97 protein-coding genes and 1 pseudogene (2 of these 98 only partly in view) are annotated in these 102,612 nt (G+C 63.9%); 45 read left to right on the top strand and 53 right to left on the bottom strand.

Going from position 1 to position 102,612, the window contains the following annotated elements; genetic code table 11:
- The 3 genes from AC3G7M_RS11020 to AC3G7M_RS11010 form a co-directional block, all read right to left on the bottom strand.
- Nucleotides 1–685 carry the 5' portion of an NAD-dependent epimerase/dehydratase family protein gene (locus tag AC3G7M_RS11020; protein WP_489211948.1) on the bottom strand. The gene continues 284 nt to the left of window position 1, outside the view, so 685 of the gene's 969 nt are visible here — the first part of the coding sequence; it begins with the start codon at nt 683–685; the stop codon falls past the left edge of the window.
- Nucleotides 686–777: 92 nt separating this feature from the next.
- Nucleotides 778–1,563 (bottom strand): 3-hydroxybutyrate dehydrogenase, encoded by a 786-nt coding sequence (locus tag AC3G7M_RS11015; protein ID WP_489211946.1) that lies wholly within the window; start codon nt 1,561–1,563, stop codon nt 778–780.
- Between the two features lie 17 nt (nt 1,564–1,580).
- Nucleotides 1,581–2,330, bottom strand: coding sequence for an acetoacetate decarboxylase (locus AC3G7M_RS11010; protein ID WP_489211944.1), 750 nt, complete (start codon nt 2,328–2,330; stop codon nt 1,581–1,583).
- Between the two features lie 118 nt (nt 2,331–2,448).
- Here AC3G7M_RS11010 and AC3G7M_RS11005 point away from each other — a divergent pair, with 118 nt between their 5' ends.
- Together AC3G7M_RS11005 and parE are read left to right on the top strand one after the other, a co-directional pair.
- The gene (locus AC3G7M_RS11005; protein ID WP_489211942.1) at nt 2,449–3,579 is read left to right on the top strand and encodes a patatin-like phospholipase family protein; all 1,131 of its coding nucleotides are present in this window, start codon (nt 2,449–2,451) and stop codon (nt 3,577–3,579) included.
- Nucleotides 3,580–3,656: 77 nt separating this feature from the next.
- Nucleotides 3,657–5,630 (top strand): DNA topoisomerase IV subunit B, encoded by a 1,974-nt coding sequence (gene parE, locus AC3G7M_RS11000; protein ID WP_489211940.1) that lies wholly within the window; start codon nt 3,657–3,659, stop codon nt 5,628–5,630.
- 176 nt (nt 5,631–5,806) lie between these two features.
- Here parE and dmeF read toward each other — a convergent pair whose 3' ends face one another.
- Both dmeF and AC3G7M_RS10990 read right to left on the bottom strand, forming a co-directional pair.
- On the bottom strand, nt 5,807–6,760 hold the full coding sequence (dmeF, locus tag AC3G7M_RS10995; protein ID WP_489211939.1) for a CDF family Co(II)/Ni(II) efflux transporter DmeF: 954 nt from the start codon (nt 6,758–6,760) through the stop codon (nt 5,807–5,809).
- A gap of 11 nt (nt 6,761–6,771) precedes the next feature.
- A complete protein-coding gene (locus AC3G7M_RS10990) occupies nt 6,772–7,065 on the bottom strand; it encodes a metal/formaldehyde-sensitive transcriptional repressor (RefSeq protein WP_489211938.1) in 294 nt (97 codons plus the stop codon).
- 183 nt (nt 7,066–7,248) lie between these two features.
- Here AC3G7M_RS10990 and AC3G7M_RS10985 point away from each other — a divergent pair, with 183 nt between their 5' ends.
- A complete protein-coding gene (locus AC3G7M_RS10985) occupies nt 7,249–8,121 on the top strand; it encodes a glyoxalase (protein WP_489211937.1) in 873 nt (290 codons plus the stop codon).
- 60 nt (nt 8,122–8,181) lie between these two features.
- Here the strand turns inward: AC3G7M_RS10985 and AC3G7M_RS10980 are convergent, their stop codons facing one another.
- From AC3G7M_RS10980 to AC3G7M_RS10970, 3 genes are read right to left on the bottom strand one after another with little or no spacing between them, the layout of a single operon-like run.
- A complete protein-coding gene (locus tag AC3G7M_RS10980; protein WP_489211935.1) occupies nt 8,182–8,568 on the bottom strand; it encodes a hypothetical protein in 387 nt (128 codons plus the stop codon).
- Nucleotides 8,568–9,134 (bottom strand): HutD/Ves family protein, encoded by a 567-nt coding sequence (locus AC3G7M_RS10975; RefSeq protein WP_489211933.1) that lies wholly within the window; start codon nt 9,132–9,134, stop codon nt 8,568–8,570. Before AC3G7M_RS10975 ends, AC3G7M_RS10980 begins: the two co-directional genes overlap by 1 nt.
- The gene (locus tag AC3G7M_RS10970; RefSeq protein ID WP_489211932.1) at nt 9,131–10,504 is read right to left on the bottom strand and encodes a formimidoylglutamate deiminase; all 1,374 of its coding nucleotides are present in this window, start codon (nt 10,502–10,504) and stop codon (nt 9,131–9,133) included. Before AC3G7M_RS10970 ends, AC3G7M_RS10975 begins: the two co-directional genes overlap by 4 nt.
- Nucleotides 10,505–10,707: 203 nt before the next feature.
- Here AC3G7M_RS10970 and AC3G7M_RS10965 point away from each other — a divergent pair, with 203 nt between their 5' ends.
- Entirely contained in the window at nt 10,708–10,971 is a 264-nt protein-coding gene (locus AC3G7M_RS10965; RefSeq protein WP_489211930.1) for a DksA/TraR family C4-type zinc finger protein, read from the top strand.
- Here the strand turns inward: AC3G7M_RS10965 and AC3G7M_RS10960 are convergent.
- Nucleotides 10,964–11,512 carry a TetR/AcrR family transcriptional regulator gene (locus tag AC3G7M_RS10960; RefSeq protein WP_489211928.1) on the bottom strand — a complete coding sequence of 183 codons (549 nt, stop codon included), beginning with the start codon at nt 11,510–11,512 and terminating at the stop codon, nt 10,964–10,966. The genes AC3G7M_RS10965 and AC3G7M_RS10960 overlap by 8 nt on opposite strands.
- A gap of 64 nt (nt 11,513–11,576) precedes the next feature.
- Between AC3G7M_RS10960 and AC3G7M_RS10955 the strand changes: the two genes are divergently transcribed.
- The 4 genes from AC3G7M_RS10955 (at nt 11,577) to AC3G7M_RS10940 (ending at nt 15,005) form a co-directional block, all read left to right on the top strand.
- Entirely contained in the window at nt 11,577–12,056 is a 480-nt protein-coding gene (locus AC3G7M_RS10955; protein ID WP_489211927.1) for a monooxygenase family protein, read from the top strand.
- 159 nt (nt 12,057–12,215) lie between these two features.
- Entirely contained in the window at nt 12,216–12,989 is a 774-nt protein-coding gene (locus AC3G7M_RS10950) for an ATP-binding cassette domain-containing protein (RefSeq protein ID WP_489211925.1), read from the top strand.
- The gene (locus AC3G7M_RS10945; protein WP_489211924.1) at nt 12,989–14,005 is read left to right on the top strand and encodes an ABC transporter permease; all 1,017 of its coding nucleotides are present in this window, start codon (nt 12,989–12,991) and stop codon (nt 14,003–14,005) included. The genes AC3G7M_RS10950 and AC3G7M_RS10945 overlap by 1 nt, the downstream gene beginning before the upstream one ends.
- Before the next feature lie 37 nt (nt 14,006–14,042).
- Nucleotides 14,043–15,005: a sugar-binding protein gene (locus tag AC3G7M_RS10940; RefSeq protein ID WP_489211922.1), complete on the top strand. Its 963-nt coding sequence runs from the start codon at nt 14,043–14,045 to the stop codon at nt 15,003–15,005.
- A 12-nt stretch (nt 15,006–15,017) separates the two neighbouring features.
- Here AC3G7M_RS10940 and AC3G7M_RS10935 read toward each other — a convergent pair whose 3' ends face one another.
- Together AC3G7M_RS10935 and AC3G7M_RS10930 are read right to left on the bottom strand one after the other, a co-directional pair.
- Nucleotides 15,018–15,350, bottom strand: coding sequence for a hypothetical protein (locus tag AC3G7M_RS10935; protein ID WP_489211920.1), 333 nt, complete (start codon nt 15,348–15,350; stop codon nt 15,018–15,020).
- Between the two features lie 70 nt (nt 15,351–15,420).
- Nucleotides 15,421–15,768 carry a cupin domain-containing protein gene (locus AC3G7M_RS10930; RefSeq protein WP_489211918.1) on the bottom strand — a complete coding sequence of 116 codons (348 nt, stop codon included), beginning with the start codon at nt 15,766–15,768 and terminating at the stop codon, nt 15,421–15,423.
- Here AC3G7M_RS10930 and AC3G7M_RS10925 point away from each other — a divergent pair.
- Entirely contained in the window at nt 15,767–16,231 is a 465-nt protein-coding gene (locus tag AC3G7M_RS10925) for a type II toxin-antitoxin system RelB/DinJ family antitoxin (RefSeq protein ID WP_489211916.1), read from the top strand. The two genes, AC3G7M_RS10930 and AC3G7M_RS10925, sit on opposite strands and share 2 nt — an antisense overlap.
- Nucleotides 16,218–16,499: a type II toxin-antitoxin system YafQ family toxin gene (locus AC3G7M_RS10920; protein ID WP_489211914.1), complete on the top strand. Its 282-nt coding sequence runs from the start codon at nt 16,218–16,220 to the stop codon at nt 16,497–16,499. Before AC3G7M_RS10925 ends, AC3G7M_RS10920 begins: the two co-directional genes overlap by 14 nt.
- 136 nt (nt 16,500–16,635) lie before the next feature.
- Here the strand turns inward: AC3G7M_RS10920 and AC3G7M_RS10915 are convergent, their stop codons facing one another.
- The 7 genes from AC3G7M_RS10915 to AC3G7M_RS10885 form a co-directional block, all read right to left on the bottom strand.
- Nucleotides 16,636–16,935: a helix-turn-helix domain-containing protein gene (locus AC3G7M_RS10915; RefSeq protein ID WP_489211912.1), complete on the bottom strand. Its 300-nt coding sequence runs from the start codon at nt 16,933–16,935 to the stop codon at nt 16,636–16,638.
- A 3-nt stretch (nt 16,936–16,938) separates the two neighbouring features.
- Entirely contained in the window at nt 16,939–17,310 is a 372-nt protein-coding gene (locus tag AC3G7M_RS10910; protein ID WP_489211910.1) for a type II toxin-antitoxin system RelE/ParE family toxin, read from the bottom strand.
- A 193-nt stretch (nt 17,311–17,503) separates the two neighbouring features.
- Nucleotides 17,504–19,171, bottom strand: a complete 1,668-nt coding sequence (gene hutU, locus AC3G7M_RS10905; RefSeq protein WP_489211908.1) for a urocanate hydratase — start codon at nt 19,169–19,171, stop codon at nt 17,504–17,506.
- Nucleotides 19,168–20,709 carry a histidine ammonia-lyase gene (gene hutH, locus AC3G7M_RS10900; RefSeq protein WP_489211906.1) on the bottom strand — a complete coding sequence of 514 codons (1,542 nt, stop codon included), beginning with the start codon at nt 20,707–20,709 and terminating at the stop codon, nt 19,168–19,170. The genes hutU and hutH overlap by 4 nt, the downstream gene beginning before the upstream one ends.
- 64 nt (nt 20,710–20,773) lie before the next feature.
- Nucleotides 20,774–21,460: a histidine utilization transcriptional repressor HutC gene (gene hutC / locus AC3G7M_RS10895; RefSeq protein ID WP_489211904.1), complete on the bottom strand. Its 687-nt coding sequence runs from the start codon at nt 21,458–21,460 to the stop codon at nt 20,774–20,776.
- Complete coding sequence (gene fabG / locus AC3G7M_RS10890) at nt 21,457–22,230, bottom strand: 3-oxoacyl-ACP reductase FabG (RefSeq protein WP_489211903.1); 774 nt, start codon at nt 22,228–22,230, stop codon at nt 21,457–21,459. Before fabG ends, hutC begins: the two co-directional genes overlap by 4 nt.
- A 260-nt stretch (nt 22,231–22,490) precedes the next feature.
- On the bottom strand, nt 22,491–22,886 hold the full coding sequence (locus AC3G7M_RS10885) for a baeRF12 domain-containing protein (protein ID WP_489211901.1): 396 nt from the start codon (nt 22,884–22,886) through the stop codon (nt 22,491–22,493).
- Between the two features lie 152 nt (nt 22,887–23,038).
- Between AC3G7M_RS10885 and ku the strand changes: the two genes are divergently transcribed.
- Together ku and ligD are read left to right on the top strand one after the other, a co-directional pair.
- Nucleotides 23,039–23,971: a non-homologous end joining protein Ku gene (gene ku, locus AC3G7M_RS10880; RefSeq protein WP_489211899.1), complete on the top strand. Its 933-nt coding sequence runs from the start codon at nt 23,039–23,041 to the stop codon at nt 23,969–23,971.
- Nucleotides 23,971–26,499, top strand: coding sequence for a DNA ligase D (gene ligD / locus AC3G7M_RS10875; protein WP_489211897.1), 2,529 nt, complete (start codon nt 23,971–23,973; stop codon nt 26,497–26,499). Before ku ends, ligD begins: the two co-directional genes overlap by 1 nt.
- Before the next feature lie 10 nt (nt 26,500–26,509).
- On the opposite strand, the gene AC3G7M_RS10870 is transcribed toward ligD, so the two are convergent.
- Nucleotides 26,510–27,121, bottom strand: a complete 612-nt coding sequence (locus tag AC3G7M_RS10870) for a histidine kinase dimerization/phosphoacceptor domain -containing protein (protein WP_489211895.1) — start codon at nt 27,119–27,121, stop codon at nt 26,510–26,512.
- Nucleotides 27,122–27,413: 292 nt separating this feature from the next.
- Here AC3G7M_RS10870 and AC3G7M_RS10865 point away from each other — a divergent pair, with 292 nt between their 5' ends.
- Nucleotides 27,414–28,244, top strand: a complete 831-nt coding sequence (locus AC3G7M_RS10865) for a response regulator (protein WP_489211893.1) — start codon at nt 27,414–27,416, stop codon at nt 28,242–28,244.
- A gap of 88 nt (nt 28,245–28,332) precedes the next feature.
- On the opposite strand, the gene eno is transcribed toward AC3G7M_RS10865, so the two are convergent.
- The 3 genes from eno to AC3G7M_RS10850 all read right to left on the bottom strand — a co-directional run bounded on the left by eno (nt 28,333) and on the right by AC3G7M_RS10850 (nt 33,834).
- Complete coding sequence (gene eno / locus AC3G7M_RS10860; RefSeq protein ID WP_489211892.1) at nt 28,333–29,610, bottom strand: phosphopyruvate hydratase; 1,278 nt, start codon at nt 29,608–29,610, stop codon at nt 28,333–28,335.
- A gap of 111 nt (nt 29,611–29,721) precedes the next feature.
- Complete coding sequence (gene upp / locus AC3G7M_RS10855) at nt 29,722–30,360, bottom strand: uracil phosphoribosyltransferase (RefSeq protein WP_489211890.1); 639 nt, start codon at nt 30,358–30,360, stop codon at nt 29,722–29,724.
- A 96-nt stretch (nt 30,361–30,456) separates the two neighbouring features.
- Entirely contained in the window at nt 30,457–33,834 is a 3,378-nt protein-coding gene (locus AC3G7M_RS10850; protein ID WP_489211888.1) for a hypothetical protein, read from the bottom strand.
- Between the two features lie 17 nt (nt 33,835–33,851).
- On the opposite strand from AC3G7M_RS10850, the gene AC3G7M_RS10845 reads away from it, so the two are divergent.
- The 3 genes from AC3G7M_RS10845 to rbsK are packed head-to-tail and all read left to right on the top strand — an operon-like array spanning nt 33,852 to nt 38,198.
- The gene (locus AC3G7M_RS10845; protein ID WP_489211886.1) at nt 33,852–36,785 is read left to right on the top strand and encodes a bifunctional [glutamine synthetase] adenylyltransferase/[glutamine synthetase]-adenylyl-L-tyrosine phosphorylase; all 2,934 of its coding nucleotides are present in this window, start codon (nt 33,852–33,854) and stop codon (nt 36,783–36,785) included.
- Nucleotides 36,786–36,798: 13 nt separating this feature from the next.
- Nucleotides 36,799–37,266 (top strand): thioredoxin-dependent thiol peroxidase, encoded by a 468-nt coding sequence (bcp, locus tag AC3G7M_RS10840; RefSeq protein WP_489211884.1) that lies wholly within the window; start codon nt 36,799–36,801, stop codon nt 37,264–37,266.
- 14 nt (nt 37,267–37,280) lie between these two features.
- On the top strand, nt 37,281–38,198 hold the full coding sequence (gene rbsK, locus AC3G7M_RS10835; RefSeq protein ID WP_489211882.1) for a ribokinase: 918 nt from the start codon (nt 37,281–37,283) through the stop codon (nt 38,196–38,198).
- An 80-nt stretch (nt 38,199–38,278) separates the two neighbouring features.
- Here the strand turns inward: rbsK and AC3G7M_RS10830 are convergent, their stop codons facing one another.
- The 7 genes and pseudogenes from AC3G7M_RS10830 to AC3G7M_RS10800 form a co-directional block, all read right to left on the bottom strand.
- Nucleotides 38,279–39,895 carry an inorganic phosphate transporter gene (locus AC3G7M_RS10830; RefSeq protein ID WP_489211880.1) on the bottom strand — a complete coding sequence of 539 codons (1,617 nt, stop codon included), beginning with the start codon at nt 39,893–39,895 and terminating at the stop codon, nt 38,279–38,281.
- 407 nt (nt 39,896–40,302) lie between these two features.
- Nucleotides 40,303–40,597: pseudogene (locus AC3G7M_RS10825) on the bottom strand (MerR family transcriptional regulator); the annotation flags it as partial.
- On the bottom strand, nt 40,594–40,908 hold the full coding sequence (locus AC3G7M_RS10820) for an integration host factor subunit alpha (RefSeq protein ID WP_489211879.1): 315 nt from the start codon (nt 40,906–40,908) through the stop codon (nt 40,594–40,596). The gene AC3G7M_RS10820 and the pseudogene AC3G7M_RS10825, both read right to left, overlap by 4 nt.
- A 116-nt stretch (nt 40,909–41,024) precedes the next feature.
- Nucleotides 41,025–42,011, bottom strand: a complete 987-nt coding sequence (locus AC3G7M_RS10815; protein WP_489211877.1) for a beta-ketoacyl-ACP synthase III — start codon at nt 42,009–42,011, stop codon at nt 41,025–41,027.
- 6 nt (nt 42,012–42,017) lie between these two features.
- On the bottom strand, nt 42,018–43,109 hold the full coding sequence (plsX, locus tag AC3G7M_RS10810; protein WP_489216032.1) for a phosphate acyltransferase PlsX: 1,092 nt from the start codon (nt 43,107–43,109) through the stop codon (nt 42,018–42,020).
- 96 nt (nt 43,110–43,205) lie between these two features.
- Nucleotides 43,206–43,409, bottom strand: coding sequence for a 50S ribosomal protein L32 (gene rpmF, locus AC3G7M_RS10805; RefSeq protein ID WP_489211876.1), 204 nt, complete (start codon nt 43,407–43,409; stop codon nt 43,206–43,208).
- 233 nt (nt 43,410–43,642) lie between these two features.
- On the bottom strand, nt 43,643–44,155 hold the full coding sequence (locus AC3G7M_RS10800; RefSeq protein WP_489211874.1) for a YceD family protein: 513 nt from the start codon (nt 44,153–44,155) through the stop codon (nt 43,643–43,645).
- A 222-nt stretch (nt 44,156–44,377) separates the two neighbouring features.
- On the opposite strand from AC3G7M_RS10800, the gene AC3G7M_RS10795 reads away from it, so the two are divergent.
- A complete protein-coding gene (locus AC3G7M_RS10795) occupies nt 44,378–44,911 on the top strand; it encodes an outer membrane protein assembly factor BamE (RefSeq protein ID WP_489211872.1) in 534 nt (177 codons plus the stop codon).
- Between the two features lie 2 nt (nt 44,912–44,913).
- Here AC3G7M_RS10795 and thiL read toward each other — a convergent pair whose 3' ends face one another.
- From thiL to glyA, 7 genes are read right to left on the bottom strand one after another with little or no spacing between them, the layout of a single operon-like run.
- Complete coding sequence (thiL, locus tag AC3G7M_RS10790; RefSeq protein WP_489216030.1) at nt 44,914–45,885, bottom strand: thiamine-phosphate kinase; 972 nt, start codon at nt 45,883–45,885, stop codon at nt 44,914–44,916.
- Nucleotides 45,886–45,890: 5 nt separating this feature from the next.
- On the bottom strand, nt 45,891–46,424 hold the full coding sequence (nusB, locus tag AC3G7M_RS10785; protein WP_489211870.1) for a transcription antitermination factor NusB: 534 nt from the start codon (nt 46,422–46,424) through the stop codon (nt 45,891–45,893).
- Nucleotides 46,424–46,900 (bottom strand): 6,7-dimethyl-8-ribityllumazine synthase, encoded by a 477-nt coding sequence (gene ribH / locus AC3G7M_RS10780; RefSeq protein WP_489211869.1) that lies wholly within the window; start codon nt 46,898–46,900, stop codon nt 46,424–46,426. Before ribH ends, nusB begins: the two co-directional genes overlap by 1 nt.
- On the bottom strand, nt 46,897–48,066 hold the full coding sequence (ribB, locus tag AC3G7M_RS10775; protein ID WP_489211868.1) for a 3,4-dihydroxy-2-butanone-4-phosphate synthase: 1,170 nt from the start codon (nt 48,064–48,066) through the stop codon (nt 46,897–46,899). Before ribB ends, ribH begins: the two co-directional genes overlap by 4 nt.
- On the bottom strand, nt 48,063–48,680 hold the full coding sequence (locus AC3G7M_RS10770; RefSeq protein ID WP_489211867.1) for a riboflavin synthase: 618 nt from the start codon (nt 48,678–48,680) through the stop codon (nt 48,063–48,065). Before AC3G7M_RS10770 ends, ribB begins: the two co-directional genes overlap by 4 nt.
- 21 nt (nt 48,681–48,701) lie before the next feature.
- On the bottom strand, nt 48,702–49,184 hold the full coding sequence (nrdR, locus tag AC3G7M_RS10765) for a transcriptional regulator NrdR (RefSeq protein WP_489211865.1): 483 nt from the start codon (nt 49,182–49,184) through the stop codon (nt 48,702–48,704).
- A gap of 13 nt (nt 49,185–49,197) precedes the next feature.
- On the bottom strand, nt 49,198–50,502 hold the full coding sequence (gene glyA / locus AC3G7M_RS10760) for a serine hydroxymethyltransferase (protein WP_489211864.1): 1,305 nt from the start codon (nt 50,500–50,502) through the stop codon (nt 49,198–49,200).
- Between the two features lie 178 nt (nt 50,503–50,680).
- Here glyA and hemB point away from each other — a divergent pair, with 178 nt between their 5' ends.
- The 11 genes from hemB (at nt 50,681) to AC3G7M_RS10705 (ending at nt 63,130) form a co-directional block, all read left to right on the top strand.
- Nucleotides 50,681–51,673, top strand: coding sequence for a porphobilinogen synthase (hemB, locus tag AC3G7M_RS10755; RefSeq protein WP_489211863.1), 993 nt, complete (start codon nt 50,681–50,683; stop codon nt 51,671–51,673).
- Between the two features lie 77 nt (nt 51,674–51,750).
- Nucleotides 51,751–52,515: a RadC family protein gene (gene radC, locus AC3G7M_RS10750; RefSeq protein ID WP_489211862.1), complete on the top strand. Its 765-nt coding sequence runs from the start codon at nt 51,751–51,753 to the stop codon at nt 52,513–52,515.
- Nucleotides 52,516–52,713: 198 nt separating this feature from the next.
- Nucleotides 52,714–54,744, top strand: a complete 2,031-nt coding sequence (locus AC3G7M_RS10745; protein ID WP_489211860.1) for a putative bifunctional diguanylate cyclase/phosphodiesterase — start codon at nt 52,714–52,716, stop codon at nt 54,742–54,744.
- Between the two features lie 93 nt (nt 54,745–54,837).
- Nucleotides 54,838–55,908, top strand: a complete 1,071-nt coding sequence (locus AC3G7M_RS10740) for a BMP family ABC transporter substrate-binding protein (protein WP_489211858.1) — start codon at nt 54,838–54,840, stop codon at nt 55,906–55,908.
- A 5-nt stretch (nt 55,909–55,913) separates the two neighbouring features.
- The gene (locus AC3G7M_RS10735) at nt 55,914–57,512 is read left to right on the top strand and encodes an ATP-binding cassette domain-containing protein (protein ID WP_489211857.1); all 1,599 of its coding nucleotides are present in this window, start codon (nt 55,914–55,916) and stop codon (nt 57,510–57,512) included.
- Entirely contained in the window at nt 57,512–58,546 is a 1,035-nt protein-coding gene (locus AC3G7M_RS10730) for an ABC transporter permease (RefSeq protein WP_489211855.1), read from the top strand. Before AC3G7M_RS10735 ends, AC3G7M_RS10730 begins: the two co-directional genes overlap by 1 nt.
- Nucleotides 58,543–59,430 (top strand): ABC transporter permease, encoded by an 888-nt coding sequence (locus AC3G7M_RS10725; protein WP_489211853.1) that lies wholly within the window; start codon nt 58,543–58,545, stop codon nt 59,428–59,430. The genes AC3G7M_RS10730 and AC3G7M_RS10725 overlap by 4 nt, the downstream gene beginning before the upstream one ends.
- 25 nt (nt 59,431–59,455) lie before the next feature.
- On the top strand, nt 59,456–60,400 hold the full coding sequence (locus AC3G7M_RS10720) for a nucleoside hydrolase (protein ID WP_489211852.1): 945 nt from the start codon (nt 59,456–59,458) through the stop codon (nt 60,398–60,400).
- Between the two features lie 34 nt (nt 60,401–60,434).
- The gene (locus tag AC3G7M_RS10715; RefSeq protein WP_489211851.1) at nt 60,435–61,340 is read left to right on the top strand and encodes an MBL fold metallo-hydrolase; all 906 of its coding nucleotides are present in this window, start codon (nt 60,435–60,437) and stop codon (nt 61,338–61,340) included.
- Between the two features lie 100 nt (nt 61,341–61,440).
- Entirely contained in the window at nt 61,441–61,824 is a 384-nt protein-coding gene (locus AC3G7M_RS10710) for a hypothetical protein (protein WP_489211850.1), read from the top strand.
- A 49-nt stretch (nt 61,825–61,873) separates the two neighbouring features.
- Nucleotides 61,874–63,130, top strand: coding sequence for a patatin-like phospholipase family protein (locus AC3G7M_RS10705; RefSeq protein ID WP_489211848.1), 1,257 nt, complete (start codon nt 61,874–61,876; stop codon nt 63,128–63,130).
- 26 nt (nt 63,131–63,156) lie between these two features.
- Here AC3G7M_RS10705 and AC3G7M_RS10700 read toward each other — a convergent pair whose 3' ends face one another.
- Nucleotides 63,157–63,894 (bottom strand): metallophosphoesterase family protein, encoded by a 738-nt coding sequence (locus AC3G7M_RS10700; RefSeq protein WP_489211847.1) that lies wholly within the window; start codon nt 63,892–63,894, stop codon nt 63,157–63,159.
- Nucleotides 63,895–64,025: 131 nt separating this feature from the next.
- Here AC3G7M_RS10700 and AC3G7M_RS10695 point away from each other — a divergent pair, with 131 nt between their 5' ends.
- The 4 genes from AC3G7M_RS10695 (at nt 64,026) to AC3G7M_RS10680 (ending at nt 67,028) form a co-directional block, all read left to right on the top strand.
- Nucleotides 64,026–64,778, top strand: coding sequence for an ABC transporter ATP-binding protein (locus tag AC3G7M_RS10695; protein ID WP_489211845.1), 753 nt, complete (start codon nt 64,026–64,028; stop codon nt 64,776–64,778).
- Nucleotides 64,778–65,590, top strand: a complete 813-nt coding sequence (locus tag AC3G7M_RS10690; protein ID WP_489211843.1) for an ABC transporter permease — start codon at nt 64,778–64,780, stop codon at nt 65,588–65,590. The genes AC3G7M_RS10695 and AC3G7M_RS10690 overlap by 1 nt, the downstream gene beginning before the upstream one ends.
- Before the next feature lie 16 nt (nt 65,591–65,606).
- Nucleotides 65,607–66,245, top strand: coding sequence for a histidine phosphatase family protein (locus tag AC3G7M_RS10685; RefSeq protein WP_489211841.1), 639 nt, complete (start codon nt 65,607–65,609; stop codon nt 66,243–66,245).
- Between the two features lie 90 nt (nt 66,246–66,335).
- Nucleotides 66,336–67,028: a lipid-binding SYLF domain-containing protein gene (locus AC3G7M_RS10680; protein WP_489211839.1), complete on the top strand. Its 693-nt coding sequence runs from the start codon at nt 66,336–66,338 to the stop codon at nt 67,026–67,028.
- A gap of 18 nt (nt 67,029–67,046) precedes the next feature.
- Here AC3G7M_RS10680 and AC3G7M_RS10675 read toward each other — a convergent pair whose 3' ends face one another.
- The 4 genes from AC3G7M_RS10675 to AC3G7M_RS10660 form a co-directional block, all read right to left on the bottom strand.
- A complete protein-coding gene (locus AC3G7M_RS10675) occupies nt 67,047–68,522 on the bottom strand; it encodes a sodium:solute symporter family protein (RefSeq protein ID WP_489211837.1) in 1,476 nt (491 codons plus the stop codon).
- Nucleotides 68,519–68,728 carry a DUF3311 domain-containing protein gene (locus tag AC3G7M_RS10670; protein WP_489211836.1) on the bottom strand — a complete coding sequence of 70 codons (210 nt, stop codon included), beginning with the start codon at nt 68,726–68,728 and terminating at the stop codon, nt 68,519–68,521. Before AC3G7M_RS10670 ends, AC3G7M_RS10675 begins: the two co-directional genes overlap by 4 nt.
- A gap of 95 nt (nt 68,729–68,823) precedes the next feature.
- The gene (locus tag AC3G7M_RS10665) at nt 68,824–70,113 is read right to left on the bottom strand and encodes an NAD(P)/FAD-dependent oxidoreductase (protein ID WP_489211835.1); all 1,290 of its coding nucleotides are present in this window, start codon (nt 70,111–70,113) and stop codon (nt 68,824–68,826) included.
- A complete protein-coding gene (locus AC3G7M_RS10660; RefSeq protein WP_489211834.1) occupies nt 70,110–71,450 on the bottom strand; it encodes a glutamine synthetase family protein in 1,341 nt (446 codons plus the stop codon). The genes AC3G7M_RS10665 and AC3G7M_RS10660 overlap by 4 nt, the downstream gene beginning before the upstream one ends.
- Before the next feature lie 315 nt (nt 71,451–71,765).
- Between AC3G7M_RS10660 and AC3G7M_RS10655 the strand changes: the two genes are divergently transcribed.
- From AC3G7M_RS10655 to AC3G7M_RS10640, 4 genes are all read left to right on the top strand, one after another.
- Nucleotides 71,766–72,662: an aldose 1-epimerase family protein gene (locus tag AC3G7M_RS10655; protein ID WP_489211833.1), complete on the top strand. Its 897-nt coding sequence runs from the start codon at nt 71,766–71,768 to the stop codon at nt 72,660–72,662.
- Nucleotides 72,663–72,782: 120 nt separating this feature from the next.
- Nucleotides 72,783–74,384 carry an FGGY-family carbohydrate kinase gene (locus AC3G7M_RS10650; RefSeq protein ID WP_489211832.1) on the top strand — a complete coding sequence of 534 codons (1,602 nt, stop codon included), beginning with the start codon at nt 72,783–72,785 and terminating at the stop codon, nt 74,382–74,384.
- Nucleotides 74,371–75,609 carry an ROK family transcriptional regulator gene (locus AC3G7M_RS10645; RefSeq protein ID WP_489211830.1) on the top strand — a complete coding sequence of 413 codons (1,239 nt, stop codon included), beginning with the start codon at nt 74,371–74,373 and terminating at the stop codon, nt 75,607–75,609. Before AC3G7M_RS10650 ends, AC3G7M_RS10645 begins: the two co-directional genes overlap by 14 nt.
- A gap of 73 nt (nt 75,610–75,682) precedes the next feature.
- Nucleotides 75,683–76,621 carry an ABC transporter substrate-binding protein gene (locus AC3G7M_RS10640; RefSeq protein ID WP_489211828.1) on the top strand — a complete coding sequence of 313 codons (939 nt, stop codon included), beginning with the start codon at nt 75,683–75,685 and terminating at the stop codon, nt 76,619–76,621.
- 39 nt (nt 76,622–76,660) lie between these two features.
- On the opposite strand, the gene AC3G7M_RS10635 is transcribed toward AC3G7M_RS10640, so the two are convergent.
- Nucleotides 76,661–77,413, bottom strand: a complete 753-nt coding sequence (locus AC3G7M_RS10635) for an SDR family NAD(P)-dependent oxidoreductase (RefSeq protein ID WP_489211826.1) — start codon at nt 77,411–77,413, stop codon at nt 76,661–76,663.
- Between the two features lie 297 nt (nt 77,414–77,710).
- On the opposite strand from AC3G7M_RS10635, the gene AC3G7M_RS10630 reads away from it, so the two are divergent.
- A complete protein-coding gene (locus AC3G7M_RS10630; RefSeq protein ID WP_489211825.1) occupies nt 77,711–78,658 on the top strand; it encodes a hypothetical protein in 948 nt (315 codons plus the stop codon).
- 42 nt (nt 78,659–78,700) lie between these two features.
- Nucleotides 78,701–80,665 carry a hypothetical protein gene (locus AC3G7M_RS10625; RefSeq protein WP_489211823.1) on the top strand — a complete coding sequence of 655 codons (1,965 nt, stop codon included), beginning with the start codon at nt 78,701–78,703 and terminating at the stop codon, nt 80,663–80,665.
- Between the two features lie 78 nt (nt 80,666–80,743).
- Here the strand turns inward: AC3G7M_RS10625 and AC3G7M_RS10620 are convergent, their stop codons facing one another.
- Both AC3G7M_RS10620 and AC3G7M_RS10615 read right to left on the bottom strand, forming a co-directional pair.
- Nucleotides 80,744–81,646, bottom strand: coding sequence for an EcsC family protein (locus tag AC3G7M_RS10620; protein ID WP_489211821.1), 903 nt, complete (start codon nt 81,644–81,646; stop codon nt 80,744–80,746).
- 74 nt (nt 81,647–81,720) lie between these two features.
- Nucleotides 81,721–83,007: a Zn-dependent hydrolase gene (locus AC3G7M_RS10615; protein ID WP_489211820.1), complete on the bottom strand. Its 1,287-nt coding sequence runs from the start codon at nt 83,005–83,007 to the stop codon at nt 81,721–81,723.
- A gap of 82 nt (nt 83,008–83,089) precedes the next feature.
- On the opposite strand from AC3G7M_RS10615, the gene AC3G7M_RS10610 reads away from it, so the two are divergent.
- From AC3G7M_RS10610 to AC3G7M_RS10600, 3 genes are all read left to right on the top strand, one after another.
- Nucleotides 83,090–84,487, top strand: coding sequence for an aspartate aminotransferase family protein (locus AC3G7M_RS10610; RefSeq protein WP_489211819.1), 1,398 nt, complete (start codon nt 83,090–83,092; stop codon nt 84,485–84,487).
- Between the two features lie 154 nt (nt 84,488–84,641).
- Nucleotides 84,642–85,628 carry an aldo/keto reductase gene (locus AC3G7M_RS10605; RefSeq protein WP_489216029.1) on the top strand — a complete coding sequence of 329 codons (987 nt, stop codon included), beginning with the start codon at nt 84,642–84,644 and terminating at the stop codon, nt 85,626–85,628.
- Nucleotides 85,629–85,836: 208 nt separating this feature from the next.
- Nucleotides 85,837–86,118 carry a helix-turn-helix domain-containing protein gene (locus tag AC3G7M_RS10600; protein WP_489211818.1) on the top strand — a complete coding sequence of 94 codons (282 nt, stop codon included), beginning with the start codon at nt 85,837–85,839 and terminating at the stop codon, nt 86,116–86,118.
- A 298-nt stretch (nt 86,119–86,416) separates the two neighbouring features.
- Here the strand turns inward: AC3G7M_RS10600 and AC3G7M_RS10595 are convergent, their stop codons facing one another.
- From AC3G7M_RS10595 to AC3G7M_RS10570, 6 genes are all read right to left on the bottom strand, one after another.
- Entirely contained in the window at nt 86,417–89,005 is a 2,589-nt protein-coding gene (locus AC3G7M_RS10595; protein ID WP_489211816.1) for a P-loop NTPase, read from the bottom strand.
- A 226-nt stretch (nt 89,006–89,231) separates the two neighbouring features.
- A complete protein-coding gene (locus tag AC3G7M_RS10590; protein ID WP_489211814.1) occupies nt 89,232–89,735 on the bottom strand; it encodes a hypothetical protein in 504 nt (167 codons plus the stop codon).
- Between the two features lie 68 nt (nt 89,736–89,803).
- Complete coding sequence (locus AC3G7M_RS10585) at nt 89,804–92,152, bottom strand: hypothetical protein (protein WP_489211813.1); 2,349 nt, start codon at nt 92,150–92,152, stop codon at nt 89,804–89,806.
- Nucleotides 92,153–92,443: 291 nt separating this feature from the next.
- Nucleotides 92,444–93,775, bottom strand: a complete 1,332-nt coding sequence (locus AC3G7M_RS10580) for an LLM class flavin-dependent oxidoreductase (protein ID WP_489211811.1) — start codon at nt 93,773–93,775, stop codon at nt 92,444–92,446.
- Between the two features lie 77 nt (nt 93,776–93,852).
- A complete protein-coding gene (locus AC3G7M_RS10575) occupies nt 93,853–96,153 on the bottom strand; it encodes an NADP-dependent malic enzyme (protein WP_489211809.1) in 2,301 nt (766 codons plus the stop codon).
- A 145-nt stretch (nt 96,154–96,298) separates the two neighbouring features.
- Nucleotides 96,299–96,535, bottom strand: coding sequence for a hypothetical protein (locus AC3G7M_RS10570; protein WP_489211808.1), 237 nt, complete (start codon nt 96,533–96,535; stop codon nt 96,299–96,301).
- A 316-nt stretch (nt 96,536–96,851) separates the two neighbouring features.
- On the opposite strand from AC3G7M_RS10570, the gene AC3G7M_RS10565 reads away from it, so the two are divergent.
- Nucleotides 96,852–97,139 (top strand): hypothetical protein, encoded by a 288-nt coding sequence (locus AC3G7M_RS10565; protein WP_489211807.1) that lies wholly within the window; start codon nt 96,852–96,854, stop codon nt 97,137–97,139.
- Nucleotides 97,136–98,827: a putative bifunctional diguanylate cyclase/phosphodiesterase gene (locus tag AC3G7M_RS10560; protein WP_489211805.1), complete on the top strand. Its 1,692-nt coding sequence runs from the start codon at nt 97,136–97,138 to the stop codon at nt 98,825–98,827. The genes AC3G7M_RS10565 and AC3G7M_RS10560 overlap by 4 nt, the downstream gene beginning before the upstream one ends.
- A 36-nt stretch (nt 98,828–98,863) precedes the next feature.
- Here the strand turns inward: AC3G7M_RS10560 and AC3G7M_RS10555 are convergent, their stop codons facing one another.
- On the bottom strand, nt 98,864–99,337 hold the full coding sequence (locus AC3G7M_RS10555) for a nuclear transport factor 2 family protein (RefSeq protein WP_489211804.1): 474 nt from the start codon (nt 99,335–99,337) through the stop codon (nt 98,864–98,866).
- 146 nt (nt 99,338–99,483) lie between these two features.
- Here AC3G7M_RS10555 and AC3G7M_RS10550 point away from each other — a divergent pair, with 146 nt between their 5' ends.
- Complete coding sequence (locus AC3G7M_RS10550) at nt 99,484–100,287, top strand: DUF72 domain-containing protein (RefSeq protein WP_489211803.1); 804 nt, start codon at nt 99,484–99,486, stop codon at nt 100,285–100,287.
- A gap of 37 nt (nt 100,288–100,324) precedes the next feature.
- Here AC3G7M_RS10550 and AC3G7M_RS10545 read toward each other — a convergent pair whose 3' ends face one another.
- Nucleotides 100,325–100,744: a DUF3291 domain-containing protein gene (locus AC3G7M_RS10545; RefSeq protein ID WP_489211802.1), complete on the bottom strand. Its 420-nt coding sequence runs from the start codon at nt 100,742–100,744 to the stop codon at nt 100,325–100,327.
- 23 nt (nt 100,745–100,767) lie between these two features.
- Nucleotides 100,768–101,886 carry a zinc-binding alcohol dehydrogenase family protein gene (locus AC3G7M_RS10540; protein ID WP_489211801.1) on the bottom strand — a complete coding sequence of 373 codons (1,119 nt, stop codon included), beginning with the start codon at nt 101,884–101,886 and terminating at the stop codon, nt 100,768–100,770.
- 116 nt (nt 101,887–102,002) lie between these two features.
- Here AC3G7M_RS10540 and AC3G7M_RS10535 point away from each other — a divergent pair, with 116 nt between their 5' ends.
- Nucleotides 102,003–102,612 carry the 5' portion of an AraC family transcriptional regulator gene (locus AC3G7M_RS10535; RefSeq protein WP_489211800.1) on the top strand. Its footprint extends 299 nt past the window's final position, so the window shows 610 of its 909 coding nt (coding positions 1–610); it begins with the start codon at nt 102,003–102,005; its stop codon lies off the right edge, out of view.

Below are 102,612 nucleotides of genomic sequence, written 5' to 3'. Positions count from 1 at the left end.
CCGCCACGATATCGTCGATATAGGTGAAGTCGCGCCGCAGCGTGCCATTGTCATAGAGCGTGATCGGCCGCCCCTGCTCGATCGCCTGGGCGAAGGAGAAATAAGCCATATCGGGCCGTCCCCAAGGTCCGTAGACGGTGAAGAAGCGCAAGCCGCTTTGCGGCAGGCCATAGAGATGGCTGTAGGAATGGCTCATCAGCTCGTCCGCGCGCTTGGTGGCACCATAGAGCGAGACCGGCAGATCGACCCGGTCCTCCTCCGAAAAGGGCATCTTGGTATTGCCGCCATAGACCGAGGAGGAGCTGGCATAGACGAAATGCGTCAGCCCCTGCCGATGGCGCGCGGCTTCCAGCATCACGACATGACCCAGGAGATTGGCCGTGACATAGGCGTAAGGGTCGATCATCGAAAACCGCACCCCGGCCTGGGCCGCCAGATGGACGATGCGGTCAATCTCCGGCGCGCCTGCCATCAGCGCCTCCACCGCCCCCCGATCGGCGATGCTGAGCTTCTCGAAGCGAAAGCCAGGGCGGCCCTCCAGCCGGGCGAGCCGGGCCTGTTTCAACGCCGGGTCGTAATAGGCGTTGATCTCATCGACGCCGATCACCGTCTCGCCCCGCGCCAGCAGCGCCTCGCAGACGTGATAGCCGATGAAGCCGGCGGCGCCGGTGACAAGAACGGTCATGAAATCTCCAGCGTCCAAAACAGAAAGGGCTCCGCCATGGCGGAGCCCTTCATCTAGTCACGCCTTGCGGCGCTTTTGTGAAGCCTCTCGGCCTATTGCGCGACCCAGCCGCCGTCGATGGAGAGCGGCGCGCCGGTGATGGTGGCCGCCCCGTCAGAACACAGGAAAACCGCGAGCGCGCCGATCTGCGCCGGTGTCGAGAACTGCTTCATCGGCTGCTTCTCGCTCACCAGGGCCTCCTTCTCCTGCTCATAGCTGGTGCCGTTCTTGGCCGCCCGGTCATGCAGCTGCTTTTCTACCAAGGGCGTCAGAACCCAGCCCGGACAAATCGCATTGCAGGTGATGCCGGTATTGGCGAGTTCGATGCCAGCGACCTTGGTGAGGCCGACGATCCCGTGCTTGGCCGCGACATAGGCCGCCTTCTGGGCACTCGCCACCAGCCCATGGGCCGAGGCGATATTGATGATGCGCCCCCAGCCCCGCGCTTTCATGCCGGGTGCCGCCGCCTTGATGCCGTGAAAGGCGGAGGAGAGGTTGATGGCGATGATCGCGTCCCACCGGTCTTCCGGGAAATCGACGATATCGGCGACGAACTGGATGCCGGCATTATTGACCAGCACGTCCACCCGGCCGAAGGCGGCTTCCGCATCCGTCACCAGCTGCCGCACACCGGCGCCGGTGCTGAGATCGGCCCCGGAATAGGCCACGTGCACGCCGAAATCGGTCGCGATGCCGGCCCGCTCGCGCTCGATATCCTCCGGGCTGCCGAAGCCGTTAAGCACGATATCGGCGCCCTCGGCCGCGAGCGCCCGCGCGATGCCGAGGCCGATGCCGCTCGTCGAACCGGTGACCAGCGCCACCTTCCCTGCCAGAACCATCGTCGTCTCTCCTTCTCTCACGCCAGATAGTCGTGCAGGACGCGACCGTAAGGCAGCGTCATGTCCGCCTTGATATGCTGGCCGTAGAGGATACGCCGCACCGGCAAATCCGCGACCCGCGCATTGACATGCGGCACCAGATCCAGCCGCGCCTCTCCCCGGAAGGCGAATTTGAGGTCGATATCGCTCATATTATAGCCGACCAGCTGGGCGATCTTGGGCGAGCCGTCCACGTCCGGGATGAATTTGAGATTGACGCCGAGCTTGCCGAGCTGGGCTGTCATCCGCACCCGGTCCGCATCGGTCTGGAGCAGATTGTGCTCTTTATAGGTCAGTGTCCCGAGGGCGACGCGCACATCGTCATAGCGCAGCGTGCCGGTCAGGGTGTCATGGATCGGGCGCAGGTCGGGCAGGCCGTATTTCTTGGGAAAACCCCAGATCTCGCGCCCGCCCGTGGTCGGCGGCTCGTCGTCGAGATACATCTGGAGGGTGAAATTGCAGGGCTCACCGCGGAAGGTGGCGGCAATGCCGCAGCCGCTTTCCTGATAGCTGCCGAAGCCCGTGGAATCCGGCATCTTCATCCATTCATAGAAGACGTGATTGCCGTCGGGCTCCAGCGGCTCGGGCAGCAGCCGCCGGATCACCTCCATATCCGTCTCATAATGGATGAGGAGATATTCGCGGTCATAGAAGCGGAACGGACCCTTCGGATAGCTCGGGCTCGCGAAGGGCATCGAGGTCATGCCGAGAACGTCATCACGGTTCATGCAATTGTCCCTGTGTCCTGGCCCGGCCGACGGGCATGGACAGAAAGCTTGAACAGGCGGCCCCACCTGTCCAGTGATCATTGCGCGTAAAGCCTGCAAGGCCAGAGGGAATTTGCCTATGGATGCGACGCCACTGCCCGACCGTTCGTCCCTGCCCCATCACACCGCCCTTATCCTGCAGGGGGGCGGCGCGCTCGGCGCCTACCAGGGCGGGGTCTTCCAGGCGATGGACGAAGCCGGCATCGCGCCCAACTGGGTCTGCGGCGTCTCGATCGGCGCGATCAATTCCGCGATCATCGCCGGCAATGCGCCGAAAGACAGGCTGCCGCGGCTGCGCGCCTTCTGGGAGATGATCACGCCCGAGCGACCGGCGTTACCCTTCATCGACGGCGACCTGCCGCGCCGCTTCGAGAATGAGGCCGCGGCCCTCGGTGCCCTGCTGCTCGGCCAGCCGGGCTTCTTCACACCCCATCAGCCTGGACCTTTCTTCAGCCTGGCCGGCTCGAAACAGGCGACCGCCTTCTACGACACCAGCCCTTTGCGGCAGACCCTGCTCAACATCGTCGATTTCGACCGGCTGAATAGTGGCGAGACGCGCTGCGCGGTCGGCGCCGTCAATGTCGCGACCGGCAATTTCGCCTATTTCGACAATGCGACCATGGTGCTGGCGCCAGAGCATATCATGGCGAGCGGCGCCCTGCCGCCAGGCTTCCCCATGGTCGAGATCGGCATGGACTATTATTGGGACGGGGCGCTGATCTCGAACACGCCGCTGATGCATCTCCTGCTCAATATCGACAGCTGCAGCGCGCTCGTCTTTCAGGTCGATCTCTTCAGCGCCCGTGGCCCCATTCCGCGCACGCTGCGCGAGGTCGGGCTTAGGCTGAAGGAAATCGGCTATTCCAGCCGCACCCGCCTGGTGACGGACCTGTTCATCCGCGAATTCGGGCTGAAAAACCGGATACGCAGCCTGCTTGACCGCATCCCGGAGGATCAGCTCTCGCCGGAGGACCGCGCCGAGCGCCAGCGCCTGCACAGCCTGCCACGGCTGTCTGTGCTGGAACTGATCTATGAGCATGCCGTCTATGAGGGCGAGTCGCGGGATTACGAATTCAGCCGCCGGTCAATGCTGGACCATTGGAACCGCGGCTATCGCTCAACGCAGCTGACGCTCGCCCAGAAGGACTGGCTGCGGATTCCCGAAGAGGCTGGGATCGTCAGCCACGACATCAACCGGGATCTGGCTTGACGCGCCGCACCCCCCGCGACGACTTGCCCTGATCTGGCGGGGGCGCCTATCTTGCCCAGCATGAGCGGGAACAAGACATGAACGATCTCTTCGGCGCCGGCTCTGCCGAGGCGGCCTATTCAGCAAAAGATATCGAGGTTCTGGAAGGGCTGGAGCCTGTCCGGCGCCGCCCGGGCATGTATATCGGCGGCACTGACGACAACGCCCTCCACCATCTGGCGGCTGAAATTCTCGACAACTCGATGGACGAGGCCGTGGCCGGCCATGCGAGCTTCATCGAGATGACGCTCAGCCCCGGCAATATCCTGACGGTGCGCGATAATGGCCGCGGCATCCCGGTCGACCCGCATCCCAAGTTCAAGGACAAAAGCGCGCTTGAGGTCATCCTCACGACGCTGCATTCGGGCGGCAAATTCGCGGGCAAAGCCTATGCGACCTCGGGCGGCCTGCACGGCGTCGGCAGTTCGGTCGTCAATGCGCTGTCCGATCTCTTCGAGGTTGAGGTCGCGCGCGAAAAACGCCTGTGGAAGCAGTCCTATGTGCAGGGCAAGCCGACCACAAAGCTGATCGATGCCGGGACCGTGCATAACCGCCGCGGCACCACGGTGCGCTTCCGCCCCGATCCGGCGATTTTCGGGTCCAGCCTGCAGTTCAGCCCGGCGCGGCTTTACCGGCTGTGCCGCTCCAAAGCCTATCTCTTCCGCGGCGTCGAAATCCGCTGGAGCTGCGATCCTGGCCTTCTCTCGGGCCAGACCGATATACCGGCCGAGGCGGTGCTGCATTTCCCGGGCGGTCTGCGCGACAGTCTGGAGGAGGATATCGGCGAAACCGGCCGCGTGCTGCCCACCCCTTGGGCCGGTGAGGCCGATTTTCCCAATAGCGCAGGACGGGTGGAATGGGCCGCGGCGTGGCTGGAAGGCAGCGGCGGCGGCTTCCTCAACAGCTATTGCAATACGGTTCCGACCCCGCTTGGTGGCACCCATGAGGCGGGCCTGCGCTCGGCTCTGCTCAAAGGTCTGCGCGCCTGGGGCGATCATCGCGGCAATAAGCGTGCGGCCCAGCTGACGGCGGAAGACGTGCTGACGCCGATGGCGGCGAAGCTCTCGGTCTTCATCCGCGAGCCGCAATTCCAGGGCCAGACCAAGGAAAAGCTGACCAACGGCGACGCCACGCGCCTGGTGGAAACGGCGCTGCGCGACCGGTTTGACCATTTCCTGGCTGGCGACCCGACCTCGGCCGACAATCTCCTCTCTTTCGCCATCGAACGTGCGGAGGAGCGTATCCGCCGGCGTGAGGAGAAGGACACGCCACGCAAATCCGCCACCCGCCGGCTGCGCCTGCCCGGCAAGCTGACGGATTGCACGCGGGAAAACGCCGCCGAGACGGAGATTTTCCTGGTTGAAGGTGACAGCGCCGGCGGCTCCGCCAAACAGGCCCGCAACCGCGAAACGCAGGCCGTGCTGCCGCTGCGCGGCAAGATCCTCAACGTTGCCTCCGCTTCGGCCGACAAGCTGCGCCAGAATCAGGAGCTGAAGGATCTTATCGAGGCCATCGGCACTGGGGTCGGGGACAAATTCGACATCAAGCGCCTGCGCTACGGCCGCATCATCATCATGACGGACGCGGATGTCGACGGCGCGCATATCGCCAGCCTGCTGATGACCTTCTTCTACCGCGAACTGCCGGAGCTGGTGCGGCAGGGACATATCTACCTCGCCCAGCCGCCGCTCTACCGCATGACGCAGGGCGCCAAGTCGGTCTATGCCATGAACGACACCGAGATGGACAAGTTCAAGAAATCCGCTTTCAAACAGGGCTCCAAGATCGAGGTCAGCCGCTTCAAAGGCTTGGGCGAAATGCCGCCCGCGACGCTGAAGGAGACGACGATGGACCCCAAGAAACGGACCCTGCTCAAGGTCGTGGCCGCGCCCGAAACGCGGGCCGAGACCAATACGATGGTCGAAAATCTGATGGGACGGCGGCCGGAATTGCGCTTTCAGTTCATTCAGGAACGCGCCCGCAGCGTATCGGAAGCCGATCTCGACGTGTGATGGTGCGTCCGCTTGAGTAGTCATCCGCGCACTCGTTGCGCGGATCTATACGCTATTGCGCCCACACTGCCGGAGGGCGCCCGGACGGGTAGACCCGCGTGACGAGCGCGCGGATGGCGATGTTTGGGGGCGAGTCAGATCGCACTGCCAATATCCACAACTGCGCGTGAGAACAGTCAGTGACGTCCATTCACCTCGATGGTGACATGCGACAGGTTCGGCACTGCCGTCAGGCGCGCGCGATAGAAGCTCGCATCCCGTCCCTGCCCCGTGCTGATGCTCAGAATGGCGCCCAGATGGCCAGGCCCCAGACGCCAGAGATGCAGATCGGTGAGCTGATCGCCGCCGGCTTCAATATCCTGCCGCAGCCGTTTCGCAACCGCACGATCCGGCACCATGTCGAGCAGGATGGCGCCGGTATCGCGGATCAGACCGTAAGACCAGCTGGCGATGACGCAGGCGCCGACGATGCCGGCCAGCGGGTCCATCCAGAGCCAGCCGAAGGCGCGCGCCAGCAGCAGGCCGATGATGACCAGCACCGAGACGGCGGCATCGGCCATCACATGCACGATGGCGGCGCGCAGATTATTATCGCGATGCGCTGCGGCATGATGGTCGTGATGCTCATGCTCATGCTCATCATGCCCGTGCCCGTGCTGTCCATGATGATGGTGATGGCCGCCACTCAGCAGCCAGGCGCTTGCGACATTTACGGCCAGGCCCAGGCAGGCGATGGGAATCGCCTCGGAAAAATGGATCGGCACGGGTGCGAAAACGCGGCGCACGGCCTCATACCCGATCAGCAGCGCGATCATCGCCAGGATAATGGCGCTGGTGAAGCCCGCCAGATCGCCCAGCTTGCCGGTGCCGAAGGTGAAGCGCGCATCGTCCGCATGCCGCCTGGCATAGGAATAGGCGAGTGCGGCCAGCAGCAGGGCACCGGCATGGGTGCTCATATGCAGCCCATCGGCCACGAGAGCGATCGAGCCGAAGACCAGACCACCCACGATCTCGATCGCCATCATGATCCCGCACAGCACGATGACAGCCCAAGTCCGTCTCTCGCTCTCGGCATGGCCGTCGCCCAGGAAACTATGGCTATGCGAAAGCCCAGCCGGGACACTGCTCATGGTCGGATCGCTCACTTCAGATAGGTTCTGACGACGTCAAGCAACTGCTCGGCCGCGTCGCGGTTCAGCGCATCGGGGTGGGTGTCGGCATCGACGAGGTGATGATGGATGTGATCCTCCACCACCTCGGCCATCAGCCCCGCCAAGGCGCCCCGGGTCGCCGCGATCAGATGCATCACCTGTTCGCACCCGGCCTCGCTCTCCAGCGCCCGTTCGATCGCCTCGACCTGGCCGCGCAGACGGCGCACGCGGGCCAGCAGCTTCTTCTTTTCCTGCACGGTATGGGTCATGGCTGCCGATAGCATACCCCCCTACCCTATTCAAGCAAAGTTATGCCGCTGCTGCCGCCAAGGCCGCGCCTGCAATCGGCGATCGATGCAAGCTCAATCGTGAGCCCGCACGACCCGATCATTGCGTCGCCGTTTTGTCGCTTGTGGCCTAGTGGGTTCTGCCGTCATCTCACCCACAGCAAGAGAAGGATGGATTGCATGCGACGGAGACTTGTGGCGGCCGGCCTGCTTGGCCTCTGCTTGATGGCATCGATGGCTGCTGCCCAGACCGTGGCCGTCGGACCGCAATACGATACCAGCCATATCTATGTGGCACCCGCAGACGTCAATCGTTTCGTCCAGAGTTTTCTCGCGACTTTCGGTGGCAAGTCAACGCCGCAGGCGATTGTGACCGTCACGCCAACGCCAAGTGAGACGTCATCCCAGCTTCTGGTGACGCCCTATGGTCTGGCCTCGGTCTTTGGCTTCCGCACGCCGATCCCTTATCCCTTCGGGGCAGAGCGCACCGGCTATCTGGTGCGTGATTTGGACGCCGCGGTGGCGGCCGCCCGCGCAGCGGGCGCTGATGTCATCGTGGCCCCCTTCCGTGACCCCATCGGGCGCGATGCGATCATCGCCTGGCCGGGTGGTGTGACGATGCAGCTCTATTGGCATTTCAAGGCACCATCCTATCCGCCGCTGGCGGAGGCACCCGAGAACCGGATTTATCTGTCGCCCGATGCCGCCGACGCCTTCACGAAGGATTTCCTGCGCTTCGCCGGTGGGCGCGTGATCGCGGATGAGCGGGCGGCCGCGGGTGCCACCATCGGGCGCCCTGGCACCAGCTTCCGCCGCATCCGGCTCGCGACCGGCTTCGGGCCACTGCTGCTTCTGGTCACCGATGGACAGCTGCCCTTCCCTTACGGGCGGGAGACGACCGGCTACGGCGTGCCGGATCTAGGCCAGACGCTTGCCCGTGCCAGCGCCGCCGGTGCCCAGATCCTGGTGGCGCCGCATCAGGATGGCACGCACCAATCCGCGATTATCGCCTTTCCCGGCGGCTATGTCGCTGAAATCCACAGCGCCAGGTGACAGGTCATCCGGCATGGCCTGCGGGGCGCCGGGATGCGTCCTTTCCAGGAGCCCGAAGCCTTACTGGCAGGGCGGCGGCGTGCCCCCGGCACAGACGGATTCCATGCCGCCCGGCAGGACGAAACGGCCATCGCTGGTCTTGCCCGGCTGGCGCGGCGGCGGCGCGGGCTTATGATAGGTCTTGTGCCCAAACGGATAGTGCTTCCAGGTCTTGGGCGCATGCGGCGCATGATAGCCCTTGCCGTGCCCCGTACCCGGCGGATGCGTCACCGTCTTGCCGTGATAGGACTCGGTTTTATGCCAGGTCTTCTTGCTGCTCGGCGCCGTGCTGTGATGCGCCGTTGTATGATGCGTCGTGTAATGCTTGGTCGTCGTGTGGCTGCACGCGCCGCCCATCAGACCGAAGCTGATGGCCCCGGCCGCTGCCATGATCCGGTAGAAAACCATCAGACGGATCGCCTCTCGATGCGCGCCCAGACCGCACGCCCGTCGATGATATCCGCGGCCGCCGCGGGGCGGCCGATGGCGGCATCGCCCGCATCCAGCCGCAGCGTCTGAGTTCCGATCGCCAAACCTACCTCCTCAACAGCATAGAGGAGGATCAGCCCCGCCTCAGCCTGCAGCCTGCGGCCATCCCGGCCTGGCACAATCCGCGCCACCCGCCTGTCGACCATCAGGTTGAGGTCGCGCGTCGGGCCGCCCAAAAGCTCGCAACCGATCGCCGCCTCACCCGGAAACTCGATATCCTCTCCGGCATGAAGCCGTCGAGGGGGCGCGCCATCAATAGTGAGGGCAATACCCTGACCGGCAATCACGGTCAGGAGACGGTCGATGCCCGGAAAGGCCGAGAAAGGACCATCGCTCGCAATCTCGGCCAGGCTGAAGCGCCAATGCCATTCCGCCTGGGGCGCGTCGGGAAAGGTGCCGCGCGCCACTTCCCAGGTTGTGCCGCCGCCATTCCGCCAGGGCATCGCCTTGAACTGCGCAGCGGGGATGATCTGCCAGCCGGTCACGCCGCGATGCGCCGCAGCGCCGCAGCAAAGGCCGCGCGGGCCGCATCTTCCTGCGGGTGATGGCCGTCCCGCACCCGCCAGATGCCGGAGACCATGACATCGCGCACCGGCAGGCGGGCTCCGGTGAAGATCGCGGTATCCAGAATATCGTCCCCGGCCGCGTCCGGCTGCGCGAGCCGCCCACGATCCAGCACGCTCAGATCGGCCCGGAAGCCTTCGGCGATGACGCCCACGGGCTGACCCAAAGCGGCCGCACCACCGACCAGGGCGGCCCGATACAGCGCACCGCCCACGGACCCCGTGCCATCCTCGGGCAAGGACATGCAGCGCCGTCCATGCGTCAGGCGCTGGCCATATTCCAGCATGCGGAACTCTTCCCAGGGGTTGAGCGTGACATTGCTGTCGGACCCGATGCCGAAGCGGCCGCCGGCGGTGAGGAATTCCGGTAGCGGAAAGACGCCATCCCCCAGATTGCCTTCGGTGATCGGGCAGAGGCCGGCGACCGCACCGCTTGCCGCGATATCGGCCAGCTCGTCATGCAGGACATGAGTCGCGTGGATCAGGCACCATGACGGGCCGACCGGTGCTTCCGCCATCAATAGCTCCACCGGCCGTGCGCCGGTGGCAGCGATACAGTCCTCCACTTCCCGGATCTGCTCGGCGACATGGATATGGATCGTCGTCTCCTCCGGCAAAGCGGAGGCGAGATGGCGCAGCACGTCGATGGAAACGGCGCGCAGGGAATGCGGCGCGATGCCAACGCGTAGACTGGTCGAATCCCGCCCATGCCAACGCAGCGATTCGATGATGGCCAGTAGCCGCGCCTCATCGGTCGCGAAACGCTGCTGGGCCACCTCCAGCGGCGCATCATCGAACCCTGCCCGCATATAGAGCACGGGCAGGATGGTGAGGCCGATGCCGGTGGCGGCTGCCGATTGCACCAGCCGGGCCGACATCTCTGCCGGGTCGGCGTAAGGTGCGCCATTGGTATCGTGATGCAGGTAATGGAATTCGCCGACGGTGGTGTAGCCGGCCTTGAGCATTTCGATGAACAGGTAATCCGCGATCGCGGAGAGATCCTCCGGCCGCACGGCATGGGCGGCGCGATACATCGTCTCCCGCCAGGTCCAGAAACTGTCGGCGGGGTCGCGCCGCTTTTCGGCCAGACCCGCCATGGCGCGCTGAAAGGCATGGGAATGGACATTCGGCATGCCCGGCACCACCGGCCCGGCCAGAGGCTCGATGCGGTCGCCCAGCGGCTCCGCCTCCGGCGTGACGCGGCCGATCGTGCCGTCGGGCAGGATATCGATCCGCACATTTTCGGCCCAGCCGGATGGCAGCAAGGCGGCAGGGGCGAATAGGCTGGGCATGGTCGGAACTCTCCTCGGGCGGGCAACCGTTTCTACCTAGAAGATTCGCAGACCCCACGCACGCCGTCTTGACAGCAAAAACACCGTGATGAGGCCGGGTGAACGGAAGTTAATACCCTGCCCTGCAGCCTGACACCGCGCTTGGAGCGCGGTCACGGCAACCCTATATATGAAAAAAAAAGACACAGCGGCAGGAGAGCCAGATGGCAACCGGCTGGGCTCCCGATGGAGCCGTGCAAGACCAGATTGACGATACGATCACAGACGCGGTGGCGCGGGCGCGCGCGAATATGCCGCAGGGCGACAGTGAGCTTTATTGCGTGGAGTGCGGCGAGGACATTCCCGAGGCCCGTCGCAGGGCCTTGCCCGGCGTACGCTTCTGCATCGCCTGCCAAAGCGAACGCGACAAGAAGCCGGTCTTCACCGGCATAAACCGGCGCGGCAGCAAGGACAGCCAGCTCAGATAGGGCGGACAGGCCCGCCCAGGCCGCGGACGAAGAGCGTCATCGCCGCGCGAGCCTGTGCCTCGTCAGGCGGCAGTCGATCGTCCAGCTGCAAGACCGCCAGTCCATGCACGATCGCCCAGGCGGCTGTGGTCGCCACCTCCGCCTGAGAGGGCGTGAGGCGTGCGATGCGACGGGCCAGCACGCCATAGGCGGTCTCGTCCTCGGCCTTGGCGATAGAGGGCTTGGCCAGGGGGCCGGCGAACATCAGCCGGAACAGAGCCGGATGGTCTGCGGCGAAGCGCAGATAGGCCAAACCCTGGCCGATCAGCGCCTCGGCATCATTGTCGGCCTCGTCGGCGTCCCGCAAGACCAGGCGCAGTTGCTGAAACCCCTCGCGCTTCACCGCTTCGAGCAGCGCCGCCTTGTCCGGGAAGTGCCGGTAGGGGGCCATGGCAGAGACGCCGGCGGCCCGCGCAACGGCCCGCAGCGTGAGCGCGGCGGGATCGTCCGCCAGCAGGCGCATGGCATCCGCCACCAGGCGCGCGCGCAAATCACTCACCATCCTGAATCTCGTTTACACCGTAAGCGTTCGCTCCTATGTTTACGTTGTAAACAGGAGACTGGCCATGGCGCAAGCGGCCCGCGAAACCGTCGATCTGTCGTCCTATCCTGACCTCGTGATGGTGCTGCTGGGCTTTCGGGCCAACCGGCTGCGCGCCATCCCCACCCTGTTCAGCCTCGGCCGCGGCTTTGCCGCCATCCGCCGCAACCCGCCCGACGGGCTGCTGGGGGAGGAAGGCTGCCTCTTCGGCTGGAACCATATCGGTTTCCGCCAGTATTGGCGGGATATGGAGGCGCTGGAGCATTTCACCCGCACCGCGCCCCATTCCGGCTGGTGGCAGCGCTTCGCAAAAGACCAAGAAGGCGCCGCTTTCTGGCATGAGGTTTACAGTGCGCGTGGCGGCATGGAGGCCATCTACCTCAGCCTTCCCACGCGAATTGGCTTTGCCCGCTTCGCCCCCGTTGTTCCCCCGACCGGCCCCTTGATGGGTCTGCGCGGCCGGGTGGCGGCAGACCGGGCGGCACGGGGGATATCCTCCCCCTAAGCCAATCGCACCCGCTCCGATATCACGGAAACGTGATCATTGCCTTATCGACCTATATTGATCGCGTCACGGGGCTCGGGTACAGCGGGGGAATAATCAGAACAATGGGAGGTGCCTTATGGCGATGCCAAGCCCAGCAAAAGTTCCAGAAATGGAAAAATGTCCCGGCCATACCGTCACCCGGTCCATACCGTGAGCCTGCTCGATCTCACCGATATCGGTAAGTCCTACGGCGCCGTGCAGGCGCTGAGCCATGTCAACTTCACGGTCGCACCCGGCGAGATCGTCGGTCTGATGGGCGACAATGGCGCTGGCAAGTCAACCCTCGTTAAAATCATTGCCGGCGTTTTCCCGCCGAGCGAAGGAACGATCCGCTTCGATAATGAGGTTGTGCATTTCCATGCGCCTATCGACGCCCGCAATGTCGGTATTGAAGTCGTCCATCAGGATCTGGCGCTTGCCGATAATCTGACAGCCGCCGCCAACATCTTTCTCGGCCGCGAACTGCATCGCCGCATCGGTCCGTTCAAGTTTCTCGACCACGGCGGGATGGAGCGTCGCTCAGCCGAACTCTTTCGCGAGCTGAAAAGCGAGACGCGACCGGCCGAATTGGTGCGCCGCATGTCCGGCGGACAGCGCCAGGCTGTTGCCATTGCGCGCACACGTCTGGCCGAGCCCAAGCTTATCCTGATGGACGAGCCGACGGCCGCCATCAGCGTGCGCCAGATTGCCGAAGTGCTGGCCCTGATCGGACGGCTGCGGGATTCCGGCATTGCCGTCATCCTCATCAGCCATCGCATGCCCGACGTCTTCGAGATTTGCGACCGTGTCGTGGTCATGCGGCGCGGCCGCGTCGTTGCCAATAAATCCATTGCCTTGACGTCGCCGCAGGAAGTGACCGGATTGATTACCGGCGCGCTGGAGACCGCCTAATGAGCGACTTTGCCAATATCACCCGCATGCCCTGGCATTCGCGCGGGTTTCTGGCGACGCAGACAGCCTATGTCAGCCTGGCACTGCTGATTTTGGTCGTCATCATTTCCGTGGTCGCGCCGACCTTCCTCACCTTGGGCAATCTGTCCAATGTGCTGACGAATTTCTCCTATATCGCCATCGTCTCGCTTGGCGCGACGCTCGTCATCATCACCGGCGGCATCGATCTCTCCGTCGGGTCCACCATGGCCTTATCCGCCATCGTCGGCGCGCTGCTGTTCCAGGCGCTGGGGACGACCGCACTCGCGCATATTCCGGGCGCGGTGATGGCGCTCTCCGTCATCGGCTGTCTGGTGGTCGGCGGTTTCATCGGTCTCATCAATGGACTGCTGATTGCGCGCCTGAACCTCACGCCCTTCGTCACCACGCTTGGCATGCTCAGCATCGTGCGCGGCCTGTGCTACGCCATTACCGGCGGCCAGGGCGTGTCTATTTCCGGCGCCGATAGCGATCTCTTCTTCCGGCTGACCGATGGCAGCGTGCTGGGCCTACCGGTGCCGCTGATCTATCTCGTGCTGCTCGCGCTGTTCATGTCGGTGATGCTGCGTCATACGGCGCGCGGCCGTTATGTCTTCGCGATCGGCGGCAACGAACATGCCGCCGCCATGACCGGCGTGCCGGTCACCACCATCAAGGCCGGCGTCTACGTCGTATCCGGTCTGACGGCCGCCTTCGCCGGCATTCTGATCGCCGGCTGGCTCGGTTCGGTTCCGGCCAATCTTGCCGACGGCTATGAGCTGCGCATCATCGCAGCCTCCGTCATCGGCGGGGCCAATCTGCTTGGCGGCGTCGGCGGCCCGTTGGGCGCCATCGTCGGCTCCGCCCTGATCGAGGTTATCCGCAACGGCCTCGTGCTCGCCCATGTCAACACCTATTGGCAGGGCACTTTCGTCGGCGCCATCATCATTGCCGCGGTCTTTGTGGACCGGCTGCGCGGACGGCGTCTCGGCCACTAGCTCTCCCAGAACAAACAATAATCAACGGAGAATATCCATGAAACGCTTGGCCTATTCCACGTCGCTCTGTGCATTGATGGCGCTTGCCGGGGTCACCAACCTCCCCGCCGCGCATGCGGCTGACAAGACCTACGAATTCGCGATCGTGCCGAAGTCTCTCAACAATCCGTATTTTGATCTGTCACGCGACGGCTGCCTGGCTGAGGCTGCCAAGCTCGGCAATGTCAAATGCACCTATACCGGCCCCGTGAACCAGGACCCGGCGGCGGAAGTGCAGACCATTCAGGATCTCATCACCCGTGGCGTGGACGGTATCGCGATTTCCGTGGCGGACGAGGCCTCGGTGCAGCGTGTTATCGCCCATGGCCGTGCGGCCGGCATTCCGATCATCACCTTCGATGCCGATGCGCCCAAATCCGCGCGCCAGGCCTATGTCGGCACCAATAACCTGCTGCTCGGCCAGTATCTCGGCCAGCAGCTGATCAAATTTCACCCGGCCCCCGGCACCTATGCCATGGTCTCGGGCGGTCCGGCCGCCGCCAATCTCAATGACCGCGTCAAAGGCGTGCGGGACGTGCTGGACAAGGCGGGCTGGAAGGAAATCAGCGGGTCTCCGACCTTCTGCAATGACGACAGCGCGCTGGGCATTCAGCAGATGACCGATCTCATCACCGGCAATCCCAATCTCGGCGCGATCGTCGCGGTCGGCGGCTGGCCGATGTTCACGGAAAACGCCTATGACAGCTTCTACAACAAGAACAAGGCGAATATCGACAGCGGCAAGCTGACCATCGTCACCGCCGATACCCTGCCGGCCGAGCTGAACGAGCTGAAGCGCGGCGAACTGTCAGCCCTCGTCGGCCAGCAGCCTTACGCCATGGGCGCCAAGGCGATGGACATCCTGCTTGCGCTGAAAGAGGGCAAGACCGTCGAGCCGATCCAGTATGTCGGCCTCGATATCGTGACCAAGGACAATGTCGATCAGTTCCTGAAGAAGTAACCTGATCCTGGCCTAACCGCGCCGCCCGTAGATCCAATGCGGGCGGCGCTTTTCGATCCAATCCAGGCCCTGCTCGCGCCAGCGGCGGAAGAGCGCCACATCCTCGGCCAGCAGAATGAAGCCGAGCGGCAGCATCCAAACGCCCAGCAGCGGCAAAAAGCTGAAAACCCCACCCAGCATGAGCAGAATGCCCGCGGGTATCCGCGCCCAGCGGGACGAGGGCGCCAGCAGCCAATGGGTCGCGTCGCGGATACGGCCCGGCAGCCGGTTCAGCAGATGATGCAGCCGGTCAGGCTTGTGGACAGGCACCAGAGCGCGGCCGGGTTCAGGTTCAAGGACGGTCATAGTCCCTTTCCTCGCATGGTCATGACCCTGAGATAGGGTCACTCTGGCGATCTGCCAGCGCGACTGTCCGTTAGACCTCGCGGATGACCCAGATCTTGCGCATGGTCTCCGTCACTTCCCAGATGCCGGTAAAGCCGGATTCGATCGTGAAGCTCTCGCCCGGTCCAGCCTCCACGCGGGTGCCGTCATCCCCATGCACGATGCAATGGCCGGAGAGCACGCGGATATATTCCCATTCGGTATAGGCAATGCGCCAGGCGCCGACGGTTGCTTCCCATTCCCCGGCGGATAGACCCTCGGCCGGGTTCTCATACAAGACCAGCGTGCGGGTCTCGGGGTCGCCCGAGACGACCTTCTCCCGCGCCACGGGCTGCCATTCGGCCTCTATCGTCCCGGGCAGTTTGGTGATCAGGGGCATGACAGTCTCGATCTCGGATGTGGATGGGCGGATAGTGTTGGCCGCCCGCCTGTTTGGCAAGCGGTCGCTTTTTGCAGACGGCGATGGTCGGCGGATGCGACGGACAACGGCTAGAATTCGCCAGATGAGCCCAGGAACGACGGATGCGCTCGCTGTCTGTCCAGGATTGGGCTACAGTGTAGCTCAACAGGAGGCGAACATGGTTGAGAATTCCGTCGTCCGTGCCAGGATAGATGAAACGACGAAAAGCGAGGCAGCGGCCGTATTGGCGACCATGGGGCTTTCGCTGTCGGATGCTTTCCGGCTGCTTTTGAAGCGCGTGGCGGCCGAGAAGGCTCTGCCTTTCGAGCCTTTGATTCCGAATGACGAAACCATCGCAGCAATGAAGGCCGCGCGTCGCGGTGATGTCGTGACGGCCGGCCAGCTTGCGCAGCTCCTCGCGAGCTTGAATGCGGACGATTAAATACACCACCCGCTTCAAGCGCGACTATCGACGCGAAAAATCAGGAAGGCACGGTAAAACGCTGGATGGTCTGCTGATGACAGTCGTCGATCTACTGGCCGCCGATACGCCCTTGCCCCGCCGCAATGTCGACCATCAGCTGACCGGAGAATGGAACGATCACCGCGACTGCCATATTCGGCCCGATCTTTTCCTGATCTACAGAAAGCCTGATGACCGTAATCTTGAGCTGGTGCGTCTCGGCTCACACAGCGAACTTGGACTGTGACTGCTGCTTTTGACCGCATGGCACCACACGCCCGTCCGACCCTGCCGCTGGTGCTGCTGAACGTCATACGCCGCAAGGGGCTTGATGCTATTTTGTAGGGACGAAAGCATAAACACCGGCACGGTCACCGATTGAGTCACCCCCGCTCAAACGCCACCTTCAACCGGCAGCCCAGCGCGTCCGCGGCCTTGGCCAGCGTATCAAGCTGAACCTTGGCATTCGATGGATCGAGCAGCCGGTCAACTTGCGAGCGGCTGGTGTGCAGCTTTGAAGCAAGTGTGCTTTTCGTCATTCCCTTTTGCTTCATCAAGGCCTCGAGTTCCCAGGCGATGACGCGCTTCGTCGCGACGCCGATCACGTCGTCGCGGATACCTTCCTCGTCGAGAAAGTCGTCGAAATACGACCCCACGCTTGCCGTCGCTCCTTTTGCCGGCATCGTCTATCTTGCCTTCCTTGTCGCATCGTTGAGACTGCGCATGCGCTTGAGAGCGAGTTCCAGTTCCGCCTTCGGGGTCGTTCGTGTCTTCTTGACAAAGGAATGCAGAAGGATCGCCTCCTGCCCTTCCACATAAAACAGGATACGATACTCCCGGTCGCCCGAAATCCGGCTTCTCACCTCATGTAATCCGCCACCCATGGCCCGGCAGGTCGGCATTCCGATCGGCCAACCCATTTCCATCGTCATCACATCCTGGCCGATGATCGTCTTGTCTCTCTTGGACAACGTTTTGAGACTGTCGCGTACCGGCTCGGTACCAAGTTCCGAACGCCAAAACCGCGCCTGGACACGCTTTGCCAGCGGTTCATGCATGGTGGACGCACCTTATACGGTACACCGCAAAAGTCAACATGAATAGGCATCCCCACCCCTGTTTGGGCGGATCATACCAATTCATTGCGATATATCATCAATTTTGACGCAATTAGGCGTCGCATACTAAAAAGAACGCGCTTCCTTCCCTCGAAGAAAGCGCGCCCTGAAGGCTCAAACTGTCACGACGAGATCACCCAAGAATACCCGGCAGGTCGAGACCCTTGTCGCGCGCGCAGTCCTGCGCGATCTCATAGCCCGCATCGGCATGGCGCATGACGCCGGTGGCCGGATCATTCCACAGCACGCGGCCGAGGCGCCGCGCCGCATCTTCCGTGCCGTCGGCCACAATCACCATGCCGGAATGCTGCGAGAAGCCCATGCCGACGCCGCCACCGTGATGCAGCGACACCCAGGTGGCGCCGGAGGCGGTATTGAGCAGCGCATTGAGCAAGGGCCAGTCGGAAACGGCATCCGATCCATCCTTCATGCTTTCCGTCTCGCGATTGGGGCTGGCGACCGAGCCCGAATCGAGATGGTCACGGCCGATTACGATCGGCGCCTTCAATTCGCCGCTGGCGACCATTTCGTTGAAGGCCAAACCAAGCCTGTGGCGATCACCCAGGCCCACCCAGCAGATGCGCGCCGGCAGACCCTGGAAGGCAATCCGCTCCCGCGCCATGTCGAGCCAGTTATGAAGATGCGCATTGTCGTGCAGCAGCTCCTTCACCTTCTGGTCGGTCTTGTAGATATCTTCCGGGTCGCCTGAGAGTGCCGCCCAGCGGAAGGGGCCGATGCCACGGCAGAACAGCGGGCGGATATAGGCCGGCACGAAGCCCGGAAAGTCGAACGCGTTGTCCACACCTTCTTCCTTGGCCACCTGGCGGATATTGTTGCCGTAGTCGAGCACCGGAATACCCATCTTCCAGAAGTCCAGCATCGCGCGCACGTGGGTCGCCATACTGGCGCGGGACGCCGCAATCACCGCCTGCGGATCGCGCTCGCGGCGGTCTTCCCATTCGGCGACCGTCCAGCCGATCGGGAGATAGCCGTTGAGCGGATCATGGGCCGAGGTCTGGTCCGTCACTGCATCCGGCTTGATGCCGCGCTGCACGAGTTCCGCGAAAATTTCTGCGGCATTGCCAAGCAGACCGACCGAGACCGGCTTGCCATCGGTCTTTGCGCGATCAATGATGGCCAGCGCCTCGTCCAGGGTCTTCGCCTGCACGTCCAGATAGCGCGTGCGCAGCCGCATATCGATGCGGCTGGCCTGGCATTCGACCGCGAGACAGGAGAACCCGGCCATGACAGCCGCCAGCGGCTGCGCGCCGCCCATGCCGCCCAATCCCCCGGTCAGAATCCAGCGGCCCGCGGCGTCACCCTGGTAATGCTGGCGGGCGACTTCGACGAAGGTTTCGTACGTGCCCTGCACGATGCCTTGGGTTCCGATATAGATCCAGGACCCGGCCGTCATCTGGCCGTACATCATCAGGCCGCGGCGATCCAGCTCATGAAAATGCTGCCAGTTCGCCCAATGCGGCACCAGGTTTGAGTTGGCAATCAGCACGCGCGGCGCGTCCTTATGCGTCTGGAACACGCCCACCGGCTTGCCGCTCTGCACCAGCAATGTCTGATCTTCTTCCAGCTTGCGCAAAGCGGCGACGATGCGGTCGAAACTCTCCCAGTCCCGCGCGGCGCGGCCGATGCCACCGTAAACCACGAGTTCTTCCGGCCGCTCGGCGACTTCCGCGTCCAGATTGTTCATCAGCATGCGGAGCGGCGCTTCCGTCAGCCAGGATTTGGCGGAGAGGTCCGTGCCATGAGGGGCTTTGATCTTGCGGCTGTTGTCAAGGCGGGTCATGCGGCGATCTCCAGCGAGGGAAGCGGAAAGCCTGCGGCGGTAACGACGGCGCCCGAGCGGACGAGCGCGGTCGCTGCCTCCATATCGGGCGAGAAATGGCGGTCTTCGTCCAGCATCGGCACCTGCGCGCGCAGCAGACCGCGCACGGCCTCCAGCGGCGCGCTGGTGGCCATCGGCGCATGGAAGTCACAGCCCTGCGCCGCGGCCAGAAGCTCAATGCCAATGACGTGGCCGAGATTGGCGGCCATGCCCATCAGGCGGCGGGCGCCGTGCGCGGCCATGGAGACATGGTCTTCCTGATTGGCCGAAGTCGGAATGCTGTCCACACTTGCGGGATGGGCCATCTGCTTGTTTTCAGAGACGAGTGCCGCCGCCGTCACCTGCGGGATCATGAACCCCGAGTTGAGGCCGGGCCTGGGCGTCAGGAAGGCCGGCAGGCCGGACAGCGCCGGGTCGATCAGCATGGCCAGACGGCGTTCGGCGATGGAGCCGATTTCGCACAGCGTCAGCGCGATCATATCGGCCGCGAAGGCCACGGGCTCGGCGTGGAAATTGCCGCCCGAAAGCACCTCGCCCTCCCCCGCAAAGACCAGCGGATTGTCCGAGACACCGTTGGCTTCGGTGCCGAGCGTGGTGGCGGCCTGGCGCAGCACATCCAGCACCGCGCCCATCACCTGGGGCTGACAGCGGAGGCAATAAGGGTCCTGCACGCGCTCATCACCCGTCACATGGGAGGCGCGGATGGCGCTGCCCTGCATGAGGCCGCGCAGGGCGGCGGCCACATCGATCTGCCCCTGATGGCGGCGGAGCGCATGGATGCGCGGATCGAAGGGCGTGTCGGACCCCTTCGCCGCATCGGTCGACAGCGCGCCGGTAACGAGGGCGGACTGGAACAGACGCTCCGCCTCGAACAGTCCGGCCAGCGCAAAGGCGGTCGAGAATTGGGTGCCGTTGAGGAGTGCGAGACCTTCCTTGGGGCCCAGCGTCAGCGGCGCGAGCCCTGCCTTGGCAAGGGCTGCCTCCGCCGGCATCCGCGCGCCTTGATAGAAAATCTCTCCGACGCCGATCATCGTCGCCGTCATATGGGCGAGCGGGGCGAGATCGCTGGACGCGCCGACCGAGCCCTGGCCCGGCACCACGGGCACGAGGTCCTGCGCCAGCATCGCTTCCAGCAAAGCGGCCGTCGCCGGCCGGATGCCGGAGGCGCCTTGGGCGAGGCTCGCGAGTTTCAGCGCCATCATCAGGCGCGCCACGGGCACAGGCATGGCGTCACCCACGCCGGCAGCGTGCGACAGCACGATATTGCGCTGAAGCTTCTCGAGGTCGGCCGTTTCGATGCGGATGCTGGCCAGGCGGCCGAAGCCGGTATTGATGCCATAGATCGGCTCGCCCTTCGCGAGGATCTTCTGCACCGCTTCCGCGCTGGCCGCGATGGCACCGGCGGCATCCGGCGCCAAAGCGAGCCCCGCCGATCCGGTCCGATAGATCCGGCGCCAATCGGAAAGCGGCACCGCGCCCGGCTGCACTATCAGCGTCATTCGCTCGTCCTGCCTCTATATGTCTAGACATATAGGCGAGAGCCGATCCGCCTGTCGAGGGTTTTCAGGCCTCGGCCGCAGCCTGCTCCCTCCGTCCGAAACGGCTGGTAAAACTATGGCGATCGGCGGGATAGGTCAGCCGCACCTCGGTAATCAGCTCGCCGCTCTGCCAGGTGCGCCGGTCCAGGGTCAGACAGGGTGCGCCGCGCGCGATGCCAAGCCGGCGGGCGAGTGCGGCGTCTGCCGCGCGGGCGCCGATGACGTGCTCGGCCTCGCTCCAGGCGACATGGCGCAACAGCCAGGTGCCGGGCGGCACATCCACAAAGCTCTCCGCCGCCGCCTCGGCCACAGCGCTCAAGGAAATGCGCCGCTCTTCCAAGGCTAGGGGCTCATCCCCGCGCTCATGCAGGGTCGTCACCACCAGCATCGGTCCAGCCTCGGTATCATCCACCGCGCGGAACAGGATGGTGTGCCGATAGGAGAGGCCAAGCCGGGCGGATTCCTCGGCAAGGTCGGCAATCTCCATCACCGCCCGCTCGGCGGTGGGCGATGCCACCACCGTCCCCGCCCGCCTGCGGCGGGTGACAAGCCCGGCTGCAGCCATGGCGGCGATGGCCTTGTTCACCGTCATGCGCGCGCAGCCATATTCGGCCATCAGCGCATGTTCGGCTGGGATGGGATGGCCAGGCTTCCACTCCCCCGACAGGATGCGCGTCTCGATATCGGCACGGATACGGTCAGAAAGGTTCAATCCAGCGCGCCTAAGGACTCGGGCAGCACCTGCCCGCCATCGATGACCAAAGTCTGGCCAGTGATATAGCCTGCTTCCTCGGTCGCGAAGAAGAGCGCCGCATTGGCGATGTCCTCGACGCTGCCCAGCCGCTTGAGCGGGATCGAGGCGGCCATCGCATTGGTGTAATCCTCGCCCATGGCGAGCAGCCCTTCGGTCGCGATATTGCCCGGCAGCACGGCGTTGATGGTGATGCCCTGTGCCGCCAGTTCGATGGCGGCGGTGCGGACAAAGCCCAGCTGCCCGGCCTTGCTGGCGCCGTAATGGGACCAGCCGGGAAAGCCGGTGATCACCCCGGTGATGGAGGATGTCACCACGATGCGCCCGTGACCGCTTGCGGCCAGCGCCGGCAGGCAGGCTTTCACGGACAGGAAGGTGCCGCGCAGATTGACGCCCATAACCTCATCGAAATCTTCCACCGTCATCTCGGCGATGCGGGCCGAGGGGAAGATGCCGGCATTGGCACAGAGGATATCAATGCCCCCGAAATGATGGATGGCGGCGGCCGCAATCGCCTGCGCCCCGGCCTCTGTCGCGACATCGGCGGAAATGGCGATGGCCCGGCCTCCCGCCACGTCGATATCCTCGGCCACCAGCTTGGCGGCATGGATATCGCGCGCGACGACGACGACGCGGCAGCCGACCTCAGCAAAGCGTTTGGCAAGACCGCGCCCGATGCCCTTACTGGCGCCGGTAACGACGGCCACCCGGCCGGCGAGTGATGTGAACATGCCTGCGTCCTATCATAATGGAAGAACCCAGCCCGCCTCCACGGCGGTCTCGGACGCCTTCCATCCTCGACGCCGCGCGGCCACCGGTCAAGGCGAGGCCGGAACTGACGCGGGAGGTCAAGGCAGCCACGATCGGTTTGGCTCTGTCGCCTCGACGATCGCTGCGACGGAGGCAGAAGACGGCAAAGCGCTGATCAAGACACTCAATACAAATGATCTGACAACCGTCTGCCCGCATAGGGACTATCGGCGGGAGCCGCTTACAGCAGCGGCTCGCGATGTACCTGGCGCACCCATCCCTGCAGATGCGGCCACAGATCATGATCCGGCACATGGGCCAGATCCTTGTCCAGACTGCCGATCAGCTTCGCCGCCGCATTATGCGACAGATGCCCCTTGATGGCGGCCAGCCGTGGCGAGGGCGCGACCACAACCAGCCCGTCGAAGCTCGCCGCATCCTCGTTCAGCTGGGTCGCGACCCAGACGGGCAATGTGTCCTTGTCCGTCTCATGGGCGTGATGCGCGCCCCCATGATGCCCTTCCCCGGAGATCACCCGGCTATAGGAATGGAGCGTGTGGTCGGCCTCCGCCGGACGCACGAAGCGCACATGTTCAGCATCGGCAATAACGAAGAGCAGCCTGGTATGGACGGTCATGGGAAACGGCCTTCATGGCTTTTGAAGCATTCTGCCTATCTGAGCCGCCGCGCGTCCGCGCCGCATTGATCCGGGTCAACGGAAATCCCGCAATCCCGGCTTGAGGCGAGGGAAAGACGTCCCATCTCCATGGCTCAGCCCCGGGGATAGCCATGGCCAAGGTTGCCGCACGCCGCCAAAAAGCCCACCGTGAGACGCCCGCCGCCGCCGGGCGGCCGGTCTGGTCAGGCTCGCTGCGCCTGGCCCTCGTCACCGTCCAGGTGCAGCTGTTTTCGGCCATCAAGACCGGCGCCCGCCTGTCCTTCCATCAGATCGACCGGACATCCGGCCAGCGCATCCATTATGAGAAGGTCGCACCCGGCGTCGGCGCGGTAGATGCCAAGCGGATCGCCAAGGGGTTTGAGGTCTCCAAAGGCAATTATATCCTTCTCACCGACGAGGAACTCGATTCCGTGAAGATCGAGGCCCGGCGCACCATCGACCTCGTGCAATTCGTCGATCATTGCGAAATTGACCCGATCTATTTCGACCGGCCCTATTACATTCTGCCCGACGGCGATCTGGCCGAGGAAGGCTATACCGTGCTGCGCGATGCGCTGCGCCGGTCCGGCAAGATGGGGCTCGGCCAATTCGTCATGCGTGGGCGCGAATATGTCGCTGCCCTCAAGCCCTGCGGTGACGGGCTGATGCTGGAAACGCTGCGCTTCGCGGATGAGGTGCGGGCCGCCGCACCGCTTTTCGCGGATATCGGGGATGAGAAGACTGACCCGGAACTGCTCGACCTCGCCCAGGAACTCATCAAGCGGAAATCCAGCGCCTTCAGCATCGAAGCCTTCCATGACCGCTACACGGACTCCCTGCGCGATCTGATCGAAAGCAAGGCCCGCACCGGCAAGCCGATTGCAATTGACGATCACGAGCCAGATCAGAAGGGCAGCAATGTCATCGACCTTGTCGGCGCCCTGAAGCGCAGCCTGGCGGAAAAGACCGCCGCTGCCGCGCCGCCGGCCCAAGATCCGGCACCGAAGCCCAAGGCGACGGCAGCCGCGACCCGCAAAACGCCTGCGCGCCGCAAGGCCGGGTGATGGGCCGCGCAGCTGCTTCGGCGAAGTCTAAGACCAAAGCCTCGCTGGAACAGTATCACGCCAAGCGCCGTTTTGAGGACACGCCCGAACCGCGGGGCCAGGTCACCCGCCCGGCACGCGCCAAGGCGAAAGAGCCCGGCATCGGCATCTTCGTCGTGCAGAAGCATGCGGCGACCCGGCTGCATTACGATTTCCGGCTGGAGCTGGACGGCGTGCTGCTGAGCTGGGCCGTCACCCGCGGCCCCAGCCTCAACCCCGCCGACAAGCGCCTCGCCGTCCGCACCGAAGACCATCCGCTGGACTATGGCGATTTCGAGGGCATCATCCCGAAAGGCAATTACGGCGCCGGCACGGTCATGCTCTGGGATACCGGGCGCTGGGAGCCGATCGGCGATCCGCATGCGGAACTGGCCAAGGGCAAGATCGCCTTCAACCTCTATGGGCAGAAGATGCGCGGGCGCTGGGCGCTGGTGCTCATGCGCCGCGCCAGCGAAAAGCGCGAGAATTGGCTCCTCATCAAAGAACGCGATGAGGAAGCCTCCGAGGACCGTGACCTGACCGGGGAGGAGCCTGACAGCGTCGCCAGCGGCCGGGACCTGGACGCGATCGCGGCCGCAGGCGGCATCTGGCGCAGCGGCAAGGAAGGCGGGCAGACACCGGCGCGCGCCCAGGCCCCCCGCGGCCATAAGCGTCCCGGCTTCGAGGCGCCGCAGCTTGCGACCCTGGTGGACAGCCCGCCCGCGGACGAGGGCTGGGTGTTCGAGGTGAAGTTTGACGGCTACCGCACGGAAATCGCCGCCAGCGGCGCGGATGTGCGTGCCTATACGCGCTCTGGCCTGGACTGGACGGATCGCTTTCCGCCCATCATCGCGGCCGCCAAATCGCTCGATCTCGATGGCGTGCTGATGGATGGCGAAGTCGTCGTCATGGATGCGGAGGGACGCAGCAGTTTCGCCGCGCTGCAAAAAACGCTGCAAGCGGGACGCGGGCCGCTCGTCTACATGGCCTTCGACCTGCTGCGGGAAGGCAAGACCGATTGGCGGTCGCAACCGCTCACGGCCCGCAAGCAGCGCCTGGCAGAACTGCTCGCGCCCGCTGCCCGCGATGGCGTCCTGATCTACAGCGATCACGTCTCCGGTCATGGGGCGGAGATGCTGGCCATGGCGCGGGACAAGACACTGGAAGGTATCATCGCCAAGCGCGGAGACCGCCCCTATCGCAGCGGCCGCAGCGAGTCCTGGCTGAAGATCAAAATCGGTCATGCGCAGGAATTCGTCATTCTCGGCTACCGCACATCGCAAACGGCGCGGGCGTTTTCCTCGCTCATCCTGGGTGTGCAAGACGGCGAGACCTTGCGCTATGCCGGGCGCGTCGGCTCGGGTTTTTCGGACGAAACGCTCGCCACTCTATCCGCGCGCTTTGCGAAAATACGCCTCAGCAAACCGCCCGCGATGGACGTGCCGCGCGAGATCCTGAAAGATACGCAATGGGTCAAGCCTGATCTGGTCGTCGACATCGCCTTCAATGGCTGGACGCGCGACAATCTCATCCGCCAGGGGCATTATGTCGGCCTGCGGGAGGACAAGCCCGCGGCAGAGGTCGTGCGCGAAGACGCCAAATCTGTGAAGGCCGGCAAACCCATGACGGACACGCTCCTGGGCGTCCACCTGACCCATCCCGACAAAGTGCTGTTCCCGGATTGCGGTGTCACCAAGGCGGATCTGGCCGATTATCTGGCGCGCATGGCCGACCATATGCTGCCCTTTGCCGCGGGCCGGCTTGTCAGCCTGGTGCGGCACCCGGACGGGATCGACAAGGAAGGCTTCTTTCAGCGCCATCCCAGCCGAGGGATGGATGCGGCCTGGCAGCACAAAACCGTCAAAACCACGCATGGTACCGAGGAGTATCTTTATTTCACCGAACCGCGGGCCCTGGTCGCGGCGGCACAGATGGGCGGCATCGAATTCCACATCTGGGGCAGCAGGCTCGCGGATATCGAAAAGCCCGATCGCATCGTCTTCGATCTCGACCCTGATGAGACCCTTCCCTTCGCCCGTGTGAAGGATGCGGCCATCTTCATGCGCGATGTGCTGGCGGCCCTCGGCCTCGACAGCCTGGCCATGCTCAGCGGGGGAAAAGGCATTCACGTCATTGCGCCGATCACGCCGGAGCATGATTGGCCCGTCATCAAAGCCTTTGCCGGCAATCTGTCGAAACGCGTCGCCGTCGATAAGCCAGATAGCTATGTCGCCACCATGGCCAAAGCCAAGCGCGGCGGCAAAATCTTCATCGACCATTTTCGCAATGAACGCGGATCGACCGCCATCGCCCCCTTCTCGCCCCGCGCCCGACCGGGCGCCCCGGTCGCTTGGCCCATCGACTGGGACAATCTCGGCCGGGTCACGGCCGCCAACACGGTGTCGCTGCGCACGGCTGTTGACCGGGTCGATGAGACGAAGGGGTGGTGCGCCGCGGCGCTTGTCACCCAGCGCGTCACGCAGGCCATGATCGATGCTGTAGCCGAGTAGGCGTCCGCGATCAGCTCGTCGGCAAGTCGATATGCAGTTCCTTGGGTGATCCGCCGAGCAGCCGCTCGGCGCCCAATTGCTTCAGATGCCCTTCCAGCAAACGCCCGCGCAGCGTGTCGAAGAGCGGCTCTATGGCGACCGGCGCGAGAATCGCGAGGCAGACATGGCCGGGCTTGGGATGGGTCTCCAGCGCGACCACGCCATCGGTCGCAGCAGCCGCATCAAAGATCGGTGGCAAAACGACCGCCAGATAAAGGCCGAGCGTAATGGCCTGATCGAGATTGATCATCATATGGGCTTCGCAGCGCGCCGTTTCGATTTTATGGCCGCGGTTGCCCGCAACTTCCACAAGTCCCGCCACCACTTCCCGGATCAGCTCGTCGATGGAAACCTTGATCAGCTCGCCCGAGGCATAGACCACGCGATAGGCCGCAGCCATGGACTGCACATGCTCTTCCAGAAACCGGATTTCACTGCGCCGATCGGGCGGCAGCATGCGCTTCTGGACATTCATCAGGCTCACGATAATTTGCAGATTATTCTTCACGCGATGGTGAAGTTCGCGAACCAGCCCTTCGCGGTCATCAGCGGTATTTTGGCCCTGATGTGGCGTTTCGACCATCTGCTTATCTATCTCACCCGCCACCGCTAGCCTGACCCATAAATTTTATGACGGCATCCCTGACAGCCGACTGTACCCAACGTGAACCCATCTGCATATTGGGACTGAACCGGGATATGCCAGGGCGCGGTAGATCACCCGACCTTTACTTTCCTCGCAATGGTCGCTTCATGTCATGATGGTGCTTGCCGCTTGATGACAAAGCCGCGGCAGGATAGTGGCTCTGGTCGGCCTCGTTGCTGCGATCAGCCTGAGCCTGCCCGGATTGCCGCCTCTTCTACGGATGAAGCCAATGCATAAGACGACCCAGATTGCCGCCCACCTTCCCTATCTGCGCCGGTTCGCGCGCGCATTGACCGGCAGCCAGGCGGCCGGTGACGCCTATGCGGCGATGGCCCTGGAAGCGGTCTCGGTCGAGCCGGAAGCGCTTGCCCCGGGCCTCGACCTCAATGCGGCGCTGTACAAAGTTCTGCTCACCATCTGGGGATCGGTGCCTGCCAATCGCCGTCACCACGCGCCGGTGCTGACGGACGCTACCCCGGACGAAAGCCGCAGCGTCGAGCAGCTGACCCCGCTGCCTCGCGTCTGCTTCCTGCTGCATACGATGGAAGGCTTCTCGTCCGACATCATCGCCAAGCTGGTGGATCGTCAGGTGGCGGAGGTGCGCCGCCTGATCGACGAGGCCGAGAAGGAAATCGCCGCCCAGCTGCACGCCGATGTCCTGATCATCGAGGACGAGACCATCATTTCGATGGATCTCGAAGCGCTGGTCCAGGATCTGGGGCATCATGTCATCGGCGTCGCGCGCACCCGGACCGAGGCCATGGCCATCGCCCGCAAGAGCAAGCCCGGGCTAATCATGGCCGATATCCAGCTCGCCGACGGCAGCTCCGGCCTTGACGCGGTCAGCGACATCCTGGCCGGCACGGAAGTGCCCGTCGTCTTCATCACCGCCTACCCCCAGCGCCTGCTGACGGGCGACCGGCCGGAACCCTCCTTCCTCATCACCAAGCCCTTCCAGCATGAGGTGGTGAAGGCCGTGATCAGCCAGGCGCTGTTCTTCGACCAGCGCGCGCGGCTGGGCCACAAGTCCGGCCCGGTCCTGGGCTCCGTCCCGGCCTGAGAGACAAAAAAAACCCGGACGCTGATGCGACCGGGTTTTTTCAGACCGACACAAACCGGCGCTCCGCAGCGCCGGTTTTTTTGTCTGATCAGCCCTTCAGGATGGTGCGGCCGGCATAGCGGGCGGAGGAGCCCAGCGCGGCTTCGATGCGGATGAGCTGGTTGTATTTCGCCACGCGATCGGTGCGCGCCAGACTACCGGTCTTGATCTGGCCGGAATTGGTCGCGACCGCCAGATCGGCGATGGTCGCGTCCTCGGTCTCACCTGAACGATGGCTGATGATGCTGGTGAAGCCCGCGCGATGGGCAATCTCGACCGCGTCCAGCGTCTCGGTCAGCGTGCCGATCTGGTTCACCTTCACCAGGATGGAATTACCGGTCTTTTCGGCAATGCCGCGGCGCAGGCGGGCCGGGTTGGTCACGAAGAGATCGTCGCCGACCAGCTGCACCTTCGCGCCGAGCTTTTCGGTCAGCAGCTTCCAGCCGGCCCAGTCATCCTCGGCGCAGCCGTCTTCGATCGAGAAGATGGGATATTTGGCGACGAGGGCGGCGAGGTAATCCACCATGCCAGCGGAATCGAAGGACTTGCCCTCGCCTTCCATAATGTAGACGCCGTCCTTGAAGAATTCGGTGGACGCGCAGTCCAGCGCGAAGACGACGTCCTCACCCGGACGATAGCCGGCCTTCTCGCAGGCCATGGTGACGAAATCGAGTGCGGCGTCAGCCGAGCCGATATTCGGCGCGAAACCGCCTTCGTCACCCACATTGGTATTGTGCCCGGCGTCGTGCAGCGCCTTTTTCAGCGTGTGGAAAATCTCCGAGCCGATCCGCACGGCATCGGCGATGCTGGACGCCCCCACCGGCATGACCATGAATTCCTGAATGTCGATCGGATTGTCGGCATGCTGGCCGCCATTGATGATGTTCATCATCGGCACCGGCAGGGTGCGGGCATCGACGCCGCCCAGGTAGCGATACAGCGGCAGGTCGTAGTCGATGGCGGCGGCCTTGGCGACGGCGAGCGAGACCGCCAGCATGGCATTGGCACCCAGGCGGCTCTTGTTCGGCGTGCCGTCCAGGTCGATCAGCAGCTCGTCGATCTTGACCTGCTCGCTGGCTTCCAGTCCGCCCAGGGCCTCGAAGATCTCGCCTTCGACATTGGCGACCGCCTGGGTCACGCCCTTGCCGCCGAAGCGCGACTTGTCGCCGTCGCGCAGTTCCACCGCCTCATGCGCGCCGGTGGAGGCGCCGGAGGGCACAGCCGCGCGCCCCATGGCGCCGGTTTCCAGATACACATCGACTTCGACCGTCGGATTTCCGCGGCTGTCGAGAATTTGGCGGGCGACGATGTCGGCAATGGCGGACATGGCTTTTCCTTCCGGGAGGTGGCGTTTGCCCCGGCGTAGAACTGCCGCCGCGGGAAGGCAAGGGCTGCACACCCGCACAAAGCCCTTAACACTTAACTTTAGTGCAAAAGCTTATTTCGTCCCGAACAACCGGTCGCCGGCGTCACCCAGACCCGGCCGGATATAGGCATGCTCGTCCAGTTCGCGGTCGAGGGCTGCCGTGAAAACCGGCACGTCAGGGTGGCGGTCCAGCATCACCTGCACGCCTTCCGGCGCGCTGAGCAGCGAGACGAAGCGGATCTGCGCAGCCCCTGCCCGCTTGATGACATCGACCGCCACCGCCGCCGAATGGCCGGTCGCCAGCATCGGGTCCACGGCGATGACCAGCCGGTCCTCGATATCCTCAGGCAGTTTGGTGAAATATTCGACCGGCCGCTTGCTGATCGGATCGCGATACAGGCCGATATGGCCGACGCGGGCGGAAGGCACCAGGTCCAGCAGCCCGTCCAGAAGACCGTCTCCGGCGCGCAACACGGAGACAAAGCACAGCTTTTTGCCAGCCAGCAGCGGCGCCATCATCGGCTCCAGCGGTGTTTCGATCGGCACCATCTGCAGCGGCAGATCGCGCATCACCTCATAGCCCAGCAGCAGGCTGGTCTCCTTCAGCAGCAGACGGAAGGCATTGGTCGATTTCTCCCGCCTGCGCATCAGCGTCAGCTTGTGCTGCACCAAGGGGTGGTCGACGATCGTCAGGTTGGGAAAGGCGGGCATCGCGCCGGAACTCACTTGTCTGTCAGGTCTCAAGGATGGCGCCATGATGACGTGTGGCGCTGCCCGGGGCAACGCATCCCCGTCGCGATCGCGGGGTCAGGGTTTCGGCGCCGTCTGCCCTGGCGGCGCGGTCGCGCTTTGCGCCGGTGGCGCGTGACTGAACAGATCCCGCAAAAAGCCCGGTGCGATCACCGACAGCGCGTTCACATGCACCGCGGGATCATTGATCGGCCCTGTCAGCTGATATTTGGCCGAAAACACGCCACCACCCTTTTCCGGGCTGAACAGCTTGCCGATGAGCGGAATATGGCCCAGCAGCGCATTGAAGAAATAGGCCGGCACGATCGTACCCTGAATGTCGAATTCATTGCGCGGCAGATCGACCGAACCATTGGCCGTCAGGCCCAGCGAGGCGCTATAGGCCCGCGCCTCCTGCAGATCGAGCCGCCGGTCAGCCAATGAAAAGGGCGCCACCATCTTGCTGAAAAACAGTCCCGGCCCGTGCATCAGGTCGACAACGCCATAGAGCGTCATCGCCTGCAGCATTTTCGCGATCGTGGGCGCCGCCCCCAGCGAAAACTTGTCCATCTCGGCCGTGCCGGTCAGCGGGTGATTGGGCCGGCTGTCGTCATAGCGGCCGGAGATGTCCAGCAGGCCGCCGGTGATGGCGTCATAGGCATTGGTCGCCTTCAGCAGGCCGCCGAAATCCCCACTCGTCAGCCGCACCTGCCGCGTCTGATCCGGCTGCGGCGCAACGGTGAGATGAGAGGCCGCGCGCGACGGGATCACGGTCAGGGACACGTCCGCGCTTTGCACCACCACGCCGTTATTCACCACCGTGCCGCGCACGCCGTCCAGCTCGCGCGATTGCCCGCCGGCCATGGTGCCGAAAATGATGCGGTCCAGATTGACCGTCGCCCGCCAGGGCGGATGCGGCGCGAATTCCTGGCGGGACGATATCGTCGACAGCGCCTGATTGGCCGGCTTCACGCTTGGCTCCGCCTTGCGGTCATGACCGAAGACGCCCGACAGGTCCAAGGCGCGCCCCGCGATATCGACGACGTAAGGATCGCTCGTGGTGGCTGGCAGGGTAAAACTGCCATGCAGGTCGGTGCGGCCCAGCTGCAGCTGATCGACCGTTACGGTCGAAAGCCTGCTGCCCGCGAAGCCGCTGCGCACTTTCAACGCCAGACCCGGCCCGGTCAGATCGAGATTGTCGAGAGCGACGATGCGGTCGCCCTGCAAGGCCACATGCGCCGTCGCGGTGGCGGTGCCGGCGCCCCCCGCCCAGGCGATCTGGCTGACGCTCAGCCGTGATTCCGGCACGGTAATGGTCGCGCTGATATCCGTCCGTCCGCCGCGCTGCGCGGAGAGCGTTAGCGCCAGCGCGGCCGAGCCTTTCAGCACGCCGCCGGTCGGCAGACTGGCCGCCGCCAGCTGGGTCTCGTTCGCGCTCGCCGAGACCTTCAGATTGGCGATCACCTGGGTCGGCGGTCCCGAACCGAAATTGGTATCGAGCGTCATCTGGGCCGGAATGCCAGCCAGCGCCGCGCTCCCCTTCAGTTGCAGCCCGGCCATGGTGGCGTCGATCGTCAGATTGCCGTTCGACAGGCTGCGGCCGAGCAGGAGATTGCTCAAAGCCAGGTTCTGGATCACGTCATGCGTCTGCATGGTGACCTGATCGATGGTGACCTTGCTGTCCAAAGGCAGGCTAAGGGTCACGCTGCCCTGGAAGGTGCCCCCGGTCACGTTCAATGGCACGGGCACCGATTTCAGCAGGTTCAATCGCGGCTGGCTCAGAAGCGAGACGACGGACGCCACCGGTCCGCTGAGACCGAGGTTGATGGTGCCGATCTGATCGGCCGCCGAAAGGCCGGTGATGACCATGCTGCTTTTGGAAACGGATTGGTCGCCTTGTGCGGCATCCGTCACGTCGATGCGGACAGCGTCCATGCCCTGCAGAGTGATGGCGCCGTTCACCTTCGTCATCGGCGGCAACGGCGGCAGCCAGGTCACGGTCAGTCCCGACGCTGGCAGCGAGCCGGAGACGGTGCTGAGCCCGATATCCGAGAAATCGGATTTGCCTGTCAGCCCGAACTGGAAATGCCCGTCATGGACCGAGCCGTCACGGACCTGCGCCTTGATCCAGTTGCGCGCGCCATCCGCGAAGCCCGGCGGCCAATAGGACGGCAGATCGTCCGCCGCCATGTGATCCAGCGCCAGACCCAGCGTCATTGCCAGATCCTGATCGGTGCGGGTGCCCTGCCCGCTGAGCGTCACGGTCGGAGGCGGCTGGGCACTGACGGGCGCAAAGGCGATATGGGATGTGGGATCGATGGCAAGATGCCGCTCGTCACCCGTGGCCAGGATCGCGATGCCCGCCACCGGCACCGTGCCGCCATTGATCAGCAGCGCGCCGCCCCCTGCCGAGACATTCGTACGAAAGGCCGTGACGACAGCGTCGGCCGAGGCATTGACGTCAGCCGTCACCTGCACCGGGAAGGATGGCACCGGCAGGCCGGCGGGCAGCTGGAGTGCCACCATCATGCCGGCGGGGTCATTCAGCTGGGCTGCCGTCTGCACCTCAATCTCGCCCTGCGGCGTTTCGGTGAAGGTCAGCTGCAGACTGGGCCTGGCCCCTGCCGTCTGCGGCGGCAGGGGTCCGGCGCGCGACGCCAGCACGGCACCCACCTGACCGGTCAGGCCGCCGAGATCGCCGCGCACGACAGTCGCCGCAATCTCGCCGATCTGGAGCGCGCGGCCTTCAAGACCCGCTTTGCCCTCGGCGCCAGCTGCCGGACGCAAGACCATGCTGCCATGGGTCAGCGTGACACGCCGCAATTCCGACAGCTGAGCGACTTTGACGGGCAGCAGATGGGTGTCGCTTTGCGGCGGCTGGCGCAGCACGGCAATGATATCACGCAACGTTTGCCGCAGATTGCTATGCCTCACGTGCTGCACGGCGTCCGCCGCCACCACGGGCGCGGGCGGTGCGCGTTGCACCGTCACCTGTAGCCCGTCCAGGGTCACCACCCGCGGGGCGAAAACGCCATGCGTGGCCCAGGCCATCGACAGGTCGATACTGAGATGATTGAGGCTCAGGCTGCGGTCCTGCGCCGTATCGACGACGCTGATGCCGGCACCGGTCACCTGCAGCGGCTGATCCGGGCCTTGTTTGAACCCGTTCCAGGCGAGGTCGAGATGGGCGACATGCGCGTCGATCCGGGGGGCCGCGATGGCCACGATCCGGGTCAGACGCGGTAAGGCCCAGGACAGATCAACCGGCCCCTGCGCCAGCCGCCAGGCGAGAATCGCACTGAGGACGGCAAGCGCCAGAAATCCCCATTCGACGGTGATGATCAGGGCATCCAGCGGCCACTTCCACCACCAGCGCCGATGCCGGAACCAGCCGCGGCGCGGCATATCGGCGACAGGCTCGCCCGGCGCCGGCACTTGACCGTCCGCCGCGGTCATGCCCAGCCTCCGCCGCCATGACCCCGGACAATCCCTTTTCCTGGCCCATGCCCTGGCCGCTGCCGGCCGACATGGACTCCGCCGACCGTTTCGTGGAGCGCATCCAGGCGCTGGGCCTGGATGCGCTCCCGCTCGGCATGCTGCGCGCCATCGGCGGCAATAGCGATTATCTCGCGGATCTGAGCCTGCGGGAGCATGAAACTCTGGTCATGGCCTGGCGGGACGGGCCCGAAAGCGCCATCGCGCGCGCCTTTGGCCGGCTGGCCCATATCCGCCCCGATGCGAAGACCGCGACCGTCAGTGCCGCCATGCGGCATGCCAAGCGGCAGGTCGCGCTGGCCGTCGCACTGGGTGATATCGGTGGGGTGTTGCCCTTGTCGCGCGTCACGGGCGCACTGTCGCGACTCGCCGAAGAGACTCTGCAGCTGGCCGTGCGTCATCTGCTGCTGCGCAACCATGCGCAGGGACGCATCCACCTGCCCGAACCCGACAGCGATCCCGTCACCGGCTCGGGCCTGACCATTCTGGCTCTCGGCAAGCTCGGCGGCCGCGAGTTGAATTATTCGAGCGATATCGACCTCATCGTCTTCTACGATCCGGCAGCCATTGCCTCTCCGCAAGAGACTATAGGCGAGACGTACACACGCCTAGCCAGGGATCTGGTGAAGCTCATGGAATTGCGCGAGGTCGGCGGTTACGTTTTTCGCGTCGATCTGCGTCTGCGTCCCGATCCTTCGGCCATGCCGCTCGCCATTTCGGTGCCGACGGCCCTCGCCTATTACGAAACAATGGGCCGCAACTGGGAACGCGCCGCTTTCATCAAAGCGCGGCCGGTGGCCGGCGACATCGCCCTCGGTCAATCGTTTCTCGAAGCGCTGCGGCCTTTCGTCTGGCGCCGCCATCTCGATTTTGCGGCCATCGCCGATATTCACGCCATGAAGCGCCTGATGGACGCCCATCGCGGTGGCCCGATTCCGGTGGGGCCGGACCCGGTAAACCGTCTGCTCTCTCACAATTTGAAGATCGGTCGCGGCGGCATCCGTGAGATTGAATTCCTGGCCCAATCCCAGCAGCTGGTCTGGGGCGGGCGGGAGCCGATGCTGCGCGTCGGCGCCACGCTGCCGGCCCTGCGGCTGCTGACGCGTCTGCGCCATGTCTCCAGCGACACCGCCGCCGTGCTGACGCGCGCCTATCGCTTCCTGCGCCAGGTCGAGCATCGCCTGCAGATGATCGCCGACCGCCAGACCCACAGCCTGCCTGGCACGGCGGAAGGCATGATGGCGCTGGCGCGCTTCATGGGCTTTCCGTCAGCGCAGGCCCTGGCAGAGCGGCTGCTCACCCATCTTCTCGCCGTGCAGGCGCTTTATGATTCCTTCTTCGAGATGGAAGGGGACTCCGAAAGCCTCACTGTCGGCCATGCCGGCGCCGCCGCGCCCGAACAAACCATCGCCCGGCTGTCCGAACTCGGTTTCACCGACACGCCGCGCATCGTGGAGACCATCCGCCACTGGCTGTCCGGCCGGCCCCGCGCGCTGCGCTCGGAACGCGGCCGCAGCCTGCTGGAAGGTCTGCTGCCGCCTATCCTGCGGGCCATCGCGGCACAGCCGCAGCCCGACCAGACCTTCGCCCGCTTCGATCATTTCGTGACGGGCCTGCCCGCGGGCGTTCAGCTTTTTTCGCTGTTCAGCCGCAACCCGGCGCTGATCGACCGGATCGCCGTGCTGCTCGGCGCGGCCCCCGGCCTCGCCGATCATCTGGCCAACCATCCCGGCTCGCTCGAGGGCCTGCTGGGCTCGGAAGAAGCCCGGTCTGACCCCTCGCGGGCGCTCCGCGCCCAGATGGTGGATGCCTTCTCGCTGGAAGACACGATCGCGCTGACGCGTCATTTCGTCAGCGAGGAACAGTTCCGCATCGGGGTCGCGACGCTCGAGGGGCGCATGGATGTCGATGCCGCCGGGATCGCGCGCACGGCACTCGCGGACGCGGCGCTGGCGACCATTCTCGATGCCGTCGTCGCCCAGCAGGCCGCACGCTACGGCTGGCTGCATGGCGCCGCCTGGGCCGTGCTTTTGCTGGGAAAAGGCGGCAGCCGGGAAATGATGCCCGGTTCCGATCTCGATCTCATGTTCATCTATGACCGCAACGACGCGGCGGAGGCGAGCGACGGTCCCAAGCCGCTGGCACCCAGCCAATGGTTCGGCCGGCTGGTCACCGCCTTCACCAATGCGCTGACGGCGCAGGGTGTCGAAGGACCGCTGTATAAGGTCGATATGCGGTTGCGCCCCTCAGGCAATCAGGGGCCGGTGGCGGTCAGCCTGGCCGCCTTCCGCCAATACCATGCGGAACAGGCCTGGAGCTGGGAACAGATGGCGCTGACGCGCGCACGCCCCGTCACCGGCTCACCGGCTTTCCTGCCCATGGTCGAGGACGCGCTGCGGGAGGCGCTGCTGCCCCGGCGCGATGCCGACCGGCTGCGCCGCGATGCACGCAACATGCGGCGCCGCATGCTGCGCGACCTGCCGCCCGCAGGCCCCTGGGACGTCAAGCTGATCCCCGGTGGCGCCATGGAGGTGGAGTTCATTGCCCAGGTGCTTCAGCTCGTTCATGGTGCCGCCCATCCAGAGCTGCGCAATCCCACCACGCGCATCGCCCTTGGCAATCTCGTCTCGGCCGGACTGCTGCCCCAGGCCGAGGGTCGCGCCCTCATTGCCGCGGACCATCTCTGGCGAACCATTCAAAGCATGCTGCGTCTGACCGTCGGCCTCACGGCCGCGGCCGATCTGCCGGAGGCCTCGGCCCGCATTCTGGTCGCCGCTACCCACGACGCCACCATGGCGGACTTGCGCCGCCGCATGGGCGCGACCGCCGCTCTGGTCCGCGCGTCGTTCATCCGGCATATCGGCGATCCGGCGCAGCCGGCCGAGGCGCCCGAAGACGCGCAGAAACCCTGACGGAGAAAAGCCCATGAGCTTGAGCGAAGGCGATATCGCCCCTGATTTCACCATGCCGGCAACCGCCGGCCGCACGGTCACGCGGGCGGATTACGCCGGCAAGCCCGTCCTGCTCTACTTCTATCCGAAGGCGGATACCTCCGGCTGCACGAAAGAGGCCTGCGCCTTCCAGGAAGCGCTGCCGCAGCTGGGCCATCTCGGCCTCGACGTCATCGGCGTCTCGCGCGATCCGCTGAAGGCGCTGGAAAAATTCGCCGCAAAATACAGCCTTACCTTCCCGCTTGCCTCCGACGCCGAGGGCGCGGTGACGGAGGCCTATGGCACCTGGGTCGAGAAAAGCATGTATGGCCGCAAATACATGGGCATCGAACGCGCCACCTTCCTGATCGGAAAGGATGGCAAGATCGCAAAAATCTGGCGCAAGGTTTCGGTCCCCGGCCATGCCGCTGACGTATTGAAAGCGGCCCAGGCGCTCGGCTGAGAGAGAACACATCCATGATCGTCGTGATGGGCATTTTTGCCGCGGATCTTATTTTTCATACGCCGAAGCTGCCCGCCTGGACGGAAACCGTCATCGGCAGCGGCTTTGCCATCGGGCCAGGCGGCAAGGGCTCGAACCAGGCCATCGCGACTGCCCGGCTGGGTGCGCCGGTCGAATTTCTTGCCAAGACGGGCCGCGATAATTTCGGCGACATGGCGCGCGGCATCTATGCCCGTGAAGGCGTGGGCACGCGCTTCCTGCAGGAAAGTGCGGATCTGCCGACCGGGGCCGCGGCCATCATCATCGACGACAAGGCGGCCGAGAACGCCATTATCGTGGTGCCGGGTGCCGCCGCCGCGCTGACGACGGCGGAGATCGACGAGGCGGCCGAGGTCATTGGCAGCGCCGCCGTCTTTCTGACCCAGCTCGAAACGCCACTGCCTTTGGTCGTGCATGCGCTGCGCCTGGCGCGCGCCAAGGGGGTGACCACCATCCTTAACCCCGCGCCGGCAACTGCCCTCTCCGCAGAGATCCTCGCCCTCGTCGATATCCTGACGCCGAATGAGACCGAGGCCGCCATGCTGTCCGGCCTGCCGGTGACCAATACGGCAGAGGCCGAAGCCGCCGCCGATGCGCTGATCGCGCGCGGTGCCGGCTCGGTTGTCATTACGCTGGGTGAAAAGGGCGCCCTGCTGCGCCGGAACGGAGAGACGGTGCTGGCGCCTGCGGTGAAGGCGGGCAAGCTGGTCGATACGACGGGCGCCGGCGACAGTTTCAATGCTGGTGTCGCCGTCGCCCTGTCAGAGGGGCGCAGCATGGCGGAAGCCTTGCGCTTCGCCTGTGCCGTGGCCGGGTTGAAGGTGACACGCGCGGGCGCCGGGGCCGGCATGCCGCACCGCGCTGAGGTCGATGCCCTGCTCGCGGCCGGCTAGACGCGGCCAACTGGGCGCCGAATAGAAAAGGCCGCCGGGGCTGACGCCACGGCGGCCTTTTGAGCGGGCAGACGCCCTCTTTAGAACAGATGGCGGAAGACGAAGAACAGCAGGCCGGACAGCACAATCGCGACCGGCAGGGTCATGATCCAGGCGGAGGCGAGCTTGAATAGCGTGCTGCGCTGGAGGCCGGACCCGTTCGCCACCATGGTGCCCGCGACGCCACTCGACAGGATATGCGTGGTCGACACCGGCAGGCCCCAGACCTCGGCCATGGAAATGGTCGCGGCAGCGACAATCTCCGATGCCGCGCCCTGAGCGTAGCTCAGATGCGTCTTGCCGATCCGCTCGCCCACCGTCTGCACGATGCGCTTCCAGCCGACCATGGTGCCCAGCCCCAGGGCGACGGCGACGGAGACCTTGACCCAGGTCGGGATATAGCGCGTGCCGCGCTCCAGCTCCGTCTTGTAGTCCTTCAGCACTTTCTGATCGGCGGCCGACAGGCTGCCGGGATTCTTGGCCAAAGCCGACAGAGCGGCATCGGTCAGATACATGTCGTTGCGGATATTCTGCGCCGCCGCCGCTGGCACGCGAGACAGCGAGCCATAGGTGCTGACCTGGCTGGAAATCGAATGCGTCAGCGCTGACATCGCCGCAAAGGCCGCCGGACTGCCGACCTGCTTCTGGTTGATGGCGTCATCCAGCCGCTGGCGCGCTTCCGCCGCCTCCATGCTGGCGGCTTCACGCGCCGCATGGCCGTCGAAGATCGAAGCGGCTTTGACGCTGCTGGCAATGAAGGTCGGCGTATGGCTTTCCGGCACGGTGCGGTTCAGGGCAAAGGCCGTCGGCGCCACGCCGATCAGGATCAGCATGATAAGCCCCATGCCCTTCTGGCCGTCATTGCCGCCATGGGCGAAGGACACGCTGGTGCAGGTCAGCACCAGCAGGCAGCGGATCAGGAAGGGCGGCGGATTGCGGCCTTCCGGCGCGGTATAGAGCTTCTTGCTGCGGATCACGAGTTTCATGAGCAGCAGCAGCAGGGCGGCCAGAACAAAACCCGCCACGGGGCTGAAGAGCAGGCCCTTCAAGACGCCGATGGCCGCCCCCCATTGTACGCCGGCAGTCGGGTGGCCGGCGGGCGCCATGAGCTGATTGGCGATGCCGACGCCGATGACGGACCCAATCAGCGCATGGGAGGAGGAATTCGGGATGCCGAACCACCAGGTCAGCAAATTCCAGGCAATGGCTGAGAGCAGCAGCGCGAAGATCATCGCGAACCCGGCCGAACTGCCGACATTCAGCACCAGATCGTTCGGCAGCAGGGCGACGATGGCATAAGCCACCGCCCCGGATGAGGTCAGCACGCCGAGGAAGTTGAAGGCGCCGGACCAGATCACGGCAAAGGTCGGCGGCAGGCTATGGGTATAGATGACCGTCGCCACGGCATTCGCCGTGTCGTGAAATCCGTTCACGAACTCGAATCCCAGCGCGATGATCAGGGCGATGCCCAGAAGTAGGAAGGCGCCGATCGCAAGCGGCGAGCCGCCAGCCTGTTCCATATCGCCGACCAGGCCGTAAACGCCGTAGCCCAGGCCGCAGACGAGAAGAAGAGCAAAAACCGGAACGGTCGCCCAGTGGCGCTGGCCTTTCGGCTCTATGACGCTCGACCGGGACTCCGCAGCGATGACGTCAGACATGGAACCCCCGTTGCTATTATGCGACCGACAATAGTTTCGGAACGCATGTGGGGAACGAAGCTTTAATGACAAAGAAACGCTTGGTTCAGGCTTCGCGCCAGACGCCGCCGCTCAGCGCGTCAGCAGAGCCCGCAGCTCTTCAAGCTGGCCCAGCATATCGGCCATGGCCTGGCGCAGGCGAACAACCTCGGCCTCGGCCGCCGAGGGCCCGGCCGTCAGGGCGGCGCCGGGCAGCGCGCCATGGCTGGAGCGCGGAATGAAGCGCAACGGCGGACCGGCGGAGACCGCAATCTCACGCGTGCGCTCCTCCGCAGGGGCATCGGCCAGCAGCAGTGCCTCGCTGTCGCTCTCCCCCTCAACATCCTGATCGTCCTGCAGCGGGGGCGGGATATCGTCGGCTAGCCGTCCGCCACCTTCCCGCAACAGGCGCTGCACGCCTTTGATGGTGTAGCCCTGGGTATAGAGAAGATGGGCGATGCGCCGCAGCAGAGTGACGTCGTCGGGCCGGTAGTAGCGCCGGCCACCGCCGCGCTTCAGCGGCTTGACCTGGCTGAATTTGGTTTCCCAGAACCGCAGAACATGCTGCGGAATATGAAGATCGTCGGCTACTTCGCTGATTGTGCGGAAGGCCGTCGGCGCCTTTTTCGGCTTGGCGCGGGCGGCATGGTCATCGTCCTCACGAGGCAGGGGAATGGCGCTCATGAATCGGCACCATCATCCTCAACAACCTCGCCATTGACGGTGCCCTTCAGCACCTGGCTGGGCCGGAACACCAGAACCCGCCGCGGCAGGATAGGGACTTCGACCCCGGTCTTGGGGTTGCGGCCGATGCGACGCCCCTTCTGCCTTACAGAAAAGGTCCCGAAACCACTGATTTTAACCGATTCACCGGCTTCCAGGGCGTTGGAAATCCGTTCCAGTACCGCTTCCAGCAGGTCAGCCGATTCGTTACGCGACAGGCCTACCTGTGCGTAGATCGTCTCGGCCAGCTGGGCGCGGGTTACTGTACTCATGCTGTAACGGTAGCATTGCCAGCCGCGGAGTCAACGAATCCTTCACCATCAAGGCTTTGGCACCCAGATGTTTTATCCGTGGCGAAGAGAAGGCGCGAAGAAGCTGCACCTAAAGCTTAGATACGGACCAGTGCGGAACCCCAGACCAGCCCGCCACCCAGCGCTTCCATCAGCACCAACTGGCCACGCTTGATGCGGCCGTCACCCATGGCTTCCGCCAAAGCCAGCGGAATGGATGCGGCCGAGGTATTGGCATGCCGGTCGACAGTGATGACGACGCGCTCCGGGGCCAGGCCAAGCTTGCGGCCCATGCCCTCGATGATGCGGATATTGGCCTGATGCGGCACAAGCCAGTCCACCGCGCCCGGTTCAAGATTGTTGGCGGTCAAGGCCTCTTCGACGCTTTCCGACAGGCGCTGCACGGCATGGCGGAACACCTCGCGCCCGTTCATGCGCAGCTTGGCGGGCAGCGGCTGGCCGGCGCTGTCAGCCACGCCCACGGCGCCGTCAACATACAGGATGTCACCCAGGGTGCCCTGCGCATGCAGGTGGGTGGAGAGAATGCCCTGATCGCCCTCGCCCGCCTCGGCGCGCAAAAAGACCGCCCCGGCGCCATCGCCGAACAGCACGCAGGTGCCGCGATCGGTATAATCCAGAATGCGGGAGAAGACTTCCGAGCCGATGACCAGGGCGCCACGCGCGCGCCCGGCGCGGATCATCTCATCGGCAATCGACAGCGCATAGACGAAGCCGGCGCAAGCGGCCGAGACGTCGAAGCCGAAGCCGCTTTTGATCCCCAGCGCCGCCTGCACGCGCACGGCGACGGAGGGGAACGCCTGGTCCGGCGTGCTGGTGCCAACGATGATGAGGTCCACGTCATCGGCGCTGGCCCCGGCCGCATCCAGGGCTGTGCGGGCGGCGGCGACCGCCATGGACGTCGTCGTCTCCGCGCCTTCGGCGCGATAGCGCTGATGGATGCCGGTGCGTTCGCGTATCCAGGCATCCGAGGTATCGATAATGGTGGCCATCTCGTCATTGGAGACGACACGGCCCGGCAAAAACCCGCCGGCACCGGCCAATACGGAACGAAAACGCGCTGTCACGATGTCCTACTTCGCCTCGGCCAGAGGCGGCTCTGCGGCGGAGGCCAGGATATCGGCCGAAAGCTCCGCCGCCGCGTCCGGCTCAGCCTCTGTCTCGGAGAGGGCGGCAAGCTTCGTCTGCTCGCCGAGCTTGCGCAGACCATCGGCAATGCCGGCGGTGAAGCCGTGGTCGACCATGTTCATCGCAACATCGACCGCATGGGCGAAGCCGATCGCATCCGTGCCGCCATGGGATTTCACGACGACGCCGTTCAGGCCGACCATGACAGCGCCGTTATAGCGCCGCGGGTCCAGCCATTCGCGCAGCCGGTCCAGACTGGTGCGGGCGAGCAGATAGGCGATTTTGGCGGCCAGGCTGCTGGTGAACACCTGACGCAGCAGACCGCCCATCAGCTTGAGGGCGCCCTCACCCGTCTTCAGCGCGACATTGCCGGTGAACCCGTCGGTCACGATCACATCCGTCGTACCGGCCGCAATGTCATGGCCTTCGACGAAGCCATGAAAGCGGCTGCCGATATGGCTGCTGCGCAGAATTTCGGCGGCGCGGCGCAAGCGCTCATCACCCTTCAGCTCTTCCGAGCCGACATTGAGCAGGCCAATACGGGGTTCGGGAATGCCGAGCACGGTGCGGGCGAACATCTCTCCCATCACCGCGAATTCGACGAGATTGCGCGTGTCGCAGACGACATTGGCGCCGAGGTCGAGCATCACCACATCGCCGCGCGCAGAGGGCACGGTGGCGGCCATGGCCGGCCGGTCGATGCCCGGCAGAGTCTTCACCACGATCTTGGCCAGGGCGAGCAGCGCGCCGGTATTGCCGGCCGAGACGACGCCGCTTGCTTCCCCACGCGCCACCGCGTCGACCGCGATGCGCATGGAGCTGTCACGCATGCGCAAAGCCACCGTGGGCTTCATATCCCCGGTGACGACCTCCGTCGCATGACGGACCGTGCTGGCTGCGCGGGCGCGCTTGTACTTGGCCAGCAGCGGCGCCAGCCTGACTTCGTCGCCGACGAGCAGAAAACGTCCGCCGGGATGGCGTTCGGCCGCCAGGTCAAGCCCGGCCACCACCATCTCCGGCGCGTCATCCCCGCCCATCGCATCAATCGCCAAGGCGAACTGCGCGGGCTCTGGGCTGGCCCCGGCCGCTTCCGTTATACCTTGGAGGGAAGACACGGTGCGGCGCGGGTCCGGTTAGGCCCGAACGGTGCCCTTGAGCGCCTTGCCAGCGCCCACAACCTCACGGCCGTCATAATGACCGCAGTGGCTGCAAACGTGATGGGGGCGCTTCAGCTCACCGCAATTGCCGCATTCGGCAAAGCTCGGGGCGGTGAGAGCCTGGTGGCTGCGGCGCATCCCACGGCGGGACGGCGACGTCTTTCTTTTGGGAACGGCCATCGCCGGAACCCCTTTCTCGTTGATGGACCGTCACCCTTGCGGGACACGGTCAAACTGACTCAGATTGGCGTGAGGCGGGCCAATTAGCAGAGTGCCCCCCCTGCGGCAAGCGCAGGCCGTACACAACCGGCACAACCCTTTCATGTGCCAAGCCTGACCCGGCCTTGGCCTGGTCAGGCGACTCGGGTCCAGGGCCGGTCTGGCGGCCCCGGGTTCAGCCTCTCAGGCCGCCCCTAATTCTTCTGGGCGAGCTTCTTCAGAATGGCAAAAGCATTGCCGTCGTCTTCGATGGTCTCTGCGAAGACGATACCCGGCTTGCGCGGATAAGGTGACAGCGACAGGGCATATTCCTGCACCACCGCCTCTCCCAGATCGAGCGTGTCATTCTCGTACAGGACCTCATCCGGGCCATCGTCATAGGCGACGGGCGTCTCGTCCTCATCGTCCTGCAGGGGGGTTTCCTCGGTCACGAATCGAATCGTGAAGGGCAGATTCGTCTCCTCGGTGAAGTCTTCCAGGGAGACGACGCAGGTCCGCACCGCGCGGGCACGAATTTCGCCGCGCGCCAGGAATTCCTCCCGCGGCTTGCGGTTGAGGCGGATGGTGGCGCTGAAGGCGATGAGTTCGGGCAGGCCCAGCCGCACACTCAGGGCAGCACATTCCTCCGGCGTCGCGCTGATGGTGCGGAGGGTCTCATTCTGGCCGATCTGTGCGGCCAGCACAGGGCGGGAAAATTCGGGGGTCATGATCTAAAGGTCTTTGTCCATGGGCTGGACCCGCGACGAGGGGTGCGGGCTGTGGTTAACATCATGATAGTCCCTTGCGGGACGAGTTGACAGCGGATCAGGGGCATGACACCCACCCCGCTTGCGATATGGGGTTTGTAGTGTTCCCCCTAGCGCTGCTGCCGCTGATGTCGGCCGTCAGGCCCGGACGTCGAGCGGAGAAGAGACGAAGGAATGAGCCGAGTGTCCGAAACTGCTTCGCCGCGTCGCCCGATGAGCTTTCGCCGCACGGCCGCCATTGCCTGTCTGGTCATGGGGCTGCCGCTGGGCGGCTGCAGCTTCTTCCAGGCCCAGTCGACGACGCGCGGCGACCCAATCGACAGCGACGCCCTGAAGCAGCTGACCCCCGGCACCACCACGACCGCCGACGCGACCGCCCTGCTCGGCTCCCCCACGACGCATGAAACCTTCAACGACAATGCCTGGGTCTATATCAGCCAGATCACCCGCCCCCGCGTCGGCCGCCTGCCGGGCGTGCTGGAACAGCGCGTGGTGGTGCTGAACTTCGACCAGGGCGGCGTTCTGCGGAAGGTGAATGTCTACGGCAAGGGCGACGCCAAGAACGTGCCCATGGCGCCGGGCACCACGCCGACGCCGGGCACCCAGGTCTCGATCCTGCAGCAGCTTTTCGGCAATATCGGCCGCTTCAATGGCGGCGGCAGCACGGGCGGCGGGGATACCGGCGGCGGTCTGCACGGCACCGGCCCGAGCTTCTAGCCTTAAAAATGGCTCCAGCCGTGGCGGGTGACCGTCACGGTCGCCTGCGCGGCATCGACCACCCTGACGCCATCCGTCTCCGCCGAAAAGCAGCCGATGCGGGTCAGCGGCACGCCCAGCGCCACGCAGGCCGCCGCCAGTGCCGCCCCCCTGCCGGGTGGCACCGCCAGCAGCAATTCGTAATCATCCCCGCCACCCAGACAATCGGCGAGCCATGCCGGCCCCGCCGCGCGCGCCGCGGGCGATAGCGGCACTGCCTCGGCCGCGATCTCGGCTCCGCATCCGGCCAGACGGCAGAGATGACCCAGATCCTGCAGCAGTCCGTCGGAGACGTCGATCGCGGCGGATACGGCGCCCGCCAGCGGCAGGCCCAGACGCGGGCTCGGCACGCAATAACGCTGCCGAAGATATCCGCTGGGATCATCGAGCTTGCCGAGAGAGACCGCGAGGCCAAGCGCGCCATCGCCGATCGTGCCCGTCACCCAGACCTCGTCGCCTGGCCTGGCCCCCCGGCGGCGGACGGCGTGCCCAGGGGCTACATGTCCGATGATGGTCAGCGACAGCGTCACCGGCCCGGGCGTGCTCGTCGTATCGCCGCCCAGAAGAGAGAGGCCGAATTCCACCTGATCGGCCGCGAGGCCGGAGGCGAAATCGGCGAACCAAGCATCCGGCGTGTCGGACGGGGCAGAGACGGTCAGGAGATAGCCCAGCGGCACGGCGCCCATGGCGGCGAGGTCAGACAGGTTCACGCGCAGCAGTTTCTGTGCGACGCCCCTGGCGGGATCGTCCGGCAGATAATGCACACCGGCGACCATGGTGTCGGCCGCCATCACCAGCTCGCGCCCCAAAGGCGGCGCCAGCACGGCGGCATCATCCTCCAGATTGAGCGCGGCCGGCCCAGCGAGCGGACGGAAATGCCGCCCGATGAGATCGAATTCGGGCGGCAAGCGTTCCGCCGGCGGGGACAAGGTCAGGGTCCTTAGGGTGTCGGCAGATCCGCAGGCACGACCGCCGCGAATTCGCCCGGCCGGGCCTCGCGCGCCAGCGTGTCCAGCAGGCCGTTGACGAGCTTGGGCTCCTCGCCATGGAAGAATCCGTGCGCCACGTCGAGATATTCATTGATGACGACGCGCGGCGGCGGCCCATCTGTCATGGCGAGTTCCGCCGCCGCCGCGCGCAGCAAGGCGCGCAGCACGGGGTCCAGCCGCTCAAAAGGCCATTCCGCCGGCAGATGCCCCGAAATCCGAGCGTCGATCTGCTCCTGGCCCTGTACCGCCGCCCGCACGATGGCCGTAAACAGCGGCAGATGCGCGTCCGGCACGCGGCCATCCTCGAATCCGCCGCTGCCTGTCTCCGTGCCCAGCCGGTGGCGGGTGAACTGGTCGATCACGGTCTCCGCATTTTCCTCGGCCTGCTCGCTCTGGAACAGCGCCTGCACCGCCGCGACCCGCGCACCGGTGCGCGGCCGCCCCTGCGGCTTGCCGCCCTTAGCTCCGCCCTGGCGCCCCGACATCAGAGGCGTCCCAGATGATGGACGAGGGCAACCTGCTTCAGCATCGCAATAGCCGCTTCCGCGCCCTTGTTATGCTCGGCACCCGAGCGGGCTTCCGCCTGCGCGATGGTATCGACCGTCAGCAGCGCGGTGCCCAGACACAGCTTGTGGTCCAGCGCCACCGCCAGAATGCCGTCCATGGCGGCGCGGCAGATGAAGTCGTAATGATCCGTCTCACCCTTCACGACGCAGCCGATGACGATGAAGCCGTCAAACCGCTCGGTCGCCGCGGCCAGACGCAGGGCCTGCGGCAGTTCGTAGGCGCCGGCGATCTCGACGGTCTCATGCTCCGACCCGATGTGGTCCAGCACAGCGCGCGCGCCGGCGGCCATGCCGTCCACCACCGCCTTGTAATAGGGCGCGGTGATAATGAGGACGGAGGGCAGCGCGCCCTGAAGCTCCGGGATATCGCCGATCACGGCGTCTGCGGTGCTCATGGGGTTTGCCCGGGATCAGCCGTGAATACAGCGGGGGAAGCGGCGCCCTGTCCGGCTTCGTCGAAGGGCTGCTGGTCGACGATATTGAGGCCGAAGCCCTCCAGCGCAATCAGGCTGCGCGGATGATTAGTCAGCAAAATCATATCCTTAACACCAAGATCAATCAGGATCTGCGCACCGATGCCGTATTGGCGAAGCACATGATCCTCGGCCCGGTCAGCGACGCTCAGACCGAGTTTGCGGGCGACGGCGCCCGGCTGGGTATCGCGCAGCAGAACGATGACGCCCCGTCCCGCTTCGGCAATGGTGCGGCTGGATGCCGCCAGCGCCTTATGGCCCGGCCCGAGCAGATCCGTCACCGGATCGACGCTATGGACGCGCACCAAAACAGCGCCGGGTGCGGTCAGGTCGCCCTTGACCAGGGCGACATGCTCGGTCGCGGTCAGCCGGTCCTCAAACACCTTCACGGCCCAGTCGCCGCCTTCCAGGTCGCCGGTCCAGGTCTCGTACGACCGCGAGACGAGCTTTTCGGTGCGGCGGCGGTACTGGATCAGATCGGCGATGGTGCCGAGCTTGATATTGTGGCGCTGCGCGAAGGCAATGAGTTCGGGCAGCCGCGCCATGGTGCCGTCCTCGTTCATCACCTCGCAGATGACGCCTGAGGGATTGAGGCCGGCCAGGCGCGAAATATCGACCGCCGCTTCCGTATGACCCGCCCGCACCAGAGATCCGCCATCGCGCGAGGCGAGCGGGAAGATATGGCCGGGGGTCGCGATGTCATCGCGCGGATTCTCGGAATTGATGGCGACCGCCACCGTGCGCGCGCGGTCAGCGGCCGAAATTCCGGTCGATATGCCATGCCGCGCCTCGATCGAGACCGTGAAGGCGGAGGCGTGACGCGACCGGTTATGGGCGCTCATGAGCTGCAGGCCGAGCTGATGCACCCGGCTTTGGGTCATCGCGAGGCAAATCAGCCCGCGCGCATGGCGCGCCATGAAATTGATCGCTTCAGTGGTCGCGAACTGCGCCGGAATGCAGAGGTCGCCCTCATTCTCGCGGTCTTCGTCATCGACCAGAATGTAGATTCGCCCGGCGCGGGCTTCCTCGATGATCTCGGCGGTGGGCGAGATATAGTCGTGCAGGGATTGGGTTTTGATCACTGTCACAGGCCGCGCTCCGTCAGGCGCGCGACATACCGCGCCAGCATGTCGATCTCTAGGTTCACTGCATCACCCACGGCCAGGGTGCCGAACGTCGTCTCTTCGGCGGTGTGGGGAATGATGTTCACGCCGAACACATCGCCCTCAACCTCGTTCACCGTCAAGGAGACGCCGTTCACGGCAATGCTGCCCTTACTCGCGATGAAGCGCGACAGGCCGGGTGGCACCCGGAAAGCCCAGCGCGTCGAGCCGTTCTCCTGCGTGGCGGAGACGACCTCGCCCAGGCCGTCGACATGGCCGGAGACGATATGCCCGCCGAGTTCATCGCCAAGCTTCATGGCGCGCTCAAGGTTCACCCGATGGCCGGACTGCCAGGTGCCCAGCGTGGTCTTGGACAGGCTCTCGGCCGAAACCTCGACCGCGAAGGAGCCGCCGTCCATGTCCACCACGGTCAGGCAACAGCCCGAACAGGCGATCGACGCCCCCAGAACGACGCCCGGCAGACCAGCCCAGTCGGGCTTGTCCTGCGGCACCGCAATGCGCAGCCGCATATCCGCGCCCTGGCCGATCGGCTGCACCTCGGCCACCGTGCCGACACCGGAAATGATACCTGTGAACATATCTGCCTCTCAGACGCAGCCCTATTGGGCCTCGGGCTCGGGCTCCGGCTCCAGCTTCTCGCCCAGCTGCCCCAGGAACTGCTCGAAATCGCGGGCCTCGCGGAAATCCCGATAGACGCTCGCGAAGCGGACATAGGCGACATCGTCCACTTCCTTCAACGTCTCCATCACCAGCTCGCCGATCTGCTTGCTGGGCACATCGCTGTCGCCGCTCGATTCGAGCTTGCGCACGATGCTGTTGACGATGCGCTCTATCCGCTCCTCCTGCACCGGCCGCTTGCGCAGCGCGATGCGGATGGAGCGGGAAAGCTTGTCGCGGTCGAAGGGCACCCGGCGCTGGTCGGATTTGACCACCACCAGCTCGCGCAACTGCACCCGTTCGATGGTCGTGAAGCGCTGGCTGCAGGCGCCGCAGAAGCGACGCCGGCGGATCGCCGTCCCATCTTCGCTGGGACGGCTGTCCTTCACCTGCGCATCGTCATGACCACAAAAGGGGCAGCGCATCGGGGCGCTTCCCTCAGTTCGGGTAGATCGGGAAGCGGGCGCACAGCGCCTGAACGCGGCGGCCGACTTCCTGCTCCACCAGCGTGTTGCCGCCGTCCTCGTTCGAGCCGGACAGGCCGGTCAGAACCTCGTCGATCATCTCACCGATCTGGCGGAATTCCGCCGGGCCGAAACCGCGCGTGGTTGCGGCCGGCGTGCCGAGGCGAATGCCGGAGGTGATGGCGGGCTTCTCGGGATCGAAGGGAATGGCGTTCTTGTTCGCCGTCATGTGGGCGCGCTCCAGGCTCGCTTCGGCCACTTTGCCGGTGACGCGCTTCGGCCGCAGATCGACGAGCAGAAGATGCGTGTCGGTGCCACCGGTGACGATGTCGAAGCCGCGCTCCACAAGGGTTGCGGCCAGGACCTTGGCATTCTCGGCCACCGCCTTGGCATAGGTGCGGAACTCAGGCCGCAGCGCCTCGCCGAAGGCGACCGCCTTGGCGGCGATGACATGCATCAGCGGGCCGCCCTGAAGACCGGGGAAGATCGCCGAATTGATCTTCTTCGCAAGATCGGCGTCGTTCGTCAGGATCATGCCGCCGCGCGGGCCCCGCAGCGTCTTATGCGTCGTCGTGGTCGCGATATGCGCATGCGGGAAGGGACTCGGATGCACGCCCGCGGCGACGAGACCCGCGAAATGCGCCATGTCGACCATGAAGACCGCACCCACGTCGTCGGCCACTTTACGGATACGGGCGAAGTCGATGACGCGGGGATAGGCCGAGCCGCCGGCGATGATCAGCTTCGGCTTATGGGCGCGCGCCTTCTCTTCCAGCTCCTCGTAATCGAGCAGGCCGTCTTCGCGGCGGACACCGTATTGTACGGCATTGAACCACTTGCCGGAGAGGTTCGGCGCGGCGCCGTGGCTGAGATGGCCGCCAGCCGCCAGGCTCATGCCCAGGAAGGTATCGCCGGGCTGCAGCAGGGCCAGCATAACGGCGCCATTCGCCTGCGCGCCCGAATGCGGCTGGACATTGGCGAAGTCACTGCCGAATAGCTGCTTTGCCCGGGAAATCGCGAGTTCTTCTGCGATATCAACCGCATAGCAGCCGCCATAGTAGCGGCGGCCCGGATAGCCTTCGGCATATTTATTGGTCAGAACGCTGCCCTGCGCGTCCAGCACGGCGCGCGAGACGATGTTCTCGCTGGCGATCAACTCGATACCGTCCTGCTGCCGACCGAGTTCCTGTTTAATGGCGGCGGCAAGCTCTGGATCGGTCTCCTCCACGGAGGCCGAAAAGAAGCGGGCAAGGCTGGCGGCGGGCGACTGCTCGTTCATATGCAACGTTCCTGTTGGACGGGCCCGGCCGGGGTAGGACAAATGCGGATCGACCGGGCAAGCCTTGTAACATGACGCGCCTTGCCGGGTGAACCGCCGCCTTCCCAAAGCTGGGTTGCCTGTCATGATGACTGCGGGAGTTCTATGGTGGGGCCCGCTTACAGAGAGGTTATTGCTCATGACCGACAGCCGTTTCCCTCAAACCCGTCTGCGCCGGAATCGCTATGATGCCTGGACGCGCCGGCTGGTTGCGGAAAACACGGTCTCCGTCGACGACCTGATCTGGCCGATCTTCCTGCGTGACGGTGCGGGTGAACCGACCGCGGTGAGTTCCATGCCCGGCGTGCAGCGCGTGACGCTGGAGGGCCTGGCCGCCCATGTGGAGCCGGCCGCACGCTTGGGCATTCCCGCCATCGCCCTGTTTCCGGTAACGCCGCCGGACCGCAAGGACGCGGAAGGCACCGAGGCCAGCAATCCGAACAACCTCATCTGCTCGGCCGCTCGCCTTCTGAAACGAGAATTTCCCGCCATCGGCCTGATCGGCGATGTCGCCCTCGACCCCTATACCGACCACGGCCATGACGGCGTCATCCGCGACGGCTATGTCGCGAATGACGAGTCGGTCGCCATCCTCTGCCGTCAGGCGCAGATCCAGGCCGAAGCCGGGATCGACATCATCGCGCCCTCTGACATGATGGACGGGCGCATCGCCGCGATCCGGGAGACGCTGGATGGGGCGGGGCTCATCCATACCCGCATCATGAGCTATGCCGCCAAATATGCGAGCGCCTTTTACGGTCCCTTTCGCGATGCGCTCGGCTCTTCCGGCACGCTGAAGGGCGACAAGAAGACCTATCAGATGGACCCCGCCAATTCCGACGAGGCGCTGCGGGAAGTGGCGATGGACATCGCCGAGGGCGCGGACATGATCATGGTCAAGCCCGGCATGCCCTATCTCGACATCATCCGCCGCGTGCGCGACCGTTTCGAGGTACCAACCTTCGCCTATCAGGTCTCGGGCGAATACGCGATGATCATGGCGGCCGCCCGCAACGGCTGGCTGGATGAGGAGCGCGCCATGATGGAAAGCCTGATGGCGTTCAAGCGCGCCGGCTGCCGCGGCGTGCTGACCTATTTCGCGCCAGCCGCCGCCCGCCTGCTGCGCGGCTAAAGCTGGGCGCCATCGACTTTTAGATCCGATGACGTAACATATTCCCCTGCGGCCGGCGTCATGCGAGATTGGCCGCGATGGCCAAGCACCCTCACCATGTCGCCGAAGCGCCCGGGCTGTTCGGCGCCCTGCCGGATGCCGCCGACGAGCGGACCTCCCCGGCAAGCGTTGCCATTGGCGCGGAAGGCCATCGCGCCCGCATGCGCGACCGGCTGCTGCGGGCCGGTGCCGACGCCCTCGCCGACCACGAACTGCTGGAAATGCTGCTGTTCCTCGCGCTGCCCCGGCGCGATACCAAGCCGATCGCGCGCGCCTTGCTCACCCGCTTTCGCAGCTTCGCCGGTGCGATTTGCGCGAGCCCGGCAGAATTGCGGGAGATCGACGGGCTGGGCGAGGCCGGGATCGCGGCGCTCAAAACAGCCCAGGCGGCAGCCCTCCGGCTGATCCGGGCCGAGGTCGTCGATCAGCCGATCCTGTCCAGCTGGACCCGCCTCATCGACTATCTGACCGCGGCGCTGGCCCGCGAAAAGGTCGAGCATTTTCGCGTACTCTATCTCGATACGCGCAATCGCCTGATCACGGATGAGGCGCAGAGCCGCGGCACGGTCAATGTCACATCGATCTATCCGCGCGAGATCGTCCGCCGCGCTTTGGAGCTGAGCGCCAGTTCCCTGATCCTGGTCCACAATCACCCCAGCGGAGACCCCAACCCGTCGCGCCAGGATATCGACCTCACCCAGGCCGTTCAGGCGGCGGCGGCGCCCCTGTCCATTGGGGTGCATGACCACATCATCATTGGCAACGGCCAATGGGTCAGCCTGCGCAAGGAAGGCCTGGTGTGAGACTTTAGCCGGATCACAAAACCGTGTTGCCGCCCTCCCGGCAAATTCGCGGGATATGCCGCCGATAGCCTCAGATAGGGCACGACAGCGCGGCGGGCATTACGCGATAGCAATAACCGTGACTCGATGGATCATGAATGAGCTAGACAGGTGCGCCTGCCTGCCGCAGCGATGTCTGCATGCGCGGAGTGCCGCTTGATGCCACATGTCTTAGGTTTGGGCTCCACCCTGATACCCAAAAAGCTGCCGCGCAGCGTGGCGCCGGTCAAACGGCGTCCCACTGGCGCTCGGCGGCCGCTGTCCGTGGCCCTGCACCGGGCCACGCTGGTTCTGGCCGGCCTCTGCATTCTGGCGATGCTCCTGCATGGCGATAGAGCGACCTGGGGTCTGCGGACCGCGCTGACCGCGCTTCAGCAGGACGGCGGTTTTTATGCCCCTGCGCTATTGGCGCTGCTGCTCCTCGCCGCGTCCCCTCTGCCGTCCCAATCTCTGATCTGGCGCTGCCTGGCCCTCTGTGCCGCAGGGCTCGCCGTCATGGTGACCCTTGCCCATGACGCGGATGGCCTGTTTGCCGCATTCCATCTCGTCTTGGGCCAGGGCCGGCCCGCACCGGCCGATCTGATGCTGTCGCAGCTTGCAGTCTCCGTCACTGTCATGCTGCTCGCGATCGGTCAGGGGATGCTGCTGTGCCGGCAGCGCTCCGGGCGCCTGGCCTTGGCCATTGCCGCCTTATGGAGCTGTGGCCCGATCATCGGTTTCGCGACCGGCCTGGCGGCTTTCCAGTCCCCCTCAGCCCTTCTGCTCGGGGCCAGTGGCATTCTGATCGCGGCCGCTGGCCTGCTCGGCGGCGTCGAAGGTCATCGCCCGGCCGCGCCCGCGGCAGCGGATCGCAGCCCACGCGCCATCCCGGTGGACCCTGGCGTCGACCTGCTGACCGGTCTGCTCAACCGCCGCGCCTTCGACCAGCGGATTGCACGGCATCCTGCGGGACAGGCGGGTACCATGATGCTGGTCGATATCGACCGGTTCCGGTCCGCAAACCATGTGCTCGGCAATAAGGCCGCCGATCAGATCCTGGCCGAAATCGCGCGTCGGCTGGAAGTCCTGGCGGCGCCTCACCTCGTCGCCCGCACCGGTGGCGATGAGTTTGCAATCTACTGCGCGGCCATGCCGGGCGACGCCGCCCAAACCCTGGCCCAGCGTCTGGTCGCCGCGATGGCGCGGCCCTTCGTGATGGCGGACGGACGGCAGTTCTATCTCACGGCCAGCATCGGCCTCGCCCACAGCACGACGGAAGGGGTCTGCGATCTGCGCGACGCCGCCGACGAAGCCGTGTTCATTGCCAAAAACCAGGGCGGCAATCAGGCGGTGTCCTTCCTGCACAGCCAGCATGAGGCGCGGATCGAGCGCATCAGCCTGGAGCAGGATCTCTACAGCGCCTTCCGCAACAATGACGAACTGTTCCTGGCCTATCAGCCCATTATCAGTCTGCGTGACCAGAGCATCGTGGCGATCGAGGCGCTGGCACGCTGGCAGCATCCCACCGCCGGGCTGGTGCCGCCGTCGCACTTCGTCAGCATCGCCGAGGGCGCCGGATTGTTCAGCGGCCTGGGCGCCAAGATCCGGGAACTGGCCGTCAAACAGGTCGCTGACTGGCGCGACAGCGGCATCGCCAATCTGCCGGTCGTCAATCTCAACATTTCGCCCTTGGAACTGATCCGTGCGGACGTGCCGGGCACCTTGAGCGCGCTGGTCGACCAGTACGGACTGGACCGCAGCCGCTTCTGCCTGGAAGTGACGGAAGGCACCTTCGCCGACGAAGCCGCCTCTCGCGCGCTGGCCTTGGCGCGCGACGCCGGCTTCCTGGTGGCGATGGATGATTTCGGGGTCGGCTACTCCTCCCTCTCGCAATTGCCGAAACTCCCTTTGACCTCGATCAAGCTCGATCGCAGCTTCCTCGCCCTCGCGCGGGACAGCGACGCGGGCATCAGCCTCTTCGCGACCATCGTGCAGCTTGCCCATGTGCTGAAGCTGCCAGTGGTGGCGGAAGGGGTGGAAACCCCGGCCGAGCTTGCCGTCGCCTCCGACTGCGGCTGCGATTCGGTGCAAGGCTACTTTTTCGCCCGCCCCCTGTCCCCGGCGCAGATCGAACTTTGTCTGCGCAGAGCGGCGCTACACGGCGGTCCGCTGCGTGTCGCCTTCCCGCTCGCGACCCCCGATCCCGTCTGAAGGCCGGCCCGCACGGCGACGCCCCTCCGGCCAGGCGATTGACGCTCCGCAATGCGCGCACGTAGGTTCGGTCATTCACCAGGGGAGCATCTCATGTCCAAGCGCGTCGTGGAGCAGCATAGCCCAATCGCGGCGGACCATCCGACGCGCCGGCGCCTTCTGGCCGCGGGCGGGATGATCGGCGCGGGCGTCCTCTCGCTGCCGCTCCTTGGGCAGTCTGCCTTCGCTGCGGGCAAGCTTGTTGCCCTGGTCCATACCCAGGCCGCGGGCGACAACGGCCCGATCGACGATATGATCGCGCATCTCAAGGCGCTCGGAAAACAGGATCATTTCCCCATCCGCACCATCTATGCGTCGGACCCGTCGACCTATCAGTCGATCCTGTCGACCCTGGCCGGCGCCGGTGCCGCCGTTATCGTCACCACCTTCAATGAAATGGCCGACCCAATCAAAGCGGTGGCGCCCCAATATCCCGGCACGAAGTTCATCCAGCTCTATGCCGACCCCTTCAATCCCACCCTGCCCAATGTCCGCACGGTCGAATATCAGGCCCATTACGGCATGTTCCTGGCCGGGCTGTTCGGGGCCAGCATCAGCCAGAGCCACAAGCTCGGCTATATCGGCGGCATGAGCCTGCCGGGGCTGAATGCCGACCTCAACGCCATGAAGGCGGGAGCGGCACAGGTCTCGCACACCGCCACCGTCAAAGGCGCCTTCGCCGGGTCTTTCCAGGACCCGACCAAGGGCCGGGAAATCGCCAACCAGCTTTTCAGCACGGGCATCGACTTCATCCAGACCGATGGGGCCGCAACGGATGCCGGCGTCATCCGCGCGGCCGGCGAAGGGTCCAACCGCATCGTCAGCGCGGTCTTCCGCACCCAGTTCAAGCTCGGGCCGAAGACGGTCGCCTCCTCCGTGCTCGTCAATTTCGGCCAGTCCCTGACGGATCAGGTCTCGGCCGCGGTCTCTGGCAAGTTCACGGCCGGCCATTACGTCAGCACGCTCGCCGACGGCATCATCGACTTCGTGCCGTCGGATCTCTTCGCGCAGAACGGACCGCCGGCCTATGTCGCGGCTGCGAAAGCAGCCTGGCCCGCGGTTGATGCCGCAAAGAAAGCGATCATTGCCGGCACGCTGAAGGTTCCCTTCAACACCCAGCTCTGAACGCCATGACTGCGGCACTGGCCGAAGCCACCGGGGATAGTCCGGCCCTGTCCTGTGCGGGGCTGACCGTGCGGTTCGGAGCGTTTACGGCGCTGAGCGACGTCAATCTCTCCTTCACGCGGCAGCGCATTCACGCGGTCTGCGGCCAGAACGGCGCGGGCAAAACGACCTTTGCCCGCGCCTGTGCCGGCTTGCTCACGCCGTCGGATGGCGCCATCCGCATCGCGGGCGCGCCGCTGCGGGGCGGGCGCGTCCGGGATGCCCGCGCGGCGGGGGTCGAGCTGGTGCATCAAAGCTTCGCGCTGCCGCCGAGCTTCACCATTGCCGAAGCCATGGAATTCGGCCTGAGAGGCCGGCATGGCGCCATCTTCACCCGCCGCGGACTGCAGGCACGCTGGCGCGGCCATCTGGAAGCGCTGGGCGTGGAGGCCAAACCCTCCACCCGCATTCGCGACCTGCCGGTGGAAACGCAGCAGGCGGTGGAGATTGCCCGCGCGCTCGCCGGCCATGCGCAGGTCCTCATCCTTGACGAGCCAACGGCCGTGCTGGCCCCCGCCGCGGCGGAAGCCCTGTTCGCGCGGCTGAAGCGCCTGCGCGACAGCGGTGTCACCATCCTCGTTATCCTGCATAAGATCCGCGAGGTTCTGGCGGTCGCCGACACCGTCTCGGTGCTGCGCGGCGGCCGCCTGATCGCGGGGCCGGATAACGCGGCTGACCTGACCGCCGCCGGCATCGCGACGGCCATCATCGGCCAAAGTCCGGTTGCGCAGACAGCACCGGCCGATGCTGCGGAGATGGAAGAGGATCTCGGCGCGCTCGTCGGCAGCGCGCGGCCGCACGGCCATCGCCACACATCCCCATCCACCCGCAGCATCGCGACCCTCACTGGCGTCGTTACCAGGCCGGCCGCCGACGGCCAGAGCCTGGCCGGCGTTGACCTCTCGATCGCGCCCGGGGAAATCCTCGGCATCGCGGGGGTGGAGGGCAACGGCCAGCGACCGCTGGTCGAGGCGCTCGCCGGTCTCGTCGCACTCAGCGCGGGCAGCGTCGCGCTGGATGGCGAGGCGGTGACCGCCCTGCCGCTCTCCGCACGACGCCAGCGCGGCCTGCGCATCATTCCGTTCGAGCGCAATACGGAAGGGCTCAGCCTGTCGAGCCCGCTTTGGGAGAATTTCGCTGCGCGCCAGTTGCTGGCGCATTCCGCGCTGCGCCTGATCAACCCCCGCGCCTTGCGGCAAGAGGCGCAGGCTGCCTTTCAATCCTGGGACGTGCGCTTCGGCAGCGTCGACAATCCGGCGCGGTCGCTCTCCGGCGGCAATGCCCAGAAGGTCATTTTGTCGCGGGAAATCGACGCCGATGCCCGGCTGATCATCCTGGCGCAGCCGACGCGCGGGCTGGACCTGGGTGCGACCGCCTTCGTCTGGCAGGCCATGCGCGCGGCGCGCGACCGCGGCCTCGGCCTTATCCTGATTTCCTCGGACCTGGATGAGCTGTTCGACATCAGCGACCGGCTTGTTGTCCTGCAGGGCGGCCGCGTGACCGGGCAGTTCGCGCCGCCATACGACCTGGGCCGCGTCGGCGCCGCCATGGTCGGAGAGCACTGATGCGCGGGCGCCTGATTGCCGTCTTCCGCGCCATCGGCTTCGTCACCCTGGCCCTCATTCTCTGCGGCGTCATTTTTGAAGCTTCGGGTTTTTCCGCGCCCGATATGTTCTCCGCCATTCTCGACGGCGCTTTTCTGTCGGACGGCGCGCTGGTGCATGACCTGCGCTGGGCCTGCCCGCTGTTTGTGTCGGCGACCGGCGTGGTCGTCGCCTTCCGCTGCGGCTATTTCAATGTCGGGACCCAAGGGCAATTCTATATGGGCGGCATTGGTGCGGCCGTGGCAGTCGCCGTGCTGCCCGGCCTGCCGCCGCTGCTCGTGACGCTGCTCGCGATCCTGGCCGGCCTCATCTTCGGCGCGCTCTGGGCCTTCTGGCCGGGATGGCTGCGCATCTCCTCCGGCACGGATGAGGTCATCACCACGCTGATGGGCAATTTCATCGCCGGGCTGCTGCTGATCTGGCTGACCAGCGGACCGCTGAAGGACCCGTCGGGCAGCGGGCAGGTCACATCCAGCCCGCCGGTGCCGGCCGTCATCCGCATCAGTACCGATACCGGCGTCTCGGTCTGGATCATCGCGCTGACCGTGCTGGTGGGGCTCATCACCTGGGTCCTTGTCAACCGCACTGCCTTCGGCGTGCTGGGCGGCCTGGCCGGGCGCAATCCGGTGATGGTGACCTGGCAAGGCGCCCGCCTGTCCCGGCTCGGTCTTGGCGCCTTTCTGTTCAGCGGCGCGACCGCGGGCCTAGCGGGCGCCATGGAGGTTCTGGGGCCGGACGGGCGGCTGGTCAGCGGCTTCTCCCCGGCGCATGGCTTTACCGCGGTCCTCATCGCCCTCGTCGCCAATCTCTCGGTCAGCGGCAGCGTCATCGTGGCTTTGTTCTTCGGCGGCCTCGCCTCGGCCAGCCTCTACCTGCCGGTGATCGCCGGCCTGCCTTCGGCCGCGATCGACATGGTCAATGCGGCGATCGCCCTCTTCATCACCTCGCGCGCCATGCCCAAATGGTTTCGCCTGCCCAGGCGTGACCGGTCATGATGGAACTTCTCATCGCCGTGCTGCGCACCGGCACACCGATGATCTATGTCGCCATGGCGGGCGTGCTCGCACAGCGCGCCGGGGTATGGAATCTGGGTCTCGAAGGGCTGATGATCACCGGCGCCTGTGCCGCCGTGGTGATCACGGAACAGACCGGCTCGGTCGCCCTCGGTCTGCTCGGCGCGATCGGCTTCTGTGTCCTGCTCTCGGCGCTGCTCTGGCTCGTCATCGAAAAGCTGAAAGCCAATGCCATCATTGCGGGGCTTGGCCTGACCGGCCTTGGCCTGGGCGGTACCGATTTCGGCATCCAGGCCGTCTATGGCAGCGAAGGGGCGGTCACCGCCCCCGCCGGGATTCCGACGCTTGGCCCCGCCTTCGGCATCTTCGGCGTGCTGGATCTTCTGGTCGTCGCCATGCCGGTGATGGTCTTTGCCGTGTGGTTCCTGTGCCGCCGCACGCGCTTCGGCCTGCAGCTCGCGGCTTCGGGCGAGCATCCGTTTGCCGCCCGCAGCGTGGGCGCGGACCCCGTGCGCATGCGCCTCATCGCTCTTCTCCTCGGCGGCGTATTGGCAGGGCTGGGCGGCGCCGAACTCTCCCTCGGCGGGCTCGATATTTTCAGCGTCGGCATGACATCCGGCCGCGGCTTCATGGCCTTCTCCGCCGTCATCTTCGGCGCCGGCCACCCGGTGGGCGCCACCTTCGCAGCCCTCTTCTTCGCCCTGGTCGAATTCCTCGGCATCAAGGCGCAACTCGTCTTCGGAGAGCGCGCGCCGCGCGACTTCGTCCTCATGCTGCCCTATATTGCGACCGTGCTTGGCATCTGGATCAGCGCCCGTCTGCGCGGCGGCGCGCTGCTCAGCGCGATTGAGATGCGGGACGGCTGACCACGCTTTGACCAGAAGGTGCCTTATGACCAGACGCGTAATTTTCGACACCGACCCCGGCCAGGATGACGCCATCGCCATCCTGCTCGCCCTCGCCTCGCCGGAGGACATTACGGTGGAGGCGATCGTCGCCGTCGCCGGCAATGTGCCGCTGAGCCTGACCGCCAAGAATGCCCGCAAAATCTGCGAACTCGCGGGGCGGTCCGATATTCCGGTCTATGCCGGCTGCGAAGGCCCGCTCGCTGCGCGCCCGCTGGTGACGGCCGAGCATGTCCATGGCGCGACCGGGCTGAACGGGCCGGACCTGCCCGAGCCCGCCATGCCGCTACAGCCCGAACACGGCGTCGATTTCCTCATCAACTATCTGCGCCAGGAACGCCCTGGCGAGATCACGCTTTGCGTGCTGGGGCCGATGACCAATATCGCCATGGCGCTGAAGAAAGCGCCCGATATCGCGCCCCGCATCCGTGAGATTGTCGCCATGGGGGGCGCCTATTTCGAGGTCGGCAACATCACGCCGACCGCCGAATTCAACATCTACGTCGATCCTGACGCGGCCGCCATCGTGCTGGCCAGCGGCGTGCCCATCACCCTGCTGCCGCTCGACGTGACACATCGCGTGCTGACAACGCCGCCGCGTCTGGCCGCCATCCGCGCTTTGCCCACCCGCGCCGCCGCCGCCGCCGCCGCCATGCTCGACTTCTCCGAAAAATTCGATCTAGACAAATACGGCTCGGACGGCGCGCCGCTGCATGACCCCTGCGTCACCGCTTATCTGATCAAACCCGATCTGTTCCAGGGCCGGCAGATCAATGTCGAGATTGAGACGGCAAGTCCGCTCACCGTCGGCATGACGGTCGCGGACTATTGGGGCGTGACCGACCGCAAGCCCAACGCGCTTTATATCCGCGACGTCGATGCCCAAGGCTTCTACGATCTTCTGACCGAGCGGCTTGCCCGGCTGCCATAAGGCGCATGCGCATCATGCCAAGGGACTTTTGCTTATGACGCGACAACCGCTTGGCGCCACCATGCGCGTGCTGGAACCATCTCCGGGCGTCCTCGGGTTCTATGACGGCCGTGTGCCGGGCGTGCGGGCCTATTCTGAGGCGCCGAACTGGCTGGATGATGGCGCCTATGAGCTTGGCATCTGCACCTATGCCATCATCGATCAGGGGGACGCGCTGGTCTATGACACGCATATCTCGCTCGATCATGCGCGGCTGATCCGCGGCATCCTGGCAGACCGCGGCGTGACACGCATCCGTGTCGTGCTCAGCCATTGGCATGACGATCACGTCGCTGGCAATGAAGTTTTCGCGGATTGCGCGATCATCGCCAATCGCCTGACCGCGGACCTGCTGGAGACGAACCGCGCCACGATGGCAGCGGCCGAGCCGCCTATCCATCCGCTGATCATGCCGACGCGGGTCTTCGACGGTCAGTTGACGCTGACCGTGGGACAGCGGCAGGTCGAACTGCATCAGATGGATATCCATAGCGAGGACGGCACGGTTCTGTTTCTGCCTGATGCCGGGCTGCTGCTGGCGGGCGATACGCTGGAAGACCCGATCACCTATGTGGCGGAGCCTGACCGGCTGGCCCAGCATCTGCAGGGGCTGGACCGTCTGGCCGCCCTCGGGCCCGCGCGCATCCTGCCCGATCATGGCGACCCGACGGTGATCGCAGACGGTGGCTACGGACCCGGTTTCATCACCGCCACCCGCCGCTATGTCGAAAACCTCATCGCGGCGCGCACGGACCCGGCGCTGGCAGCTTTGCCGCTTGGCGACTGGATTGCGGCGGATGTGGCCGCCGGCGCGATTTTGCCCTTCGCGGCCTATGAGGCGGTCCATCGCCGCAACCTGGAGGCGGTGCTGGCACAGTCAAATGACGGCCATTCGCCGTAAGACACGGCGATAGTGACAATTATGCTCAGAGCATTAATTTTTGATGCAATACCAGAATCAAATATGTAAACATAGTCGAAACAAGTTTGAGACGAGGTCGATGAGCACGCCTGTGCCGGTCACCCAGGCCTTGGGAGCCATCCTTCTTGGTGGCGTGCTTGGCGCCGTTGGCCAAGGACTGCGATCCATCGTGGTCGTCAAAGCCCAGGGGGCGCAAGCGGCGGGCGCCGGGCAAAATCCTGTGCCCGTGCCCCCTGCAGGGCCCCTCGGCACCATAAACCCCCTGCCTCTGGTTTACGGTCTCCTCGTCGGCTTCGTCGTCGGTGTCATTGCAACGCTCATGCTCGGGCTTGGTAAGTTCCTGAACCTCGACACCGATAACGTCGCCGATATCGCCGGGCCACTCGTTACCATCCTTCTCGCAGGCTATGCCGGAACAGACGCAATAGAGGGCTTTGTGTCCCGATTTCTACCCTCACCCTGAACCAGCGGCCAAAAACCTAGAATCGTTCCTTCCAGTCAGGTGCAAGTCCATGCCTTACCGCATTCTCTCTCTGGATGGCGGCGGCTGTTGGTCGCTCATCCAGGCTATGGCGCTGGATAAACTGTTTCCAGGGCAGACCGGTCATCAGATTCTAAACAGGTTTAATCTTGCTATCGCTAATTCCGGTGGAAGTATTGTGCTGGCGGGTCTCATTAAAGACCTCACGCCGAAGCAGATCTGTGCCTTGTTTCAGACAGCGGCCAACCGGAACAGCATCTTCGTGCGCCGCGATTGGATTAGGTATGAAGCCGACAAGCTCATGGGACTGGGCCCACGCTATGTAGCAGCTTCAAAGTTCGCCGGCCTTTCCGCGCTCCTGAAAGCCGGGCCAAATCCCGTCGACAGCTTGAGAATGAATGAGATGTCCACCTATGTCGGCGGCGACAATCAAACCGCCCCTCAGATTATCATTGTGGCCTTTGACTATGACTGGCGGCGAGAAGTCTTCTTTCGCTCGCGGGCATCTTACCTTGACGTGCAAGGCGCCATATTTACGCCGACCTTGGCCGGAGCCGTGCATGCTTCAACCAATGCGCCCATCGATTATTTCGATGCGCCGGCCGTTGTTGACATCGGAAATAACCTGACCCGCCGCTTCTGGGATGGCGCCATTGGCGGGTATAATAACCCTTTGCTGCACGGCGTTATGGAAGCCTTGGCCAATGGCGCTGCGCGCAGCGACATCGTAGCCCTGAGCTTGGGCAGCGGCACGGTATGGCGCCCGCAGGGCCCGGCACTGAACGGTGAGTCCGCTCAACTGTTCCAGGCCGTGACGAATCCGAGCCTGATTGCGGATATCAAGGCAATCGCAGACGCCATCATCGATGATCCGCCGGATACCGCCAGTCTTCAGTCCCATGTCATCACCGGTGCACATAACGATGCGCCTCAGGTGATCCGGCTGAGCCCGCATATTCGTCCGGTCAAGAATGGGACCGGCTGGGTATTGCCAGACGGTTTCAGTAAGATGACCCAACCGAACAGCGCAGTTGCCATGGACCCGTTGAACGCATTCGACTATCTCTGCAACCTCGATATGGATGCGACAGGCGACAATGATATCGACATGATCCGCCAACTGGCAGAGCAGTGGATCTCGGGGACAATCCCCAATCAGCCCATTCTTAAAGATCCCGTCAGCGGGATGCAGATCATCGGCTACCCGTCGTTTGACGCAGCGCAGCAGGCCATCTCTGCCCGGTTAACGCCGACGGTGGCGCCTCAGCAGCGGCAGGCCGCCGAGTGAGGGCCAGTATCTAGCGGACATCAGCTCTAAGCCCTTGCCTTCTTCGGTCCCTTGGCCTGCATGAAGGCCAGCCGGTCCTCTTCCAGCACCACCGCCGTCAGCCGCCCACCATAGACCGCGCCGGTGTCGATACCGATGCGATGCAGCTTCACCTGCGGCTGGTCCTTCGGCGTATGGCCATGCACCACGACGGCGTCCAGCGCGTCAGGCCAGGACAGGAAGGGCTCGCGTATCCAGACCAGATCCTGCGGCGCCTGCGCGGCCAAAGACACGCCCGGCCGCACCCCGGCATGAGCAAAAAAATAGCTGCCGGCACGATAGGACAGCCGCTCGCCCAGCAGCACCCCCATCTGGGCCTGCGGCACATAGCCCGCCCAATCGGCGGGCGGCGCCTTGCGCGGCACGCCCCAATCGGCAAGGCAGGTGTCGCCGCCATTGCGCCGCCACAGGGCGGCAACCTCGCCGCCCTCCTCCATGGCCGACAGGCAGAGTTCCTCATGATTGCCGCGCAGATTGATGAAGGCGCCGCCCGTGGGTGACCCGCGGGCGACGCGGTCCAGCACCGCGGCGCTATCCGGCCCGCGATCGATCAGGTCGCCCATATGGATCACGATCGCCTGGGTCACCGGCCGCGCCGCATAATCCTCGGCGATCTGCTCCAGAATGGCGGCATGGGCGGCGACGCAGCCATGCACATCGCCGATCGCGTAGATACGCAGCGCCGTGGGCAAGCGGCCTGGCGCGGGCTGAAAATCCAGTTTCATGTCACGGCAGGCCGGGCGGGCTGGTCACAAGCAAAGTCCTATCGGGGCGGGAAAGCGCGCAGAGGCCACGCCCATAGAGTTTATCGCCAGAAGGGCTCGACAGCCGCGTGCCATGACGGCACAGGAAGCCTATGAACACGGTCAGCGTGCAAGCCCTCAGCAAGCGTTACGGCACAACGCTCGCCGTGGACAATATCAGCTTCGCCATCAAGACGGGCCAGACCGTCGGTCTGCTGGGCGGCAATGGCGCGGGCAAGACCACGACCATCTCCATGCTGCTGGGAATTTTGACGCCATCGGCTGGCAAAATCGAAATCCTCGGCCATGACATGGCGCGCAATCGCTTCGCGGCGCTGGCGCGGATGAATTTTTCCTCACCCTATATCGCCCTGCCGGGCCGCATTTCGGTACGCGAGAATCTGACCGTCTATGGCCATCTCTACAATGTGCGCGACACACGCGGTCGCATCGCCGAACTGGCGGCGGAGCTGGACCTGCACGCCTTTCTGGACCGTCCGGCGGGGGACCTTTCGGCCGGGCAGAAAACGCGCGTCGCCCTGGCCAAATCCCTCATCAACCGGCCGGACGTGCTGCTGCTGGATGAGCCGACGGCGAGCCTGGACCCCGATACCGGCGACCTCGTGCGCAGCTGGCTGGAGCGCTACCGCGCGCAGTCCGGGTGCTCCATGCTCATCGCGTCCCACAATATGGCCGAGGTCGAGCGGCTCTGTGATCATGTGCTGATGATGCAGAAGGGCCGCATCGTCGATGCCGGCAGCCCGGACGCGCTGCTCGCGCGCTACGGGCGCGACTCGATGGAGGATGTCTTTCTCGACATTGCCCGCGGCCGTGGCCAGGGTGCGGCCATGCAGGAGACGGTGTAATGCAGGCCTCTCTGCGCCGCATCTGGGGGCTGATGTACCGTCATCTGTGCCTCTATCGCCGGTCCTGGCCGCGCCTGCTGGAACTCGCGTATTGGCCCATTCTGCAGATGTGCATCTGGGGTTTCACCGCGAGCTTCATCTCGGGCCAGGCGTTTTCGGGCCATAGCCATGGGCTGATCGTCGCCGCCAGCACCATGCTGGCCGGGGTGCTCCTCTGGGAGGTCACCATTCGCAGCCAGATGGGGGTCGCCATCAGCTTCCTGGAGGAAATCTGGTCCCGCAATCTCGGCCATATCTTCATCAGCCCGCTGCGGCCCTGGGAAATGCTGGCCGGGCTGATCGGCGTCGCCTTCATCCGCGTCATGGCGGGCGTGCTGCCGGCCATTTTCGTCGCTTATCTGCTCTATGCTTTCAATCTGTTCACCATCGGCCCGGTGCTGGTGCTGTTCTTCGCCAATCTGATGATCATGGGCTGGGCCTTCGCGCTGGGCATCGTCTCCCTCATCCTGCGCCATGGCGCCGGGGCGGAAGCGCTGGCCTGGTCGCTGCTCTTCGGCCTCACGCCGCTCGCCGCCGTCTATTATCCGGTCTCGACGCTGCCGTCCTGGCTGCGCCCGATCTCCGACATCATCCCCGCGACCCATGTCTTTGAGGGCATGCGCGCTGTCCTACTCAATGGTCATGTCTCGTCCACGCACCTGCTGGCTGCCTTCGGCCTCAATGCCGTCTGGCTGCTTCTCGCCAGCCTTCTCTTTGCCAGCCAATTCCGCGCCGCCCGTCAGCGGGGCGCCTTGACGACGATCGGCGAGTAAGCGCCCAGGAGTTCCGATGCCGCCCCAATCCACCCGTTTCTGGCTGATCCGCCACGCCCTGGTCGATGCCGAAGCGCGCAAGACCCTTTACGGCACGGATGACGTGCCGATCTGCGAAAGCACGATGGCGGCGCAGGGTCCGGCCTATGCCGAACTCGGCCGCCGGCTGCCGCAGCCGGCCCGCTGGCTGGTGACGCCGCTCAGCCGCACGCATCGCACCGCGCAGGCAATCTTCGCGGCCGGCTACCCCGCGCAGCCCTGGACCATCGCCCCCGCCTTCATCGAACAATCCTTCGGCCGGCTGCAAGGCTTGGACGGCGCGGCTTTGCCCGCCCATCTCACCCTGCCCGCCCATGATTTCTGGCCCATCTCGCATGCCGAACGGCCGCAGGATGGGGAGAGTTTTGAAGATGTCCTGCTGCGCGTCGGCGCAGAGATGGAGAGCCTGGCGGCAACCTGTCCGGGCGAGGATATCGTCATCGTCTGCCACGGCGGCGCCATCCGTGCCGCCATTGCCCATGTTCTGGGCCTGGGCGGCGCAGCCGCGCTCCGCCTCAGCATCGGCAATATTTCGCTGACGCGACTCGAACAACGCGGGCAGGCTTGGCGCGTGATCTCTGCCAATGAGACGGTGGAAGGCGTGCCCGTCCTGTAACGGTCACGAATTTGCCGCAGCAGGGGGCGACAAAGCGGGATGCATGTTCATTTGCATAAGACGAGACCAGACGACAAAGGGACTGCCATCATGAAGCTTCGCACCACCGCCTTCGCGGCCTGCCTGATGGCCATGTCGCCTCTCCTCTCAGCCTGCGCGGTGTCTGGCCAGGGACCGGCCGCCCAGCAGGATGTGGTCGATCGCTCGACCCTCGCCCTGCAGGAACTGGTCAATAGCTCGCAATCCAGCAGCCTGGTCGAGACCCTGCGCAGCGCGCGGGCGGTCTTGCTATGTCCGCAGATGTTCAAGGCCGGCTTCGTGATCGGCGGCTCGGGCGGCAATTGCGTGCTGATGGCGCGCGCGGCTGGCGGCTCCTGGTCGGACCCCGCCTTCTATACCATCGGCTCGGGCAGTTTCGGCGCCCAGATCGGCATTCAGGACGCCGAAGTCATGATCATGATCATGAACGATCGTGCGCTCGGTGCCGTCATGCGCAACCGCTTCAAGCTCGGCGGCGATGCCTCGCTTGCCTTCGCGACGGTCGGTGCCGGCGTCGGCGGCGCCACGACCACGCATATGCGCGCCGATATCGTCACCTTCGCCCGCACCCGCGGCCTGTTCGCCGGGGTCTCGATCGAAGGGTCGGTACTCTCGCCGGATGCGCCGTCCAACCAGGCCTATTATGGCCAGCCCTATAGCGCGCCGCAGGTCGTGGTGCAGATGATGGCGAATAACCCCGGGGCCAATCCGCTGCGCGCGACGCTCAGCCAATATGGCGGCTGAGCATCGTCGGTTTACTGTTCAGTCCGCAGCGTCGCTGGTCACGCGCCCCCGGCTGGGCGCGGTCAGCGCGCTGACGACGCTCAGGCCGATGACATTGACGATCAGCGCCCAGGTGCCGATATTAAGGTCCCGCAGCACTTCGGGACCCGAGGGCCATAGGGTCGCGACCGTGGTATTGGTCATGGTGAAATAGATCACCGCGCCCACGCCCAGACTGATGCCGGTCGCAGCCCCTTCCCGCGTCACCGGATTGCGCCGCAGCAGGCTGAGGATCATCGCCGGAAAAAGCTGGGTGACGAAGGCATAGCCCATCAGCAGAAGGGCCACGATGGTGGCGCTGCCGGCGATGGCGCAATAGGCACCGACGAAGGCCACCACAGGCACCAGGATGCGGGCAAGGCGCACGACGCCGTCCTCGGACACCTGGCCCGGACGCAGCACGCCGACGAGATTGCGCGCGAGCAGCGTGGCCGCCGTCACCAGGATCAGCGACCCCGGCACCAGCGCCGTCAGCACGCCCGTGCCCCCGATGATGCCGACCACCCAGGGCGGGAAGCTGGCAACCGCGATCTTGAGCAGCGCCATATTGGTGGCGGCCCCCTTCAGTCCCGGCACCACCAGGACGGCGGAAAAGCCCACGAAGAAGATGAACAGCAGCACCAGCTGATACAGCGGCAGGATGATCGCATTCTTGCGGAAGACGTTCTCGTCCTTTGCCGTAAAGCAGGCGGCAAAACTATGCGGCCACATGAAGAAGCCTAAGGCCGTCAGGATGACGGTCGAGACGAACCAGGAAACGCTTTTGCCGCTGGCGGCGAAGGACAGGAAGCCGGGCTTTGCGTGATCCAGCGCCGCGAACATCGGCGTGATGCCGCCCTGATAGTGAAAGGGCAGGTAAAGGCCCAAGGCCACCGCCACGAGGATGATGAGGATGTCCTTGACGACGGATGTCCAGGCCGAGCCGCGAATGCCTGAGACCACGACGTAAAGCGAGACCACCGCCGCCCCGATGATCACGGCGACGCTTTTGGGCACGGCCCCATAGCTCGCCGTCTGCACGATGACAGCAAGACCGGTGAATTGCAGGACCAGGTAGGGGATCAGCGCCACGATGCCGACGATCGCCACCAAAAGGCCGAGGCCGGTACTGTCATATTTGGCGGCGAAGAAATCGGGCTGGGACATCAGCCGCTTTTCCTGCGCGAAGCGCCAGACCGGCGGCAGCATGAAATAGGCCATGGCATAGGCGATGGTGCCATAGGCCAGGATATAATAGGCGGGCGCGCCCAGGCCGTAGGCCCAGCCGGACGCACCCAGGAAGGTGAAGGTCGTGTAGATTTCGCCGGCCAGAAGAATGAAGACCAGAACAGCGCCGAAGCCGCGGCTGCCGACGGTCCATTCCTCCAGCTTCATGGCGTGGCCACGACGGGCGGCCAGACCCAGGCCCAGCGCCAGCAGCGCCGAGAGGACGATCAGGATCAGCGCCGCGTTCATCGGCCGTGCGTCCGCTGCGCCGACACCCGTGCGGGATCAAGGGCGTAGATAATCGCCATGACGATGGAGACGAGCACGACCCAGATGACCATCCAGCCCAGAAGGAAGGGCATGCCGAGGATGAAGGGCGTCGAACTGTTATGGATGACAGGACCCAGCAGAAGACCAAGAACCGGCACGATGGCCAGATAACCGATATGTTTCATCGATGCCCTCACGCGGTTTGAGCAAGCATCTGAAACCTTGGGGTCTGGCGTGCATGCGGCGCAAGCCTTTTATGCAGCGCCGCATGCATGAACCGTTACAGCATGTCGCGCAGCCGGTAATAGGTGGTCGCCAGCAGCAGCGCCGGCACCCGCAAGGCGCGGCCACCGGGAAAGCGCGCATGCGGAATGCGGCTGAAGACATCGAAACGCCCGGCCTGACCCGTGGCCGCTTCCGCCAGCACCCGCCCGGCGAGCCCGGCCAGCGCCACGCCATGGCCTGAAAACCCTTGCGCCATCAGGATGTTTGGCGCGAGGCGGCCAAATTGCGGCGCGCGGTGGCGGGTAATATCGACCAATCCACCCCAGGCGAATTCCGCCCGCGCATCGGCCAGTTGCGGAAACACCTTGCACACCCGCGCCAGCATCGCCTGACCCAGTCTGGGCGGGGGCACGGCGGAATAGGAGACGCGCCCCCCGAACAGCAGCCGGTTGTCGGCCGAGCGGCGGAAGTAATCGAGCACGAAGTTGAGATCGGCCACCGCTTCGTTTTGCGGCAGCAGATCGGGCACATCGTCGCGCGGCTCGGTCGCCACGATATAGGTGCCGACCGGCATGACATAGCCCGCGATCTGCGGCCACAGGCGGCCGAGATAGGCGCCACCCACGATCAGTACATGGCGGGCGGAGACGGTGCCCTGCGGGGTGCGCAGACGGACCGTCGTCCCTTCCTCGATCGCCGTCACCGGCGTGCGCGCATAGATCTGCGCGCCCGCCTTCTGTGCCGCCAGACCCAGCCCGCGCGTATAGTTCAGCGGATGCAGATGGGCGGCCAGCGGATCCGTCAGAATGGCGCGATAGCGGTCGCTCGCGATATGCGCGCGGATATCGGCGCCGCGCACCAGCTTTGCGCCCTCGACGCCGAGCTTCGCCAGTGCCGCAGCCTCTTCCTCAAGCTCGGCGACATGCCGGGGCTTGATGCCGGCATGGAAATAGCCGCGCCGGTAATCGGCCGGAATGGCATGGTCGCGAATACGCGTCTCCACCAGTCGGGTTGCCTCGACCGACATATCCCAGAGAAGGCGCGCATCCTGCGAGCCCACCATGCGGGCCAGCTTGTGCTGGGCGATGGCATAGCCGGGCAGAACCTGCCCGCCATTGCGCCCCGACGCACCCCAGCCGATATCGCGCGCTTCCAGCAGCGCGACACGCATGCCCTTTTCAGCCAGATCCAGCGCCGCAGAACAGCCGGTGATGCCACCGCCGACAATGGCGACATCGACCGCAATATCGCCCAGTAGCGGCACAGTCTGGAGGTCGACGGCACGCGTCGCCTCGTAATAGCTGGGGGCCGGCGCCTCCCCCCGTTCCGCCGGCACAAAGCTCATACGTTCAGCAGCAGATGCTCACGTTCCCAGGAACTGATGACCTGAAGATAGGTGTCGTATTCAAGCTTCTTCACGGCCACCAGGACCTCAATCATCTTGGCGCCCAGGATGTCGCGCAGCGGTTCGCACGCCTCCATCATATCCAGCGCGTGGCTGAGTTCGCGCGGCAGCGCATAGGGCATGGAATAGGCCGAGCCCTCGAAAGGCGCGGTCGGCTCCAGCTCCTCCACCATGCCAAGATAGCCGCAGGCGAGCGTGGCGGCGAAGGCGAGATAGGGGTTGGCGTCGGCGCCCGGCACGCGGTTTTCGACACGCATGGCGGACGGCGATCCATAGGGCACGCGCAGGCCGCAGGTGCGGTTGTCATAGCCCCATTCCAGATTGATCGGGGCGTTGGAAAAGCGCGAGAGCCGGCGATAGGAATTCACGTTCGGCGCCAGAATGGGCATCACCGCCGGCGTATATTTCTGCAAGCCCGCAAGATAGTTGCGGAACAGCTTGCTGGCCTTGCCGTCCTCACCCGCAAAGAGATTTTGTTTCGTCACAGGATCGACAATGCTTTGATGCACATGCATCGCACTGCCCGGCTCGCGGCTCATCGGCTTGGCCATGAAGGTCGCGTAGATTTCATGCCGCAAGGCCACTTCGCGCACGGTGCGCTTGAAGAGGAACACCTGGTCGGCGCGGGTCAGCGGCTCGCCATGCAGGAAGTTGATCTCCACCTGCCCCGCACCCTCTTCATGAATCAAAGTATCGAGGTCCAGCTCCTGCGCCTCGCAGAAGTCATACATTTCCTCAAACAGCGGATCGAATTCATTGACCGCATCGACGGAATAGGACTGCCGCCCCGTTTCCTGCCGGCCGGAACGGCCGATGGGGGGCGCCAGCGGATAATCGGGATCGGTATTGCGGCCGACGAGATAAAATTCCAGCTCCGGCGCCAGGATCGGTTCCCAGCCCTTATCCTCATAGAGTTTCAGCACACGCTGCAATACCTGGCGCGGCGCCATCGGCACCGGATCGCCATTCTTGTAGTGGCAATCATGAATGATCTGCGCCGTGGGCTCCCGCGCCCAGGGCACCAGGCGCACCGTGCTGGCATCCGCGCGCAGCGTGATATCGATGATCGCCGGATCGGTCAGCCGGTCATCCTCGTCCGGCGGATATTCGCCGGTCACGGACTGGATGAAGATCGCCTCAGGCAGGCGCAGCGCGCCGCCGTTAAGGAATTTCTGGGCAGGCGTAATCTTGCCGCGGGGAATGCCCGTAATATCGGGCACAAGACATTCCACCTCGGTGACATGATGCTCCGCAAACCATTCGCGCAGGTCGATCATGGTCGTCTCCTCTGTCTGAAAGCTCGGTCGTCAGGCGCGCATGGGAAGTCATGGGCGCGCCATCTGCTATGCCGGTCGGATCGAGCTTGGCCCCTAAGGAGGGCCGGACACAGGACGGCAGAGTAGACTGCGTTCAGCGAGAGACAGTGACTGGCTGTCGAGGCGAGACAAGGGAAAACTCCTGTTCCCGTCAAATGTCGCACAGGCCCCCGGGGGCTCGTCAAGCGTGATCCGCCGCCGAGGCGCCTTTGCGAAGGCTTCCAGCCGGGATCAGCCGCCCCTATCTTAGCGGGCACAGAGACAGGAGCGCAGGCCATGACCGGCACGAATGACGACAGCCATATCCTCTCAGGCCATGATATTCAGGCCACCATCCTGGCCCAGGGGGCGGAGCTTGCCTCTCTGAAAGGGGCGGACGGGCGCGAGTATCTGTGGCAGGCAGGGCCTGCCTGGCCGCGCCACTCCCCAGTGCTGTTCCCGATTGTCGGCCGGCTGACGGGCGACACCTATAGCCATGACGGGCAGAGCTATAAGCTGCCTCAGCACGGCTTTGCCCGCGACCGCCGCTTTACCTGGGTATCGCGCAGCCCCAGCCATTGCACGCTGCGCCTGGTGGATGATGCCGAAAGCCGCCGCCTCTACCCCTATGCCTTCCGCCTCGACCTCACCTATGAGCTGCGCGGCCATGCGCTGACGCTGCGCTATACGCTGACAAATACCGGTGACGTCAGCCTGCCGGCCGCGATCGGCGCGCATCCGGCCTTCGCCTGGCCGATCCAGCCCGGCGTGCCTAAGAGTGCGCATGAGCTGCGTTTCGCCCGTGACGAGACGGCGCCCATCCATGGCGTCAAAGGCGGCCTGCTGACGGAGGCGGTGCATCCCTCCCCGGTGCGTGACCGCGTCCTGGCGCTGGAGACCGATTTGTTCGCGGATGACGCGCTGGTCTTCACCACGCTCGCCAGCCGTTCGGTGCGCTTCTCGGGCGAGGGCACGCCGGTGATCGAAGTCTCCTGGGAAGGGTTCGAGCAGCTCGGCATCTGGACCAAGCCGGGCGGCTCGGGCGATTTCCTGTGTATCGAGCCCTGGCACGGCTATGCCAGCCTCGAGGGCTTCACCGGCGACCTGACCGAGAAGCCGGGCATGATGCATCTGCCGCCCCATACCGAGCGGGAGCTGCAGTGGAGCGTGACACTGCTGCCCAGCGAAACCTGATATCTCTGTTTTGACCAAATTTGGTCAAAACTGATTGCGCGCGGCGTTCTGTGCCCCTATTGTCGCGGCATAGGGAAACGCCGCGCGCCGTGACGGGTGCGCCAAAGCAAGCCGGTCAAGGTGGATCAATCAGTCGCGCGCTTCATCATCGGGCTTGATTTCGGCACGCTGTCCGTGCGTGGCGTGCTCATCGATGCCGAGACGGGCGCGCAGAAGGCGACCAGCGCCGCAGAATACCGTCATGGCGTGATGACCACGCATCTGGCCAGCGGCCGCCGGCTGCCGCCGCAGTACGCCCTACAGGACGCGGCCGATTACGTGGCGGCCGCCAGCACGGTTCTGAAAGCGCTCGGCCAGGGCCGCACCATTCTCAGCATCGGCCTCGATTTCACGGCCAGTTCTCCACTGCCGGCGCGGGCCGACGGCACGCCGCTGTCAGCCCGCCACCCCAATGACCCCCACGCCTATGTCAAACTCTGGAAACATGCGGCCGCGCAGCCCTATGCGGATGCCATCAATGCCCGCGGCGGCGCCTATCTTGCCTCCTGCGGCGGCCGGCTGTCGGGCGAATGGATGCTGGCCAAAGCGGCGCAGGTAGCAGACGAGGCCCCGGATCTTTGGGCCGAGACGGCGCGCTTCATGGAAGCCGGGGATTGGATGACCTGGCAATTGACCGGGGTCGAGTGCCGCAGCCGCGATTTCGCCGCCTATAAGGCCCAGTATCGGCCCGGCCTCGGCTATCCGGCGGATGTCGTACCGGGCCTTAGCGAACGTCTTGCCCGGCCCGCAACAGTCGGCACGCCCGTGGGCAGCCTGCAAGCCGATTGGCGCGCTCGCACCGGCATCGAGGGGCCGGCGATCGTCGCTGTTGCGGTCATCGACTCTCATGTTGTGCTGCCGGCGGTGGGCGCCGTGCGGCCCGGTGCCTGGGTCGGCGCGCTCGGCACCTCGGCCGCCTATCTGCTGCTGGCCGACAAACCGCTTCCGCTGCCGCCGGGACTCGAAGCGATGGCAGAAGGCGCCGTTCTGCCCGATCTCTGGTGCTATGAGGCTGGACAGGCAGGCTTCGGCGATATGCTCGCCTGGTTCGTGCAGACTTTTCCGCGTGACACCGACACAGCACGCAATTTCGCGCTTTATAATGCCGAGGCGGCCACACTCAGCCCGGGCGAAAACCATCTCGTCACGCTGGACTGGTGGAGCGGCAATCGCGTGCCCTATGCGGATTCAGGGTTGAGCGGTCTCATCGCCGGTTTCACCATGGGCACCACGGCCGCCGGCCTCTATCGGTCGCTGCTCGAAAGCCTGTGCTATGGCGCGCATGTCATCAAGGATCGACTGACCGAGGGCGGGCTGGCCATGACCGAGATCCTGCTCACCAGCGGTCTTGCCCAGAGCAATCCGCTGCTGGTCCAGATCATGGCCGATGTTCTGGGGCAGGACATCACGGTGCCGTCGCTGGCCAATGCGACCGCCGTTGGGGCCGCCATTCATGGCGCGGTCGCGGGCGAGGTCGTGACCGGCTTTGCCGAGGGTGCGGCGCGTTTCGGGGCGACCGCAGGCCAGCGCTACACCCCGGATGAACGCCAGCACGCGAGCTATCAGGCGATCTACCGCAGCTATCGCGACATCGCCGAGGCACCAGCGGTCCGCGACACGCTGGGCCGCCTCAATCGCCATCAGCATGACAGCCTGACGCTGGGTGGCAATGATGCCCCGTAACGACAGCACCGCCGCCAGCGGCCTCGGCCTTGTTCTGTCACTGGTCGCGGGCGGCACGGCGCAATCCCGCGCCGACCTTGTGAGCGTCACGGGCTTTTCCCGCACCACTGTCGCGCAATATCTGACGCAGCTTTTCGCAGCGGGACTTTTGGATGAGTCTGCCGCGCCGATGCGCGGCGGTGGCGGTCGCCCGTCGCGCCTGCTGCGTCTGGCGCCCCAGGCCGCCGTCGTGCTCGCGGCCGATATCGGCGAGACCCATGCCCGGCTGGCAGTGACGGACCTCACCCCTAGCATCCTCACGCAATGCACCGTCACCATCGACCTGCTGGACGGCCCCATTGCCGTTCTGGCGCAGCTCACCACGGCCTTTCGGACTCTTCTGCGTGAGAGCGGGCGCGACGCCGGGGATGTGCTCGGCATCGGTCTTGGCCTGCCCGCCCCGGTCGATCATGCCGGCGGTCGCGTCGTCGGGCCATCCGTCATGCCGGGCTGGGATGATTTCGACATCTGCGGCTGCCTGACCACGCATCTCAATGCGCCGGTTCTGGTGGAGAATGACGTCAACCTGATGACCCTGTCGGAGTTCCGGGCCTTCTGGCCGGATGCTGCGCAGTTTCTGTTCGTCAAAGCCGGCACCGGCATCGGCAGCGGCATCATGACGGATGGCATTCTCTATCGCGGCGCCCAGGGTGCGGCCGGCGATATCGGCCATATGCAGCTCGACCGTGCGGGCGGTCCCGCCTGCCGCTGCGGCAAGCAGGGCTGCCTGGAAGCGCATGCCGCCGGCTGGGCGATCGCACGCGATCTCCGCGCCGAGGGTATAGCGGCCGAGACCGCGCGCGACGTCATCCGGCTGATGCAGGAGGGTGACAATGCCACCACCGCGCGATTGCATGCCGCAGGGCTCGCACTGGGCGATGCCATCGCCACCACCGTCAGCGTGCTCAATCCCAGCGCCATCGTCATCGGCGGCACATTGGCGGAAGCAGGCGAAGCGCTGCTGTCGGGCATCCGTCGCCGGGTGCAGGACCGTTCCCTGCCGCTGGCCATCCGCCATCTCACCATTCAGCGGGCGCAGAGCGGCGCTGAGGCCGGATTGCTGGGCGCCGCGCGCCTGGTCATCGCCAGCCGCCTGCAGCCGCGCCATGCGGATGCAACCATCGCCCGCCATTCCCGTTCCAAATCCGGCAGTCCTGCCAAGCCGACACGGCTGCGCGCCGTATGACCGCCGGATACAACCGCCGCCACATCAGGGCCGTGTGGCGCGGATAGAACAACGAGCCCGAGGAAATGAATGCATGTTGAAATCTCTTCTCGCCGGCAGCATCGCGATGCTGGCGTTGGCAAGCCTGTGCGCGCCCGCTTCGGCCAAGGACCTGACGAGCATCGGCATCACCGTGGGCTCGCTCGGCAATCCCTATTATGTGGCGCTGGCCAAGGGTGCGACTGCGGAAGCCCATAAGATCAACCCGAATGTTGAGGTCACGACGGTCTCGGCCGATTATGATCTCAACAAGCAGTTCAATCAGATCGACAGTTTCATCGCCAAGGGCGTGTCGATGATCCTGGTCACGGCCTCTGACCAGCATGCCATCGCCCCGGCCATCGCACGCGCCCATGCGGCCGGCATCACCGTCATTGGCGTCGACGTCAATGCCGAAGGCGCGGACGCCGTGGTGCAGACCAATAACGTTCAGGCGGGCGAAATCTCCTGCCAGTATCTGGCCGACAAGATCGGCCACAAGGGCAATGTCATCATCGAGAATGCCGAGCAGGTCTCGGCCGTCATCGACCGCGTGTCAGGCTGCCACAAGGCTTTGGCCCAGTATCCCGACATCAAGATCCTCAGCGACAACGAAAACGCCAAAGGCTCACGCGATGGGGGCTTCGCCATCGGCCAGGGCTATTTCGTGCGCTACCCTGACATTGCCGGCATTTTCGGGGTCAATGACCCGGAGGCGATCGGCACCTATCTCGCTGCCAAACAGGCCAACCGCGACAAGGGACTGGTCATCACCTCGGTTGATGGCGCACCGGATATCGTCGCCGAACTGAAAGCCGATACCTCCATCCAGGGCTCGGCCTCGCAGGACCCCTTCACCATGGGCGCGACCGGCGTCAAGATCGGCTACGGCATCATGAACGGACAGACGCCCGCCGACCGTACCGTATTGATGGCGCCCAAGCTGGTCACCCGCGACAATGTGGACAGCTACATCGGCTGGACGCAGCATTGACGACAGGGTCGGGCGCGGCCCACCCCGCGCCCGACAGCGTCAGAACTGCACGCCGCGGGTCAGCGCCCCATCCACCACCAGATTGGTGCCGGTGATGAAACTCGCGGCCGGACTCGCCAGAAACACCACAGCGCGCGCGATCTCCTCCGGCCTGCCCATGCGGCCTGTGGGGTTCAGCGCCATCGCCTCCCGGAACAGGTCGGGCAGGTTCTGCTCGATATGCTCCCAGACGCCGCCCGGGAAATAGGTATTGCCGGGAGAAACACTATTGGCGCGGATAGTCTTGGGCGCCAATTGAAAGGCGAGCCCCTGCGCGTAATGGATCAGGGCGGCCTTGAACGCGCCATAGGGGCCAGCGGCGAAATCGATCTCCCTTCCTGACACGCTGGAGATGATGACGATGGACCCGGCGGTCGATTTTTCCAGCCAGGGCATCGCGGCATCGACCAGGCTGACCGTCCCCATGATATCGGTCTCAAACCCGGCCTTCCAGGCGGCGGCGTCGCGGTTCACGGCCAGCGCACTGACATTGGGCACCACGATATCGATGCCGCCCAAAGCATCGGCCGAGGCCGCCACCCAGGCGGTGACGGCAGCCGTGTCAGAGACATCCAGCGCCTGGCCAAAATTCCCCTCGCCGAGGGCCGCCACGGCCTGCGCCACCTCGGCCGGGTTGCGCGCGCAGATGGAGACTTTCGCCCCTTCGGCGACCAGAAGCGCGGCGATCGCCCGGCCAATGCCCTTGGTGCCGCCGGTAATCAGGGCTGTCTTGCCGGCAAGACCCAGATCCATCCTCGTATCCTTTCCATCTGCTGGATCAGCACTCTAAGCCATTGATAATGAAAGAGACAACAGAACCCAAATTTATGACCTTGGTTGGTGATCAGCTAGTCACCGAGAGCTGCGGCCACGGTGCTGTTGAGATGCAATTTCTTGGCCAGAAGCAAAGCCCTGACGACGCCACCATTCCACAAGGATACGCATTTTTTAATTTGAGATCGAACCGTTTTTATCACTTCAAAATATATTGACGCATTCGTTGAGATATTGGTGTCTGTTGCGGCTCCAATCAGCCGTTAAGGTAACGAAATGGGCTTCTTCGATTCATTGGCCAATACATTGCGGGATATTGGAACATCCTCGGTGCGGGTGGTGACTGATTTTGGACTTGATGCCGCCAATTTTGTAACGCTGAACAAATTTGACGATACTTTTGATGGTATAAAAGAAAAAATGCGCCACGCAGGCATTATGAACGCTGCCGAGGCTATCGAGAAGCGACAGTTTTCAGAGCTGGCTGCGCTAGAAGTGGAGGTGAGTTCCCTCCAGGATCAGCTACAACGCTCTCCATCTGATCATAACCGCTTGATAGAGCATCTGAACGGGCGGATTGCTGTCATGTCGCAACTCAGTCGTGACGTTGAACGATTGGCCGAGCTTGATCGGCGCCTGGCAGGCATAGAAGAATCACTGACCTATGCGTCACGCCAGCAGCCCGCGTTAGCAGCTTCAGACGAACTACGTAAAAAAATATCAGACTTTCTCTCTCGCCTAGAAAAAGTCCGCGATCTTAGTACACGTGGTATCCATATTGGCATGGCTGTCAACAGCCTGCCAGGAACCATTGCCAAGTGGAACCTTGTTGGTGGGGCTATCGGGAAAGCCGCCTCAGTTGCCAAATTTACACGCCTTGCGAAGCTTCTGCGGGTTGGCAAGGCGAGCGGGGTTGCTGCCGTGGCGACCGAACTTGCTGCCATTGGGTTGAGCGTCGCTGAACTAAAGGAGCGAGAAGCGATGGCTCGCGAGGAAATCCCGATTCTAAAGGAAAAAATCGCGGAAGCCGAAGCAGAGCGGCGCATGATCGAAACAAAAATTAGAGAGACTGACGACGTCATATCAAGCATTCTTAATGTGCATCGCGTGACCGAGGCAGAATGGCCGATGTGGGTTACAACTACCGAAAAAGAACTTTCTGAAATATTCAGCGATTACATGAATAACATCCGCAAGATTTTGGGAACCAGTTCAGCAATATAATTCCTACATATTTTAGATATATTTTTATTTGGAGAAGCGTCCATGTCTATCGCCGGGGTAATTAATGTCGTCAATTTATTGGTTGCGACCTATTCTGTGACAGATCAAGTTTACATGCGCATAAATAAACACCCTCTTTTTCGGGGCGATGTCAAAGAAGCCTGGGATAAAATGGATGCCGCGGGAAAGTCTTATAACACGACAGCGGCGCAACTCCAGAATGCGAGTGTTTTAGCAGCGAATTATCGCTCTGGATTCAGCGATCTGCTTTCGCTCTTTAGTACGATACAGACCAAGCAGGAGCAACTTTCCGAACTATCCATGGTATTGGCTGATGCGATGAAAGCCTATCAGAATACCGGAATTAGGCGGCTTCCTGATTCGATTTTGTTTTCAGAGCAGTTTTACAAAAGCTTCCTGGAGCGCCGTCATGCGGAGGGCGAATTTGCTGCAGTTCAGATTGTCGATGCGATATTTTATCCCTCTATTGGTTTGAACGTGGCGTCTATAGGGATTTCAATTTGGCAGCTCCGGCAAGATTGGCGTCAGTCGCGAAGCACAGGCAGACCATCGATCGAACCCGCGCAGAGCTCATCGTCCCGAGTAGGCGTATCCTTGCAGAACGCCCTTCCAGCGCTCGAATTTTCTCCTGGCGCCAGCCCTCGTTCTTCGGTTAGTTCGTCCGAATCGATGATCGTTGGCAGCCCTCCGGACGCCCGCCGTGAAGCCGCCCGCAGACTGCTTTTACAATCTTCAGAAATAGAAATCACTATCTCCCGCAGCTCGTCCGGCCGTATTAGCCAGCTCAACCTGAGTAGCGAGCTACCTGTCGAAGTCCACTCACCCGAACGCTCGCGAAGGGTATCAGTGGTAGAGAATGTCGTCCTGAACGAACCACTTCTGGCCGGCGGACAGGCCCGCTCTTCTCTTAATGCTGCCCGCGCCATTCCGCCCTCCACTAGCCGTTGGGCGGTCGCGGGCACAGTCATCGGCGGCCTTAACATTGGTCTGGCTATAACCGCTGAAATACTTATGCATGCGGCCATGACCGATATGAAGAAAACTTTTGATAATGAAACAGCACGGTTTAATTTGGCCAATCAAGTAACTACTATTATTCTGGATGGAACCGGAGATCAAACAAGCGCCGAAGGCGCAAAAAACCTCGAAAAGGTTGAGAGGTTTTTCAAAGACCTTTTGGAAGCGGAAACAGTTAAGTCCTCGTCGAATGAGGCCGATAATCTGCGCGGCTTCCTGGCCGATATGAAACAGGATGCCGTCAAAAGCTACTTGCGCGACGGTCTGAGGGCTTCCACGACAACCGTAGACACCAACATCAACACTCTCATTAATATTCTTGCGGATTTGCTGATATCAATCAGATCATCTGCCGTAAACTACGCTCTCACCGTCAATAAGGAGATCTCTTCAGCAAAGCAGTCGCGTGACCCGAATTCTGAGCGCTATCTGTCTTGGCTTGACAAAGTTGCAGATGAAGTTGCACGGACGGATGGCGTCATAAATAATCAAATAGGATTGATAGCCGCATCATTCACTGCCGAGAGCACTGCGGCGCGTGCAGGTCGCGGAGCTGACAGGCTAGTCGCCATCTCTAACATCTGCAGGCAGGTGGGAGAGATTGTGACTGAAAGAATGAACAAGCTGCTCCAGGAGATGAAAACCAATCTTGAGGATGTCACCAGCGTGATTCGAGTGAGCACGCTCGTAAGGGATCAGTTTATGAACACGCTCGATACCTGGAGCAATGCAATGACGCAGTTTCAGCACCGCAGCATGACCCTTGATGATACCGTCAGCGCGAGACCAACTCTAGATTCTTTTTTGACAAAGTCCTGGCCAGGGATTTTTCAGACAATCCAAAAAGAACTACCCATGCAAACTCATTTTACATCCGCCATGTCCTCCGATCAGAAAGCCGAGGTGGCTGTGCTTTTCGAGCAAGCCTGGGAGGCAGCCGTTAAGCAACATTTCGCGTCCAAGTCCTAAGTTTAGACTTAGCCGCGGCGGGTGGCACTCCACCCGCTGGTCCTCACTTTGTCTATGCAGCTGACCGTGTGATGCTTTTCACGCGACCTCGGCCGGCATCGGCGGCAAAGCGAGCGTCTCAGGCCGCGGCCGGCGGCGGTGGCGGGCCCGTTCCTGCTCCACCAGCCGGTCCATGCAGGCGCGCACCTGCCCGGGATCGTACCGCCGCTCCAGCTGGCGGATGGCGAAATGCACCCGCGCCATCTGCTGATAGTAATCCATGAAGGCGTAGTTCAGCGCGCCGCCGGTGGCCGCGCCGATCACCGGCACGATGCGGGTGAGGAATTTCTGGGTGAAGGAAATGCCCAGCAGCGTCGTCACCCGGCGCAGGAAACCGTCGATCGCGAGACGGCTGAGCGCGGCCCGCGCCGCCCAATAGCCCGCCTGGCCGTCCGGCCCGTCGCGATGCTCGCTGAGGGCGAAAACCTCCAGACAAGCGCGGCGGCCTTCCGGCGTCGCCGGATCTTCGCCATAGCTCCGCGCAATGCCGGCAATGGAGCGCAGCATGAGGCCGGTGGTGAGTGGAATATCCACCACCATGCCCGGCGCGCCCATGAAACCGGTCGCGGCCCCGCTGATGGTGCTGATCAGCTTATGCCGCCGCCCGGCAGAGGTCGCGGCCATTTCCTCGGCGAGGGCCACCGTGTCCATGCCCCGCGTCGACGCGTCATAGAGCCGGTCCAGGCTGAGTTCGACGATCTTGCGGGCGCTGAAGGCGCTGTTGTTCAGCACGAAACGGCCAGCGGCGTTCATCAGCCCCTCGGTCTGGTCGCCCACGAAACTGCCCAGACGAAAGGCCAGGCCCTTCTCCGCTGCCAGAATGCGGGCGACGTCCCGCAATCTGTCGAGATCCTCGGGCGCCAGGCCCGCACAGGCATTGCCCAGATCATCGGCCGTCATACCGGCCGGCGCATCGGACCAGACATCGCTCGCAATCGTCATGGTGACTTCCTCCATTGCCCCTCATGTAGGAAGCCGTGTGCAGAAAGCGAGGGCCAGACGCTGGGCGAAACGGTCTATCCCGCCCGCGCCAGCACCCAGCGGGTGATGACGTCGCAGGCGGCGTCGAAATCCTCGATCCGCATGGCTTCGCGGGGATTGTGGCTGCCGAACTGGTTGCGCACGAAGATCAGGCAGGCGGGTATGCCAGCCTGGGCGAAGGCCGCCGTATCATGCCCGCCACCCGACAGCATGCGGCGATAGGGCACGCCCGCTTCCGTAGCCGCCTGCCCCAGCTCCTGCTGAATGGCGGGGTCCATCGGGCTCGCCTGGCTGCCGCTTTCCGGCCCCAGATCAAACCGCACGCCCCGGCTCTGCTCGATCTCAGCCACCAGACGGATCAGCACGTCATGCAGCAGATCGACGCTCACCCGGCTTTCGCTGCGCATATCGAGCTGGAAATGGGCCTCGCCGGGAATGAGGGTAAAGCCCGCCTCGGGCGCGGTCGCCAGCACGCAGAAGGTGCAGACCAGCGCATGACCCTCCGCTTCCAGCTGCGCCCAGGCGGCATCCAGCCGGTAGGCGAGTTCGGCCAGCGCGATCGCCGCATCCTTTCGCAGCCGGCGCGGCGTGGCACCCGAATGATTATATTCGCCAAAGACCTTGGCCGCGCGGTAGCGGCGGGAGCCGGGAATGCCGGTGACGATGCCGAGCGGCACATCCGCCTCATCCAGCAGCGGTCCCTGCTCGATATGCAGTTCGATGAACCCGGCGACGGTCTCGGGCGTCAGCGCGGCCGTGCCGGCGCGCACCGCATCGGGGTCAAACCCCTCCTCCGCCATATGCCGGGCCAAGCTCCGCCCGTCATCCATGCGCGGCACGTCCAGCGCATCGGCGGGCAAACGTCCAAGGGCGGCGCGGCTGCCGACATAGCTCACGGGAAACCAGCTGCCCGCCTCTTCCGCGCGGATAAGCATGACGGTGACATCCCGCTGTGGCTGGAAGCCGGCGCGGGCCAGGCCTGAGACCACCGCCAGGCCGGCCAGCACGCCGGCCGCGCCATCGTAATTGCCGCCCGATTTCACGCTGTCCAGATGGCTGCCGATGACGATCTGCGGCAGGTCAGGCTCGCGGCCCTTCAGCGTCAGATACAGATTGCCGGCATGGTCGGGGCGGATGGCGAGGCCCAGCGCCGCGGCCTCGGCCCGCACCAGCGCATGAGCCGCCGTCTCCTTCGGGCCATAGGCTTCGCGGGTAATGCCGAGCCCGTCGAAGCTCATGTCATGCAGGGCCTGGAACAGCCGGGGCGCAATCTCCCGGTCCGGCGAGAGGTTAGGGCGAAGGCGGCTGTGGTCTGTGCTCATGGGAGAAAAGACTGCGCCGGGTCTTCCCCCGGCTCAAGCGCCGGATCATCATGGGAGCAACCTTTCCTGGAGCTTCGTGACCATGACCCCGCCCGCCCGTCTCAATTCCCTGGCCGCCAGAGACGTGGCCAGCGTCTTCCATCCCTATACCGACCAGATCGCCCATGCCGAGAACGGGCCTGTCATCATCGCCCAGGGCAATGGCGTGCGGGTGCTGGATGATGCCGGCAAATCCTATATCGACGTCGTCGCGGGCCTGTGGTGCGCCTCGCTCGGCTTCTCGAACGAGCGTCTGGTCGCGGCCGCGACCAAGCAGATGCGGGCGCTGCCCTTCTACCACGCCTTCGCGTCCAAATCGCATGAGCCGATGATCGAACTGTCGGAGATGCTGCTGGCGCGCGCGCCGGTGCCGATGAGCAAGGTGTTCTTCGCCAATTCGGGGTCGGAGGCGAATGACAGCGCGATTAAGATGATCTGGTATTACAACAATGCCCGCGGCCTGCATGAAAAGAAGAAGCTCATCGGCCGCATCAAGGGCTATCACGGCGTCACCATCGCCTCCGCCTCGCTGACCGGCCTGCCCTATAACCATAAGTCCTTCGACCTGCCACTGCCGGGCTTCCTGCATACGATGACCCCGCATTTCTATCACGGCGCCCTGCCCGGTGAGACGGAGGCCGAATTCGCCACCCGCTGCGCCGATGAGCTGGAAAAGCTGATCCTGGCCGAAGGGCCTGAGACGATCGCCGCCTTCTTTGCCGAGCCCATCATGGGCGCCGGTGGCGTCATCATCCCGCCCGAGGGCTATTTCCCCAAGATCCAGGCGGTGCTGAACAAATACGATATTCTTCTGGTCGCCGACGAGGTTATCTGCGGCTTCGGCCGCACCGGGAATTACTGGGGCAGCCAGACCATGGGCGTGGCCCCCGATATTCTGACCTGCGCCAAGGCGCTGTCGGCCGCCTATCTGCCGATCAGCGCGGTGCTGGTGAATGCCAAGGTCTATGACGTCATCTCGGATGAGACCCACAAGATCGGCACCTTCGGCCACGGCTATACCTATTCGGGCCATCCGGTCTCGGCCGCCGTCGCGGTAGAGACGCTCAAGATTTATGATGAGCTGAATATCCTGGACCATATCGCCGAAGTCGGGCCGCATCTGCAATCCGAACTCCGCCGCCGCTTCACCGACCATCCGCTGGTCGGCGAAGTGCGCGGCATCGGCCTCATCGCGGCCCTGGAGCTGGTGGAGGATAAGGCGACCCATCGCAATTTCGAGGCTTCCCGCCGGGTGGCCGCGCGCACGGCGAAGCATCTGGAAGGCTTCGGCGTCATCGGCCGCCCGCTGCCGGGGGACGGGCTTGCCTTCTCCCCCCCGCTGATCATCACCAAGTCCGAAATCGACGAGGTGCTGGACGGGGTGGAAAAGGCGCTGGCCGCCATCACCCTTGATCTGCGCGCCGAAGGCTTCCAAGCCTAGGCCTGAGGCTTTAGTCTGTCGTCCAAGCCCGGCGCCGTCTGGTGCCGGGCTTTTCTGTGACCGTCTTTCCGAAATAGTCGAGGATATACCCGTGGCGGAATACCGCTTGCTGGGCCGCACCGATTTGCGCGTGTCGGCCATTTGTCTTGGCACCATGACCTGGGGCCAGCAGAATACCGAGGCCGAGGGCCATGAACAAATGGACATGGCGCTGGACCGCGGCATCAACTTCTTCGATACCGCCGAAATCTATTCGATCCCGCCCAAGGCCGAGACCCAAGGCTCGACCGAGCGCATCGTCGGCTCCTGGTTCAAATCCCGCGGCACGCGCGACCGCGTCATCCTGGCCTCCAAGGTCGCCGGGCGGGGCAATAGCTATCTACGCCCGGACGGCAAGCCGAGCCGGCTGGATCGGGCCAATATCCGCCACGCCATCGAAGGATCGCTGACGCGCCTGCAGACCGATTACATCGATCTGTATCAGCTGCATTGGCCGGACCGGCCGGTCTCCCTCTTCGGCAATGAGGGCAATAACTACCGCGAGCTGGGCCTGGGTGACGCCGTGCCCTTCGAGGAGACGGTCGCCGCCCTGCAGGAACTGGTGACGGAAGGCAAGATCCGCCATTTCGGCCTGTCGAACGAAACCGCCTGGGGCACCATGAAGTTTCTGGCGGCCGCCGACGCCGGGCACGGGCCGCGCGTCGCCTCCATCCAGAACGCCTATAACCTCGTCAACCGGACATACGAGACGGGTCTCGCCGAAGTCACCATGCGCGAGCAGGTGAGCCTGCTGGCCTATTCGCCGCTCGGCCAGGGCTATCTGACGGGCAAGTATCAGAAGGGCGCGCGGCCCCCCGGCGCCCGCACCACGCTGTTCGAGCGCGGCCAGCGCTATGAGAAGCCGGGCGTGGAAGCGGCGATCGACGCCTATATGAAACTGGCGGCCGAGTTCGGGATGGATATCACAACGCTGGCGCTGGCGTTCGTCACCACGCGCCCCTTCGTCACGTCCAACATCATCGGCGCCACGTCGATCGAACAACTGCGCGTCGCTCTGGATTCCGAGGCCGTGCAGATTACCCCGGAGATGGAAGCGCGCATCAACGCGGTCTTCCAGATCCACGGCAGCCCGGCGCCGTAACGGCTTCGACCTCGGTCGTTACTTGGCCGTCACCCCCGCGCTAGTCGCGGGGGTCTACCCCCTGCCCCACACCCCACGATCGCGTTCAAGCAAGCCCTTCTTTTTCTGAAGAAAAAGAAGCAAAAAGACTTCTTTAAGCTACAGCGGAAGATGGTCCGAAAGGCATCGGCCAGAAGAGTTGGCCAGATTTGGCAAAGGAGTTGAGATCGTGACGGATGACAGCTTTGCCCGTGTCTGGGACGCGGTCGAGAATACCCCGGCGGAAGCTGAAAACATGAAGCTTCGCTCCACCCTGATGATGGGGCTTGAAAAGCATATTCGAAGCCAGAACTGGTCCCAGGCCGAAGCCGCCCGGCGGCTTGGCGTAACCCAGCCGCGCATCTCCGATTTACTGCGTGGCAAGATCAATCTTTTTGGCCTCGATACGCTCGTCAACATGGCAATCGCCGCCGGCCTGGAGGTCGAGCTGCGGATCAGAAAGGCGGCGTAGATTGCCTGGGTTCTTTAAGGATAAGCCATTGTTACGATCACTCTCAGACCGCAAGTACTTCTGTAACCCAGCAGATCCCGTAATAACCTCCCCTGTTGGCCGCCGTCGCCAGTAACACCGCCGGCACAACGTCAATCGAATGAGTTACGGTGACTCTAAACGCCGAGAAGGCAAAATCACGCCCGAACTAGCAATGCTTACTAAAGCACTTTTCCAGCACGATCTATCTGTCACTGCTATAGAATACAGAATTATTATTAAACGATTTACATTTCATCCCTGCACTTGTCGCAGAAATTTAGTTGCCAGGACGCTTTCCTTTCCGCCAATGTGACGCGGCCCTGCGAGAAACTTCTGTCACACGAGATTTTTGCTTCCCGTTTTCCCATTCGCCAGTCGTTGCATATTTTAAAGCTTTTTCTTTTGCTGTGGTTACCAGTCCACTTGCTCCTTGCTTTTCCAGAAGACGAAGCCGTTCGTAATATAATCTTGCATATTTTTGAGCCTCACTATGCCTATTGTGTCTAATGAGAGAACCAACATGCAAATTTAGAAGAGTAACCATTGGATACTGATCGTTCTCTATGATTCCACCCGCATCCAACTCGAGCAAGCTTTGAACCGCTGAGTTCACCAGATCTGCCGTTTCATCATCATAAATTGGCCGCTCATATGCAGTTTGAAGCTTTAACTCTGCCAGAGCATGAACGGCAAAAGGGTTACCTGGATAAGCCTGTATAGACTTTACTAGCAGGTCCATCGCCTCCCGCGACTCGCCGCAACGAGCAATATAAAGACCGTATTGGAGCCAGAAATGACCATCCAATTGAAAGTAAATTTCAAAGTGGGAGTAAAGTCGACGTCCGGCAAACTTATCATGACGCCTTATACATTGCTGATAAACAACATCATGATTAAGACAAAATCTAAATAAAGATGCATCAATTCGATTAACGTGCTTCACAACCGGGATAGCAAATTTGGTGAAACTCTCCAACAAAGCTGTTTGACAATCTAAAATATCATTTATTTCGACGACGTTTTCTATGATATGCCTGACATAAAGCTCATGTCGAGCATGGAGGCGACCGTCTGAAAGACGCGAGACAATGCTCGATGCTGCGTCTTGCACCTGCTCAAATGTACGGCCCGCACTAACCTTCATGAAGACTTCTTTAGCCGTGCCTACAGAAACTCCCACGCGAGCCAGAGTGGCAATCGCGCAGACGATAACAAAAATCTTTGTATCTCGATCAGGAAGTTTCTCGAATTCGTTCTTAATCGTCTCATTAAATGTTTCTGACGATGTAGCTTCTCTAAGTGCAATCAATAGTTGTTCTCGGGATTTTTTTAGTTTCTCCAGTTGACCATTTCTATCTAATTTAGCAAGCGCAGGAGCAGGAACATATTGAAGTAGTTTGTCAACAAGCGGAGAATAGTCGGCGGACGTAAAGCGCGAAAACTCGTGCGCTCTGGCGATCCCGCCTACTCTCCGCATAAGCCTATCCCTCCATTCGCCAGTCCTTGCCGTTGAGACTACAGTGAATCCCGAATCCACGGACATAATGTCTTCCGAAAAAGCATCACCAAAAAGAAATAAATCCACCACATAGACTATGACTTGCCCGTCGTGTAGTCTTCGCAATAATGAAAGTGCTGCTCGGACAGACCTGACGTTGCCCTGTAGCTCGTAGATAGGAATGTCCGGATGTTCGCGCCCATAGCGAAGGAGTGACTGAAGAAGACTCGTCGTTTTTCCACTTCCCGACTGGCCCACAGCCACGAAAAGCCGAGCCCTTTCACTAATAGATTGACTCATCTCTGAGTATAGGCTGTCGGTAGGCTTCAACCAGACCGGTATATCTGATGCCGCAAGTGCAAAAGTGGGAGGTGATCCACGTAGAAAATTTCGGGCGTCACGATCATGATCGGCGCGATCACGTGTCAATGCGCGCGCAGACAAGTCGCCGACATCAATCGGGAACAGACTGTGGGCAATCCCAACGTCTTCAGGAGTTAAATGAGATATTTGATCCGAATTAGTGTACTTATTCGACTTGCGTAGTATATCTTGAGGGGAGAGCCCGCGAGGAAAGCACTTCTCTAGCCAATGCACAAAATCAGCTAAAGTTGCCTCAATATGCGTTATCCCGCGTGCGGAGAAACTTGCCTTCTCAATGGCAGTTAATTTATCGGGAGTGATCAAAAAGGCTTTGCCCAGAGCCGTCGAACCCACATCACGTTTGGCACGCTCCAATTCCGCTGCAAGTATTGGCTCAGCAAGCCGGCTTCCAATGAAAATAGGAGTATGATTGACATAGTCGTTCGCCGCTTGTGCGTACCAGTGATGTTTACCTTGCACCAAAACCTGGCTATATTCAGCATCAGTCATTACTAAACCGAACTCGGGCGCGCTCGCGTCCCCGTGGAGTTTTATTATTTGTAGATAGGCGGGGTTTTCCTCCTTTACGACGTGATCTCGCATACCATTTATAAATCGAAATCTTTGAATTCTTCGGCCTTGCAAATTGTCAAGCGCATCATCTATGCACCATGTATAGAGACGCTTCCAACTATAATTGAAAAGGTCTGTCAGCTCGGTAGAGGGGTCAGTTTTGGTAAACTCACGGGCATAAATAGCGTAAAGTTGCTGGTCGCTTAACAACGCTCCTCGCACAGCATCGAGCACCATAGGCAATTTCTCGCCGTTGTAGGGAAGCCCTGCACGATCGGCAACAATTCGCGCTAATCCTTCAGCCTGTACGATCGACTCCTTCTGAGAATTCTTTGATGAACTGGATGCGCCCGCTCCCAGGATTAGAACTACCTCACCAATCTCAATGGATTTTTGGAGGAAGGTAGCCTCTTGTTCTGCCAGATTGAGCATATGTGACCTCTAGTATTCCACTTACGTTCCGGCACGATTAAGGTTACGTCAAGAGTATGTATCGTTTGATGGTAAAAAACTTCTCCAAAAACGTTTCAAATTCCCATCATAATTTTTGCCACTGAATGCTTTTTCACGCTTTGAGTCGCGAGGACTTTCTCTTCAGCCGAATGCTTTCGCCACCGTCTGGAGATGGGTGGAGATGCCGAACCAGCTTGGGCTTGGTTCAAACTCCCCCCAACCCCGCACACCGCCGAAACGCGGGCAGCACGGTCGTGAAACCGTCCAGCCGCAGCCTCACGGGCATGCCCGGAAACAGGGTGAGCACCATCGACGGACCCTGGGTCATGGCATTGAGCAGAGACGACAGCGCTGCGGCATCCATCGGCGCCAGGGCCGTATTGGCACTCACGCGAGTCGCCGGGAAAGATGCCGAGTAGGCGCCCATGCGCAGGCGCAGGGTGGCGCGCATCGCGACCGGCAGATCCCAATGGGCATTGGCGACCATCAGGCCGATGGACCCGTCAAGGAAGCGGATACCGACGGCGGCGGCAGGGTTCACGATCATGCAGGAAGCGGGGCCGGACTTTACGGCAGGGCTCTGCTCCACCACGGACCAGCTGCCGGCCTGCCCCAGCGGGCGGATCACCGCCTGGGCCCGGGCTGCCCCCGGCAGCAGGGCGGAGAGCGCGGCGAGTGCCAGCAATGGCAGAGACAGCCATCTGGGCATCGGGTTTGTCCTTCCGGCAGTGAGCGGCATGCGACAGGTGGTGGCGCCGCTTCGTAGAACCAAGCCCCTCAGAACAGCCTATGAGGAAGGCCGATAAAGGTGATTTCCGTGCCGTCCGTCAGGCGCATCACGTCCGATCCGCTGACCACCGTCTCATTGCTGATGGCCCAGCCGCCAAAGCCGCCGAAGGCCAGATTGTCATGGCCGGAGAAGCCCAGAATCACCTCGCTGCCGCCGGCATGGCCGTTCAGAAAGGCATAGATGGTGGCGCCACCGCCGCCGATGATGGTCGATGCCCCCGACCCGCCAACCATCGTATCGGCGGCATTGTTCAGCGCGATCAGCGCCTGTCCGCCGGCCGTGAACACCGTCTCGGCGCCCGTGCCGGTGGTGCCGTTCATGATGGAGCTGCCGGTGCCCGCCACCATCATCGTGGGTCCGCTGCCGGCCGTGAATTCGGTCACGTTATGGCCGCCGATCAGGGTGGAGGCGCCGGTGCCGCTGCCGCCGGTCAGTGTGTTATTGCCACTGCCGCCCTGCAGCACCGTGCTGCCCGCGCCGGTGCTGCCGGTCAATACGGTGGCACCCGATCCGCCGGTGACGGAGACCGAGCCTGAGCCGCCGACCAGGCTCAGCGCGCCGCTGCCACCGGCAACCATCAGCCTGCCGGCGCCGCCCAGAACGGTCAGCGCGCCGCTGCCGGCCGAGACAGTGTCGCTGCCCACGGCATAGACGGTGCTGCTGCCGGCACCGGCCGAGAAATTCGTGTCGTTCTGCAAAAAGGCGGTGATGCCGCCGGCGGCCGCCAGCCGGTCACCCGTCGCATCATCCAGCACCGCCGCATAGCCCGCGGGCACGGTGCCGGCACTTGCGGTTGTGACAACAAGTGCTGTGCCCGCGCTGCCCGGCGCGGGGATGGCGCCCGATCCCGCGAAGCTGACAGTGTGAGCATCGAACAGGGCCGCATATTGGGCTTGGGCCAAGGCACCTGCGGCCACGGTCCCACCCGGGAAGGTGAAGGCAGGGACGCTTTGGCCCTGCGCGCTGGTTGTGGTGACAGCGGTGACGCTTGCGGCCGTCACCACGGGTGCCGTCGTCGCGGACGCGACGCTCACGGCACCCGTGCCGGCGCCCGCTCCCGACGGGGTCGTGGTCGTCGTGGACCCGCTGCCGCCGGAGACGGTGCTCGCCTGCGGCTCCACCTCGACAATCAGAGGGTGATCGGTCAATGCCAATGTCAGGCTGGATACATTATGCAGAGTCTGGATCGCATTGGCGCTGATGAGAGGATCGAACACCTTGACGGTCGCATAGGCCTTACCCAGAGCGACCGTAGTCTGCACAGTCGCCGCGGTTACTTCCTGGCCCTTCGTCTCGTTCCAGATCTGCGGCTCGTTCCAGACCACGATGTCGGTGGCGCCCGAGGATTTTTGCAGTTCCAGACTATATCCGGTCGCAGGCAGATGGGTCAGCGTATAGGTCAGCGGCGCCAGATTGAAGGTAGCGGCCTTGCTGCCGCTATCGGCGAGAATGGTCGTCAGGTCGTGGATGGCGGTCGCGGCCTCCTTCGGCTGATTGCTGGTGCCAAACAGACCGAACCCGTCATCGCCCTGCGAGGAGCCCGCGGCATAGGCATCCATCAACTGATAGAGATAGGTCGTGCTGATGCCGTTGCGGGCGTCATCCATCAGCAAATCCAGCGTGTATTTCGCCTGCACGTCCTGATTGACGGCGCCGGACGTGCCGCCATTGGTGCTGTAGCCGGTTTCGGTATAGACGGCGGGTCCGGTGGCCGGCTTCTCATTGCCCAGCGCCTGGCTGCGGTTCACCCAGGCCAAGGGCGCCTGGCCGTTATTCGGATAGGGATGCTGGGTATCGGCATCCGCCAGGCCCGGCGTGGTCGCGGGGTTCGGCCCCACTCCAATGCTGCCGGCATTATAGCCGGTGAAATAATAGACCGAGACGCCAGGTAAGAGCGCATCGGCCTTGACCGTCGCATAGATCGCCTTCTGCAGCGCGACCGCGCCCGCAATTCCACCGACACCATTATAGGTGAGCGCGAAATTATTGACCTCGTTTGCGCCCTCCACCGCCGCGACGCTGTGCGGGACAGCCTTATCCAGCGTCTGAGCAAGCACAAGGCTCGCCGCGACATCTTGAGTTGTGTGGTCTCCACCCACGAACAGCACGACATCGAAGGTCACGCCGCGCTGCGCAAGGCTGATATAGCTCGAGAGCGGCGCCGACCCGGCGTAACCGTTACTGAGAGAATCGCGAACTTTACTGATGCCCAAATAGGCGAGATCGGATTCAACATTGGCAAGATTAGCATAGCCGCCATCGGTGTAGGGGATGTGCGTATTCACACCCAAGGTGTTCAGAAAATCCTTGGCTCGCATCACGGTCGCATTGCTCATTGCTGGCTCACGATCTGGTGAAGATTAGTCCGCTACACCACGGCCAATCATTAGGCGCAAGCAAAAAGAATGATGCTGGATCATAAATAGTCCAGGGGTAGTCATAAAGGCGTACGCCTTTACTCACAAAATCAGTCTTATTGTGATTTCATAAGCGGCTGGTGTTTCGGCGTACGCCTTATGTGCCGTCGCCGGCGACGCCAGCGGCGTGCTGGACGCGATCATCGGCGAAGTCCCGCTCTCCCGTCGCCCGGGCGGCATCACGCCACCCGCACGCCGGGAGCGGAAGCCTCAGCCATGATCCGCGGGGAAGAACCTGTTCTCCGGCCGCTCCAGCCCCAGATGATCGCGCAAGGTCGTACCCTCATACTCGCGACGGAAAATGCCCCGGCGCTGCAGTTCGGGCACCACCATGTGGACGAAATCGTCCAGCCCTTCGGGTACGGAATGGAACATGATGTTGAAACCGTCCGAGGCCTCCGTCTCCAGCCAGGCCTGCATCTGATCGGCAATCTCGGTGGCTGTTCCCACCATCTGCAATCCGCCATAGCCGCCGACGAATTGCGCGAGCTGCCGCACCGTCATGTTGTCGCGCCGCGCCATCTCCACCAAGGTCGCGCGCCCGCTCTGGCTCGCATTGGTCTCCGGGATCTCGGGCAAGGGCGCGTCCAGATCGAATTTGGACGCGTCCACACCAAGGCGCATGGAGAGGTTGGGCAGGCTGCTTTCGGGATGCACAAGACTATCCAGCAGTGACAGCTTGGCCCGCGCCTCCTCCGTCGTGCGGCCCACCACCACCAGCACGCCGGGCAGGATCTTGAGGCTGCCGGGGCTGCGCCCCACAGCTCTCAGGCGGCGCTGCATATCGGCATAGAAGCGCTGCCCGTCCTCGATCGTGCGGCTGGACCCGAAGATGACCTCCGCCGTCTCGGCCGCCAGGGCCCGCCCGGCTTCGGACGCGCCGGCCTGCACGATGACAGGCCAACCCTGCACTGGCCTCGCGATATTCAGCGGGCCGCGCACCGACAGATGCTCGCCCTTATGCGCCAGCACATGCATTTTGTCGGTGTCGAAAAAGATGCCGGACTCCTTGTCCCTGATCCAGGCATCGTCGGCCCAGCTGTCCCAGAGGCCGGTGACCACGTCATAGAATTCCCGCGCGCGGCGGTAGCGCTCGTCATGCTCCATCATATCGTCGCGCCCGAAATTCAGCGCGGCATCCGGGTTGGAGGTGGTCACGATATTCCAGCCCGCCCGGCCATTGCTGATATGGTCGATGGAGGCGAAGCGCCGCGCGATATGGAATGGCTCGTCGAAGGTGGTGGACGCGGTCGCGATCAGCCCGATCCGCTCCGTCACCATCGCCAAGGCGGACAGCAGGGTCAGCGGCTCGAAGGACGTCACCGTGCCGCTCCGCTTCAGCGCATCGAGCGACATGTTCAGCACGGCCAGATGGTCGGCCATGAAGAAGGCGTCGAAACGCCCGCGCTCCAGCGTCTGGATGAACTGGACCAGATGCTGGAGGTTGAAATTGGCATCCGCATAGGCCGATGGATAGCGCCACCAGCCCGTATGAATGCCGACAGGGCGCATGAAGGCGCCCAGGTGAAGCTGCTTGGTCATGATGGATCTCTCCGCAATTGCGGAAAGTCTGGCCTTAGTGCCACCGCCCGCGCAAGCGGGCGGCGATCACATGACTATTATTCCGCAACTGTGCCTGTCACCTGGGCCGCGGCCAAACAGGCATAGATGACAAGGTCGGAGACTTTGGCGTCCATCGGCACCACCTGAACGGCATGGGCGAGGCCGTTCAAAACCGGGCCGATCACCCGCGCCTCACCCAGGCGGGACACCATCTGGGTCGCGATCTGGGCGGCGTCCAGCCCCGGCATCACCAGAACATTGGCATTGTCGGTCAGCCGCGCGAAGGGGTAGCCCGCCCGCAGCCGCGCATCCAGCGCCACTTCCGGCGTCATCTCCCCATCGAATTCAAAATCCGCACCCTCCGTCTCCAGAATGCGCACCGCCTCCGCCAGGCGCGATCCAGCCCCGGCCTGCGGCTGGCCGAAGGTGGAGGAGGCGCAAAAGGCGACGCGGGGGCTTTGCCCCAGCCCGCGCATGCGATGCGCCGCCGCGCGTGCAATCATCGCCAGTTCCGCGGCCGAGGGTTTCATGGTGATCAGCGTATCGGCCACCAGCAGCGTCTGATGGGGGGAGACGACCATCGACAAGCCGAAGGGAATGCGGCCGGGCTTGGGGTCGATCGCGAGGCGTATCGCCTCCAGCGCCTGGGCCGGCGCGCGGGTCAGGCCCGTCACCATGCCATCGGCGTCGCCCAGCGCCACGGCGCAGGCCGCGAAGACGTTGCGGTCCTGATTGACCAGGCGCTGCACGTCGCGCAGCAGATAGCCCCGGCGCTGCAGCCGTCCATAGAGGAAGTCCGAATAGCGCTCGTTGTTCTTGTGGTCGTCGAGCGCGGCCAAGCGGGCATTGCGGATTTCGATACCGTCCTGCAGCGGCAGGTCCAGCCGTGCGAAGGCCGCCCGCACCCGCTCCTCATTGCCGATGAGAATAGGCGTGCCGAAGCCTTCCTTGTGATACTGCGCGGCAGCGCGGACCATGGTCTCATTCTCGCCCTCGGCAAAGACGATGCGGCGGGGCTGGTCGCGCACGCTTTCGGTGATGAGGTCGAGGATATTGACCGCCGTATCCAGGCGCGCGGCCAGCGTCCGGCGATAGAGCTTCACCTCGGGCAGCGGCCGGCGCGCGACGCCGCTGGCGACCGCCGCTTCGGCGACGGCGAGCGGAATGCGGGTGATCAGACGCGGATCGAACGCATTGGGAATTATATAGTCGGGGCCGAAGCGCAGCTGGCGGGCAGCGGCGCGATGCACCTCATCGGGCACGTCCTCGCGGGCAAGTTCGGCCAGCGCCTGGGCGGCGGCGGCCTTCATGGCCTCGTTGATGGTTCTGGCCCGCACATCCAGCGCACCCCGGAAGATATAGGGAAAGCCGAGCACGTTATTGACCTGGTTGGGATAGTCGGACCGGCCGGTCGCGATGATCGCATCCGGGGATGCCGCGCGCGCCTCCTCCGGCGTGATCTCGGGATCGGGGTTGGCGAGGGCCAGAATAATCGGGCGCGGCGCCATGCTGCGCACCATCTCCTGCGTCAGGGCGCCTTTGGCGGAAAGGCCGAGAAAGACATCCGCGCCGCGGACCGCCTCTTCCAGGCTGCGCAGAGGAGTCTCGACCGCATGGGCCGATTTCCATTGATTGAGATCGCTGCGGCCACGATGGATGACGCCCTTGGTGTCGCAGGCCAGGATATTCTCCCGCCGCATGCCGAGCGTGAGCAGCAGGTCGATGCAGGCGATGCCGGCGGCACCCGCACCATTCACCACCAGGCGGACATCGGCCAGATCGCGCCGGGTCAGATGACAGGCATTGATGAGGGCGGCAGCGGCCACAATGGCGGTGCCATGCTGATCATCGTGGAAAACCGGAATATCCATCAGCTCGCGCAGCCGGGTCTCGATCACGAAACATTCCGGCGCCTTGATGTCCTCCAGGTTGATGCCGCCGAAGGACGGGCCCAGAAGGCGCACGCAATTGATGAATTCCTCAACATCCTCGGTCGCGACTTCAAGGTCGATGCCATCGACATCGGCAAAGCGCTTGAACAGCGCGACCTTGCCCTCCATCACCGGCTTGGACGCCAGCGCGCCGATATTGCCCAGGCCGAGCACGGCGGTGCCGTTGGAAATGACCGCCACCATATTGCCGCGGGTTGTATAGGTATAGGCGAGTTCCGGGTCCTCCGCGATCTTCAGGCAGGGTGCCGCCACCCCCGGCGAATAGGCGAGAGACAGGTCCCGTGCCGTCGTCAGCGGCTTTGAAATGCGGGTTTCCAGCTTGCCGGGCCGGCCGGAGGCATGCAGCTCCAGCGCACTGTCCGAGAGGAAAGCCGGGCCTGATCCCGCAGTCTTGTCGTCCGCCATCCCAGTTCCACCTTTTTTATCAGCGCTCAGCGGCGCTTTGAACCTAGGGTTTACCCAACCCCTCCGGTGAAATCCATCCGATTAGCAGACAGCCGCCTGACGTGATGGTCAGCAATGCGTCTTATGCACTCCTGACTTGCGTTTTTCACTTGGACGTGAGGCCGGTTAAGGCGGCCGGTCGCAATCCGGGATGGCAGGACGGTCCAGAATGCACCATCGATGGCTCATCAATTTCAACGCGACAACGCAACATTCCAGGCAACGCCGTGGTGCTGACAGCGGTCGTGCGCACCCGCACCTTGCACATGAAAGCAATCAGCGCATGGTCCTCCAGACCAATACCGGTCTCGGAGTTTATGGGGCTGAAACGTTTCTTATTCATCGCAATGGCCGCAAAAAGTTTATGCGCAATTGACGTGGGCTCATCTTACCGCCATTTTCATCCTGGCCTTAGTGCCTAGTCCCTATGGATGGGAGCGATGGTGGTATAGGGTCCCGTCAACTAAGTGCTCTGTTCCATGGAGCGCAGAACTGAAATGTCGCTTAATGGGACCGGTCATCGGCTTTGCATGCGCCCCACTAACTCCCCCTCCCCCGCGACGCAGTCTGAGCCATATAGCAGGGAACCAGCGAGCGCTTCCGATCGCATGATAGCCCACCGCCACCAGCACCATCTGCGTGCCCGGATCAAAGAATTCGTGCTGCCGCCGATTGAAGATGGCCTCGTTCTCGGCAATCAGTCCCCGATCGGGCATATCGCCGTCAGCAAGGCGCTCAGCCTACTCTCCTCCACCTCCTATCAGCATGTGCCGATCGAGGATGACATCATCAGTGACGTGCTGATCCGCTCCTCCATATTGCGGAAAATACCGACCGAAGTCATCGTCGGATTTGTGTTGAGGGAGATCAAGCCGCTGATGGGGGCTGAGGAAATCCTGCATCTTCACCTCGATGTTGAGCTTACCATTGATTCGGATGAACGATGAACACGGTCCTCCGCGTTCATCACGCGCTGAGCCGAAATGCGCTGTACGTGCAGGACATTCAGCGGCTGCGAGATATTGCAGATAGATGCGATATCAATCACATAGAGGCATTCGCGGTCTTTTCCGAGGAATGCGCCTTTCGCGGTATTGTCAGTACGCGGGAGGCAGCGCTGTTTCCCAACCGGATCTTCGCCGACCTGATCGGCCGCCGGCAGCCTCCCTTGCTCAACTCGCATGATCTGCTCGAAGACGCGGTTCTTCTGCTGGAAGGCGAACGCGCCGATCGCCTCGGCGTCTGTGACCAGAATGGCCAGTTTTGCGGCATCGTCTCACGCAATTCGGTTCTCGAAACGCTGTTCAAGCGCGAACACCGTCTGGCCAATTATGACCAGCTCACCACCCTGCCCAATCGCATCTTTTTGCAATCCCGCCTGGATCAACTGATCAAACGCCACGGCAAAGCCGGAACAACTTTTGCGGTCGCCTTCATCGACCTCGATAATTTCAAGAACATCAATGATGCACTCGGCCACGGCACCGGTGACAAGGTGCTGGCTGACATTGCCCGCCGCATGGAGGCCGGCCGGCGTCCCGAGGATGTCGTCTGCCGCTTTGGCGGTGACGAGTTCGTGGCCATCTTCTCCGATTACACGACCGATGGTGAACTCGACGCCATCGTCCGCACGCTGTTCCATACCGTCAGCGGCCATGTATCGGTCGACGGGCACGAGGTGTTCGTGACGGCGAGTGTCGGTATCGCGCGCTATCCGGCAGACGCCGATACGGCCGAAAACCTGCTCGGCCATGCGGACCTCGCCATGTACCGGTCCAAGGATTCCGGCCGCGAACAGGTGCGTTTCTATGAGCCAGGCATGGAGGACGAGGCGACGCAGCAGGTGAAGCTGCAGAACATGCTGCGCCACGCCCATGACAATGGCGACTTCTGGCTGGCTTGGCAGCCACAGTTCAATTTGGAGAGCGGCGATATCGTCGGTGTGGAAGTGCTGATGCGCTGCACAATCCCGCTAACTGGTGCCATTTCTCCGGCGACCTTTATCCCCATTGCCGAACAATCCGGCCTTATCGTCAGCCTCAGCGACTGGGCCTTTCGCCAGGTGACCGCCGACATCACAACCACTTTGGCAGGTCTTTTGCCGGCCGACTTTCGTATCGCCGTCAATCTCTCGGTCAGCCAGCTCAATGGGGCCGTGCTGCGGCCGGTGCTGGCGGCAGCCCAGGCCATCCGCGCGCATGGCTACAGGCTGGAGATCGAGATCACGGAATCCGCTCTCATGCGGAGCCAGGCGCAGGTCGATGAATTCATCGAAGCAATGGCCCAAAACAACGTCGAAATCGCCGTCGATGATTTCGGCACCGGCTATTCCAATCTGGCCCGGCTGCGCGACATGTCGGTCAACCGGCTGAAAATCGCGTCAAGCTTCATCGGCGCGCTTGGCGGCGATGCCTGTGACCGCTCCACCAAAATCGTCGCGGCGATCATCGCGCTGGCCCGTGCCCTCGGCGTGGCGGTGACCGCTGAGGGCGTGGAACGGCCCGATCAGGCTGAGGTGCTGCGCCATCTCGGCTGCGATGACGTCCAGGGCTTCTGGTATGCCCGCCCCATGCCGGTGGCGGATTTCGCGGCCCTGGCGCGACAATCCGTCAGCCGCCGCGCGGCCGGTCGCTGAAGCGGGCGCCGCGCGGCCGCGGCGCGCGGCGTTCCGTCAAAGACCGAGATCGGACAGGCCGGCATGGTCATCGGGCCGCCGGCCCAGCGGCCAATGAAACAGCCGGTCAGCCTCGCGGATCGGCAGATCGTTGATGCTGGCGAAGCGATGCTCCATCAAGCCCCGCGCGTCGAAGGCCCAGTTCTCGTTGCCATAGGACCGGAACCAGGTACCGCTATCGTCATGCCATTCATAGGCGAAGCGCACCGCGATGCGATGACCGGTAAAGGCCCAGACCTCCTTGATCAGCCGGTACTCCAGCTCCTTGTTCCATTTGCGGGTCAGGAAAGCCTCGATCTCCGCCCGGCCGGTGATGAATTCGCCCCGGTTGCGCCACCGGCTGTCCGCCGTATAGGCGAGCGCGACCCGGGCCGGGTCACGGCTGTTCCAGGCGTCTTCCGCCCCGCGGGCCTTGCGGGCCGCGTCCTCCAGCGTAAGAAAAGGCGGCAGCGGCGGGCGTTCGGCGTCCATCGTCATTCCTCCACAGAGAATGCCATCCAAGCGGCAGGCGCGCATTCCCGCAAGCGCTGCCGGAACAGATGAGGTCCGCGGACCAAGCCTCGCCCGCAAGCCGCACCCTGGTCTATGAACACGTCACCCTAGTGGAGCGAGCGGCCATGGCTGACAAAACGAGCGGCGCCATTCGGATCGGCGTCGGCGGCTGGACCTATGAGCCCTGGCGCGGCCCTTTCTACCCGGACAAACTGCCGCAGAAGCGGGAATTGGCGCATGCCGCGAGCCTGCTCACCACCATCGAGATCAACGGCACCTATTACGGTTCGCAGAAACCGGAAAGCTTCCGCAAATGGCATGACGAGACGCCGGATGATTTCGTCTTCTCCCTCAAAGCCTCGCGCTATTGCACCAACCGCCGTGTGCTGGCGGAGGCCGGGGAGTCGGTCGAGCGGTTCCTCACCAGCGGCCTGCTGGAGCTGAAAGACAAACTCGGGCCGATCAATTGGCAGTTCATGGCGACCAAGCAATTCGACCCCGCCGATTTCGAGGCCTTCCTCAAACTGCTGCCCAAAAGCGTGGAGGGTCGCGCCCTCCGCCATGCGGTGGAAGTCCGGCATGAGAGCTTCCGCAACCCGGATTTCGTCGCCCTGCTGCGCCACTATGACGTGGCGGGCGTGATCGCAGGGGATTCGGACTTTCCGCAGATTGCCGATGTCACCGCCCCCTTCGTCTATGTCCGCATCATGGGCACCACAGAAGCGCACCCGCTCGGCTATGCCGAACAGTCGCTCGACCTTTGGGCCGGCCGGGCCAGGCAATGGGCCGGCGGAGAGATGCCGAAAGATCTGCAATACGCGGACCCCGCCAAGCCGGATGGCCAGGTGCGCGACGTCTTTCTCTATGTCATCAGCGGCCACAAGGTCCTCAACCCCGCCGCGGCCCAGGCGCTGATCGCCCGCGTCTAGACCAGTCGCCGCCCCGTCTGCAGCGATCCTTGCAGGGTCACAGCCGCATCCCGCCCGTCATCTGCGGGTCGTAGTAGCTTTGGTCGCTGTGACGAGGCCCCGGGTGGCGCAATGCCAGCGGCCGCCCCTCCGTGCGCAAGCGCCGCACCACGTCCGGCCAGTCGGGCAGGCCAGTGCCCGGCTGCTGCCAATGCGCGACACTCGCCTCGTCACCCCATTCGGCCAGATGCGGCATCGCCTTGCGATGCGCCCCACTGGCGCCATAGGCCCGCATCGCATGCGCGTCCCGCCAGACCGTCAGGGTCCAGAACACCAGGCCGGCCTCGCGCTGTACGGTGCCGGCCAGGAAACCATCCGACTTGCGGATCTGCGCGATCGTCCGGTTCGCGTGCAGCACGAAGAAGGGCAGGAAGCGGATGGCCCGCAGCCGAAAGCGCGTCACGCTGGCCAGGCTCATGACGGGCTCTGGCGCCGCGGGCGTCACAGCGTCACCACCAGCTTGGCGGCGGAGACGCCCAGACGCTGGCGCTCCAGCGCTGCGGGAATCTGCGAAAGGCCCTGCCCGACCACCGTCGCACTTGGGGCCGCGACGAACCGCCCCTCGGCGAGCGCCGCCGGCAGGAAAGTCTCGAAGATCATCGGGCCGACCGCATTGCCGATCAGCGCGCTGCCCCAGATCATCTTGGTGGCGACGCCGCGCCGGCGCGCTTTCAGCCTCTGCGCCAGCGTGCCGGCGAGCATGCGGGCGATCGCCGGCATCAGGTGGCGCAGCCGTCCACGCCCGGCGGGCACGGCATCGAAGGAGGTCGGCGGCGTCGCCATGGCGACGAAGCGGCGGCCCTGGCTGGCACCCAGAATGTCGATGCACGCCGCCGTCGAACCGGCGCCGATCGCCAGGGCGCCGGCGACCTCACGCCCGCGCAGGTCGCGGATGATATCGGCCACGACCGTCTTGGACCGGTAGTCGAAGGCCGCCCGCGCGCCGAGCCGCTTCACATAGTCGAAGTTTCGTGGCGAGACCGTGGTGATCACGTCATAGCCGGCGGCCACGGCGAGCTGAATGGCATTGCTGCCGACACTGGTCGATCCGCCCCAGACCAGCAGCGTCTGGCCGGCCGGGCTTGGGCTCGCGCTCGGCGCCTGCATCGCCAGAAAATCTTTCTGGAACAGGCCGCAGGCGGCGGTCGACAGGCCCAGCGGCAGAACGGCCGCATCCGTGAAGGACAGGGTCTGGGGGATGGGCGACACCATATGAGCGAGGAGCACGACATAGTCCTGAAAGCCGCCCTCGGCCGCACGGTTGCGCTGCTTGTCCGAGCCCGCGGCATAGCCGACGACGCGGTCGCCGACCGCCAGGCGCGTGACGCCGCTGCCGACCTCGACCACGTCGCCGGCCACGTCGGACCCGACCACGAAAGGATACGTGATCCAGGGCGTGAAGATATCGCCCATGGTCTGCTGCAGCCGGTCCATCGGGTTAACGGCGACGGCGCGGGTGCGGATGACGATCTCGCCCGCGCCCGGCGCGGTATACGGGGCGACGCCGAGGGTGAAGGGCGCGCGCTTGGCATGAAGCCAAAGGGCTGTGTTCTCTTGCATGATGGTCACTCCTGATGGGGTGTGGGTCTTGATGTCCCCATCAGAAGTAAGGGATGGATGCTGGACGCTCCATGCTCTAGTGTCCGTAATTACATCGCAATCGTCCAGGAACGCGTATGGACCCCCTGTCCGACATCCTCTCGCTACTCCGCCCGAACAGCTACGGGTTCCGCGGCCTCGATGCCGGCGGCGATTGGCTGCTCGCCTTCGCGCGCGATGACGGCGTCAAATGCTATGCGATCCAGTCCGGCGCCTGCTGGCTCGCGATGGAGGCGGCCGCGCCGATGCGGCTCGAAGCGGGTGATTTCGTGCTGATACCGGGCGGCCGTGCCTATCGGCTGTATAGCGCGGCCGACGCGCCGCCGATCGACGCCTTCCGCTTCTTCCCCGCAATCCCGGCGGGCGAGACGGGGGTGCTGAATGGTGGCGGCGACGTCGCGGGCGTCGGCGGCTATTTCGGCTTCGAGGGCATGCATGCCGAGCTGCTCCTCGGCATGCTGCCGCCGATCGTGCATATTCGCGCCGAAGCCAATAAGGCTGGCTTGCGCTGGTCGATCGACCGGCTGATGCGCGAATTGCGCGAGCCGCAGCCCGGCAGCGCGCTGATCGCCGAACATCTGGCGCAGGCCCTGCTGGTGGAAGCGTTGCGTCTGCATCTGGCGGAACATGCGCCGCACAGCACCGGTTGGCTCTTCGCCCTGGCCGATAAGCAGATGAGCGCGGTGA

The sequence above is a fragment of the Acidisoma sibiricum genome (assembly GCF_057837225.1).
This window is presented reverse-complemented; position numbering and strand designations above follow the sequence as displayed.

Coding starts and splice junctions, on each gene's coding strand:
- AC3G7M_RS11015 (WP_489211946.1), bottom strand. CDS start 1,563: ATGGTTCTGGCAGGGAAGGTGGCGCTGGTCACCGGTTCGACGAGCGGC.
- AC3G7M_RS11010 (WP_489211944.1), bottom strand. CDS start 2,330: ATGAACCGTGATGACGTTCTCGGCATGACCTCGATGCCCTTCGCGAGC.
- AC3G7M_RS11005 (WP_489211942.1), top strand. CDS start 2,449: ATGGATGCGACGCCACTGCCCGACCGTTCGTCCCTGCCCCATCACACC.
- parE (WP_489211940.1), top strand. CDS start 3,657: ATGAACGATCTCTTCGGCGCCGGCTCTGCCGAGGCGGCCTATTCAGCA.
- dmeF (WP_489211939.1), bottom strand. CDS start 6,760: ATGAGCAGTGTCCCGGCTGGGCTTTCGCATAGCCATAGTTTCCTGGGC.
- AC3G7M_RS10990 (WP_489211938.1), bottom strand. CDS start 7,065: ATGCTATCGGCAGCCATGACCCATACCGTGCAGGAAAAGAAGAAGCTG.
- AC3G7M_RS10985 (WP_489211937.1), top strand. CDS start 7,249: ATGCGACGGAGACTTGTGGCGGCCGGCCTGCTTGGCCTCTGCTTGATG.
- AC3G7M_RS10980 (WP_489211935.1), bottom strand. CDS start 8,568: ATGGTTTTCTACCGGATCATGGCAGCGGCCGGGGCCATCAGCTTCGGT.
- AC3G7M_RS10970 (WP_489211932.1), bottom strand. CDS start 10,504: ATGCCCAGCCTATTCGCCCCTGCCGCCTTGCTGCCATCCGGCTGGGCC.
- AC3G7M_RS10965 (WP_489211930.1), top strand. CDS start 10,708: ATGGCAACCGGCTGGGCTCCCGATGGAGCCGTGCAAGACCAGATTGAC.
- AC3G7M_RS10960 (WP_489211928.1), bottom strand. CDS start 11,512: ATGGTGAGTGATTTGCGCGCGCGCCTGGTGGCGGATGCCATGCGCCTG.
- AC3G7M_RS10955 (WP_489211927.1), top strand. CDS start 11,577: ATGGCGCAAGCGGCCCGCGAAACCGTCGATCTGTCGTCCTATCCTGAC.
- AC3G7M_RS10950 (WP_489211925.1), top strand. CDS start 12,216: ATGTCCCGGCCATACCGTCACCCGGTCCATACCGTGAGCCTGCTCGAT.
- AC3G7M_RS10945 (WP_489211924.1), top strand. CDS start 12,989: ATGAGCGACTTTGCCAATATCACCCGCATGCCCTGGCATTCGCGCGGG.
- AC3G7M_RS10940 (WP_489211922.1), top strand. CDS start 14,043: ATGAAACGCTTGGCCTATTCCACGTCGCTCTGTGCATTGATGGCGCTT.
- AC3G7M_RS10935 (WP_489211920.1), bottom strand. CDS start 15,350: ATGACCGTCCTTGAACCTGAACCCGGCCGCGCTCTGGTGCCTGTCCAC.
- AC3G7M_RS10925 (WP_489211916.1), top strand. CDS start 15,767: ATGACAGTCTCGATCTCGGATGTGGATGGGCGGATAGTGTTGGCCGCC.
- AC3G7M_RS10930 (WP_489211918.1), bottom strand. CDS start 15,768: ATGCCCCTGATCACCAAACTGCCCGGGACGATAGAGGCCGAATGGCAG.
- AC3G7M_RS10920 (WP_489211914.1), top strand. CDS start 16,218: ATGCGGACGATTAAATACACCACCCGCTTCAAGCGCGACTATCGACGC.
- AC3G7M_RS10915 (WP_489211912.1), bottom strand. CDS start 16,935: ATGCCGGCAAAAGGAGCGACGGCAAGCGTGGGGTCGTATTTCGACGAC.
- AC3G7M_RS10910 (WP_489211910.1), bottom strand. CDS start 17,310: ATGCATGAACCGCTGGCAAAGCGTGTCCAGGCGCGGTTTTGGCGTTCG.
- hutU (WP_489211908.1), bottom strand. CDS start 19,171: ATGACCCGCCTTGACAACAGCCGCAAGATCAAAGCCCCTCATGGCACG.
- hutH (WP_489211906.1), bottom strand. CDS start 20,709: ATGACGCTGATAGTGCAGCCGGGCGCGGTGCCGCTTTCCGATTGGCGC.
- fabG (WP_489211903.1), bottom strand. CDS start 22,230: ATGTTCACATCACTCGCCGGCCGGGTGGCCGTCGTTACCGGCGCCAGT.
- AC3G7M_RS10885 (WP_489211901.1), bottom strand. CDS start 22,886: ATGACCGTCCATACCAGGCTGCTCTTCGTTATTGCCGATGCTGAACAT.
- ku (WP_489211899.1), top strand. CDS start 23,039: ATGGCCAAGGTTGCCGCACGCCGCCAAAAAGCCCACCGTGAGACGCCC.
- ligD (WP_489211897.1), top strand. CDS start 23,971: ATGGGCCGCGCAGCTGCTTCGGCGAAGTCTAAGACCAAAGCCTCGCTG.
- AC3G7M_RS10870 (WP_489211895.1), bottom strand. CDS start 27,121: ATGGTCGAAACGCCACATCAGGGCCAAAATACCGCTGATGACCGCGAA.
- AC3G7M_RS10865 (WP_489211893.1), top strand. CDS start 27,414: ATGCATAAGACGACCCAGATTGCCGCCCACCTTCCCTATCTGCGCCGG.
- eno (WP_489211892.1), bottom strand. CDS start 29,610: ATGTCCGCCATTGCCGACATCGTCGCCCGCCAAATTCTCGACAGCCGC.
- upp (WP_489211890.1), bottom strand. CDS start 30,360: ATGCCCGCCTTTCCCAACCTGACGATCGTCGACCACCCCTTGGTGCAG.
- AC3G7M_RS10850 (WP_489211888.1), bottom strand. CDS start 33,834: ATGACCGCGGCGGACGGTCAAGTGCCGGCGCCGGGCGAGCCTGTCGCC.
- AC3G7M_RS10845 (WP_489211886.1), top strand. CDS start 33,852: ATGACCCCGGACAATCCCTTTTCCTGGCCCATGCCCTGGCCGCTGCCG.
- bcp (WP_489211884.1), top strand. CDS start 36,799: ATGAGCTTGAGCGAAGGCGATATCGCCCCTGATTTCACCATGCCGGCA.
- rbsK (WP_489211882.1), top strand. CDS start 37,281: ATGATCGTCGTGATGGGCATTTTTGCCGCGGATCTTATTTTTCATACG.
- AC3G7M_RS10830 (WP_489211880.1), bottom strand. CDS start 39,895: ATGTCTGACGTCATCGCTGCGGAGTCCCGGTCGAGCGTCATAGAGCCG.
- AC3G7M_RS10820 (WP_489211879.1), bottom strand. CDS start 40,908: ATGAGTACAGTAACCCGCGCCCAGCTGGCCGAGACGATCTACGCACAG.
- plsX (WP_489216032.1), bottom strand. CDS start 43,109: ATGGGCGGGGATGACGCGCCGGAGATGGTGGTGGCCGGGCTTGACCTG.
- rpmF (WP_489211876.1), bottom strand. CDS start 43,409: ATGGCCGTTCCCAAAAGAAAGACGTCGCCGTCCCGCCGTGGGATGCGC.
- AC3G7M_RS10800 (WP_489211874.1), bottom strand. CDS start 44,155: ATGACCCCCGAATTTTCCCGCCCTGTGCTGGCCGCACAGATCGGCCAG.
- nusB (WP_489211870.1), bottom strand. CDS start 46,424: ATGTCGGGGCGCCAGGGCGGAGCTAAGGGCGGCAAGCCGCAGGGGCGG.
- ribH (WP_489211869.1), bottom strand. CDS start 46,900: ATGAGCACCGCAGACGCCGTGATCGGCGATATCCCGGAGCTTCAGGGC.
- AC3G7M_RS10770 (WP_489211867.1), bottom strand. CDS start 48,680: ATGTTCACAGGTATCATTTCCGGTGTCGGCACGGTGGCCGAGGTGCAG.
- nrdR (WP_489211865.1), bottom strand. CDS start 49,184: ATGCGCTGCCCCTTTTGTGGTCATGACGATGCGCAGGTGAAGGACAGC.
- glyA (WP_489211864.1), bottom strand. CDS start 50,502: ATGAACGAGCAGTCGCCCGCCGCCAGCCTTGCCCGCTTCTTTTCGGCC.
- hemB (WP_489211863.1), top strand. CDS start 50,681: ATGACCGACAGCCGTTTCCCTCAAACCCGTCTGCGCCGGAATCGCTAT.
- radC (WP_489211862.1), top strand. CDS start 51,751: ATGGCCAAGCACCCTCACCATGTCGCCGAAGCGCCCGGGCTGTTCGGC.
- AC3G7M_RS10745 (WP_489211860.1), top strand. CDS start 52,714: ATGCCACATGTCTTAGGTTTGGGCTCCACCCTGATACCCAAAAAGCTG.
- AC3G7M_RS10740 (WP_489211858.1), top strand. CDS start 54,838: ATGTCCAAGCGCGTCGTGGAGCAGCATAGCCCAATCGCGGCGGACCAT.
- AC3G7M_RS10735 (WP_489211857.1), top strand. CDS start 55,914: ATGACTGCGGCACTGGCCGAAGCCACCGGGGATAGTCCGGCCCTGTCC.
- AC3G7M_RS10730 (WP_489211855.1), top strand. CDS start 57,512: ATGCGCGGGCGCCTGATTGCCGTCTTCCGCGCCATCGGCTTCGTCACC.
- AC3G7M_RS10725 (WP_489211853.1), top strand. CDS start 58,543: ATGATGGAACTTCTCATCGCCGTGCTGCGCACCGGCACACCGATGATC.
- AC3G7M_RS10720 (WP_489211852.1), top strand. CDS start 59,456: ATGACCAGACGCGTAATTTTCGACACCGACCCCGGCCAGGATGACGCC.
- AC3G7M_RS10715 (WP_489211851.1), top strand. CDS start 60,435: ATGACGCGACAACCGCTTGGCGCCACCATGCGCGTGCTGGAACCATCT.
- AC3G7M_RS10710 (WP_489211850.1), top strand. CDS start 61,441: ATGAGCACGCCTGTGCCGGTCACCCAGGCCTTGGGAGCCATCCTTCTT.
- AC3G7M_RS10705 (WP_489211848.1), top strand. CDS start 61,874: ATGCCTTACCGCATTCTCTCTCTGGATGGCGGCGGCTGTTGGTCGCTC.
- AC3G7M_RS10700 (WP_489211847.1), bottom strand. CDS start 63,894: ATGAAACTGGATTTTCAGCCCGCGCCAGGCCGCTTGCCCACGGCGCTG.
- AC3G7M_RS10695 (WP_489211845.1), top strand. CDS start 64,026: ATGAACACGGTCAGCGTGCAAGCCCTCAGCAAGCGTTACGGCACAACG.
- AC3G7M_RS10690 (WP_489211843.1), top strand. CDS start 64,778: ATGCAGGCCTCTCTGCGCCGCATCTGGGGGCTGATGTACCGTCATCTG.
- AC3G7M_RS10685 (WP_489211841.1), top strand. CDS start 65,607: ATGCCGCCCCAATCCACCCGTTTCTGGCTGATCCGCCACGCCCTGGTC.
- AC3G7M_RS10680 (WP_489211839.1), top strand. CDS start 66,336: ATGAAGCTTCGCACCACCGCCTTCGCGGCCTGCCTGATGGCCATGTCG.
- AC3G7M_RS10675 (WP_489211837.1), bottom strand. CDS start 68,522: ATGAACGCGGCGCTGATCCTGATCGTCCTCTCGGCGCTGCTGGCGCTG.
- AC3G7M_RS10670 (WP_489211836.1), bottom strand. CDS start 68,728: ATGAAACATATCGGTTATCTGGCCATCGTGCCGGTTCTTGGTCTTCTG.
- AC3G7M_RS10665 (WP_489211835.1), bottom strand. CDS start 70,113: ATGAGCTTTGTGCCGGCGGAACGGGGGGAGGCGCCGGCCCCCAGCTAT.
- AC3G7M_RS10660 (WP_489211834.1), bottom strand. CDS start 71,450: ATGATCGACCTGCGCGAATGGTTTGCGGAGCATCATGTCACCGAGGTG.
- AC3G7M_RS10655 (WP_489211833.1), top strand. CDS start 71,766: ATGACCGGCACGAATGACGACAGCCATATCCTCTCAGGCCATGATATT.
- AC3G7M_RS10645 (WP_489211830.1), top strand. CDS start 74,371: ATGATGCCCCGTAACGACAGCACCGCCGCCAGCGGCCTCGGCCTTGTT.
- AC3G7M_RS10640 (WP_489211828.1), top strand. CDS start 75,683: ATGTTGAAATCTCTTCTCGCCGGCAGCATCGCGATGCTGGCGTTGGCA.
- AC3G7M_RS10635 (WP_489211826.1), bottom strand. CDS start 77,413: ATGGATCTGGGTCTTGCCGGCAAGACAGCCCTGATTACCGGCGGCACC.
- AC3G7M_RS10630 (WP_489211825.1), top strand. CDS start 77,711: ATGGGCTTCTTCGATTCATTGGCCAATACATTGCGGGATATTGGAACA.
- AC3G7M_RS10625 (WP_489211823.1), top strand. CDS start 78,701: ATGTCTATCGCCGGGGTAATTAATGTCGTCAATTTATTGGTTGCGACC.
- AC3G7M_RS10620 (WP_489211821.1), bottom strand. CDS start 81,646: ATGACGATTGCGAGCGATGTCTGGTCCGATGCGCCGGCCGGTATGACG.
- AC3G7M_RS10615 (WP_489211820.1), bottom strand. CDS start 83,007: ATGAGCACAGACCACAGCCGCCTTCGCCCTAACCTCTCGCCGGACCGG.
- AC3G7M_RS10610 (WP_489211819.1), top strand. CDS start 83,090: ATGACCCCGCCCGCCCGTCTCAATTCCCTGGCCGCCAGAGACGTGGCC.
- AC3G7M_RS10605 (WP_489216029.1), top strand. CDS start 84,642: ATGACCTGGGGCCAGCAGAATACCGAGGCCGAGGGCCATGAACAAATG.
- AC3G7M_RS10595 (WP_489211816.1), bottom strand. CDS start 89,005: ATGCTCAATCTGGCAGAACAAGAGGCTACCTTCCTCCAAAAATCCATT.
- AC3G7M_RS10590 (WP_489211814.1), bottom strand. CDS start 89,735: ATGCCCAGATGGCTGTCTCTGCCATTGCTGGCACTCGCCGCGCTCTCC.
- AC3G7M_RS10585 (WP_489211813.1), bottom strand. CDS start 92,152: ATGAGCAATGCGACCGTGATGCGAGCCAAGGATTTTCTGAACACCTTG.
- AC3G7M_RS10580 (WP_489211811.1), bottom strand. CDS start 93,775: ATGACCAAGCAGCTTCACCTGGGCGCCTTCATGCGCCCTGTCGGCATT.
- AC3G7M_RS10575 (WP_489211809.1), bottom strand. CDS start 96,153: ATGGCGGACGACAAGACTGCGGGATCAGGCCCGGCTTTCCTCTCGGAC.
- AC3G7M_RS10570 (WP_489211808.1), bottom strand. CDS start 96,535: ATGAATAAGAAACGTTTCAGCCCCATAAACTCCGAGACCGGTATTGGT.
- AC3G7M_RS10560 (WP_489211805.1), top strand. CDS start 97,136: ATGAACACGGTCCTCCGCGTTCATCACGCGCTGAGCCGAAATGCGCTG.
- AC3G7M_RS10555 (WP_489211804.1), bottom strand. CDS start 99,337: ATGGACGCCGAACGCCCGCCGCTGCCGCCTTTTCTTACGCTGGAGGAC.
- AC3G7M_RS10550 (WP_489211803.1), top strand. CDS start 99,484: ATGGCTGACAAAACGAGCGGCGCCATTCGGATCGGCGTCGGCGGCTGG.
- AC3G7M_RS10545 (WP_489211802.1), bottom strand. CDS start 100,744: ATGAGCCTGGCCAGCGTGACGCGCTTTCGGCTGCGGGCCATCCGCTTC.
- AC3G7M_RS10540 (WP_489211801.1), bottom strand. CDS start 101,886: ATGCAAGAGAACACAGCCCTTTGGCTTCATGCCAAGCGCGCGCCCTTC.